Source organism: Sphingomonas sp. SORGH_AS_0879 (genome assembly GCF_030819175.1).
Lineage (GTDB): Bacteria > Pseudomonadota > Alphaproteobacteria > Sphingomonadales > Sphingomonadaceae > Sphingomonas.
On sequence record NZ_JAUTBJ010000002.1, the window covers coordinates 1,310,468 to 1,425,155 of the forward strand.

Annotated in this window: 103 protein-coding genes, 1 tRNA gene and 4 pseudogenes (2 of these 108 cut by a window edge); 81 read left to right on the plus strand and 27 right to left on the minus strand. The window is 67.0% G+C overall.

Going from position 1 to position 114,688, the window contains the following annotated elements; all coding sequences use genetic code 11:
• Together QE379_RS06990 and QE379_RS06995 are read left to right on the plus strand one after the other, a co-directional pair.
• On the plus strand, positions 1–369 hold the 3' portion of the coding sequence (locus tag QE379_RS06990; RefSeq protein WP_306999173.1) for a hypothetical protein. 330 nt of this gene lie to the left of the window's left edge; only the last 369 of its 699 coding nucleotides appear in the window; its start codon lies beyond the left edge, outside the window; its stop codon occupies positions 367–369.
• Positions 370–461: 92 nt separating this feature from the next.
• Positions 462–974, plus strand: coding sequence for a hypothetical protein (locus tag QE379_RS06995; RefSeq protein WP_306999175.1), 513 nt, complete (start codon positions 462–464; stop codon positions 972–974).
• A 369-nt stretch (positions 975–1,343) separates the two neighbouring features.
• Here QE379_RS06995 and acnA read toward each other — a convergent pair.
• Positions 1,344–4,032: pseudogene (acnA, locus tag QE379_RS07000) on the minus strand (aconitate hydratase AcnA).
• Between the two features lie 373 nt (positions 4,033–4,405).
• On the opposite strand from acnA, the gene QE379_RS07005 reads away from it, so the two are divergent.
• From QE379_RS07005 to phaP, 6 genes are all read left to right on the plus strand, one after another.
• Positions 4,406–4,606 (plus strand): hypothetical protein, encoded by a 201-nt coding sequence (locus tag QE379_RS07005; RefSeq protein WP_306999177.1) that lies wholly within the window; start codon positions 4,406–4,408, stop codon positions 4,604–4,606.
• Positions 4,607–4,757: 151 nt separating this feature from the next.
• Positions 4,758–5,306, plus strand: a complete 549-nt coding sequence (locus tag QE379_RS07010) for a helix-turn-helix transcriptional regulator (RefSeq protein ID WP_306999179.1) — start codon at positions 4,758–4,760, stop codon at positions 5,304–5,306.
• Between the two features lie 91 nt (positions 5,307–5,397).
• Positions 5,398–5,703, plus strand: a complete 306-nt coding sequence (locus tag QE379_RS07015; RefSeq protein ID WP_306999181.1) for a hypothetical protein — start codon at positions 5,398–5,400, stop codon at positions 5,701–5,703.
• Between the two features lie 51 nt (positions 5,704–5,754).
• Complete coding sequence (locus tag QE379_RS07020; RefSeq protein WP_306999183.1) at positions 5,755–6,222, plus strand: hypothetical protein; 468 nt, start codon at positions 5,755–5,757, stop codon at positions 6,220–6,222.
• Positions 6,212–6,670 carry a hypothetical protein gene (locus QE379_RS07025; protein WP_306999185.1) on the plus strand — a complete coding sequence of 153 codons (459 nt, stop codon included), beginning with the start codon at positions 6,212–6,214 and terminating at the stop codon, positions 6,668–6,670. The genes QE379_RS07020 and QE379_RS07025 overlap by 11 nt, the downstream gene beginning before the upstream one ends.
• 86 nt (positions 6,671–6,756) lie before the next feature.
• Positions 6,757–7,128: a phasin family protein gene (gene phaP / locus QE379_RS07030; protein WP_306999187.1), complete on the plus strand. Its 372-nt coding sequence runs from the start codon at positions 6,757–6,759 to the stop codon at positions 7,126–7,128.
• A 61-nt stretch (positions 7,129–7,189) separates the two neighbouring features.
• Here phaP and QE379_RS07035 read toward each other — a convergent pair whose 3' ends face one another.
• The 3 genes from QE379_RS07035 to QE379_RS07045 are packed head-to-tail and all read right to left on the minus strand — an operon-like array spanning position 7,190 to position 13,174.
• Entirely contained in the window at positions 7,190–8,752 is a 1,563-nt protein-coding gene (locus QE379_RS07035; RefSeq protein WP_306999188.1) for an efflux transporter outer membrane subunit, read from the minus strand.
• Positions 8,752–11,982 carry an efflux RND transporter permease subunit gene (locus tag QE379_RS07040; protein ID WP_306999190.1) on the minus strand — a complete coding sequence of 1,077 codons (3,231 nt, stop codon included), beginning with the start codon at positions 11,980–11,982 and terminating at the stop codon, positions 8,752–8,754. The genes QE379_RS07035 and QE379_RS07040 overlap by 1 nt, the downstream gene beginning before the upstream one ends.
• A gap of 7 nt (positions 11,983–11,989) precedes the next feature.
• Positions 11,990–13,174, minus strand: a complete 1,185-nt coding sequence (locus QE379_RS07045) for an efflux RND transporter periplasmic adaptor subunit (protein ID WP_373461849.1) — start codon at positions 13,172–13,174, stop codon at positions 11,990–11,992.
• A 267-nt stretch (positions 13,175–13,441) separates the two neighbouring features.
• Here QE379_RS07045 and rpiA point away from each other — a divergent pair, with 267 nt between their 5' ends.
• The 7 genes and pseudogenes from rpiA to QE379_RS07080 all read left to right on the plus strand — a co-directional run bounded on the left by rpiA (position 13,442) and on the right by QE379_RS07080 (position 20,528).
• Entirely contained in the window at positions 13,442–14,113 is a 672-nt protein-coding gene (gene rpiA / locus QE379_RS07050) for a ribose-5-phosphate isomerase RpiA (RefSeq protein WP_306999194.1), read from the plus strand.
• A 74-nt stretch (positions 14,114–14,187) separates the two neighbouring features.
• The gene (tkt, locus tag QE379_RS07055) at positions 14,188–16,275 is read left to right on the plus strand and encodes a transketolase (protein ID WP_306999196.1); all 2,088 of its coding nucleotides are present in this window, start codon (positions 14,188–14,190) and stop codon (positions 16,273–16,275) included.
• A pseudogene (tal, locus tag QE379_RS07060) lies at positions 16,275–17,400 on the plus strand (transaldolase). Before tkt ends, tal begins: the two are co-directional and overlap by 1 nt.
• Positions 17,401–17,477: 77 nt before the next feature.
• Positions 17,478–18,461, plus strand: coding sequence for a phosphogluconate dehydrogenase (NAD(+)-dependent, decarboxylating) (gnd, locus tag QE379_RS07065; protein ID WP_306999199.1), 984 nt, complete (start codon positions 17,478–17,480; stop codon positions 18,459–18,461).
• Positions 18,458–19,279 (plus strand): Cof-type HAD-IIB family hydrolase, encoded by an 822-nt coding sequence (locus QE379_RS07070; protein WP_306999201.1) that lies wholly within the window; start codon positions 18,458–18,460, stop codon positions 19,277–19,279. Before gnd ends, QE379_RS07070 begins: the two co-directional genes overlap by 4 nt.
• On the plus strand, positions 19,276–20,022 hold the full coding sequence (locus QE379_RS07075; protein ID WP_306999203.1) for an HAD-IIB family hydrolase: 747 nt from the start codon (positions 19,276–19,278) through the stop codon (positions 20,020–20,022). The genes QE379_RS07070 and QE379_RS07075 overlap by 4 nt, the downstream gene beginning before the upstream one ends.
• Positions 20,023–20,159: 137 nt before the next feature.
• Positions 20,160–20,528 (plus strand): hypothetical protein, encoded by a 369-nt coding sequence (locus tag QE379_RS07080; protein ID WP_306999205.1) that lies wholly within the window; start codon positions 20,160–20,162, stop codon positions 20,526–20,528.
• A 234-nt stretch (positions 20,529–20,762) separates the two neighbouring features.
• On the opposite strand, the gene QE379_RS07085 is transcribed toward QE379_RS07080, so the two are convergent.
• Positions 20,763–22,919, minus strand: a complete 2,157-nt coding sequence (locus QE379_RS07085) for a histidine kinase dimerization/phosphoacceptor domain -containing protein (RefSeq protein WP_306999207.1) — start codon at positions 22,917–22,919, stop codon at positions 20,763–20,765.
• A 186-nt stretch (positions 22,920–23,105) separates the two neighbouring features.
• On the opposite strand from QE379_RS07085, the gene QE379_RS07090 reads away from it, so the two are divergent.
• Positions 23,106–24,272, plus strand: coding sequence for an acyl-CoA dehydrogenase family protein (locus QE379_RS07090; RefSeq protein ID WP_306999209.1), 1,167 nt, complete (start codon positions 23,106–23,108; stop codon positions 24,270–24,272).
• Positions 24,273–24,411: 139 nt separating this feature from the next.
• Positions 24,412–26,010, plus strand: coding sequence for a carboxyl transferase domain-containing protein (locus QE379_RS07095; protein ID WP_306999211.1), 1,599 nt, complete (start codon positions 24,412–24,414; stop codon positions 26,008–26,010).
• Between the two features lie 77 nt (positions 26,011–26,087).
• Here the strand turns inward: QE379_RS07095 and QE379_RS07100 are convergent, their stop codons facing one another.
• Positions 26,088–26,444: an endonuclease domain-containing protein gene (locus QE379_RS07100; protein WP_373461739.1), complete on the minus strand. Its 357-nt coding sequence runs from the start codon at positions 26,442–26,444 to the stop codon at positions 26,088–26,090.
• A 132-nt stretch (positions 26,445–26,576) separates the two neighbouring features.
• On the opposite strand from QE379_RS07100, the gene QE379_RS07105 reads away from it, so the two are divergent.
• Positions 26,577–28,430: an acetyl/propionyl/methylcrotonyl-CoA carboxylase subunit alpha gene (locus QE379_RS07105; RefSeq protein WP_306999214.1), complete on the plus strand. Its 1,854-nt coding sequence runs from the start codon at positions 26,577–26,579 to the stop codon at positions 28,428–28,430.
• Positions 28,427–28,876, plus strand: a complete 450-nt coding sequence (locus QE379_RS07110) for a MaoC family dehydratase (RefSeq protein WP_306999216.1) — start codon at positions 28,427–28,429, stop codon at positions 28,874–28,876. The genes QE379_RS07105 and QE379_RS07110 overlap by 4 nt, the downstream gene beginning before the upstream one ends.
• A gap of 92 nt (positions 28,877–28,968) precedes the next feature.
• On the opposite strand, the gene QE379_RS07115 is transcribed toward QE379_RS07110, so the two are convergent.
• Positions 28,969–31,032, minus strand: coding sequence for a TonB-dependent receptor (locus QE379_RS07115; protein ID WP_306999218.1), 2,064 nt, complete (start codon positions 31,030–31,032; stop codon positions 28,969–28,971).
• A 265-nt stretch (positions 31,033–31,297) separates the two neighbouring features.
• On the opposite strand from QE379_RS07115, the gene ccmC reads away from it, so the two are divergent.
• The 6 genes from ccmC to QE379_RS07145 all read left to right on the plus strand — a co-directional run bounded on the left by ccmC (position 31,298) and on the right by QE379_RS07145 (position 36,010).
• Positions 31,298–32,023, plus strand: a complete 726-nt coding sequence (gene ccmC, locus QE379_RS07120; RefSeq protein ID WP_306999220.1) for a heme ABC transporter permease CcmC — start codon at positions 31,298–31,300, stop codon at positions 32,021–32,023.
• 97 nt (positions 32,024–32,120) lie between these two features.
• A complete protein-coding gene (ccmE, locus tag QE379_RS07125) occupies positions 32,121–32,555 on the plus strand; it encodes a cytochrome c maturation protein CcmE (RefSeq protein WP_219020567.1) in 435 nt (144 codons plus the stop codon).
• Positions 32,552–34,486: a heme lyase CcmF/NrfE family subunit gene (locus QE379_RS07130; protein WP_306999222.1), complete on the plus strand. Its 1,935-nt coding sequence runs from the start codon at positions 32,552–32,554 to the stop codon at positions 34,484–34,486. The genes ccmE and QE379_RS07130 overlap by 4 nt, the downstream gene beginning before the upstream one ends.
• Complete coding sequence (locus tag QE379_RS07135; RefSeq protein ID WP_307003117.1) at positions 34,483–35,010, plus strand: redoxin family protein; 528 nt, start codon at positions 34,483–34,485, stop codon at positions 35,008–35,010. The genes QE379_RS07130 and QE379_RS07135 overlap by 4 nt, the downstream gene beginning before the upstream one ends.
• Positions 35,007–35,384, plus strand: a complete 378-nt coding sequence (locus tag QE379_RS07140; protein WP_306999224.1) for a cytochrome c-type biogenesis protein — start codon at positions 35,007–35,009, stop codon at positions 35,382–35,384. The genes QE379_RS07135 and QE379_RS07140 overlap by 4 nt, the downstream gene beginning before the upstream one ends.
• Positions 35,348–36,010 (plus strand): hypothetical protein, encoded by a 663-nt coding sequence (locus QE379_RS07145; RefSeq protein ID WP_306999226.1) that lies wholly within the window; start codon positions 35,348–35,350, stop codon positions 36,008–36,010. Before QE379_RS07140 ends, QE379_RS07145 begins: the two co-directional genes overlap by 37 nt.
• A gap of 4 nt (positions 36,011–36,014) precedes the next feature.
• Here the strand turns inward: QE379_RS07145 and QE379_RS07150 are convergent, their stop codons facing one another.
• Positions 36,015–36,227, minus strand: a complete 213-nt coding sequence (locus QE379_RS07150) for a DUF3072 domain-containing protein (protein WP_267434766.1) — start codon at positions 36,225–36,227, stop codon at positions 36,015–36,017.
• A gap of 404 nt (positions 36,228–36,631) precedes the next feature.
• Entirely contained in the window at positions 36,632–37,738 is a 1,107-nt protein-coding gene (gene ald, locus QE379_RS07155; RefSeq protein WP_307003119.1) for an alanine dehydrogenase, read from the minus strand.
• Positions 37,739–37,865: 127 nt separating this feature from the next.
• Here ald and QE379_RS07160 point away from each other — a divergent pair, with 127 nt between their 5' ends.
• From QE379_RS07160 to QE379_RS07170, 3 genes and pseudogenes are all read left to right on the plus strand, one after another.
• Entirely contained in the window at positions 37,866–38,309 is a 444-nt protein-coding gene (locus QE379_RS07160; RefSeq protein ID WP_306999229.1) for an Lrp/AsnC family transcriptional regulator, read from the plus strand.
• Positions 38,310–38,538: 229 nt separating this feature from the next.
• Positions 38,539–40,213: pseudogene (locus QE379_RS07165) on the plus strand (amidohydrolase).
• 98 nt (positions 40,214–40,311) lie between these two features.
• The gene (locus QE379_RS07170) at positions 40,312–41,376 is read left to right on the plus strand and encodes a choice-of-anchor A family protein (RefSeq protein ID WP_306999232.1); all 1,065 of its coding nucleotides are present in this window, start codon (positions 40,312–40,314) and stop codon (positions 41,374–41,376) included.
• An 81-nt stretch (positions 41,377–41,457) separates the two neighbouring features.
• Here the strand turns inward: QE379_RS07170 and ctrA are convergent, their stop codons facing one another.
• The 3 genes from ctrA to QE379_RS07185 form a co-directional block, all read right to left on the minus strand.
• Positions 41,458–42,159 (minus strand): response regulator transcription factor CtrA, encoded by a 702-nt coding sequence (gene ctrA, locus QE379_RS07175; RefSeq protein WP_267434782.1) that lies wholly within the window; start codon positions 42,157–42,159, stop codon positions 41,458–41,460.
• Between the two features lie 102 nt (positions 42,160–42,261).
• The gene (locus tag QE379_RS07180) at positions 42,262–43,356 is read right to left on the minus strand and encodes an AI-2E family transporter (protein WP_306999234.1); all 1,095 of its coding nucleotides are present in this window, start codon (positions 43,354–43,356) and stop codon (positions 42,262–42,264) included.
• A complete protein-coding gene (locus QE379_RS07185) occupies positions 43,353–44,288 on the minus strand; it encodes a LysR family transcriptional regulator (protein WP_306999236.1) in 936 nt (311 codons plus the stop codon). The genes QE379_RS07180 and QE379_RS07185 overlap by 4 nt, the downstream gene beginning before the upstream one ends.
• A 134-nt stretch (positions 44,289–44,422) precedes the next feature.
• On the opposite strand from QE379_RS07185, the gene QE379_RS07190 reads away from it, so the two are divergent.
• A complete protein-coding gene (locus QE379_RS07190) occupies positions 44,423–45,160 on the plus strand; it encodes a pirin family protein (protein ID WP_306999238.1) in 738 nt (245 codons plus the stop codon).
• A gap of 28 nt (positions 45,161–45,188) precedes the next feature.
• Positions 45,189–45,791 (plus strand): NAD(P)H:quinone oxidoreductase, encoded by a 603-nt coding sequence (wrbA, locus tag QE379_RS07195; protein ID WP_306999239.1) that lies wholly within the window; start codon positions 45,189–45,191, stop codon positions 45,789–45,791.
• Between the two features lie 140 nt (positions 45,792–45,931).
• Here the strand turns inward: wrbA and QE379_RS07200 are convergent, their stop codons facing one another.
• Positions 45,932–46,711 carry a M15 family metallopeptidase gene (locus tag QE379_RS07200; protein ID WP_306999241.1) on the minus strand — a complete coding sequence of 260 codons (780 nt, stop codon included), beginning with the start codon at positions 46,709–46,711 and terminating at the stop codon, positions 45,932–45,934.
• A gap of 49 nt (positions 46,712–46,760) precedes the next feature.
• Here QE379_RS07200 and QE379_RS07205 point away from each other — a divergent pair, with 49 nt between their 5' ends.
• Together QE379_RS07205 and arfB are read left to right on the plus strand one after the other, a co-directional pair.
• Positions 46,761–47,405, plus strand: coding sequence for an RluA family pseudouridine synthase (locus QE379_RS07205; RefSeq protein ID WP_306999244.1), 645 nt, complete (start codon positions 46,761–46,763; stop codon positions 47,403–47,405).
• Between the two features lie 9 nt (positions 47,406–47,414).
• Positions 47,415–47,840, plus strand: coding sequence for an alternative ribosome rescue aminoacyl-tRNA hydrolase ArfB (gene arfB / locus QE379_RS07210; RefSeq protein WP_306999246.1), 426 nt, complete (start codon positions 47,415–47,417; stop codon positions 47,838–47,840).
• Positions 47,841–47,930: 90 nt separating this feature from the next.
• Here arfB and QE379_RS07215 read toward each other — a convergent pair whose 3' ends face one another.
• The gene (locus QE379_RS07215; RefSeq protein WP_306999249.1) at positions 47,931–48,308 is read right to left on the minus strand and encodes a hypothetical protein; all 378 of its coding nucleotides are present in this window, start codon (positions 48,306–48,308) and stop codon (positions 47,931–47,933) included.
• Positions 48,309–48,433: 125 nt separating this feature from the next.
• On the opposite strand from QE379_RS07215, the gene QE379_RS07220 reads away from it, so the two are divergent.
• The 4 genes from QE379_RS07220 (at position 48,434) to metH (ending at position 54,504) form a co-directional block, all read left to right on the plus strand.
• Positions 48,434–49,396, plus strand: coding sequence for a metalloregulator ArsR/SmtB family transcription factor (locus tag QE379_RS07220; protein WP_306999251.1), 963 nt, complete (start codon positions 48,434–48,436; stop codon positions 49,394–49,396).
• Complete coding sequence (gene metF / locus QE379_RS07225; protein ID WP_306999253.1) at positions 49,393–50,334, plus strand: methylenetetrahydrofolate reductase; 942 nt, start codon at positions 49,393–49,395, stop codon at positions 50,332–50,334. Before QE379_RS07220 ends, metF begins: the two co-directional genes overlap by 4 nt.
• Before the next feature lie 275 nt (positions 50,335–50,609).
• Entirely contained in the window at positions 50,610–51,656 is a 1,047-nt protein-coding gene (locus QE379_RS07230) for a homocysteine S-methyltransferase family protein (RefSeq protein WP_306999254.1), read from the plus strand.
• Positions 51,657–51,801: 145 nt separating this feature from the next.
• Positions 51,802–54,504 (plus strand): methionine synthase, encoded by a 2,703-nt coding sequence (gene metH, locus QE379_RS07235; RefSeq protein ID WP_306999256.1) that lies wholly within the window; start codon positions 51,802–51,804, stop codon positions 54,502–54,504.
• 75 nt (positions 54,505–54,579) lie between these two features.
• Here metH and QE379_RS07240 read toward each other — a convergent pair whose 3' ends face one another.
• A complete protein-coding gene (locus QE379_RS07240; RefSeq protein WP_306999258.1) occupies positions 54,580–54,885 on the minus strand; it encodes a hypothetical protein in 306 nt (101 codons plus the stop codon).
• Between the two features lie 3 nt (positions 54,886–54,888).
• Between QE379_RS07240 and QE379_RS07245 the strand changes: the two genes are divergently transcribed.
• From QE379_RS07245 to QE379_RS07255, 3 genes are all read left to right on the plus strand, one after another.
• A complete protein-coding gene (locus QE379_RS07245) occupies positions 54,889–55,845 on the plus strand; it encodes an EAL domain-containing protein (RefSeq protein WP_306999260.1) in 957 nt (318 codons plus the stop codon).
• A gap of 133 nt (positions 55,846–55,978) precedes the next feature.
• Positions 55,979–56,698 carry a guanitoxin biosynthesis heme-dependent pre-guanitoxin N-hydroxylase GntA gene (gene gntA, locus QE379_RS07250; RefSeq protein WP_306999262.1) on the plus strand — a complete coding sequence of 240 codons (720 nt, stop codon included), beginning with the start codon at positions 55,979–55,981 and terminating at the stop codon, positions 56,696–56,698.
• On the plus strand, positions 56,695–57,291 hold the full coding sequence (locus tag QE379_RS07255) for an urea carboxylase-associated family protein (protein ID WP_306999264.1): 597 nt from the start codon (positions 56,695–56,697) through the stop codon (positions 57,289–57,291). Before gntA ends, QE379_RS07255 begins: the two co-directional genes overlap by 4 nt.
• Positions 57,292–57,425: 134 nt before the next feature.
• On the opposite strand, the gene QE379_RS07260 is transcribed toward QE379_RS07255, so the two are convergent.
• A complete protein-coding gene (locus QE379_RS07260) occupies positions 57,426–59,117 on the minus strand; it encodes an alkaline phosphatase family protein (RefSeq protein ID WP_306999266.1) in 1,692 nt (563 codons plus the stop codon).
• Between the two features lie 71 nt (positions 59,118–59,188).
• Here QE379_RS07260 and QE379_RS07265 point away from each other — a divergent pair, with 71 nt between their 5' ends.
• The 4 genes from QE379_RS07265 to QE379_RS07280 all read left to right on the plus strand — a co-directional run bounded on the left by QE379_RS07265 (position 59,189) and on the right by QE379_RS07280 (position 64,647).
• Positions 59,189–61,231 carry a protein-disulfide reductase DsbD gene (locus QE379_RS07265; protein WP_306999268.1) on the plus strand — a complete coding sequence of 681 codons (2,043 nt, stop codon included), beginning with the start codon at positions 59,189–59,191 and terminating at the stop codon, positions 61,229–61,231.
• A 205-nt stretch (positions 61,232–61,436) separates the two neighbouring features.
• The gene (locus QE379_RS07270) at positions 61,437–62,930 is read left to right on the plus strand and encodes a circularly permuted type 2 ATP-grasp protein (RefSeq protein ID WP_306999270.1); all 1,494 of its coding nucleotides are present in this window, start codon (positions 61,437–61,439) and stop codon (positions 62,928–62,930) included.
• Complete coding sequence (locus QE379_RS07275) at positions 62,930–63,865, plus strand: alpha-E domain-containing protein (protein ID WP_306999271.1); 936 nt, start codon at positions 62,930–62,932, stop codon at positions 63,863–63,865. The genes QE379_RS07270 and QE379_RS07275 overlap by 1 nt, the downstream gene beginning before the upstream one ends.
• Positions 63,865–64,647: a transglutaminase family protein gene (locus QE379_RS07280; RefSeq protein ID WP_306999272.1), complete on the plus strand. Its 783-nt coding sequence runs from the start codon at positions 63,865–63,867 to the stop codon at positions 64,645–64,647. Before QE379_RS07275 ends, QE379_RS07280 begins: the two co-directional genes overlap by 1 nt.
• Positions 64,648–64,971: 324 nt before the next feature.
• On the opposite strand, the gene QE379_RS07285 is transcribed toward QE379_RS07280, so the two are convergent.
• Together QE379_RS07285 and QE379_RS07290 are read right to left on the minus strand one after the other, a co-directional pair.
• Positions 64,972–65,745: an arginyltransferase gene (locus tag QE379_RS07285; protein ID WP_306999274.1), complete on the minus strand. Its 774-nt coding sequence runs from the start codon at positions 65,743–65,745 to the stop codon at positions 64,972–64,974.
• 113 nt (positions 65,746–65,858) lie between these two features.
• Positions 65,859–67,136, minus strand: a complete 1,278-nt coding sequence (locus tag QE379_RS07290) for a threonine ammonia-lyase (protein ID WP_306999276.1) — start codon at positions 67,134–67,136, stop codon at positions 65,859–65,861.
• Between the two features lie 460 nt (positions 67,137–67,596).
• Between QE379_RS07290 and QE379_RS07295 the strand changes: the two genes are divergently transcribed.
• The 4 genes from QE379_RS07295 (at position 67,597) to QE379_RS07310 (ending at position 71,889) form a co-directional block, all read left to right on the plus strand.
• A complete protein-coding gene (locus tag QE379_RS07295; RefSeq protein WP_307003121.1) occupies positions 67,597–69,486 on the plus strand; it encodes a potassium transporter Kup in 1,890 nt (629 codons plus the stop codon).
• A gap of 3 nt (positions 69,487–69,489) precedes the next feature.
• A complete protein-coding gene (locus QE379_RS07300; protein WP_306999278.1) occupies positions 69,490–70,002 on the plus strand; it encodes a 2'-5' RNA ligase family protein in 513 nt (170 codons plus the stop codon).
• A gap of 55 nt (positions 70,003–70,057) precedes the next feature.
• Positions 70,058–70,134 (plus strand) — tRNA-Met (locus tag QE379_RS07305).
• A gap of 573 nt (positions 70,135–70,707) precedes the next feature.
• On the plus strand, positions 70,708–71,889 hold the full coding sequence (locus QE379_RS07310; RefSeq protein WP_306999280.1) for a diguanylate cyclase: 1,182 nt from the start codon (positions 70,708–70,710) through the stop codon (positions 71,887–71,889).
• A gap of 3 nt (positions 71,890–71,892) precedes the next feature.
• On the opposite strand, the gene fdhD is transcribed toward QE379_RS07310, so the two are convergent.
• From fdhD to QE379_RS07325, 3 genes are read right to left on the minus strand one after another with little or no spacing between them, the layout of a single operon-like run.
• Positions 71,893–72,699 (minus strand): formate dehydrogenase accessory sulfurtransferase FdhD, encoded by an 807-nt coding sequence (gene fdhD / locus QE379_RS07315; RefSeq protein WP_306999281.1) that lies wholly within the window; start codon positions 72,697–72,699, stop codon positions 71,893–71,895.
• Positions 72,700–72,707: 8 nt separating this feature from the next.
• Entirely contained in the window at positions 72,708–73,214 is a 507-nt protein-coding gene (locus tag QE379_RS07320) for a molybdenum cofactor guanylyltransferase (protein ID WP_306999284.1), read from the minus strand.
• Positions 73,211–75,499: an FdhF/YdeP family oxidoreductase gene (locus QE379_RS07325; RefSeq protein ID WP_306999287.1), complete on the minus strand. Its 2,289-nt coding sequence runs from the start codon at positions 75,497–75,499 to the stop codon at positions 73,211–73,213. The genes QE379_RS07320 and QE379_RS07325 overlap by 4 nt, the downstream gene beginning before the upstream one ends.
• 119 nt (positions 75,500–75,618) lie before the next feature.
• Here QE379_RS07325 and trxB point away from each other — a divergent pair, with 119 nt between their 5' ends.
• Positions 75,619–76,587, plus strand: a complete 969-nt coding sequence (gene trxB / locus QE379_RS07330; RefSeq protein ID WP_306999288.1) for a thioredoxin-disulfide reductase — start codon at positions 75,619–75,621, stop codon at positions 76,585–76,587.
• A gap of 130 nt (positions 76,588–76,717) precedes the next feature.
• Here trxB and QE379_RS07335 read toward each other — a convergent pair whose 3' ends face one another.
• On the minus strand, positions 76,718–77,173 hold the full coding sequence (locus QE379_RS07335; RefSeq protein WP_306999290.1) for a universal stress protein: 456 nt from the start codon (positions 77,171–77,173) through the stop codon (positions 76,718–76,720).
• A 129-nt stretch (positions 77,174–77,302) separates the two neighbouring features.
• Here QE379_RS07335 and QE379_RS07340 point away from each other — a divergent pair, with 129 nt between their 5' ends.
• The 4 genes from QE379_RS07340 (at position 77,303) to lpdA (ending at position 80,733) form a co-directional block, all read left to right on the plus strand.
• Positions 77,303–78,631, plus strand: coding sequence for a pyruvate dehydrogenase complex dihydrolipoamide acetyltransferase (locus QE379_RS07340; protein ID WP_306999292.1), 1,329 nt, complete (start codon positions 77,303–77,305; stop codon positions 78,629–78,631).
• 20 nt (positions 78,632–78,651) lie between these two features.
• Positions 78,652–78,864 carry a hypothetical protein gene (locus QE379_RS07345; RefSeq protein ID WP_306999294.1) on the plus strand — a complete coding sequence of 71 codons (213 nt, stop codon included), beginning with the start codon at positions 78,652–78,654 and terminating at the stop codon, positions 78,862–78,864.
• The gene (locus QE379_RS07350; protein WP_306999296.1) at positions 78,861–79,259 is read left to right on the plus strand and encodes an acyl-CoA thioesterase; all 399 of its coding nucleotides are present in this window, start codon (positions 78,861–78,863) and stop codon (positions 79,257–79,259) included. The genes QE379_RS07345 and QE379_RS07350 overlap by 4 nt, the downstream gene beginning before the upstream one ends.
• A gap of 61 nt (positions 79,260–79,320) precedes the next feature.
• A complete protein-coding gene (lpdA, locus tag QE379_RS07355; RefSeq protein ID WP_306999298.1) occupies positions 79,321–80,733 on the plus strand; it encodes a dihydrolipoyl dehydrogenase in 1,413 nt (470 codons plus the stop codon).
• Positions 80,734–80,823: 90 nt separating this feature from the next.
• Here lpdA and QE379_RS07360 read toward each other — a convergent pair whose 3' ends face one another.
• Positions 80,824–81,372 (minus strand): isochorismatase family protein, encoded by a 549-nt coding sequence (locus QE379_RS07360; RefSeq protein ID WP_306999300.1) that lies wholly within the window; start codon positions 81,370–81,372, stop codon positions 80,824–80,826.
• Positions 81,373–81,531: 159 nt separating this feature from the next.
• Between QE379_RS07360 and QE379_RS07365 the strand changes: the two genes are divergently transcribed.
• From QE379_RS07365 to QE379_RS07375, 3 genes are read left to right on the plus strand one after another with little or no spacing between them, the layout of a single operon-like run.
• On the plus strand, positions 81,532–82,914 hold the full coding sequence (locus QE379_RS07365; RefSeq protein WP_306999302.1) for a hypothetical protein: 1,383 nt from the start codon (positions 81,532–81,534) through the stop codon (positions 82,912–82,914).
• Between the two features lie 47 nt (positions 82,915–82,961).
• Positions 82,962–83,108, plus strand: a complete 147-nt coding sequence (locus QE379_RS07370) for a DUF3140 domain-containing protein (RefSeq protein ID WP_306999304.1) — start codon at positions 82,962–82,964, stop codon at positions 83,106–83,108.
• A complete protein-coding gene (locus tag QE379_RS07375) occupies positions 83,044–83,301 on the plus strand; it encodes a DUF3140 domain-containing protein (RefSeq protein ID WP_307003123.1) in 258 nt (85 codons plus the stop codon). Before QE379_RS07370 ends, QE379_RS07375 begins: the two co-directional genes overlap by 65 nt.
• A gap of 305 nt (positions 83,302–83,606) precedes the next feature.
• Here QE379_RS07375 and QE379_RS07380 read toward each other — a convergent pair whose 3' ends face one another.
• Positions 83,607–85,361 (minus strand): fatty acyl-AMP ligase, encoded by a 1,755-nt coding sequence (locus QE379_RS07380; RefSeq protein WP_306999305.1) that lies wholly within the window; start codon positions 85,359–85,361, stop codon positions 83,607–83,609.
• Between the two features lie 128 nt (positions 85,362–85,489).
• Between QE379_RS07380 and QE379_RS07385 the strand changes: the two genes are divergently transcribed.
• From QE379_RS07385 to QE379_RS07405, 5 genes and pseudogenes are all read left to right on the plus strand, one after another.
• A complete protein-coding gene (locus QE379_RS07385; RefSeq protein WP_306999306.1) occupies positions 85,490–86,020 on the plus strand; it encodes a regulatory protein RecX in 531 nt (176 codons plus the stop codon).
• Positions 86,021–86,149: 129 nt separating this feature from the next.
• Entirely contained in the window at positions 86,150–86,719 is a 570-nt protein-coding gene (locus tag QE379_RS07390) for a cold-shock protein (RefSeq protein ID WP_307003125.1), read from the plus strand.
• A 5-nt stretch (positions 86,720–86,724) separates the two neighbouring features.
• Positions 86,725–87,219: a DUF192 domain-containing protein gene (locus tag QE379_RS07395; RefSeq protein ID WP_307003126.1), complete on the plus strand. Its 495-nt coding sequence runs from the start codon at positions 86,725–86,727 to the stop codon at positions 87,217–87,219.
• Between the two features lie 231 nt (positions 87,220–87,450).
• The gene (locus tag QE379_RS07400) at positions 87,451–87,843 is read left to right on the plus strand and encodes an NADH:ubiquinone oxidoreductase subunit NDUFA12 (protein ID WP_267434845.1); all 393 of its coding nucleotides are present in this window, start codon (positions 87,451–87,453) and stop codon (positions 87,841–87,843) included.
• 206 nt (positions 87,844–88,049) lie between these two features.
• Positions 88,050–88,283 (plus strand): annotated as a pseudogene (locus QE379_RS07405) (DUF2155 domain-containing protein); the annotation flags it as partial.
• 35 nt (positions 88,284–88,318) lie between these two features.
• On the opposite strand, the gene aat reads toward QE379_RS07405, so the two are convergent.
• From aat to QE379_RS07420, 3 genes are all read right to left on the minus strand, one after another.
• Complete coding sequence (gene aat, locus QE379_RS07410; RefSeq protein WP_306999309.1) at positions 88,319–89,077, minus strand: leucyl/phenylalanyl-tRNA--protein transferase; 759 nt, start codon at positions 89,075–89,077, stop codon at positions 88,319–88,321.
• A complete protein-coding gene (locus QE379_RS07415) occupies positions 89,074–89,787 on the minus strand; it encodes a ParA family protein (RefSeq protein ID WP_306999311.1) in 714 nt (237 codons plus the stop codon). Before QE379_RS07415 ends, aat begins: the two co-directional genes overlap by 4 nt.
• A gap of 107 nt (positions 89,788–89,894) precedes the next feature.
• Positions 89,895–90,281, minus strand: a complete 387-nt coding sequence (locus tag QE379_RS07420) for a hypothetical protein (RefSeq protein ID WP_306999313.1) — start codon at positions 90,279–90,281, stop codon at positions 89,895–89,897.
• A gap of 159 nt (positions 90,282–90,440) precedes the next feature.
• Between QE379_RS07420 and QE379_RS07425 the strand changes: the two genes are divergently transcribed.
• From QE379_RS07425 to QE379_RS07525, 21 genes are all read left to right on the plus strand, one after another.
• Positions 90,441–91,406 carry a cysteine synthase A gene (locus tag QE379_RS07425; RefSeq protein ID WP_306999316.1) on the plus strand — a complete coding sequence of 322 codons (966 nt, stop codon included), beginning with the start codon at positions 90,441–90,443 and terminating at the stop codon, positions 91,404–91,406.
• A 62-nt stretch (positions 91,407–91,468) separates the two neighbouring features.
• A complete protein-coding gene (locus QE379_RS07430; RefSeq protein WP_306999318.1) occupies positions 91,469–91,747 on the plus strand; it encodes a hypothetical protein in 279 nt (92 codons plus the stop codon).
• Between the two features lie 533 nt (positions 91,748–92,280).
• Positions 92,281–92,781: a division/cell wall cluster transcriptional repressor MraZ gene (locus QE379_RS07435; protein WP_306999321.1), complete on the plus strand. Its 501-nt coding sequence runs from the start codon at positions 92,281–92,283 to the stop codon at positions 92,779–92,781.
• Positions 92,782–92,786: 5 nt separating this feature from the next.
• Positions 92,787–93,767 (plus strand): 16S rRNA (cytosine(1402)-N(4))-methyltransferase RsmH, encoded by a 981-nt coding sequence (rsmH, locus tag QE379_RS07440; RefSeq protein ID WP_306999323.1) that lies wholly within the window; start codon positions 92,787–92,789, stop codon positions 93,765–93,767.
• A complete protein-coding gene (locus QE379_RS07445) occupies positions 93,764–94,444 on the plus strand; it encodes a hypothetical protein (RefSeq protein WP_306999325.1) in 681 nt (226 codons plus the stop codon). Before rsmH ends, QE379_RS07445 begins: the two co-directional genes overlap by 4 nt.
• Positions 94,441–96,159, plus strand: a complete 1,719-nt coding sequence (locus QE379_RS07450) for a penicillin-binding protein 2 (protein ID WP_306999327.1) — start codon at positions 94,441–94,443, stop codon at positions 96,157–96,159. Before QE379_RS07445 ends, QE379_RS07450 begins: the two co-directional genes overlap by 4 nt.
• A 10-nt stretch (positions 96,160–96,169) precedes the next feature.
• Positions 96,170–97,600, plus strand: a complete 1,431-nt coding sequence (locus QE379_RS07455; RefSeq protein WP_307003128.1) for a UDP-N-acetylmuramoyl-L-alanyl-D-glutamate--2,6-diaminopimelate ligase — start codon at positions 96,170–96,172, stop codon at positions 97,598–97,600.
• Positions 97,597–97,728 (plus strand): hypothetical protein, encoded by a 132-nt coding sequence (locus QE379_RS07460; RefSeq protein ID WP_306999329.1) that lies wholly within the window; start codon positions 97,597–97,599, stop codon positions 97,726–97,728. Before QE379_RS07455 ends, QE379_RS07460 begins: the two co-directional genes overlap by 4 nt.
• Complete coding sequence (gene murF, locus QE379_RS07465) at positions 97,725–99,104, plus strand: UDP-N-acetylmuramoyl-tripeptide--D-alanyl-D-alanine ligase (protein WP_306999331.1); 1,380 nt, start codon at positions 97,725–97,727, stop codon at positions 99,102–99,104. Before QE379_RS07460 ends, murF begins: the two co-directional genes overlap by 4 nt.
• Positions 99,104–100,174: a phospho-N-acetylmuramoyl-pentapeptide-transferase gene (mraY, locus tag QE379_RS07470; RefSeq protein WP_306999333.1), complete on the plus strand. Its 1,071-nt coding sequence runs from the start codon at positions 99,104–99,106 to the stop codon at positions 100,172–100,174. The genes murF and mraY overlap by 1 nt, the downstream gene beginning before the upstream one ends.
• A complete protein-coding gene (gene murD / locus QE379_RS07475) occupies positions 100,171–101,460 on the plus strand; it encodes a UDP-N-acetylmuramoyl-L-alanine--D-glutamate ligase (protein ID WP_306999335.1) in 1,290 nt (429 codons plus the stop codon). Before mraY ends, murD begins: the two co-directional genes overlap by 4 nt.
• Positions 101,457–102,689, plus strand: a complete 1,233-nt coding sequence (locus tag QE379_RS07480; RefSeq protein ID WP_373461741.1) for an FtsW/RodA/SpoVE family cell cycle protein — start codon at positions 101,457–101,459, stop codon at positions 102,687–102,689. The genes murD and QE379_RS07480 overlap by 4 nt, the downstream gene beginning before the upstream one ends.
• Entirely contained in the window at positions 102,686–103,837 is a 1,152-nt protein-coding gene (gene murG / locus QE379_RS07485) for an undecaprenyldiphospho-muramoylpentapeptide beta-N-acetylglucosaminyltransferase (RefSeq protein ID WP_306999337.1), read from the plus strand. The genes QE379_RS07480 and murG overlap by 4 nt, the downstream gene beginning before the upstream one ends.
• On the plus strand, positions 103,834–105,249 hold the full coding sequence (gene murC, locus QE379_RS07490) for a UDP-N-acetylmuramate--L-alanine ligase (protein WP_306999339.1): 1,416 nt from the start codon (positions 103,834–103,836) through the stop codon (positions 105,247–105,249). The genes murG and murC overlap by 4 nt, the downstream gene beginning before the upstream one ends.
• Complete coding sequence (murB, locus tag QE379_RS07495) at positions 105,246–106,133, plus strand: UDP-N-acetylmuramate dehydrogenase (RefSeq protein ID WP_306999341.1); 888 nt, start codon at positions 105,246–105,248, stop codon at positions 106,131–106,133. The genes murC and murB overlap by 4 nt, the downstream gene beginning before the upstream one ends.
• 169 nt (positions 106,134–106,302) lie before the next feature.
• Positions 106,303–107,253, plus strand: coding sequence for a D-alanine--D-alanine ligase (locus QE379_RS07500; RefSeq protein WP_306999343.1), 951 nt, complete (start codon positions 106,303–106,305; stop codon positions 107,251–107,253).
• Positions 107,250–108,242 (plus strand): cell division protein FtsQ/DivIB, encoded by a 993-nt coding sequence (locus QE379_RS07505; RefSeq protein WP_306999345.1) that lies wholly within the window; start codon positions 107,250–107,252, stop codon positions 108,240–108,242. The genes QE379_RS07500 and QE379_RS07505 overlap by 4 nt, the downstream gene beginning before the upstream one ends.
• A complete protein-coding gene (ftsA, locus tag QE379_RS07510; RefSeq protein WP_306999347.1) occupies positions 108,215–109,474 on the plus strand; it encodes a cell division protein FtsA in 1,260 nt (419 codons plus the stop codon). The genes QE379_RS07505 and ftsA overlap by 28 nt, the downstream gene beginning before the upstream one ends.
• A gap of 119 nt (positions 109,475–109,593) precedes the next feature.
• On the plus strand, positions 109,594–111,123 hold the full coding sequence (ftsZ, locus tag QE379_RS07515) for a cell division protein FtsZ (RefSeq protein ID WP_306999349.1): 1,530 nt from the start codon (positions 109,594–109,596) through the stop codon (positions 111,121–111,123).
• A 730-nt stretch (positions 111,124–111,853) separates the two neighbouring features.
• Complete coding sequence (locus QE379_RS07520) at positions 111,854–113,974, plus strand: SPOR domain-containing protein (RefSeq protein ID WP_306999351.1); 2,121 nt, start codon at positions 111,854–111,856, stop codon at positions 113,972–113,974.
• An 8-nt stretch (positions 113,975–113,982) separates the two neighbouring features.
• Positions 113,983–114,688: the 5' portion of a deoxyguanosinetriphosphate triphosphohydrolase gene (locus QE379_RS07525; protein WP_306999353.1), read on the plus strand. 461 nt of this gene lie beyond the right edge of the window; 706 of the gene's 1,167 nt are visible here — the first part of the coding sequence; it begins with the start codon at positions 113,983–113,985; its stop codon lies off the right edge, out of view.

The following is a 114,688-nucleotide window of genomic DNA, read 5'->3' on the forward strand; positions in this document are numbered from 1 at the left end:
CGTTCCGACCGGCATCCCGACGCGCCGCCGCGCCGCCCGCTCCATGCCGCCGAACTGGGCGCACCGCCGCCCCCGGCCGACGACGAGGTGATCGAGCGGACGCTGCCCGCCGATCTCGACCAGCCGCTGGCCGCCTATGACCCCGATGCCATCCTGACGACGCCGCGCGAACCGGTCCGCCCCTTCGCGCCGTTGGACGCGGAGCCGTCCGCGCCGGAACCCATGCCGATCCCGCCGATGCGCGAGCCCGAGGCCGTCGACCAGGGGGCGGCGCTGCCGCGTCCCGACCGGGCGGAGGAATCGATCGAGGCGATGCTCGAACGGCTGGAGCGCGAAACCGCTTTGCGAAAGTCGCAACGCCCGCATTGAGCCGGGGCGTTCCGCCAGGTTATGATCCCCACGCCCGTCGAAATGACGGGCCGACCCGGCGGACATCGCCGTGGCAAGCCGTGGGAGAGATCATGTTGCGAGCCATCATTCCGCTGGGCGTGGGCATCGCGCTGTTGTCCGGTTCCGTCGCGACGGCCAAATCGACCCAAAGCTATAGCTGGGGCAAACCCGGATCGTCGCGCGAACTGTTCGACAGCGGCAGCCGCGACTGCATGCTGAAAGCGGCGCGGCGGGATGTGGCCGGGGACGATGAGGCCAAAAAATATGTTCGTGGCTTCGAGGTGCTCGAACGCGAGAACAACATGCCGGCGGTGGGAAACGACTCCGTGTTCGACAAGAGCGAGCGGCAGGTCATGCTGCGGCGCATGTACCGCCCCGACCAGCATGTCGATGCTTTGCAGGCCCAGCTTCAGGATGAGGTGAATGGCTGTCTCGTCCGGTCGGGCTATACCCGCTTCGCGCTGACCAGGGATCAGGAACGCATTCTCAAGCGGCTCCGTCCGGGATCGGAGGAGCGAAAGACCTATCTCTATACCCTGGGGAGCGACGCCCGGATCGTCGAGGCGCAGAAGGTCGCCGACTGACCCAATCCTCCCTGCGCGACAGCGCGGGGAGGGGGACCGCCGCGAAGCGGTGGTGGAGGGGTGAGGCGGCCTGCCCCACCACCACGCCCTGACGGGCGCGGTCCCCCTCCCCAAGCATGGCTTGGGGAGGATTGAGGGCATCACGGATCCGAAGCCGCCCCTCCCCTTCAGGAGAGGGGTCGGGGTGGGGCCTTTCAAAGAGCCGTGCGCTGGCGGATGCGCCCCACCCCCCGGCCCCTCCCCTGAAGGAGAGGGGGATCAAGTGCATGTCTCCTGCTGCAACGTATGAAAAAGCCCGCCCGGATCGCTCCGGACGGGCCTTTTCCTACTCCAAAGGGCGAGCATCGGGCCCGCCCTCGGGAAAGCCGCTTACGCCGCGAGGTTACGCAGCACATATTGCAGGATGCCGCCGTTCAGGAAATATTCCAGCTCGTTGACGGTATCGATGCGGCACTTGGTCAGGAAGGTCTCGGTCGAGCCGTCCTTGCGGGCCAGGATCACCTCGACATCCTGACGCGGACGGAGACCCGCCACGCCCTGGATGGTGAAGGTCTCGCTGCCGTCCAGGTTCAGCGTCTCGCGGGTCACGCCCTCGGCGAACTGAAGCGGCAGGACGCCCATGCCGACCAGGTTCGAGCGGTGGATACGCTCGAAGCTCTCGGTGATGACCGCGCGCACGCCGAGCAGGTTGGTGCCCTTCGCCGCCCAGTCGCGCGACGATCCGGTGCCATATTCCTTGCCCGCGACGATGACGAGCGGCGTGCCGTCGGCCTTGTGACGCATCGCGGCGTCATAGATCGGCATCACTTCGCCTTCATACCGGGTCATGCCGCCTTCGACACCCGGCACCATCTCGTTCTTGATGCGGATATTGGCGAAGGTGCCGCGCATCATCACGTCATGGTTGCCGCGACGCGCGCCATAGGAGTTGAAGTCCTTCTTGGCGACCTGATGCTCTTGCAGGAAGATGCCTGCCGGGCTGTCGGCCTTGATCGAACCGGCCGGGCTGATGTGGTCGGTGGTGATCGAGTCGCCCAGGATGGCGAGCGGCTTGGCCTCGATGATGTCGGTGACGGGCTTCGGTGTCATCTCCATGCCCTCGAAATAGGGGCGGGTTGGCGACATAGGTCGAAGCGGCGGGCCAGGCATAGGTGTCCGATCCGGTCACCTCGATCGCCGACCACTTGGCGTCGCCCGCATAGACATTGCCGTAGCGCGAACGGAACATCTCGTCGTCGATGTTCGCATCCATCAGCGAACGGACTTCCTCGTTCGAGGGCCAGATGTCCTTGAGGTACACGTCCTGGCCGTCCTTGCCCTGGCCGATCGGCGTCTCGCGCATGTCCTGCGTGACGGTGCCCTTCAGCGCATAGGCCACCACCAGCGGCGGGCTGGCCAGGAAGTTGGCACGCACGTCGGGCGACACGCGGCCCTCGAAGTTGCGGTTGCCCGACAACACGCTCGCGGCGACGATGTCGTTGCCGTTGATCGCCTTCGAGATCGGCTCGGCGAGCGGACCCGAATTGCCGATGCAGGTGGTGCAGCCATAGCCGACCAGGTTGAAGCCGATCGCGTCGAGATCGGCGGTCAGGCCCGCCTTGTCGAGATAATCGGTGACGACCTGGCTGCCGGGAGCGAGCGAGGTCTTGACCCAGGGCTTGGGCTTCAGGCCCAGCGCGTTCGCCTTGCGGGCGACCAGACCGGCGGCGACCAGCACCGACGGGTTCGAGGTGTTGGTGCAGCTGGTGATCGCGGCGATCACGACGTCGCCGTCGCCGATGTCATGGCCACGGTCATCGACGGAAACGCGCGCGGGGGCGTCCTTCTTGTACACCTTGGCGAGGTCGGCGTTGAACACGTCGTCGACTTCGGTGAGGACGACCTTGTCCTGCGGACGCTTCGGACCCGCCAGCGACGGCACGACCGTCGACATGTCGAGTTCCAGCGTGTCGGTGAAGACGGGGTCGGCGGCATCGTCATGACGCCAGAAGCCATTGGCCTTGGCATAGGCCTCGACCAGTGCGACATTTTCGTCCGAACGCGCGGTCAGGCGCATATAGTCGAGCGTCTTGTCGTCCACGGGGAAGAAGCCGCAGGTCGCGCCATATTCGGGCGCCATGTTGGCGATCGTCGCGCGGTCGGCGAGCGTCATCGACGACAGGCCGGGGCCATAGAATTCGACGAAGCGGCCGACCACGCCCTTGGCGCGCAGCATCTGGGTGATGGTCAGCACCAGGTCGGTGGCGGTGATGCCTTCCTGAAGCTTGCCGGTCAGCTTGAAGCCGACGACTTCGGGGATCAGCATCGACACGGGCTGGCCGAGCATCGCGGCTTCCGCCTCGATCCCGCCGACGCCCCAGCCGAGCACGCCCAGGCCGTTGATCATCGTGGTGTGGCTGTCGGTGCCGACCAGCGTGTCCGGATAGGCGATGGTCGCACTGCCCTTGGCATGGTCGCCCGTCTCGGTCGAAGCCCAGATGGCCTGGCCGATATATTCCAGATTCACCTGGTGGCAGATGCCGGTGCCCGGCGGAACCACCGAGAAATTGTCGAGCGCCTTCGATCCCCACTTCAGGAATTCATAGCGTTCCATGTTGCGCTGATATTCGAGGTCGACGTTATCCTCGAAGGCCTGCGGCGTGCCGAACTCGTCGACCATGACCGAGTGGTCGATGACGAGGTGGACGGGAACCTGCGGATTGATCTTGGCCGCATCGCCGCCCAGCTTGGTGATCGCGTCGCGCATCGCGGCGAGGTCGACCACGCACGGCACGCCGGTGAAGTCCTGCATCAGCACGCGGGCCGGGCGATACTGGATCTCGCGGTCCGAACGCTGGGTCTTCTGCCAGTCGACGATCGCCTGGATATCCTCGCGCGTGACGGTCTTGCCGTCCTCGAAGCGCAGCAGATTCTCCAGCAGCACCTTCATCGAGAAGGGCAGGCGGCTGATGTCGCCGAGCTGCTCGGAAGCCTTGGCGAGGCTGTAATAATCATAGCTCTTGCCGTCGACGGTCAGCGTCGAGCGGGTGTTCAGGCTGTCCTGGCCTATCGCAGTCATGGGCGTCCCTTCTTGGTCGAGCCGGGCACGCCCAGTGGGACACGGCAGCTTCAGCCGCGAGCAGGCGCGCCGGGGATAGATCCGGTTGACACGCGCGGCCTTAGCAATGGGTTGCCTCAGAGGGAAGGGTGTGCGCGTGCGAAAGCCCGACGAAACGGAGGCAAGGCGGATCGACTGTCCCGGTGCCCGGTCGCAAGTGCCGAAAATGCGTGGAACAGGCACGCCGAATGACGGGTTCAGCCATCATGAATGGAGTTCGGACGATGCGCGGCCTGAAAGTGACACGATTTCCTATGCCTGCGCCGTGTCAAAATGCCGCGTGCCGCGAAAGCACGCTCGGGCGGAACGGCCAGGCCCCGATAGGACGATGCCAATGACGCGCGATCGGCCGCCGGCGCCGCGCCGCCCCGATCCGATCGTCGCGGTCGGCCTGCTGACCCAGCGCGACCTCGACGTGCTGGGCTCCGGCTTCCGCCGGTCCTTTCCGGTGGAGGAGGACGCCGCCTTCGACGATCTGCTCCGCGCGCTCGATTCGATCGAGGCCATCAAGATGCCGGGCAAGTCCGGCTCATAAGTTTTCGACAGAATCGTTAAATCGATTAACCTTGTTTCTCAGTAGTTCGAACGCGCCCGGAACGGACGCGGAAGCGCTTGGCGACGACCCTTAGTCGCGGCTAGGGCGTCGTCATGCCTGGACGGATCCTCCGGCGTGGCCGGAAAACGAGATGACCCCCGAACGTTTCGCCCTTCTTACCCGTCGCCACCGCCAATGCCTGCGTGGCGTGAAAGCACTCATGGGGTCCAAGGAAATCGCCGCCGAACTGGGCTTGGGCAAATCCACGGTCGACAGCTATCTGGCGGAGGCGGTGCGCCTTCTGGGCGCGCGCAACCGGCGTGAGGCGGCGTTGGCGCTGGCCGAGTTCGAGGCCCAGGATTCCGACCAAGATACGGAAAAGCCTTCGGAAACCGACCCCAGTAAAATCATACCCGATTCTATGGGGCTGTCGTCCGAACCGAACCCCGTGCCAAGGCCGACCGCACCGGATGGGAGTACGGTCGGTGGGGCGGTGCAGGACGGCCATGTCCACGCATCGCCCCGCTTGCCCCTTCCTTTCCGGCGGCGAGGCCAGCTTCGCAACGACATGACGGTGGCCGAAAGGCTGTTATGGGTTTCCGTGATCGCCATCGCGCTCGCCGTCGGATTCGGCATGCTGGCGACGGGGCTGGACGTGATGGCCCGCGTCATCGGTCGGATGTCGCACCTTGCCGGTTGAACATGATTCGCCGCGCCTCCCTATCCGGGGTGCGGGATTCGGGAACGGGTTGAGGCGCGCGATGACGGCAGGGCATGACGCGGGGGGCCAGGTGGCTCGCCTGTTGGGGCAGCTGGAAAATGATCTGGACGCCGCCTTCGCGACGGCCGGCGCGCTGGCGGCGGCGTTGCCCCAGGGGCGGGCGGAGGCCCGGCTGTCGGCGGTCGTCGGGCAACATGCGCTCGAATTGCTGAACCGGGCGGCGCAGACGATCGGTCAGGGCGGCGATCATAGCGTGCAGAGCCCCCGCACTGGGGAAAAGCCGAGCTTCGATGCGGACGATCATGGCGACGACCGCGCCAAGCGACGCGAAGCGACGGGCCTTGATGTCCGGACGCCCCCGCGCGTCGCGGCCTGAGGATCACAGCGGCGAAATGCCCGATTCCGCCTCATCCCTGCGGCGCATGCCGTGATTCACGTCTATATCTTCAACACTCTACAGGCCGTGGTATGCCTCTACGCGTTGCTGCGCGGCGGGCGGCCCGAACGATGGACCGCGATCATGTTGTTCGTCGCCTCGGTGGCGACCTACCTCGTCCCTTTCGACCCGGCGACCAGCTTTCGTTCGGTCGATATGGCGGGGCTGGTCATCGACCTGGCGCTGATGGCCGGATTGGTGGTCGTGGCGGCTGTGGCCAATCGGTTCTGGCCTTTATGGCTGGCGGCGCTGCATCTGCTGGCCATCGGCGTCCATGGGGTGCGCGGCCTCGATCCGGGGCTGATGCCGTGGATGTATGCGGTGGCGGCGGGCAAGCTGGCATATCCGATGATCCTGGTGTTGGCACTGGGCGTGATGCGGCACCAGCGGCGACTGGCGCTGTACGGGCACGACCCGGACTGGAGCCTGTCGTGGCGGGAGCCGCGCGATGACGTCTGACCTGCGCCTGCTCCACTGGCCGGAGGAGGATCGCGCCAGCTTTACCCAGTTCACCGCCGTCATGACCGACGTTCAGGCGCGGATCCAGGCGATTTCGGGCGAGGCGAGCGGCGTGCCCGTGCCGCGCCCGCCCCGTGTGCCGACTCCGCGCGAATGCGCCGCGATGATCCTGCGCCATCGTCGGCACGTCCGGGCTATGGCGGGCCCCGATGGCGACCTGTTCGGCGATCCCGCCTGGGAGATCGTGCTGGCCGTGTATGTCGCGCAACACCTGCAAGAGGATGCAGCCATATTGGACGCGGCGGGCTTGCCGGGCGACGGCGTGGCGGGCACGCGGTGGATCGACCTGCTGATCGCGCGCGACTGGATCGAGCGGTACGAAGACGGTCGCCTCAGCGCCACGGCCAAGTGCCGGGCGATCCTGGAAGCTTATTTCCAGCGGCTGTGATCGAAAGGCGGCCCGGCCGGAAGCCGTGCAACTCTCGGGGGCCCCAAGGGTTCAATTCGAACGGTAACGGGCAAGGAGATCATGACATGGCCGACGAATTCGGAAATGGCGGCGGTGCGGGTGCCATCGGCGGCGATATGGGCGCTGGTGCCTTTACCGACCGGATGAAGGGCGCGGGCGAAGCGATGCAAGCTTCGGGGCAGAAGATCGCGGAAGGCGGATCGGCCGTGACGCTCAAGATGCTGGATCAGGCGGAAACCAATGCACGCGAAGCCTTTTCGGCGATGCGCGCGGCGGCCTCCGCCAAGGACCTGTCCGATGTGATGCGCATCCAGACCGATTTCCTGCGGGAACAGGGCACCCGCTCCATGTCGCAGGCGCGCGAGATCGGCGAGATGATCGTCCAGTTCGGGCGTGACGCGGTCGGAGCGGTTCGGTCCAGGCAGGACCAGGGGTAAGGCATTCTGACTTCCACCCCTCCCTCTCTCGTAAGGAGAGGGAGGGGGTGATGGTGGTGGATTACCGCCCCGCGCCGAGCGCCACCGGGCCGTTCGGCGTGGCTTCCAGCAATGAGTCGCCGCCGAGTACGCGGTAGAGCGACACCCGGTTGCTCGCCTCGACCAGCTGAGTCGCGATCACGGTCCGCTGCGCCGAATAGAGCGAGCGCTGGGCATCCAACGTGTTGAGGAACGGCGTCACCCCGCCGCGATAGCTCGCCTCGGTCAGGCGATAAGTGTCGGTCGCGGCGGACAGGAAGCGCCGATTGGCGCCCAGCTGGTCGGCGATCGTCCCCTGCCGCGCCAAGGCGTCGGCGGTCTCCTGAAAGGCGGTCTGGATCGCCTTTTCATAGGTTGCCAGCGCGGCGTCGCGCTGGGCCTGCGAATATTGGACGTTCGCCACGCCCGCCCCCGCCTGGAAGATCGGATAGCTGACGGCGGGTGCGACCGAATAGTTGAAGCTGCCCCCTGAAAAGAGCGAGGACAGCGCAGTGCTGGCGAAGCCGACCAGCCCGGTCAGCGAGATACGCGGGAACAACGCCGCCCGCGCCGCCCCGATCTGGCCATTGGCGGCGCGCAGCAGATATTCGGCCTGCACCACATCCGGGCGGCGCAGGAGGATCCCCGAATCGAGCCCGGCGGGCAGGGTCGCGACGGTGGGGGCCGCCTCCTCGATCGAGCGGGGGAGAAGCGCCGTATCGATCGGCGCGCCGACCAGCAGTTGCAGCGCGTTGATGTCCTGCGCGACGGCGGTCTTCTGTTGCGCCAGATCGGCCTGGGCGGTCGCCAGCACCTGCTCGGCCTGACGCAGGTCGGTACGCGGAGCGATCCCACCGGTCAGCCGCGCGCGGGTCAGCGTGACGCTGCGCTCGGCATTGGCGGCGGTCTGCTGTGCGATGGCGAGCAGGCTCTGGTCCGCGCCATAGGTCAGCCAGGCGTCGGCGATGTCGCCCACCAGCGTCAGTCGGGTCGCGCGGGCGGCGGCCTCGGTCGCGAAATAGCGATCGAGCGCCGCGCCGGTCAGCGAACGGATACGCCCGAACAGGTCCAGCTCGAACGCGGTCGTGCCCAGATTGACCGACCAGGCGCTGCCCGAACCGTTCGCGCCGGTGACGATCGTACCGCCGGTCCCCCCGGTGCCGGTGCCGCCGGTCCCAGTGCCTGTGCCGGTCCCGGTCCCACCGGTGCCGGTTCCCGTGCCGCCATTGCCGATCGCCTGGCTGCCCGCACCGCCCGAGCCGCGATCGGTATAGCTATAGCGGCCGGTGGCATCGACCTGCGGGAACAGGCTGCCGCGCTGGATGCGATATTGCGCGCGGGTGGACGCGATATTGGCGGCGGCGACGCGCAGGTCGCGATTGTTGGCCAGCGCCTGCACGATCAATTGCTGCAACCGGGCGTCGCGGAACACGTCGCTATAGCGCACCGTCGGCAGCGCCGCCTCCGACTGACGGAGATAGGCGTCGCCGACCGGCCAGGATGGCGGCACCGGCGTGGCGGGGCGCTCGTACTTCGGGGCCATCGAGCAGGCCGACAGCGCGGTCGCGGCCAGCAGCATGGCGGGGAAGGGGGACAGGATACGCATCAGGCCTTTTCCGCCTCGGGAGTTTCGGGGGCCGGGCGATGCCCCGCGCCATGCTCGCTCATCGGCTTGCCCCGCAGCCGGGCCAGGCCGTTGCGGACCGACCGGCGGACCAGCACGAAGAACAGCGGGATGTAGAAGATCGCCAGCACCGTCGCGGTCAGCATGCCCCCAATCACGGCGGTGCCGATCGCGATACGGCTGTTCGCCCCCGCGCCGGTCGAGATCGCCAGCGGCAGCACGCCGAAGATGAAGGCGAAGCTGGTCATCAGGATCGGTCGCAGACGAATCTTGGCGGCCTCCAGCGCGGCGTCGATCACGCGTTTGCCCTGTTTTTCCGCCTGTTCGGCGAACTCGATCATCAGGATGGCGTTCTTCGCCGCCAGCCCCATCGTCGTAAGCAACCCGATCTGGAGATAGACGTCGTTGGTCAGCCCGCGCAAAGTGACGAACGCCACCGCCCCGATCAACCCCAGCGGAATGACCAGCAGCACCGCGAACGGGATCGACCAGCTTTCATAGAGCGCGGCCAGGCACAGGAACACGACCAGGATCGACAGGCCGTAGAGGATCGGGGCCTGTCCGCCAGACAACCGCTCCTGATAGGAAAGCCCCGCCCAGGCGATGGAGGTGCCGGGAATTTCCGCCGCCAACTCGGTCATCCGCTGCATCGCGTCGCCCGAGCTATAGCCCGGCGCGGCCGACCCCTGGAATTCATAGGACGGGATGCCGTTGAAGCGCGACAGCGTGGTCGGGGCCACGCCCCAGTTGATCGTCGAGAAGGAGGAGAAGGGGGCCATCTGGCCGCTCGATCCGCGCACGAACCATTGCTTCAGGTCTTCGGGCTCGCTCCGATAGGGCGCGTCGCCCTGGACGAAGACACGCTTGACGCGGCCACGGTCGATGAAGTCGTTGACATATTGCCCGCCCCAGGCGGTCGACAGGGTCGAGTTCACCTGTTGCTGGGTCAGGCCCAAGGCCGACAGCTTCTGCTGGTCGAGGTCGACGCGCAGGGTCGCGATATCGGGCAGTTCGGTCAGGCGGACCGAGGCGAGCATCGGGTCGGCATTGGCCTTGGCGAGCAATTCGTCACGGATCGCCTCGAACTTGTCCAGCGGCATGCCGGAGATGTTCTGCAACTCCATGGTGAAGCCGTCCGACTGGCCGAGACCCCGGATGGCGGGCGGCACCAGCGCGAAGACCTGCGCGTCGCGCAAGCCCCGGAACGCGGCGGAGGCGCGACCGGTAATCGCGTCGGCGCTGTTTTCGTTGCCCTTGCGGTCGGCCCAGTCGACGAAGTTGATGAAGCCCTGGCCGGTATTCTGGCCGCTGGTGCCACCCCCGCCGCCGCCCGCGACCGAGAAGAGCACCTGGACGTTCTTGCCCTCGTTCTGGGCGAAATATTGCTCGACGCGTCGCTGGATCTCCATCGTCCGCCCCTGTGTCGCGCCGGCTGGCAGGCGGAACTGGATGATCGCCGAACCCTGATCCTCGGTCGGCAGGAAGCCGGTGGGGAGGCGCAGGAACAGGATCGCCAGCAGCGCGACGACGCCCACATAGATCAGCAGGAACAGCCATTTGCGGTCGACCACGGTGCGCACGGCGGAGGTGTATTTCTCCACCGTCCAGTCGAAACGCGAATTGAACCCGTCCTTGGCGCGTTGCAGCCCATGCGCCACGCGCGGGAATTTGCGGTCGAGCCACTGGGCCTGCTCGCCTTGCCTGGCCTTCTGCTTGAGCAGGCTGGCGGTGAGGGCGGGGGACAGGATGATCGCGACCGCGACCGACAGGATCATCGCCGAGACGATCGTGATCGAGAACTGGCGATAGATGACGCCGGTCGAGCCGCCGAAGAACGCCATCGGCAGGAACACCGCCGACAGGACCAGCGCGATCGCGATCAGCGCGACGGTGATCTCGTTCATCGACTCGATCGTCGCCTCGCGCGGGGTCATGTCGGGATTTTCGTCGAGCAGGCGCTCGACATTCTCCACGACCACGATCGCATCGTCGACCAGCAGGCCGATGGCGAGCACCAGCCCGAACAAGGTCAAGGTGTTGATCGAGAATCCCGCCAGATAGAAAATCGCGAAGGTGCCCAGCAACACCACCGGCACCGCGATCGTCGGGATCAGCGTCGCGCGCCAGCTTTGCAGGAAGACGAACATGACGATGACGACGAGGATGATCGCCTCGATCAGCGTCTTGACCACCTCGTCGATCGACAGCTTGATGAAGGCGGTGGTGTCATTGGCATAGGCGATCTTCAGGCCGGGCGGGAAGGTCTTGGCGACGCGGGTGATCTCCGCCTTGACCAGTTCGGCGGTCTTCAGCGCGTCGGCACCGGGGGCCATCAGCACCGCGATACCCGCGCCGGGATGCTGGTTGATCCGGCTGACGGCGGCATAGCTTTCCGCGCCCAGCTCGATCCGCGCCACGTCGGACAGCTTGACGGTCGCGCCGTTGTTCAGCGTCTTGACGATGATCTCGCGGAACTGTTCGGGCGTCTGGAGCCGCGACTGCGAGGTGACGGTGGCGTTCAGCATCTGCGTGCTGGCCGACGGCGTGCCGCCGACTTCGCCGGCCGCGACTTCGGTATTCTGGTTCTGGATCGCGGTGACCACGTCCGAGGGCATCAACTGATAGGAGGCCAGCCGCTCGGGGTTCAGCCAGATGCGCATCGCATATTGCGAGCCGAAGACGTTGGTGTCGCCCACGCCCTGGATACGGCCCAGCGGGTCTTGCAGGTTGGAGACGAGATAGTCGGAGACGTCCTGGTTCGTCATCCGGTTCGTCTCGTCATAGACGCCCGCGATCAGCAGGAAGTCGGGGTTCGACTTGCGGACGACCAGACCCTGCTGCTGCACCTGTTGCGGCAGGCGTGCGACCGATTGCTGGACCTGGTTCTGGACCTGCACCTGCGCGATATCGGGGTCGGTGCCCTTTGCGAAGGTCGCGGTGATCGTCACCGAGCCACGGCTGGACGAGGAGGACTGGAAATAGAGCAGCCCGTCGATGCCGGTCAGTTGCTGCTCGATGACCTGGGTGACCGAGTTCTGCAACGTCTGGGCGGACGCGCCGGGGAAGGTGGCGCGGATCGACACCTGGGGCGGCGCGACGTCGGGATATTGCGCGATGGGCAGGCCCATGATCGCGCCGACGCCCGCCAGCATGACGATGATGGCGAGGACCCAGGCGAAGATGGGACGATCGATGAAGACGCGGCTGAGCATGGTCCGGTCAGCCCGCCTTGCCCTTGGCGGCCTGCATCTTCTTCAACTGCTCGGGCGAGGGGGGCTGGACCTTTTGCGGACTGTCGGCGGGGACCGCCTTCACGCTCTGGCCCGCGCGCAGATTGGCGAGGCCCTGGGTCACGATCCGGTCGCCGGGTTTCAGGCCATCGGTGACGACCCAGTTGGTCCCTTGCGTCCGCTCGGCCTTGACCGTCCGCTGCTGGACCTTGCTGTCCTGGCCGACGACGAACAACGTCGCATTGCCCTTGGGGTCGCGGGCGATCGCCTGCTGCGGGACCAGATAGGCACCCGTGTCGATCGCCTGGGCGAAGCGCGCGCGCACGAACATGCCGGGCAGCAACAGTCCTTGCGGATTGGGGAAGCGCGCGCGCAGCGTGACGGTGCCGGTCTGCGGATCGACCACGGCTTCGGCGAACTCGACGGTGCCGGTTTGCCCGTAATCGGTCCCGTCCTCCAGCCGCAGCGTCACGCGCGCGCTGGCGGGGATCAGGCCGTCGCGCGCCGACAGGCTGCGGCGGAGCGAGAGCAGGTCGGCGGCGGATTGCTGGATATCGACGAAGATCGGGTCCAGCCGCTGGATCTGCGCCAGCGGATCGGTCTGGCTGGCACTGACCAGCGCGCCCACGGTGAACAGCGAGCGGCCGATCCGCCCGGTGATGGGGGCGGGGACGGTGGTGAATTGCAGGTTGACCCGTGCGGTTTCCAGCGCGGCGCGGGTCTGCGCCACCTGGGCGGCGGCTTGGCGAGCGCTGGCCTGGGCGTTGGTATAGTCCTGCTTCGAGATGGCCTCGATCTGCGCCAGCGGGCGATAGCGTTCCGCGAGGGTTCGCGTCGCCTCCGCATTGGCCTGCGCGCTTTGCAGATTGGCGGCGGCCTGGTTCACCGAGGCGCGGTAGAGCCGCGGGTCGATCTCGTAGAGCGGCTGGCCGCGCTTCACCAGCGATCCTTCGGTGAAGAAGCGGCGGCGGATGACGCCGGTCACCTGCGGGCGCACGTCGGAGCTTTCGAAGGCGGTGGTTCGCGCGGCCAGTTCGGTGATGATCGGCGCGTTGGTCGGCTGGACGGTGACGAAGCCGACGGTCGGCGTCTGCTGCTGTCCGCCCGCGCGCGCCTTGGCCGTGCCGCCTTTTTCGCCGCCACATGCCGACAAGGTCGCCAGCGCCAGGACCATGGCCGTACCGGCAAGCGCCCGGCGCCCGCGAAAGCCTGGAAAGTTCAAATCGTCCACCTGCCTGAAATGCCGAGCGGGAGCCCGGCTCGCGCCTCAATGCGTGATCCGGGCAAACGTTGCTGTCTTATGTCAAATTGCACGAGGCGGAGCCGAAAAGGCAAGCGATGATGGCCTAAATCGCCATGCCTTAATTGTCGCAATTTGTCGCGTTGCGGCGAATCCCGTCATGTGGGAGCCTTTGGGGTTCTGGAGCATTTTTGTAAGGAAATGAAGGATCGGGACGCCGATAAGCACCTCGCCGCCGCTGCCGCGGTGCGGGAGGTATGCGACGATATGCTGGTGGGCCTGGGGACGGGCTCGACCGCCGCGCACGCCATTGCGGCGCTGGCCGAACGGAATCTGCGGATCGAGACGGTCGCTACCTCCCTCGCGAGCGCCAGGCTGGCCGAGTCGCTGGGTCTGCGAGTGCGCGACTTCGCCGAGGTGTCGCGGGTCGATCTGGCGATCGACGGCGCGGATGCGATCGACGCGCGGCTGTATGCGGTAAAGGGGGCGGGCGGGGCGATGCTGCGTGAGAAGGTCGTCGCCGACGCCGCCGACCGGATGATCGTGATCGCCGATGGCTCGAAGCGGGTGGCGCGGCTGGGCGGAACGCCGCTTCCCGTCGAGATACTGCCCTTCGCCAAAAGCTATGTCACCGCGCGACTGAAGGATTTTTTCGTCCATATGGTCGAGCGCCCCGACTATCGGACCGACAATGGCAATATCGTCATCGACGGCCATGGCTGGGACGATTCCTCGCTCCCGACCCTCGCCGATTCTCTGGTAGCGATACCAGGAATTGTCGGGCATGGTCTGTTCCTGCGCGAAATCGATGCCGCCTATATTGCGGATAACGGGATCGTTACCCGGCTGGAACGGGGGGCGAACCCGCGCTAAGGCCGCTCACGCATGGCAACCAGAGCGAGCGCGGACGCGTTCGATCGCATAAGACAAGGATGAGGCCAGACCCCATGACCGATGCCACCACCCACGCCGTGGCCGATACCCATCTGCACGAAGACGGGTCGATCGAGCGACTGACCATCGACACCATCCGCACCCTGTCGATGGACGCGGTGCAGCAGGCCAATTCGGGCCATCCCGGCACGCCGATGGCGCTGGCTCCGGTCGGTCACACCGTCTGGTCGAAATTCCTGCGCTACGACCCCGCCCATGCCGACTGGCCCAATCGCGACCGCTTCGTGCTGTCGGTCGGCCATGCCTCGATGCTGCTCTACTCGCTGATCCATCTGGCGGGGATCGAGGAGATCGATGCGAACGGCAACAAGTCCGGCAAGCCCGCGCTCAGCCTGGAAGACCTGAAGGGCTTCCGTCAGCTCAACTCCAAGACACCGGGCCACCCCGAATATCGTCACACCACCGGCGTCGAGACGACGACCGGCCCGCTGGGCGCGGGTTGCGGCAATTCGGTCGGCATGGCGATCGCCGAGCGCTGGCTGGCGGCGCATTTCAACCGCGAGGGTTTCCCGGTCTTCGACCATGACGTCTATGTCGTGTGCGGCGACGGCGACATGATGGAGGGCGTCGCGTCGGAAGCCGCCTCGACCGCCGGGCACCTCAAGCTGTCCAACCTGTGCTGGATCTACGACTCGAACCAGATTTCGATCGAGGGTGGCACGGACATCGCGTTCGACGAGGATGTGGGCAAGCGTTTCGAGGCCTATGGCTGGAACGTCCTGCATGTCGACGACGCCAACGACGTCGCCGCGCTGACCGCCGCGCTCGACACCTTCAAGGCGACCACGGACAAGCCGACCTTCATCGTCGTCAAGTCGGTCATCGGCTATGGCAGCCCCAAGGCGGGCAGCGAAAAGGCGCATGGCGAGCCGCTGGGCGAGGACGCGATCCGCGCCACCAAGAAGGCCTATGGCTGGCCCGAGGATGCCAAGTTCCTGGTCCCCGACGGCGTGCGCGAAGCGTTCCAGGGCGCGATCGAGGCACGCGGCAAGCCGCTGCGCGACGAATGGGTCGCGATGGTCGAGCGTTACCGCGCCGCATATCCCGACCTCGCCGCCGAACTCGACGCGATGCTGTCCGACACACTGCCCGAGGGCTGGGACAGCGAGATTCCGGTGTTCGAGGCGGATGCCAAGGGCATCGCCAGCCGCGACTCGGGTGGCAAGGTGCAGAACGCCATCGCCGCCAAGGTGCCGTGGCTGATCGGCGGTTCGGCCGACCTCGCGCCCTCGACCAAGACGCTGATCAAGGATGGCGGTTCGTTCCAGCCGGGCAGCTATGAGGGGCGCAACTTCCACTTCGGCGTGCGCGAGCATTCGATGGGGGCGATCGTCGACGGCATGGCGCTGTCGCATCTGCGTTCCTACGGCGCGACCTTCCTGGTCTTCTCCGACTATATGCGCGCGCCGATCCGCCTTGCCGCGATCATGGAGATCGGTGCGATCTTCGTCTTCACGCACGACTCGATCGGCGTGGGCGAGGACGGTCCGACCCACCAGCCGATCGAGCATCTGGCGACGCTGCGCGCGATCCCCGGCCTCGACACGATCCGCCCCGGCGACGCGAATGAGGTCGCCGAGGCGTGGCGCTGCGCCGCCGAATCGGCCAGCCACCCGACCGCGCTGATCTTCTCGCGTCAGGCGCTCCCGACGCTGGATCGCGGCAAATATGCGCCTGCTTCGGGCGTGAGGAAGGGCGGTTACGTCCTTGCGGATTGCGACGGCACACCCGACATCATCCTGATCGCAACGGGGTCGGAACTGTCGCTGGTGACGGACGCCTATGAGACGTTGAAGGCCGATGGCATCAAGGCGCGCGTCGTCTCGCTGCCGAGTTGGTATCGGTTCGAGTTGCAGGATGCGGCCTATAAGGAAAGCGTCCTGCCGCGCGCCGTCACCAGGCGTCTGGCGGTCGAGCAGGCCGGGTCGGTCGGCTGGGACCGCTATGTCGGGTTCGACGGTCGGACGATCACCATGTCGACCTTCGGCGCCTCGGCCCCGCTCGCCAAGTTGCAGGACAAGTACGGCTTCACCCATGACAATGTCGTGAAGGTGGCCCGCGAAATGCTGGAGACCAAGTGATGAGCAAGTTGCAGGAACTGGGCGCCAAGGGTTGCGCCCCCTGGCTCGATTTCGTCGATCGCAAGTTCCTCGAGGCGAAGGGGCTGGAAAAGCTGGTCGCCGAGGACGGGCTGACCGGCGTCACCTCCAACCCGTCGATCTTCGAAAAGGCGATGGGGCATGGCGACGCCTATGACGGTACGCTGGCCGCGTTCGACAAGGAGAACCCCGGCGCGGCGACCATCGACCGTTACGAGCATCTGGCGATCCAGGACATCAAGGCGGCGGCGGAAACACTCAAGCCCGTCTATGACCGCCTCGACGCCAAGGGACGGCTATGTCAGCCTGGAAGTGTCGCCTTATATCGCCGACGACACCGACGCGACCATCGCCGAGGCCGAAAAGCTGTGGCACGCGGTCGATCGCCCCAATCTGATGATCAAGATTCCCGGCACCGATGCGGGTGCTCCGGCGATTTCGGCGACCATCGCAAAGGGGATCAACGTCAACGTCACGCTGCTCTTCTCGCAAGCCGCCTATATCAAGGTGGCCGAGGCCTATGCGGCCGGGCTGGAAGAGCGGGTCAAGGCCGGGCAGCCGATCGACCGGATCGCCAGCGTCGCCAGCTTCTTCATCAGCCGCATCGACTCGGCGATCGACAAGAAGATCGACGAGCGGATCGCCGCCGGCGATGCCGAGGCGGATGCGCTGAAGGCGGTGCGCGGCAAGGTCGCCATCGCCAACGCCAAGCTGGCCTATCAATGGTATCTGGACTTCCTGAAGTCCGACCGCTGGCAGGCGCTGGCCGCCAAGGGTGCGCAGCCGCAGCGTCTGCTCTGGGCGTCGACGGGGACCAAGGATCCGTCCTTCCCCGACACGCTCTATATCGACACACTGATCGGGCCGGACACGGTCAACACCATGCCGCCCAAGACGATGGACGCCTTCCGCGACCATGGCACGGTGGCCGAGACGCTGACCGCCGATATCGACGAGGCCAAGCATGTGCTGGCCGAGGCCGAGCGGCTGGGCCTCGACCTGAACGGTGTGACCGACACGCTGGTGGCGGAGGGGGTCGCCTCCTTCGTCAAGGCGTTCGACGATCTGCTCGGCGCGATCGGGCAGAAGCAGCCCGCCACGGCCTGATCCGACAGGCCCCCTCCCCAGGCCGGGGAGGGGGCCTTTCCCTTTTTTACGACACCAAGAACATAATGGAGTTCCGCATGAAGATCGGTCTGGTCGGCCTTGGCCGCATGGGTGGCAACATCGCGCGCCGCCTGATGCTGGCTGGGCATCAGGTGGTGGCCTGGGATCGCAGCGACGAGGCGGTGCAGGCGCTCGCCAAGGACGGCGCGGAAGCGGCCACCGGCTTGGAGGACATGGCGGCCAAGCTGGCCGAGAAGGCGATCTGGTGGGTGATGCTGCCTGCCGGTGGCCCGACCGAGGACACGATCGCGGAAATCGCCAAGCTGGCCAAGGACGGTGACGTGGTCATCGACGGCGGCAACAGCTTCTACAAGGACGATATCCGCCGCGCCAAGACGCTGGCCGAGCAGGGCATCCATTATGTCGATGTCGGCACCTCGGGCGGCGTCTGGGGCCTGGAGCGCGGCTATTGCATGATGATCGGCGGCGACAAGGAAACGGTCGATCATCTCGATCCGATCTTCGAGGCACTCGCCCCCGGCACGGGCGATATCGTCCGCACGCCGGGCCGCATCGCCGACAAGGTCGACCCGCGCGCCGAAAAGGGCTATATCCATGCCGGTCCCGCCGGTGCCGGTCATTTCGTCAAGATGATCCACAACGGCATCGAGTACGGCCTGATGCAGGCCTATGCCGAGGGCTTCGACATCCTGAAGTCGAAGAACAGCGACAAGCTGCCCGAGGACGAACGCTTCGACCTGAACCTGACCGACATTGCCGAGGTCTGGCGGCGCGGCAGCGTGATCTCGTCATGGCTGCTCGACCTGACCGCGATCGCGCTGGCCAAGGACGAGATGCTGGAGCAGTTCTCGGGCCATGTCGCGGACTCGGGCGAGGGCCAGTGGACGATCGACGCGGCGATGGAGGAGAAGGTTCCGGCCAATGTCCTGACCGCCTCGCTGTTCGCGCGCTATCGAAGCCGGGTCGAGCATACATACGGCGACAAGGTGCTGTCGGCGATGCGCTTCGGCTTTGGCGGCCACACCGAAATCCCGCAATGAGCCCGCCCATTCGGCTGGTCGTGTCGGATGTCGACGGCACGCTGGTCGATCCGGACAAGAAACTGCGCGCCGCCACCATCGCCGCCGTCAAGCGGCTGGCGGCGGCGGGTGTGGGCTTCACGATCATCAGCGCCCGGCCGCGATCGGGGCTGGGCTGGCTGGCCGAGGAACTGGCGATCGACGCGCCGATCGGGGCGTTCAACGGGGGCACCGTCTTCCGTCGTGACGGTTCGATCGACGTGCAATTCCGGGTGCCGGCCGAGGTCGTGAAGGACGTGCTGGCGATGGCGGCCGAGAACCCGGTCGCCATCTGGGTCTTCGCCGACGATCGCTGGTACGCCAGCAGCGCCGAGGGCACCCATGTCGAGCATGAGCGCAAGGCGTCGTCGCAGGAACCGGTCGTGACGCAGGATTTTGCCGCGTTGATCGACAAGGTCGACAAGATCACGCTGGTCAGCGACGACGCCGAATTGCTGCGTGGCCTGCATGACAAGGCGAATGAAGCGCATGGCAGGGCGGCGACCATAGCCCAGTCGCAGACCTATTATCTTGACGTGACCGCGCTGCAAGCGAACAAGGGCGATGGCGTGGCTATGCTGGCCAAGGCGTTCGGCGTGCCGCTGGAACAGGTCGCGGTGCTGGGCGACCAGGCCAACGATCTTCCCATGTTGGTACGCGCGGGCCTGCCGATCGTGATGGCGAATGCGCCGGACGCTGTTAGGGAACGGATATCGGTACACACCCGTTCCAACGCGGACGATGGCGTGGCCTATGCCATCGATACTATCATCATGCCCAGAATTGGAGTGCCTTCATGAAGCAACTGGTTGCGTTCGACCTCGACGGTACGCTGGCCGAAAGCAAACAGCCTCTGGGCGAACCGATGGGGGAGGCGCTGGCCGATCTGCTCGACGTCGCGCATGTTGCGGTGATCTCGGGCGGCGATTGGCCGCAGTTCGACAAGCAGGTGGCGAGCCGCCTGCCCGAACGCGCCGACCGCAGCAAGCTGTGGTTGATGCCGACCACCGGCACCAAGCTCTACACCTATCAGGACGGCGAATGGACCCCGGTCTATGCCGAGCTGTTCGACGATGCGACCAAGGTCAAGATCCTGGAGGCGTTCGACGCCGCGCTGGAGGCGACCGGCTTCGTGCCGGAGCAGACCTGGGGCGAGCGGATCGAGGATCGCGGCAGCCAGATCACCTTCTCCGCGCTGGGCCAGCAGGCGCCGATCGACGCCAAGGAACATTGGGACCCCAAGTTCGAGAAGCGCAAGATCATACAGGCCGATCTCAAGCAGCGCCTGCCGGGCCTGTCGATCAACATGGGCGGCGCGACCTCGATCGACATTACGCGTGAAGGCGTCGACAAGGCGTACGGGCTCAAGAAGCTGCGCGACGCCAGCGGCATTCCCCTTGAGGCGATGATGTTCATCGGCGACGCGATCTTCCCCGGCGGCAACGACTATCCCGCCAAGGAACTGGGCCTCGACACGGTCCGCGTGCTCGATCCGGAAGAGACGCTGGCGGTGATCGCGGCGATCGTCGCCTGCCTGAAATAAGCGACAGCGCATCGGCCATCCTGCGCGCGCGCACCGGTCCCGCGCATGAGGCGGTCGATGCCGCTTATGGCGCCTATCGGCTGGACGATTGGGAAAGCTACACGGCGTTCCTGATCGCCCATGCGCGGGCACTGCCCGTGGTCGAGGACTGGTTGTCGGGGCGGCGGATCGGCTTCCCCTGGCGGTCGCGGCGTGCGGCGCTGGCGGCGGACCTGATCGCGCTGGGGCGGGATATGCCCGAACCCCTGACGCTCGACCTGTCGGATGACGATGCGGCGCGCTGGGGCGCGCTGTATGTGACGGAAGGATCGCGGCTGGGCGGCGTGATGCTCGCCCGGCAGGTGGGAGAGGGGCTGCCCAAGGCCTATCTCCAATCCGGCTTCGGGCCGGGGGAATGGCGCGACTTCCGCCATGCGCTGGACGCGGCGGCGGGGGATGAGGCGTGGATCGACCGGGCCGTAAAGGCCGCAGAGGTTGTGTTCGCCCTTTACGGCAAAGCGGCGTAACCCCCACCCTCCGTTCGGCCTGAGCGAAGTCGAAGGCTACGGGATTCGCCTCACTTTTATTCCCCTCCACCCCGGCGAAGGCCGAGGTCCGGATGCGAGGCATTTTGACGCTCCGAAAGGATGCCAAAAACTGGACCCCGGCCTTCGCCGGGGTGGTACCTTTGGGGTAATTATGCCCTTGGCCTTCGACTTCGCTCAGGCTGAACGGAGGTTAGAGCCCCGAAGGCTTCCCCCTCAATCCGCGATCGGGGCGATCACGATGGCGCGGAGGCCCGGCTGGTTGTCGTCATATTCGATCGAACCCGACAGGCGCTGCATCATCGCGGCCATCATCCGGCTGCCGAAGCCGCGCCCGTCGTCGACCTCATCGTCGCCCTTGCCACGCCCCTCGTCCGCGACGATCAGGCGCAGGCGATTGCCATATTGCTCCAGCGTGATCGTTACCGGCCCCGCGGCGCCGTCATAGGCATATTTGGTGGCGTTGATGATCAACTCGGTCGTGACCAGCCCGAGGTTGATCGCCCGATCGGTCGGCATCAGGATCGGCGTCAGGTCCATGCGCATCATCGCCGACCAGTCGCGACCCATTGACTGGCGCATGTCGCCGACCAGATCCTCCAGATAACGGGCGAGATCGACCGTCTGGATCTGGTCGTCGCGGTAGAGGCGCCGATGGACCAGGGCGACGGCGGACAGCCGTGCCTGCGCCTCGTTCAACTGCTCGCGCACATGGGGATCGCCCGCCGCCTTGGCCTGGAGCGACAGGAAGGACGAGACGAGCTGGAGGCTGTTCTGGACCCGGTGGTCCACCTCCTTCATCAGCACGTCCTTCTGCTGGAGTAGCGCTTCCTTGTCGTCCAGCGTCCGCTGCAACGCGCTGTTCAACCCGCGCAAGCGGTGGTTCTGCGACGCTTCGTGCAGGGCGCGGCGGAGGCGATGGGCGGACTCCACCTCTTCCATCGTCCAGCGACGCGAACGCCCGCGTACCGTCTCGCGCCAGCTGTCGAACGAGGCGCGCGGGGTCAGGGTGGCGTCGGGGGTCGCGGCGACCGACTTGTGCGGATTGCCCGCCCATTCGACCTCCTCCACCTGCTCGGCGCGGAACCATAGCAACGTGATCCCGCCATCGACCAGCGGCAGGGCCAGCAGGCCGCTGGCGGCGGCGGCCAACGGCGCGGTCTCGGGCATTGCGTCGGCCAGTTGATGGGTGACGAACAACTCGCCGCCGGTACGCGCGGTCACCGTCTGCGCGATGTCGAGCGAGGCGAGGGCGGGCGGGCAGATTCCATGGTCATGCACCTTGCCCCCATGGACGATGGCGAAGCCGGTCCCGCCCAGCATGGTCATCAGATCGGGCATCAGGCGGCGAATGACGGGGACGATATCGCCCGGCCCGACGACGCGCGGCAATATGCCGTCCTCCGCCGCGCGCAGGCGGAGCCGCTCGCGATAGAGTTCGGCCTCCTCGCGCGCCCGGATCTGACGCGCCAGGCCGCTGGCGAGCGCGGCGGCGGCGGCGCGCAGTTCGGCGGACAGGTGGCGCGGGCTGTGATGGTGGCAGGCGACCATGCCCCACAACACGCCGTCCTTGACGATCGAGATCGACGCGGAGGCGACCACGCCCATATTCGCCAGATAGCGCAAGTGGATAGGCGACACGCTGCGCAATGCGACGTCGCTGAGGTCCAGCGTCTCGAACCCGGCGGGGCGGAGCGGCGCGGGGACATAGCCGATATCGGGGATGCAGCGCGTCCGGTTGCGAACGTACAGCGCGCGGGCCTGCTTCGGAATGTCCGATGCGGGGAAGTGATGGTGGAGGAAGGATTGCAATTCCGGCGCGCGCGCCTCGGCCACGACGCGGCCCGCATCCTCGTCTAGAAAGCGATAGACCATCACCCGGTCGAAGCCGGTCAGCAGGCGAAAGGTGGTCGCCGCCCGGTCGAACAGCATCGCCAGGTCGCCGGTCCGCTCGAAGCTCGTCGCCGCCGCGTCCAGCCAGGCGAGCGGGCTGCCCCGGCCCCAGGGAGCATCGGCGATGCTGGGTTCCAGCTCGATCAGCACCCGTTCGCCCGCGACGCGGTGCGCGGTGACCGAAAAGGCTTCGTTCGACCCGTCGACGGGGACGGCGGCGACCGCCGAGCCCGGCCCGATCGGCATGACGGCGACCATCTTCGCTACCTCCTGTCCGAGCAGTTCGGACAAGGGGCGATCCAGCCATTCGGAGGCCAGCCGGTCTTCGATATTCCCTGCGCCCGCGACGATCCGCTGCGTCGCGGCATCGGCGACCAGTAGCAGGCCATGTGGCTGTATCGCCCCGGGAATATGGATGGGTTCCCGGTCGCAGGCGGTAATATCTTGCCCTGGATCGGTGGCGACGGGACGGGTGGCCATCAGGTGATCAAATCCTCTCGTTCCTGCCACATGAAGAGTTTCGCGACCAGTTGCAAATGTTTGGATCGGTTATTCGATCCACCTTGGCATCAGGCGAGATGACCGAGGCTGGAACGAAGATTGCGCGTTTGGGTAATATCCGTTTAAAGCGGGGCAACGGACTCAAAAGAGCCGCTTGGAGAGGACATGATCGAGGATTTCGACTTCGCGCTGGGCGAAAGCGCGGACATCATCCGTGAGGCGACGCGCCGTTTCGCGACCGATCGGATCGCACCGCTCGCCGCGCGGATGGACGCGGAGGACTGGTTTCCCCGCGACATCTGGCCCGAAATGGGCGCGCTAGGCCTGCACGGCATCACGGTGGACGAAGCGGATGGCGGGCTGGGTCTCGGCTATCTGGAGCATGTCGTCGCGATCGAGGAGGTATCGTGCGCCTCCGCCTCGCTGGGTCTGTCCTATGGCGCGCACTCCAATTTGTGCATCAACCAGATCAGCCGCTGGGCCAATGCGGAGCAGAAGGCGAAATATCTCCCCGGCCTGATCTCGGGCGAACATGTCGGCAGCCTCGCCATGTCGGAGGTGTCGGCGGGGTCCGACGTCGTGTCGATGAAGCTGCGCGCGGTGAAGGCCGAGGGCGGCTGGGTGCTGAACGGCACGAAGTTCTGGATCACCAATGCGCCCTATGCCGACACGCTGGTCGTCTATGCCAAGACGGGCGAGGGGAGCCGGGGGATCACCGCCTTCCTGATCGAGAAGGACATGGCCGGTTTTGCGATCGGCCAAAAGATCGACAAGATGGGGATGCGCGGCAGCCCGACCGCCGAGCTGGTCTTCAACGACTGTTTCGTCTCGGACGCGCAGGTGATGGGGCCGGTGAACGGCGGCGTCGGCGTGCTGATGAGCGGGCTGGATTATGAGCGCGCGGTGCTGGCGGGAATTCAACTCGGCATCATGCAGGCGTGCCTCGACGTGGTCGTGCCTTACGTCCGCGAGCGGCGGCAGTTCGGCCGGGCGATCGGCGAGTTCCAGCTAATCCAGGCCAAGATCGCCGACATGTATGTCGCGCTCAATTCGGCGCGGGCCTATGTCTATGCGGTGGCGCGCAGTTGCGATGCGGGGCGGACCACCCGGTTCGACGCGGCGGGCGCGATCCTGCTCGCCAGCGAGAATGCGGTGAAGGTGGCGATGGAGGCGATCCAGGCGCTGGGCGGGGCGGGCTATACCAAGGACTGGCCGGTCGAACGCTTCGCGCGCGATGCCAAGCTGCTCGACATCGGCGCGGGGACGAACGAGATCCGCCGGATGCTGATCGGGCGCGAGTTGATCGGCAAGTTCGAAAAGGTGGCGCAATGAACTCGACCCAAATCCTCCCCATCTCTGATGGGGAGGGGGACCGCCGCGAAGCGGTGGTGGAGGGGCATACGCCCCTCGCCCCTCCACCACTCGCTACGCGAGCGGTCCCCCTCCCCAAGCTTAGCTTGGGGAGGAGTTGATGGGGGCGGCGATTTCCAGCCGGGTGTCGCGCGACGATCCGGGCTTTCGCGCCAATGCCGAGCACAACCGCGCGCTCGCCGAGCGCCTGCGTGCCGACGTGGCGAGAGCGGGTCTTGGCGGCAGCGAATCCTCCCGCGAACGTCACGTCGCACGCGGAAAACTCCTCCCCCGCGACCGGGTGGAGCAGTTGCTCGACGCCGGTTCCCCCTTCCTCGAAATCGGCCAGCTTGCCGCCAACGGCCTGTATGACGATGCCGTCCCCGGTGCGGGGATGATCGCGGGTATCGGTCGCGTCCATGGACGCCAGGTGATGATCGTCGCCAACGACGCGACGGTGAAGGGCGGCACTTACTACCCGCTGACCGTCAAGAAGCATCTCCGGGCGCAGGAGATCGCCCTCGAGAACCGGCTGCCCTGCATCTATCTGGTCGATAGCGGCGGCGCGAACCTGCCACACCAGGCGGAGGTCTTTCCCGACCGCGATCATTTCGGCCGCATCTTCTTCAATCAGGCGCAGATGTCGGCGGCGGGCATTCCGCAGATCGCCTGCGTCATGGGAAGCTGCACGGCGGGCGGCGCTTATGTCCCGGCCATGTCGGACGAGACGGTGATCGTGCGCGGGCAGGGGACGATCTTCCTCGCCGGCCCGCCGTTGGTGAAGGCCGCGACGGGCGAGGTTATCTCCGCCGAGGAACTGGGCGGTGCGGACACCCATGGCCGCAAGTCGGGCGTGGTGGATCATGTCGCGCAAGATGACGACCATGCGCTGTCAATCGTCCGAGACATCGTCGAGACGCTGCCGCCTCAGGCGATGGCCGACGTCAACCTCGCGGAGCCGGACGAACCGCTCTATTCGGCGGAGGAACTATACGGCCTGATCCCGCAGGATGTCCGCGCGCCCTATGACGTGCATGAGGTGATCGCGCGGCTGGTCGACGGATCGCGCTTCCACGAATTCAAGGCGTTGTACGGTGCGTCGCTGGTCTGCGGCTTCGCGCATATCCATGGCAAGCCCGTCGCGATCCTCGCCAATAACGGTGTGCTGTTCTCGGAGAGCGCGCAGAAGGGCGCGCACTTCATCGAACTGGCGTGCCAGCGGCGTATCCCCCTACTGTTCCTCCAGAACATCTCCGGCTTCATGGTCGGCGGGCGGTACGAGGCGGAGGGGATCGCCAAGCATGGCGCCAAGCTGGTGACGGCGGTGGCGACGGCGCAGGTGCCCAAGATCACGGTGCTGATCGGCGGCAGCTTCGGTGCGGGCAATTACGGCATGTGCGGGCGCGCCTATTCCCCGCGCTTCCTGTTCACCTGGCCCAATTCGCGGATCAGCGTGATGGGCGGCGAGCAGGCCGCGAGCGTGCTCGCGACCGTCCACCGCGATGCGGAGAACTGGACGCCGGAGGAGGCGGAGGCGTTCAAGGCCCCGATCCGCCAGCGTTACGAGGACGAGGGCAATCCCTGGTACGCCACCGCGCGACTGTGGGACGATGGCATCGTCGATCCGGCGCAGACGCGGGATGTCCTCGGGCTGGCGCTGGATGCGTGTTTGAATGCTCCGATCGCGGAGGCGCCCCGGTTCGGGGTGTTCCGGATGTGATCGGGGAATGCCCCTCCACCACCGCTTCGCGGCGGTCCCCCTCCCCATCGAAGATGGGGAGGAATGAAGAAGGCCGCTTATTCCTCCCCAAGCTGTGCTTGGGGAGGGGGACCGTCCGCAGGACGGTGGAGGGGCAAGCGGTCGCGAGCCTGCGCGACGATGTAACGCACGACGCTATCCAGATCGCGAAGCACATCCCGAGCGGGTATGTGCAAAACCGCCACTCCATGCTCGCCCAAAAATGCGTCGCGCCGAGTATCCCGCTCCGGCCGATTACCACGCCCGTGGACCTCGCCATCCACTTCGACCGCCAGCCTCGCCGCCGGGCAGTAGAAGTCCAGCACATAGGCCCACGCCGGATGCTGTCGACGAAACCGCAAGCCGTCGGGACGCTCGCGAAGGACGCGCCACAGAACCACCTCGGGCAGCGTCAATTCGCGTCGCAATCCTCGCGCTTTCCGAACCGTCCGGCCCGGCTTTGTCGGTATTCCCATCGCCCCTCCACCATGGCTATCGCCATGGTCCCCCTCCCCAAGCATAGCTTGGGGAGGAATGAGGATTAAGCCATGTTTGATTCGCTCCTCATCGCCAATCGTGGCGAGATCGCCTGCCGCATCATCCGCACCGCGCGGGAGATGGGGTTGCGCACCGTCGCGGTCTATTCGGAAGCCGATGCGGACGCCCTGCACGTCCGCTTGGCCGATGAAGCCATCCTGATCGGCCCGGCCCCGGCGCGGGAAAGCTATCTCGTGGCCGATCGCATCCTCGCCGCCGCGAAGGACAGCGGGGCGGAGGCGATCCATCCCGGCTATGGCTTCCTCTCTGAAAATGCCGGGTTCGCCGAGGCGGTGATCGCCGCCGGGCTGGTCTGGGTCGGGCCGAACCCCGACAGCATCCGCGCCATGGGCCTTAAGGACGCCGCCAAGGCGCGGATGATCGCCGCCGGAGTCCCGGTCACCCCCGGCTATCTGGGCGAGGACCAGTCCCCCGACCGCCTCGCCGCCGAGGCGGATGCGGTCGGCTATCCCGTCCTCATCAAGGCGGTCGCCGGGGGCGGGGGCAAGGGGATGCGCCGCGTCGACGACCGCGCCGCTTTCGCCGAGGCGCTGGCCTCCTGCCGTCGCGAGGCGGCGGCTTCGTTCGGCGACGACCGGGTGCTGATCGAGAAATACATCCTCTCGCCCCGCCATATCGAGGTGCAGGTGTTCGGCGACCGCCATGGCCGGGTCGTCCACCTGTTCGAGCGCGACTGCTCGCTGCAACGCCGCCACCAGAAGGTGATCGAGGAAGCCCCCGCGCCCGGTATGGACGAGGCGACCCGCGAGACGGTGTGCGCTGCGGCCGTCCGCGCCGCGCAGGCCGTGGACTATGTCGGCGCAGGGACCATCGAGTTCATCGCCGACGCCTCCGAGGGGCTTCGCGCCGACCGGGTGTGGTTCATGGAGATGAACACGCGGCTCCAGGTCGAGCATCCCGTCACGGAGGCGATCACCGGTGTCGATCTGGTCGAGTGGCAACTCCGCGTCGCGGCGGGCGAGCCCTTGCCGATGGCGCAGGGAGACCTCTCCATCCACGGCCACGCCATCGAGGCGCGGCTTTATGCCGAAGACCCGGCCAGGGGCTTCCTTCCCGCGATCGGCACGCTGGAGGTGTTCGACTTAGGGAACGACCCCGCGATCCGTATCGACACGGGAGTCGAGGAAGGCGCGGAGATCACCCCCTGGTACGACCCGATGATCGCCAAGGTCATCGCGCACGGGCAAAGCCGGGACGACGCCCGCGAAATGCTGGCCGATGCGCTGGACGAGGCGGTGATCTGGCCGGTCCGCACCAATGCCGGGTTCCTCGTGCAGGCGCTCGACCATCCCGACTTCGCCAGCGGCCGCGTCGATACCGGCCTGATCGCGCGCGAGGGCGAGGCGCTGATGCCACCGACCGAGCCCTCCGAAGAGGCGCTGGCCGAGGCGGCGGCGGCGCTGATCGGGGCGGACGATCTCACCGGTTTCCGCCTCAACGCCGCGCCCCGGCGGACCGCGCGCTTTCTGCTCGACGGCCAGCCGATCACGGTCGATTATAGCGAGGCGGGAGAGGTGCCCCCTTCGCCTTCCGAACAACTGCTGATCTCCGAGGGCGGGCAAAGCTGGTCCTTCACCCGCTGGCGCGCGGATGGCCTTGCGGCGGGCGGGGCGGGGGACGGCGCGATCCTGTCGCCCATGCCCGGCCGCATCATCGCGGTGGCGGTCAGCGAGGGACAGACGGTCAGCGCGGGCCAGCCGCTCGTCACGCTGGAGGCGATGAAGATGGAGCATGTCCTGACCGCGCCGTTCGACGGCACCGTCACCGACCTGACGGCAGAAGCCGGCGGACAGGTGGCGGAGGGTATTGCGCTGGTCCGCATCGTCGCGGAGGATGCGGCATGAGCGGGCGCGTCTTCGAGGACTGGACGATCGGCGACCGGATCGACCATCCGATCCGTCGCACCGTGACCGAGACGGACAATCTGCTCTTCTCGACCATGACCCATAATCCGCAACCGCTGCACATCGATGCCGAGGCGGCGAAGGCCAGCGAGTTCGGACGGATCCTCGTCAACGGCACCTTCACCTTCTCGTTGATGGTCGGGCTGTCGGTGGGGGAGACGACGCTGGGGACGCTGGTCGCGAATCTGGGCTATGACGAACTGGTCATGCCCGCGCCGGTGTTCCTGGGCGACACGCTGCGCGCGACGAGCGAGGTGACGGCTTTGCGCGAGAGCCAGTCGCGGCCGGGGGCGGGGCTGGTGACGTTCCGGCATGAGGCGCTGAACCAGCGCGACGAGGTGGTGTGCCGATGTCTGCGAACGGCGTTGGTGAAGCGGCGGGCCTGACGGGGCGTGGCCTTCGACTTCGCTCGGGCTGAACGGAGCGGGGTACTGAACCCCGTTCGCACTGAGCGAAGTCGAAGTGCACGCCCCTTTGCTCACAACCGCGTCCGCACCCCGATCCACAACGTCCGGGGCGTCGCCCGCTCGATCAGCCCCGCGCCGCTATAGGTCGCCTCGACCCGCGCATCGGCCAGGTTCTCCGCCCGCGCCTCGATCAGCCAGCCGCGAACGACCGGCACCGCCGCATAGGCGTCCAGCGTCGTCGCGGGGGCGAGGGTACGGCTATTCTGGTCATCCTCGAACTGGCGACCGATATGCCGCATGGTCCCGCTCAGCGCCGCTCCGCGATGCTCGACCGCCAGCGTCGCCGATAGCTGGTCGCGCGGTGTCTGCGCGGGTCTCAGGCCATCGAGCGGTGCGGCAATGCCGGACGCCTCGACCCGCGCGCTGACATGCGACCAGGAGGCGCGCGCGCTGACCGGTCCGCTGCTGGCAATCGCCTCCAGCTCGAACCCCTGCGAGCGGATCGCGTCGAGATTCTGCCGCATCCGATATACGCCGTTCGCCGCGACGAAGCCGACGCCGGGAAATGTTCCCGGTCCGCGCCCCATCGTCACATTGGCGATCGCATCGGTCAGCCGGTTGAGGAAATACGTCCCCGACAGGCGCAAGCCCCTTGCCGGGGTCAGGTCGAAGCCGCCTTCCACCCCCTCGACATGTTCGGGGTTCAGCGCGGCATTGGCGGCGGTCGCATCGGCTCCCGCGCGGAACGGCCGGTACAGTTCGTTGAGCGTCGGCAGCCGCCACCCACGATAGGCGGCGGTGCGCAGGGTCAATGGCTCGACAGGTCGCACCGCGACGCCGAGCCGCCCGGTGAACTCCTGTCCCGAGCGATCCGCAAAATCGGTGTCGGTCAGCACCGCCCCGGTCGCCAGTATATTTTCGTCCAGCTTTCCGCCCCGAATGCGCCAGTCGTCCACCCGCGCGGCGGCGGTGACGGTCAGGACACCTGCCTCGACGCTGCCATCGGCGAACAGCCCCATGGTCCGCGTCGCGCCGCCCGCCTCGCGCCGCCTCGTGGGGAGCCCGGCGACATAGGTGTAGAGTTCCTGTGTCCGACCGCTGGTGTCGCGGATATCGCCACCCAGCCGCAGCGTGACGGCATCGCCCAGCGGCGGCGACACCTCCACTCGCGCGCCGAGCCCGGTCGCGGGGACATTATACTGGTCGAGCGTCAGTGTCGCCGCCGTCCGCGCGGCGTTCACGCTGGCGTAGCGTGAGGCGAATTGGCGTGTCTGGACATAGCCCAGCGCCGACCAGCCCCATGCCCCGCGCCCGACCAGCCTGATGCTGGCATCCGCGCCGTCCGAGCGATTGTCGGTGAAGTCGGTCCCCCGATCGCGCGCGTCGTGAAAGGCGGCGAGGGTCATCTGCAACTCAGTCGAAGGCGCGATGCCGATGACGCCGCGCGCCGCGCCGGAATATTGTTCGTAAGGGGCGGGGCGGTCGGCGGGCCCGCCTTGTCCCTCGACGATGGGGGTGAAGCCGTCGCCGCGCGCATAGGCGCCAGACAGGGTCAGGAACCCGCCCTCGCGCGCCAGCGAGGCCGAACCTTGCGCATCGACCGAATCACGGCTGCCATAGGATAGCGCCACGTCGAGCGGGGAGAGCTGGTCGGGCGTCGCACTGTCCATCTCGATCGTGCCCGCCAGCGCGCCGGGGCCCCAAAAGCCCGATCCGCCGCCGCGCGTCACCCGGATGCGCCCCAGCCGCCCGGTGGCATAGGCCGGGAAGACCACCCAGCCGCCAAAGGGATCGGCCTGCGGCACGCCGTCGAGCACCAGCAGCGCCCGGCTCGACGCATTGCCGCCAAGGCCACGCAGGGTGATCCCCTGCGAGGTCGGATGCGCCGAGCGGCTGTCCGAACGGCGAAACTGCTGAAGGCCCGCGACATCGGAGAGGACGTTCTCCAGCCGCTGCGAGGCGTTCTGCGTGATCCGGTCGCGGTCGATCGTCACCACGTCCAGCGCGCGGTCGCCGGGCTGGTCCGCCAGGCCTCGGCCCGTGACGATGATGGTGGCGGATTCGGTGGTTTGGGCAGAGACGGGGGCGGGGGTCAGCATGAGGGCGAGGAAGGGCAGGCGGTGGAAGGCTGGCATGATGATGTAATGGTCCCTTTGCGCCTTGCGCCTCCTGCTAGGAGTGTCGCGAGGATAAGACGAATCAGGATGTTATCGGGTTCAACGCTTAATGAGTTTCACGCCCCTCCCGTAAACGGGAGGGGATGGGGGAGGGTAGGCCACAAGCGACGGTTTCCGTGAGACCCCATGCCCTCCCCAAACCCCTCCCGCTTGCGGGAAGGGCTTAATAAGGACGGAGAAGGCGGATGACGCGCTCGAAAAACGGCCTTACAGTCCTGTCATCGTGGCCACCCTGCACACCCTTGCGAACCCCGCGCGTTTCCTGAAGATCGCTCGTCCGTTGACCGGGATTTTCCTGGGGACGGGCGTCGTGCTGATCGCCGTCGCGGTCTGGGCGGGTCTGACGCAGACGCCCCCCGATTATCTTCAGGGGGAGACGGTACGCATTCTCTACATCCATGTCCCCGCCGCCTGGCTGGGCATGGGCGGGTGGAGCGGGATCGCCGTCGCCAGCCTGTCGCTGATCGTCTGGCGGCATCCGCTGGCGCAGGTCGCGGGCCGCGCCATCGCCTGGCCGGGGGCGGTGTTCGCCGCGCTGTGCCTCGCCACCGGGTCGATCTGGGGGAGGCCGACCTGGGGGACGTGGTGGCAATGGGACGGGCGGCTGACCTCGATGCTGCTCCTTCTGTTCGTCTATCTGGGCTATATCGCGCTCGCCCGCGCCGATGCGGATCGGGGAGGGGACGGGCGGATTCCGGCTCTGTACGGGTTGGCGGGCACCGCGTTGTTGCCGGTGATCCGTTACTCGGTCGTGTGGTGGAACACGCTGCACCAGGGCCAGTCGATCGGGCTGACCGGCTCCAGTATCGACAAGTCGCTGCTCTGGCCGCTGCCCATCGCGCTGGCCGGTTTCACCTTCCTGTTCGCCGCCATCGTGCTGATGCGGATGCGCACCCTGCTCGCCAAGGCCAAGGCCGAGGCGCGGATGCGGCGGATGGCGCGGGCATGAACCAGATGGCGTTCGTGGCGGCGGCCTATGCGGTCATGCTGGGCGGCGCAGGCGCGCTCACCCTGATCAGCTATCTGGCGATGAAGCGCGCCGAGAAATGACGCCCAAATCCCAACGTCTCACGCTGGCGCTGCTGGCGCTGGCCGCGATCGTCGCGGCGGTGCTGCTCGCCATGTCGGCGATGAAGGACCAGGCGGCGTTCTTCTACACGCCTTCGGACGCGAAGGCGCAAGGCTTGCCGCTGGGCAGGGCGGTACGGCTGGGCGGGATGGTCGAGGCGGGATCGGTCCACCGCGCGCCCGATGGCGTGACGGTCCGCTTCGTCGTGACCGATGGCAAGGCGACGACGCCCGTGACCTTCGCCGGGATCACGCCGGACCTGTTCCGCGAGAAATCGGGTGTGGTGGCCGAGGGGCAGTTCCAGCCGGATGGCCGCTTCGTCGCGACCAATCTGCTCGCCAAGCATGACGAGAAATACATGCCCCCCGAGATGGCGGGCAATATGCACGAGAGCCGGAGCCTGGAGCCATGATCGCCGAGGCGGGCCTTGCCGCGCTCTGGTTCGCCGCGATGCTGGCGGGGTTGCAACTGTTGCTGGGCGTGCTTGGCCTGCGGCGTAAGGATGTCGCCGGTGAGCAGGCGATGGCGGCGATCGGCCCGGTCGCGATCGTGCAGGGCGCGCTGGTCGCCATCGCCATGGCGGCGCTGATCGCGCTGTTCCTGAACACCGATCTGTCGGTCAGGCTGGTCGCGGAAAACAGCCATTCGGCCAAGCCCTGGATCTACAAATTCGCCGGAGCCTGGGGCAATCACGAAGGGTCGATGCTGCTCTGGGTCACGATCCTGGGGGCGGGCGGCGCGCTGGTGGCATGGAAGGAACGCGCGCTCGACCGGGCGACGCATGTAGCGACGCTGGCGGCGCAGGGCGCGATCGCGCTGGGCTTCTATGCTTTCCTGCTGTTCGCCTCCAACCCGTTCGCGCGGTTGAATCCGGCCGCCGTGGAGGGGCAGGGGCTCAATCCGCTGTTGCAGGACCCCGGTTTGGCGTTCCACCCGCCCACGCTCTATGCGGGCTATGTCGGGCTGTCGGTCGCCTTCTCCTTCGCGGTCGGCGCGCTGGTGACGGGGCAGGTCAGCCCGGCCTTTGCCCGTGCGATGCGGCCCTGGGTGCTGGGGGCCTGGGTGCTCCTGACCATCGGGATCACGGCGGGGTCCTATTGGGCCTATTATGAATTGGGCTGGGGCGGCTGGTGGTTCTGGGACCCGGTCGAGAATGCCTCGCTGATGCCGTGGCTGGCGGCGACGGCGCTGCTCCATTCGGTCAATGTGCTGGCGGCGCGCGACGGATTGCGGGCGTGGACGGTGATGTTGGCCGTCGTCGCATTCTCCATGTCGATGATCGGGACGTTCCTCGTGCGCTCGGGGATTTTGACCAGCGTCCATGCCTTCGCCGTCGATCCCCGGCGCGGGGCGTTCATCCTGGCGCTGCTGGGTCTTTATATCGGCGGCGCGCTGGCCCTGTTCGGTGCGCGGATCGGGCAGGTAAGGGCGGGGCGGAGCTTCGCCTTTGTCAGCCGCGAGGGCGGGCTGGTCGTCAACAACCTGTTGCTGTCGGTGATCCTGGGCATCGTGCTGATCGGCACGCTCTATCCGCTGGTCGCGGCGGGGTTCGGCGTGCGATTGTCGGTCGGGCCACCCTTCTTCCATGCCGCCGCGGGGCCGATCGCGCTGGCGCTGGTCGCGGTCATGGCGGTCGGGCCGATGTTGCGCTGGCGGCAGGATCAGGCGGAGGCTGTGCTGATCCGGATGCTCTGGCCGATGGTGGCGGCGGCGGGGACTTTCGCGCTGGTGCTGACCCTGACCGGGGGCGTGGGGGTGTTGCCGCTCCTGGGCCTGTCCTTCGGTGTCGGGCTGATCGTTGCCAGTATATTGCCGATCACCCGGCGCAACTGGCGGCGCACGCCCTTGCCGATCTGGGGTATGGTCGTCGCGCATGTCGGGATCGGGGTCAGCATGATCGGCATGGCCTGCGACAGCGCCTTCACCGCCGAGCGGCTGGTCGCGCTCTATCCGGGGCAAGCCACGATCGTCGGACCGTGGCGGGTGCAGTTGGACCGCATCTATCCGGCGATCGGACCGAACTGGTCGGCGCTGGAGGCGCGGCTGACCGCGACGCGCGACGGGTCGGCGGAGTCCCTGCGCCCGCAACAGCGCTTCTTCACCGATCCGCCGACCACCACCAGCGAAAGCGCCATCGCCACCCATTGGGACGGGCAACTCTATACCGTGCTGGGGCAGCAGGATGCGGCGACCGGTCGCTGGCAGTTGCGGCTGTGGTGGAAGCCGTTCGTGACGTTGATCTGGCTGGGCGGCGCGCTGGTCGCGCTGGGCGGGGCGCTGGCGCTGTTCGGGCGCTGGTTCAAGGGCTGGCAACAGCGGCGACGGGCGTTGCTATGGGACTGAGGCGGTGGCTGATCTGGGTGCCGCTGGCGGCCTTTGCCATCCTGTTCGTCGTGGTGGCGAGCGGGTTGATGCGCCCGTCCGACACCACCGTCCCTTCGACACTGGTCGACAAGCCCTTGCCCGACTTCCGGCTCGACCCGATGGTGCCGGGCAAGCCGGGGCTGGCGAGCGGCGATTTCGGCAAGGGGCGTCCGCGCCTGCTCAACGTCTTCGCGAGCTGGTGCATCCCCTGCATCGCCGAGGCGCCGCAACTCATGGCGTTGAAGGCCAGGGGGGTGGAGATCGACGCCATCGCCATCCATGACAAGGGACCCGCCATCGCCGACTTCCTGCGCCGCAACGGGGATCCCTATGCCGCGATCGGCGACGACGCGCGCAGCCGGGTGCAACTGTCGCTCGGCTCGTCGGGGGTGCCGGAGACGTTCCTGATCGACGGGCGCGGGCGGATCGTGCGGCAATATATCGGCGATATCCGCCCCGATCAGGTCGACCGGATCGTCCGCGATGTGGAGGCGGCGCGATGAGCCTGTTCCTCGCCCTGGCGCTGGCGGCGGCCACGACCGCGCCCGATTACGGCAACACCCAGCTTGCCGACCCCCGCGCCGAGGCACAGGCCCGCGCCTTGATGGGCGAATTGCGCTGCGTCGTCTGTCAGGGCCAGTCGATCGCCGACAGCGATGCCGACATGGCCGCGGATATGCGCGCACTGGTCCGCCAGCGTATCGCTAAGGGGGAAAGCCCGGAGGCGATCCGCCACTGGCTGATCGAACGGTACGGCGATTATGTCAGCTATGATCCGCCGCTGTCGGGCGCGACGGCCTTGCTATGGGCGACGCCGATCCTGTTGTTGGGCGTCGGCGCGTGGATCGCGCGCTCCAGCTTTCGGCGGGCACGCTGATGGGCTGGCTCACGCTTCTCGGCCTCGCGGCGGCGGCGATTGGGCTGGCGTTCTGGCTGCGTTTCCCCAGGCCGCTCTGGACGATGCTGGGGGCCGCGCTGGCGCTGGGCGGGGTCGGCTATGCATGGCAGGGAAGGCCGACCCTGCCCGCCGCCGCGCCCATGCCGCCGTCCGACCGGCAGTCGGACAATGAGGCGTTGATCGACCTGCGCGGGCAGTTGCTGGGGCGTTATGGCGGCGAGGCGGCGATGTTCACCGCCGCCGATGCGCTGGCGCGGTCGGGTGACAGCCGGACGGCGGTGAAGATCATGCTGGGCGCGGTCGGGGCCAATCCGCGCAGCGTTCCCTACTGGACCGAACTGGGCAATGTCCTGTTCGCACATGACCGCAATCAGATGTCGCCCGCCGCGCTATTCGCATTCCGCCGGGCACGGACGCTGGGAGCGAACGACCCGGTGCCGTTCTTCTTCGAGGGGCTGGCCTGGATGCGGGCGGGGGATTTCGCCAGGGCCCGGCTGTTGTGGCGGCGCGCCCTGCAACTGACCCCCGCCGACGCATCCTATCGCCCGGCGATCGAGCAGCGGGTGATGCTGCTCGATCAGGCGATGCGGATGATGGGGCAATAAGGGCTTACTGGCCCCGCCCGGTCTTGGCCTGAAGCGCGTCGATCCGCTTGGAGGCGTCGGCCTTGCTCAACGTTTCGTCGAAGCCTTCGCCCGCTTCCTCGGACAGCGTCTTCAGATAGCTCGCCTGCGCGCCGGTCATCGGTTCGTCGCCGGTCGTCCAGTCATCGGGGTCCTTCTCGGCATTGGAGAAGGGTTCGGTCTTGGGATTGTCGGTCATCGCGAATTCCTTTCGCGGGACCAACTCTCATGTTCTTGATTTGTTTCACTGGTTCACGCGGAGACGCGGAGACGCAGAGAGGTTTGGGATAGACGCACCCATCGGTGCCGTTCGGCCGAAGGCCATGACGCACCCTGGCGATGAGGGACTGGCCTGTCGGCCGGACGTAAACTCTCCGCGCCTCCGCGCGAACCTTATCCCACGCACCGATCAGTCAAATAAAACCGGAGGTCAGGGATTGCCCATGTGGCGGAGGTCCGGGCGTGCGCTTCGACTCTGCTCAGCGCGAACGGGGGTGGGCGATCCCAACAGCCGTCCGGCCTGAGCGAAGTCGAAGGCCACGGGGCCACCCTCGTGGCGGACACCGTGGCTTGCACTTCGACTTCGCTCAGTGCGAACGGAGTTTAGCCCGCCCAGGCCTCGAACGGCAGGTCGAGCGCTTCGGCGACCGCCGCGTGGCGGATCTTGCCGCCCGAGACGTTCAGGCCGTTCGCCAGATGCGCATCAGCCTTCATCGCGGCTTCCGCTCCCATGTTGGCCAGCTTCACCGCGAAGGGCAGGGTCGCGTTGTTCAGCGCGAAGGTCGAGGTGCGGGCGACCGCGCCAGGCATGTTGGCGACGCAGTAATGGATCACGCCATCGACCTCGAACACCGGGTCCTGATGGGTGGTGGCATGGCTGGTCTCGAAGCAGCCGCCCTGGTCGATCGCGATGTCGACCATCACCGAACCGCGCTTCATCGTCTTCAACATGTCGCGGGTGACCAGCTTCGGCGCGGCCGCACCGGGCACCAGCACCGCGCCGATGACCAGATGCGCATTCTTCACCGCCGCCGCGATCGCCGCCTTGGAGGCATAGGCGGTCTTGATCTGGCTGGAGAAGAACATGTCCAGTTCGGCCAGACGGTCGTTGTTGATGTCATAGATGGTGACATCGGCGCGCAGGCCGACCGCCATCTGTGCCGCGTTCACGCCCGAGACGCCGCCGCCCAGGATCGCGACCTTGGCAGGCGCGACGCCCGGAACGCCGCCGAGCAGGATGCCACGGCCACCCTGCTGCTTTTCCAGATAATGCGCGCCGACCTGCACCGCCATGCGGCCCGCGACTTCCGACATCGGCTTGAGCAGCGGCACGCCGCCGCGCGGGGACGTGACGGTTTCATAGGCGATGCAGGTCGCGCCCGACTTCATCAGTCCCTCGGCCTGCGGCTTGTCGGCGGCGAGGTGGAGATAGGTGAACAGCACATGGTGCGGACGCAGCATCGCGACCTCGACCGCCTGCGGCTCCTTCACCTTCACGATCATCTCGGCCTGGTCGAACACCTCGGCGGCGGTGGCGACGATGCGCGCGCCCGCGTCGATATAGTCCTGATCCTCGAAATCGATGCCGCTGCCGGCCTTGGTCTCGACGATGACCTCATGCCCGGCGGCGACCAGTTCGGCGACCGACGGCGGGGTCAGGCCGACGCGATATTCGTGGTTCTTGATTTCCTTGGGCACACCGACGCGCATGGGACTCTCCGTGAAGACGATTGCCATGACAATAGCGCCGATCGGGCGGGAGAGGTGTGCAAAGCGGTCCCGGTGAATCCTGTTTATCAGGATTTCCTTGCGTGGATGGCGGGTGTACCGGGGTGAAATGTCCGACGCCATCGACCGCCGCATCCTGGCCCAACTGGCCCGCGATTCCGACCTGACCAGCGCCGCGCTGGGGGAGAAGGTCGGCCTGTCCGCCAGCGCGGCGCATCGCCGGGTTTCCCAACTGCGCGAGGCGGGGGTCATCACCGGCTATCGCGCGATCCTGAGCCACGAGGCGCGGGGGCGACCCTCGACCGTGATGGTCAACGTCACGCTGAAGGACCAGCGGCAGGACACGATGGCGGCGTTCGAGCGCGAAATCCTGCGCTGTCCCGAGATCGTCGAATGCTTCCTGATGAGCGGCGAGGCGGATTATATGATCCAGGTCGAGGTCCGGCGCGACGACAGCTATGAGCGCATCCACCGCGAAACGCTGGCGCGTTTGCCGGGGGTGACGCGGCTGGCCTCGCATTTCGTGATCCGCGAGGTGGTGCGGCGGTCTTGAGGTCGCCCATGGTGCCCCGGCCATTCATCATCCCCATTCATCATCCGTCGCCCCAGCGCAGGCTGGGGCCTTTGTCGATCGGAGCGGTGCCCTTGCCGAAGATCCCAGCCTTCGCTGGGATGACGGAAGGGGGCTGGGATGACGTCAGGGGAGCCGGGGGGAATACCGAAAGTGATCGGCATACTCCCACGCTTCCCACCCAGCCCGTCACCCGATAGGGAATGACCCCATGGTAAAGCAGGCTTTCTCCTTCCGCGTCCTTCCCACCGTTCTCGCCGCGCTGGCGGTTGCGCTGTCTCCCGCTCCTGCCTTCGCCGATGCGCTGGTCGACAATGTCACCGGCCTGACGCTCGACAAGGATGGCAAGGTCGTGCGGTTCACCGGACTGCTGCTGACCCCGGATGGAGAGGTCGTGCGGCTGCTCTCCGCCAAGGACAAGCGCCCCGAGAAGCTGGACTGGCGCGCGGACATGAAGGGGCGGGTGATGCTGCCCGGTTTCGTCGATTCGCACGGGCATGTGATGGGGCTGGGCTTTCGCCTGATCGAACTCGACCTGTCGACCACCCGGTCGCTGGACGAAGCGCGCAGCCGGATCGCCGCCTATGTCGCGGCCAATCCGGATCGCAAGGTCATCCTGGGCGGCGGATGGAACCAGGAAAGCTGGGGCCTGGGCCGCTTTCCCACCAGCGCCGACCTGGATGCCGTCGCCGCCGACCGCCCGGTGGTGATGGAGCGCGCCGATGGCCATGCGCTGTGGGCGAACAGCGCGGCGATGAAGGCGGCGGGGATCACGGCCAAGACCGTCTCGCCCGCCGGTGGCCGGATCGAGAAGATCGGCGGCCAGCCCTCCGGCGTGTTCGTCGACGCCGCGATGAGCCTGATCCAGAAGGCGATCCCGCAACCGCTGGCCAAGGATCGCAACACCGCCTTCCTGAAGGCGCAGAACGAACTGCTCAGCCATGGCATCACCGCGACCGCCGATATGGGCACGACGCTGGACGAATGGATGACCTATCGCCGGATGGGCGATGCCGGAAATCTGCGGGTCCGCATCATGAGCTATGGCGGCGGGATCGACGATACGGTGCGGATCGGCGGCACCGGGCCGACGCCGTGGCTTTATAACAACAAGCTGCGGCTGGTCGGGGTGAAGCTGTACGGCGACGGCGCGCTGGGGTCGCGGGGGGCTTGGCTGAAGCAGCCCTATGCCGATGCGCCGGGCCAGTCGGGGCTGGGCTTCATGACCGACGACGTCATCCGCAACCTGATGAGCCGTGCGGCGATGGACAAGTACCAGGTCGCGGTCCATGCGATCGGCGACAAGGCCAATGCGCAGGTGCTCGACGCGATCGACGAACTGGCCGAAACCTATAAGGGCGACCGGCGCTGGCGGATCGAACATGCGCAGATCGTCGATCCGGTCGACCTGCCGCGCTTCGGCAAACATGGTATCGTCGCCTCGATGCAGCCGGTGCACGAGACCAGTGACCGCCAGATGGCGGAAGCGCGGCTGGGCCCGGCGCGTCTGGCGGGGGCCTATGCCTGGAACACGATGTTGAAGAACGGCGCGACGCTGACCTTCGGGTCGGACTATCCGGTCGAGAGCCCCGATCCCTTTGCGGGCTGGGCCGCGGCGATCACACGGCAAGGCCCGGACGGCCAGCCCTATGGCGGGTGGCAGCCACAGGAGATCATCGGACGCGAGTCGGCCTGGCGCGCCTTCACCATGGACGGTGCCTATGCGGCCTTTGCCGAGGACCTGTTCGGGCGACTGGGGCCAGGGCCAGCAGGCGGACTTCATCATCGTCGACCGCAACCCGCTGGACATCAACCCCAGCGAGTTGCGCGCGACGCGGGTAGAGGAAACCTGGATCGGCGGGCAGAAGGTCTGGGAGCGGAAGTGATGTTATAGGCCGCCCCATGACCATGGGCGTCGCGCTTCGGGACACCTGCTCGCCAACCGCCTGATGATTTGGCGGCAATTTTCATCTATCATCGCCCCATGAAACATCGTCTCGTTCTTGCCGGGCTGGTCGCCGTCGCCATGCCGTCGATCGCCATCGCCGACCCCCTGGTGGTCGGGATCGATGCGCTGAAGGAATGGAATCTCATCGTCCTGGGCGACCTGACCTCCAGTTCGGAGGTGGAGGGGCGAACCTTTGTCGGTGGCAATCTCAGCGGCAATTCGTCCAACTACCAGATTCGCACCGTCCCCGCCTCGACCTATGCGCTGCCCGGCCTGACGGTGGTCGGTGACGTTCTGGGCGGCACCAAGAACCTGAACAACGGCTCGGGTGCGCTGGTCGGCGGCAATGTGCAGAGCGGTTTCAACCTGAACGGCGGCATTCAGACGGTGAAGGTCGGGGGCAGCCTGTCCAACACCAATATCAACCAGAATGTCGTCCAGTCGGGCCTGGGGAACAGCGATCCCGGCTTCGTCGCGGGGTTGACGCAGCAGAAGACGGTGCTGGCGAGCAGCATGACGGACCTGTCGAACGGCTATGCCGCACTCAGCCCGACGGCGCAGGTTTCGATCGCGGGCAATCGCGCGACGTTCAACGCGGTGGCCAATGCCGATGGCGTCGGCGTGTTCAACCTGACCGCCGCCGACCTGACGCGCTTCGGCGAGATCGCGTTCAACACCAATGGCGCCGACACCGTCATCGTGAATGTCAGCGGCAGTGCGATCCAGTTGAACGACAATTTCCTGGGCAATGCCACGGGGCTGGGCGAGCATGTCATCTGGAACTTCCCCGATGCGACCAGCCTGACCCTGTCGACCGCATGGAAGGGGTCGGTGCTGGCCCCCAAGGCCGCGGCGGTGACTGGCAACTATATCGAAGGATCGGCGGTGTTCGGCAGCCTGATCCAGAATGGCGAGTTCCACCTGGGGACCTATATCGGCACCTATACCCCGACCGCGCCCAATCCGCCGAGCAGTTCGGGCGGGAGCAGCGGCGGCGGGTCGCCGACCCCGGTGCCCGAGCCGGGCAGCCTGTTGATGATGGCCGTCGGACTCGGATTGATGGCGATGGTGGCGTGGCGTCGACGGTCGGTGTCGGCCTGACGGGGAAGGCCACGCGATCACGCCAATGAAAAAGGCCGGTCCGCTCTTTGCGAACCGGCCTTTTTCGTAACGGCCAAAGGATCAGGCGACGGCGGCCTGTTCCCCCTCGTCCAGTTCGCGCAGCACATAGCCGCGACCCCAGACGGTCTCGATATAATTCTCGCCATCGCAGGCCAGGCTCAGCTTCTTGCGCAGCTTGCAGATGAAGACGTCGATGATCTTCAACTCGGGCTCGTCCATCCCGCCATAGAGATGGTTGAGGAACATCTCCTTGGTCAGCGTCGTGCCCTTGCGGAGCGACAACAGCTCCAGCATCGCATATTCCTTGCCGGTCAGGTGGACGCGGGCATTGTCGACCTCGACCGTCTTGGCGTCGAGATTGACCGCCAGCTTGCCGGTGCGGATGATCGACTGCGAATGGCCCTTGGAGCGACGGACCACGGCGTGGATGCGCGCGATCAGCTCCTCGCGGTGGAAGGGCTTGGTGACATAGTCGTCGGCGCCGAAGCCGAAGCTGCGCACCTTCGAATCCATTTCGTTGATCCCCGACAAGATCAGCACCGGGGTCGAGACGCGCGCGACACGCAGGCGCTTCAGCACGTCATAGCCATGCATGTCCGGCAGGTTCAGGTCGAGCAGGATGATGTCGTAGTCGTACAGCTTGCCCAGATCGAGGCCTTCTTCACCCAGATCCGTGGTATAGACGTTGAAGCCTTCGCTGCCGAGCATCAGCTCGATCGCCTTGGCGGTGGTCGGTTCGTCCTCGATCAGCAGCACGCGCATCGACAATCCCCATTCGCGAATGATCGCCACCAAGGTCCCCGGGCGACCGGATGTGTTAATCATTAGCCAACGCTTGCGTGAACGTAAAAGGTTAATTCGCTCCTAACCCGGATTATTATTGTCTTGTTTCACTCTGGCCCGGGGGTCGAGCAAGGTCTGATGTTCCACCGGCGGAATGTCTTCGCCCAGAACTTCCCGCAAATACAGGCTTCTGATCAAGGTAAACACGACGATCAACAGTGCCGCGGAAAAGAAAAGTCCGAAAAGGCCGAATATGGTGCCGATCCCGATGATCGCGAAAAGGGTTACGGCCGGAGGGATCGCCACGACGCGACTGGTGACGAAGGGGGTGATGGCGTTGGTCTGGACCAGGCGGACCAGGGCGAAGGTGATGAGCGTGCCGATGATCGCATGGTTGCCGCCCTGCGCCGCCAGCCCCAGCGCGGGCAGCATCGCGGCGATCGGCCCGACATAGGGGACGAATTCGCTGAGGCCCGTCAGCAGCCCCAGCGCGGCGGCGGACGGCACCCCCGCGATCGCCAATCCTACGCCGACCAGCACGCCCATCGTCGTCATCTGGATCAATTGCGCGCGGAGCCACAGGCGAAGGGTCGATCCGGTATCGAACAGCGCATCCTCCATCGCCGGGCGCATCGATCGAGGGATCAGCAGCAGGAAGCCGCGCTCATAGACTTTGGGATCGGCGGCGAAGAACAGCGCCCCGACCAGCAGCAACAGGCAGTTGAGCACGAACTCGCCCGCGCCCGACACGATGCCGCCGATATCCTGCGCCACCCGGCTGCCCGCATAGGCGGCGCGGACCGCGTCCACCACCTTGGCTCCGACCGGCGATTGCGCGGCCCAGGCGGCTAACTGGTCGATCAGGTTCGGCAATTGCGTGACCAGCGTGTTCAACTGCTGGCGAAAGGCGACGCCGAACAGCCAGGCCAGGAAGCCCAGCACCGCCAGCACCGTCGCGACCGACAGGGTCAGCGAGCGTTTGGGGCCGATCGGCAGACGGTCGGCATAGAGATCGGCGATGGCATGGATGACGATCGCCCCCAGGATCGACCCGAAGGCGAGGATCAGCAGGTCGCCCGCCCGGAACAGTGCGGCGCCGACGCCCAGGATCACCAAGGTCAGGACGATGCGGCGGATGAAGCGCGCATCGGCCTCGTCGGGGCGAAGCCGGTTCATCGCACGTCCCCCATCGCCTTCTCCGTCGCCTTGGCGATCATGCAGGGGTCGCGGACCCGGTCGGCCAGCCAGGCGATCAGCGCCTCGACCCGCGCCGGGCGCAAGGGGCTGGGCGGCGTCAGCAGATGAAGCCCGATCGGCGGCGGCGTCCAGTCCTCCAGGATCGCCACCGCGCGGCCCGATGCCAGATGCGGCCCGATGATGAACCCCGGCAGCCGCGCGATGCCCAGTCCGGCCAGCACGGCGGGGACCAGTGCATCGCCACTATTGGCGGTCAGCGGACCTTGCGGACGGACCGACACTTCCGCCCCGTCGGAGCGGCGAAAGCGCCAGGGGCCGGTGATGTTGGAATAGCTGAGCAGCCGATGCTCGCCCAGTTCATTGGGGTGGGTCGGCGTGCCATGCTCCGCCAGATAGCCGGGCGAAGCGACGACATGCGTAGAAATCCCGCACAGCCGCCGCGCGCGCAGCGAGCTGTCGGGCAGATCGGCGATGCGCAGTGCGATGTCATAGCCTTCCGCGACGATATCAACCCGCGCGTCGGACAGGCTGAGTTCGATCTCGATCCCCGGATGCGCGGCCAGGAACTCGGCGATGACCGGTGCGATGTTGGTCACCCCGAACGACATGGGCGCGGCCAGGCGGATGCGACCGGCGGGTGCGCTGGCGGCGTCGCGCGCGGCTTCCTCGGCGGCGCGGGCCTCGGCCAGGATGCGCGCGGCATGCTCGGCCAGCGGCTTGCCCGCCTCGGTCAGCGCGAGGCGGCGCGAGGTGCGGTGGAACAGCGACTGGTTGAGTTGCGCCTCCAGCCGGGTGATCGCTTTCGACACGGTCGCCTTGGACAGGCCGATCGCGTCGGCGGCGCCGCTGAAGGACCGGTGCTCGACCACGGCGGCGAAGATGGCCCAGGCTTCCAGATCCGGCAGACGCATCCATATCCCCTTCGCGCCGATTCCGTGGCTGTCGGCTCCGCGCTACAATGCACTTGGAAACGATCGGTTTCCAGCGTTTCCGTTTACGCGACGATTATGCACCCTATCTTGGGCTCAACCAAGGGAGATACCCTATGAGCACCCAAGTCATCGACACCCCTGTTCAGGATCGGGGAATCGACCGCCGCAGCTTCGAAAGCCTGGGCCATGCCAACCATGGCTGGCTGGACGCGCGGCACCATTTCTCGTTCGCCAATTATTATGATCCCGCCCGCATGGGCTGGGGCGCGATCCGGGTGTGGAACGATGATGTCATCGCTCCCAACGCCGGTTTCCCGCCGCATCCCCATGCCGATATGGAGATCATCACCTATGTCCGCACCGGTGCGATCACGCACCAGGATTCGATGGGCAATGTCGGCCGCACCGCGGCGGGCGATGTTCAGGTGATGAGCGCCGGATCGGGCGTGCGCCATGCCGAATATAATCTGGAGGCCGAGCCGACCACGCTCTTCCAGATATGGATCGAGCCGCGCAGCCGGGGCGGCCAGCCGAGTTGGGGCGCCAAGCCGTTCCCCAGGGGCGAGCGGTCGGGCCGGTTCGTGACGCTTGCCAGCGGGTTCGAGGAGGATGGCGATGCGCTACGCATCCGCGCCGATGCCCGCGTCCTGGGTGCGACCCTGCACGCCGGGGAAAGCGTCGAGCATGTCGTGGGGGAGGGGCGTCACGCCTATCTCGTCCCCGCCACCGGACGGATCGAAATCGACGGTGTGCCGTTCGCGGCTCGCGACGGTGCGGCACTGTCAGGTGGTCGGACGGTGACGATCACCGCCATCGAGGATGCCGAGATCGTTCTGGTCGATTCCGAATAAACGCTAATATTGGAAGGGAGTATATCACATGGCTAAGGTTCTGGTCCTTTACTATTCGTCCTATGGTCACATCGAGAAGATGGCCGACGCCATCGCCGAGGGCGCGCGCGCCGGGGGTGCCGAGGTGGATATCCGCCGCGTCGCCGAAACCGCTCCGCCCGAGGTGGTCGCCGCCGCGCACTTCAAGACCGACACCGCGCACCCCGAGATCGAGGGCCCCGACGCGCTGACCAACTATGACGCGATCATCGTCGGCACGCCGACCCGCTATGGCCGGATGGCGAGCCAGATGGCGGCCTTCTGGGACACGACCGGCGGCGTGTGGATGCGCGGCGGTCTGGTCGGCAAGGTCGGCGGCGCCTTCACCTCGACCGCCAGCCAGCATGGCGGGCAGGAGACGACCCTGTTCTCGGTGCTGACCAACCTGATCCACCACGGCATGACCATCGTCGGTCTCGACTATGGTTTCCAGGGCCAGATGGGTGTCAAGGAAGTCCATGGCGGCACGCCCTATGGCGCGTCCACCCTGGCCGATGGCGACGGTAGCCGCCAGCCGAGCCAGGTCGACCTGGACGGCGCCCGCTACCAGGGCAAGCGCATCGCCGAGACGGCCGCCAAGCTGTTCGGGTGATTTCAAGGGGCGGGGGTGCCGGAAGGTGTCCCCGCCTTTTTCCTACCCTCCGTTCAGTGCGAACGGAGGGTGGTAGTTGGAACGGGGCTATATCCCCGGATCCCGTTCAGCCTGAACGAAGTCGAAGGCCACGCCCAACCCTATCGCCGCTTCTGCTTCTTCTTGAGCGGAGCGGACAAGGGCGCGGGCGCAACGGGAACCGGCGGCGGGCTCGCCACCACCACCTTCAACGGATCGCGCACCCCCGGCTTGGCGGGGAACTGCGCGCGCGCCTTGGCGAAGATGAAGCGTGCCTGCGCCGCACCCGGCGCGGTCGGGCTGGTGCCGACCCAGCGCCAGTGCCATGGCTCCCACTTCACCCGCTGCGTGTTGCCTGCGGGGAAGCTCATCTCGAAGCCGAAGCGCGGGCCGTTGGCGAACAGCCAGCGCGCCGCCGGGGTCGCGGCCATGCAGGCCTCGGCATCCGGGCAATTGGGCGAGGGCCGCACCGCGAAGTCGATCGCATAGCCGGTCGCATGCTCGCTATGCCCCGCCGGGGCGACCGAAATGGCGCGCTCGGCGGCGGTGCTGTCCCGGTCGCGGCAAAAGACATGACCCTGGCGCAGGATGGCGCGGTGGCAGGACAGCCCGCGCAACTGCCCCATCACCGCCGGATCGCCCTTCGCGGCGGCCAGCAACCGCTCCAGGTCGGGCAGCATGTCGCGGCGGACATAGCAGGGCTGGCCCAGCGCGAAGCCCGGCGGGGCCGGGACCAGTTCGGCGGGCGGGGCGTCGCCATAGAAGAAATGCCCGGCGACCCGGCCATCGGGGCCCGGCGGCGGCAGCGCGCCGTCGCACGACTGGGCCTGCGCCAGAACGGGCAGCAGCGGGAGCGTGACGGCGAAGGTCGCGGGCAGGAAAACGGTACGAAGGGACGGCATGACGCGCGCGGCTCTGGCATGTCGGCGCTGGCGGTGGCAAGGGAGCGCGATGCACGGAGATCGCGTTCTATTCATCGACGGCGAAGCGCTGGTGATCGACAAACCGGCGGGCCTGCCCGTCGATCGGCCCCGCAACGGGTCGATCAGCCTCGAAAACCATCTGGAATCGCTCAAATTCGGGTTCAAGCGCTGGCCGACCGCTGTCCACCGGCTGGACCGCGACACCAGCGGTTGCCTGCTGCTGTCTCGCAACCCCAAGGCGCATGCCCGTTTCCAGCAGGCGTTCGAGGCCGGATTGGTCGAGAAGCGCTATCTGGCGGTGCTGAACGGCCTGGTCGAGGGCGAGGGGATGATCGACCTTCCGCTCGCCAAGGTTTCGACTCGCGAGGAAGGCTGGCGGATCGTCGCCGATCCGGCGGGCAAGGCGGCGCGGACTGGCTGGCGCGCGCTGCGGCATGAGGGCGGGCGGACGCTGGTCGAGTTCCGCCCCGAAACGGGCCGCACGCACCAAATTCGCGTTCATGCGGCGACCGGGCTGGGCGCGGCCGTGGTCGGCGATCCCGTTTACGGTGCGGGCGAGGCCGGGGGCATGCTGCTCCACGCCGCCAGCCTGACCGTGCCGCGCGGCGATACCAAGGACCCGATCACCGCGGAGGCCCCGCTTCCCGAACGCTTCGGCGCGTTCACCGAATAAGCCGGTTCGATGGCGCTGATCCCCGTCACCCGCGCCATCGCGATCGACGAGCGCGAGATCGGCGAGAGCTTCACCCGCGCCTCCGGGCCGGGTGGGCAGCATGTCAACACGACCGACAGCGCGGTGCTGCTGCGCTTCGACGTGGGCGGCTCGCCGAGTTTGCCGGAGGCGGTGAAGATGCGCCTCGCGGTGCTGGCGGGGCAAAGGCTGAGCAAGGACGGCGTGCTGACCCTGCGCGCCGATGCCAGCCGGTCGCAGGAGATGAACCGGCGCGAGGTGCGCGAGCGGCTGATCGACCTGATCCGCGAAGCGACCATCGTGCCCAAGAAGCGCCGGCCGACCAAGCCGACACGGGCCTCGCAGACGCGGCGGGTGGACGCCAAGAAGGGGCGCGCCCAGGTGAAGGCGGGGCGGGGGAAGGTGCGATTCGACTGAGTTTGGGGCAAGGAACAGCCTCTCACCAAACGAAAACGGGCCGACGAGAATCTCGCCGACCCGTTCCCTTCATCCCGAAGGATGCGCCGTTTATCGGCGAACGTCCTCGCCCGCACGGACCAGCGCGTTGCCGGTCGCCTGGCGGGCGTCGTTGGTGCCCTTTTCGATCTTGTCGCCCGCCCGGTCGAGGCCGCGATCGATATTGTCGCCCGCGCGGTCGGCATGGGCCGCCGCACGGTCACCGGCGCGGTCGAGCTTGTCGCCCGCCTTGTCCATCGCATTCTCCGCCGAATTCAGCGCGCGCGCCGTCGCCGCCTCGACATCGTCCGAGGCGTTCTGCGTCGTCGCCTTCACGTCCGAGCCGATCGCATCGGCGGCCTGTTCGGTCTGGGTGCGGCTGTTCTCGCTGCACGCGGAAAGCGAGATGGCGGCGGCGCCGGTCAGGGCGAGGATCAGGGCCTTCTTCATGGCAAACACTCCCGTTTCAAACATATGATCGGCGTGCCAACGCAGATTATCCGTTTCGGGTCCGTGTCGGCCTAAATGAGTTGCCTCCGTTGACCGCATATAAAGATATCTTTATATCGTAATCCATGGCCAATGCGCTGGAAATCTTTCGCGCCCTCAGCGATCCGACTCGGCTGCGCATATTGGCGCTGCTCCGCTCGATGGAACTGTCGGTGGGCGAACTGGCGCAGGTGCTGGGCCAGAGCCAGCCGCGCGTCAGCCGCCATGTGAAGATCCTGGTCGATGCCGAACTGGCCGAGCGGCGCAAGGAAGGCAGTTGGGTGTTCGTCGCACTCGGCGATCGTGAGGCGGTGGAGCCGATGACGGCGGCGCTGGACCGCTGGACGGCGGACAAGCCCGACCCCTGGGTGGTGGCGGATGTCGCGCGGCTGGCTGCGGTGCGCGCGGACCGGGCGGCGAGTGCTGCGGCCTGGTTCGAGGATCATGCGGGCGAGTGGGACGCGATCCGCTCGCTCCATGTCGCGGACAGCGAGATCGAGGAGGCGATGGCGGGCCTGATCGGCGAAGGCGATCTGGGCACGCTGATCGACATCGGCACCGGCACCGGGCGGATGCTGGAGTTGTTCGGCGACCGCGCCGATGCGGCGCTGGGCATCGATCGATCGTCGGAGATGCTGCGGCTGGCCCGCGCGAAACTGCACGGGCGCGCCAATACCGAGTTGCGGCAGGCGGACCTCTATGCGCTGCCCATGGGCGATGGCGCGGCGGATATCGCGATCCTGCACCATGTCCTCCACTTCGCGCAGCAGCCGGGGGCGGCGATCGTCGAGGCGGCGCGGGTGCTGGGGCCGGGCGGGCGGTTGCTGATCGCCGATTTCGCGCCGCATGATCGCGAGGAACTGCGGCAAAAGGCGGCGCATAGCCGTCTGGGCTTTGGCGACGAACAGATCGTCGGCTGGTTCGGTGCCGCCGGATTGACGCTGGCGCGGACCGAGACGCTGGAGGGCGGCGAACTGACCGTCAAGCTCTGGCTGGGTGTGAAAAAGGGGCTTCGGCCCGTCGAGACGAATAGGGTGAAGGCGGCATGACGAACACGATCCTGACCCAGGCCGAAGCGGCGCTGGCGCATGACGAACCGCTGTTCGCCGATGTCGGCGGCGATATCGCGGTCAGTTTCGAATTCTTCCCGCCCAAGACGGAGAAGATGGACGCGCAGCTCTGGGATGCGATCCGCACGCTGGAGCCGCTCGACCCGCGTTTCGTGTCGGTGACGTACGGCGCGGGTGGCTCGACCCGCGAGCGGACCCATGCGACCGTGGCGCGGATCCAGCGCGAGACGACGCTGGCGGCGGCGGCGCATCTGACCTGTGTCGAGGCGACGCGCGAGGAAATCGATCAGGTCGCGCACGAATATTGGGCGGCGGGCGTGCGGCATATCGTGGCGCTGCGTGGCGATCCGCCTGCGGAGGGCGCGCGCTTCGTGAGCCATCCGGGCGGCTATGAGAATGCCGCCGATCTGGTGGCGGGCCTCAAGAAGCTGCATCCGTTCGAGATTTCGGTCGCGGCCTATCCCGAATGCCACCCGGACTCGGTGGATCAGGCGTCGGATATCGACAACCTGAAGCGCAAGATCGACGCCGGGGCCAACCGCGCGATCACGCAGTTCTTCTTCTCGCCCGAAGCCTATTTCCGCTTCCGCGACGCGGCGGCGGCGGCGGGGATCACGGCGGAGATCGTGCCGGGCATCCTGCCGGTGTCGAACGTCGCCCAGACCCGCAAGTTCGCCGCCATGTGCGGCGCGTGCATCCCCGACTGGATGGACCGTCTGTTCGAGGGGCTGGACGACCATCCCGGCGCGCGCCAACTCGTCGCCGCGACGATCGCCGCGGAGATGTGCCGCCGTCTGTATGCGGGCGGGGTGAAGGGCTTCCACTTCTACACGCTCAACCGCGCCGAACTGGCCTATGCGATCAGCCATCTGCTGGGTGTGCGCGGCAAGAAGGTCGAGGCGATCGCGGCGGCGTAAGGACTTGGCCCCCTCCCGCAGGCGGGAGGGGGGTGGGGGAGGGCCCCGCCACAGGCGATATGGCGTGTGGCTTTCCCTCCCCCGGCCCCTCCCGCCTGCGGGAGGGGAGTGATGAATTAGAGGGTCGGCGGTTGGCGATAGCGTCCGACCGACGACCCAGGCACACCCCTCCCGCAGGCGGGAGGGGATGGGGGAGGGCAGGGCCACAGGCGATGACGCCAGAGGCTCCCCACCCCTGGAAAAGAACAACCGCTCGCCAGAGCAGGAGCAAGACGATGACGACCCGCGACACCTTCCTGGCCGAAGCGGCCAAGCGTATCCTGATCACCGATGGCGCGTTCGGCACGGAGATCCAGAACTGGAAGCTGGACGAGGCGGCCTATGCGGGAACGCTGGGCCTGTCGCACGACCAGAAGGGCAACAACGACATCCTGGCGCTCACCAAGCCGGAGGTGCCCGAATCCATCCACCGCGCCTATTTCGAGGCGGGGGCGGATATCGCCGAGACCAACACCTTCTCGGCGAACCGGATCAGCCAGGCCGATTATGGTGCCGAACATCTGGTCCGCGAGATCAATGTCGAGAGCGCCAGGCTCGCCCGGCGTCTGGCGGACGAATATCAGGCGAAGGACGGCCGCCCGCGTTTCGTCGCGGGCGCGATCGGGCCGACCAACAAGACGCTGTCGCTGTCGCCGGACGTCAACGATCCGGGCTATCGCGAGATCGACTTCGATTACCTCAAGGACGTCTACCGCGAACAGATCGACGCGCTGGTCGAGGGTGGGGCGGACTTCATCCTGATCGAGACGGTGTTCGACACGCTCAACGCCAAGGCCGGGATCATGGCGGTGATCGAGGCGGGCGAGGCGCGGGGCCGTGAAATCCCGATCATGCTGTCGATGACGCTGACCGACCTGTCGGGCCGCAACCTGTCGGGCCACACGGTCGAGGCCTTCTGGCACGCGGTGCGCCACGCCCGGCCGCTGACCATCGGGCTGAACTGCTCGTTCGGCGCGGAACAGCTTCGCCCGCATGTGAAGACGCTGAGCGAAATCTGCGACACGCTCATCATGATCTATCCCAATGCCGGGCTGCCCAACGAACTGGGTGCCTATGACGAAGCGCCCGTCACCACCGCCGGTCTGGTCGGCGAATGGGCGGTCGAGGGGCAGGTCAATGTGCTCGGCGGCTGCTGCGGCTCGACGCCCGCGCATATCAAGGCGATCGCCGACAAGGTGAAGGGCATGAAGCCCCGCGCCGTCCCGACCCCGCCGGTCGTCACCCGCCTCGCTGGCCTCGAGCCGTTCACGATGGCGGCGTGACCTGAATAGCCCTCTCCCCTCCGGGGAGAGGGTTGGGTGAGGGGAAGGTGTCTCGCAGAGACCCGCCTCTCGACAGCGTGACACCCCTCCGTCAGGGCTGCGCCCTGCCACCTCCCCCAAGCAGGGGAGGAATAGAGATCGAGATATGACCCAGACCGCATCCTCCACCAATTTCGTCAATGTCGGCGAGCGGACCAACGTCACCGGCTCGGCGGCGTTCAAGAAGATGATCCTGGCGGGCGACTATACCCGCGCGGTGGAGGTGGCGCGCAGCCAGGTCGAGAATGGCGCGCAGGTGGTCGACGTCAACATGGACGAAGGGCTGCTCGACGCCGAATTCGCCATGACCACCTTCCTCAAGCTGATCGCCGCCGAGCCGGATATCGCGCGCGTGCCGATCATGATCGACAGTTCCAAATGGAGCGTGATCGAGGCGGGGCTGAAATGCGTGTCGGGCAAGCCGATCGTCAATTCGATCAGCATGAAGGAAGGCGAGGAGGCGTTCCTCCATTATGCCCGTCGCTGCATGGCGTATGGCGCGGCGGTGGTCGTCATGGCGTTCGACGAGGTCGGCCAGGCCGACACCAAGGCGCGCAAGGTCGAGATTTGCGCCCGCGCTTATGACCTGCTGATGGGCATCGGCTTTCCGCCGGAGGACATCATCTTCGATCCCAATGTCTTCGCGGTGGCGACGGGCATCGAAGAGCATAACAATTACGGCGTCGACTTCATCGAGGCGTGCCGCGAGATCAAGGCGCGCTGCCCGCACGTCCATATCTCGGGCGGCCTGTCGAACCTGTCGTTCAGCTTCCGCGGCAACGAGCCGGTGCGCCGGGCGATGCACTCGGTGTTCCTCTACCACGCCATCCCGGCGGGCATGGACATGGCGATCGTCAATGCGGGCCAGCTCGACGTGTACGACACGATCGATCCCGAGTTGCGGACGGCGTGCGAGGATGTGGTCCTCAACCGCGATCCCGAAGCGGGCGAGCGGCTGGTCGCGCTGGCCGAGCGCTATCGCGGCACCGATGCGGTCGCGGAAAAGCAGGCGGCGGAGTGGCGCAGCCTGCCGGTCACCAAGCGGCTGGAGTACGCGCTGGTCAAGGGCATCGACGCGCATGTCGTCGACGATACCGAGGAATGTCGCCAGCAATTCGCCCGGCCGATCGAGGTCATCGAAGGCCCGCTGATGGACGGGATGAACGTCGTCGGCGACCTGTTCGGATCGGGCAAGATGTTCCTGCCCCAAGTGGTCAAGTCCGCCCGCGTCATGAAGAAGGCGGTCGCGCACCTCCTCCCCTTCATCGAGGCGGCGAAGGAGCCGGGCGCCAAGGGCAAGGGCAAGATCGTGCTCGCGACCGTGAAGGGTGACGTGCACGATATCGGCAAGAACATCGTCGGCGTCGTGCTCCAGTGCAACGGCTTCGACGTGGTCGACCTGGGCGTCATGGTCCCCTGGTCGAAGATCATCGCGGCGGCGAACGAGAATGACGCCGACATGATCGGCCTGTCGGGCCTCATCACCCCCTCGCTCGATGAGATGGTGACGGTGGGCGAGGAGATGCAGCGCGCGGGCATGACCATGCCGCTGCTGATCGGCGGCGCGACGACCTCCAAGGTCCACACCGCGCTGCGCATCGCGCCCGCTTATTCGGGGCCGGTGGTGCATGTCCTCGACGCCTCGCGCGCGGTCGGCGTGGCGACGACGCTCGTGTCGGACACTCAGCGCGATCCCTATGTGGCGCAGGTGGCCGCCGATTACGAAGCGGTTCGCAAGGCTCGCGAGGGGAAGGGGGCGAACGCGCTCCTGCCGCTGGAGGAAGCGCGGGCGCGCGGTTTCGTCGCGGACATGGCGTTGAAGGCGGGCGATCCGAAGCAGCCGGGCGTCCATGTCTATCAGGACTGGGACCTGTCCGACCTGCGCGATTATATCGACTGGACGCCCTTCTTCCGCGCCTGGGAACTGGCGGGCAATTTCCCCGCCATCCTGACCGACGAAGTCGTCGGCGAGAGCGCGAGCGGGTTGTACGCGGACGCGCAGGCGATACTCGACACGATCATCGCCGAGAAGTGGCTGACCGCGCGGGGCGTCGCCGCGCTCTGGCCCTGCCGCCGCGATGGCGACGACGTGATCCTCACGCCCTCTCCCCTGCGGGGAGATGGCCGGGGTGAGGGGCCGGGGCCGGGGCTGGGCGGCGAAGCTTCCGCAACCGCCCCTCACCCAACCCTCTCCCCGGCGGGGAGAGGGCCTGAAGAAGTCCGCATCCCCTTCCTGCGCCAGCAGATCGCCAAGCGGGAGGGCCGCGCGAACATGTGCCTGGCCGACTTCATCGATCCCGCAGGCGACTGGATCGGCGGCTTCGCGGTCGGCATCCACGGCATCGACGCGCATATCGAACGGTTCCGCAGCCAGCATGACGATTATAACGACATCCTGCTGAAAGCCTTGGCCGATCGCCTGGCCGAGGCCTTTGCCGAGCGGCTCCACGCGCATGTCCGCACCGACCTCTGGGGCTATGCGGCGGGCGAGCAACTGACCAACGAGGCGCTGATCCGCGAACAATATCGCGGCATCCGCCCCGCGCCGGGCTATCCCGCCTGCCCGGAACACAGCATCAAGCGGACGCTGTTCGACCTGTTGGGCGCCGAACAGGCGGTCGGGCTGGAACTGACCGACAGCTTCGCAATGCTTCCCACGGCGGCAGTCAGCGGGTTTTACTTCGGCCATGCACAGGCCGAATATTTCGGCGTGGCGCGTATAGGCGAGGACCAAGTGGCAGATTATGCCGCCCGTCGTGGTGTAGACATGATGCAGGCGACGCGCTGGCTGCGGCCGAATATTGATTGAGTGAGAATGAGTTAAGTCGGTAAGTTGAGGTTACGTAATGTAAACAAAGTGCTCGATTGACCTGAAAAAGTTTTTTTATCTTTGCAACTCCTTCGATTGCCGATAAATATCGGTGGGGAGGTTGGTTAAGCCACGATGAAAATGGCTGATGGCCTGCCGACAGCTAGGGGTGTAGCTAAGGTGCCAAGCAGCCATTTCGAAATGGAGATCAGCAATCTCGATTTGATCGAGGCTTGTTGGGGCGTCGCCGTTGCCGATCAAGTGGTTAGCCACATTCAAATGCGCTTGTGTCATTTGGGCCTGGGGTTCGAGCAGAACGAAACTCGACAGCGATTTCGGATCGTCAGCGATGTTCGAGCGGGTAATGCGGTGGAGTTGCATCGCGTGGCCGAGCTTTCCTATCGCCTGACCGCCGAACCCATTTCGATCGCGCTGACGACTGGACAGCCGGGGGCGGCGCTCCATGCCGTGATGACCTGGGATAGCGACGAACCGCCCCGCTATCGTGGCCCTCGCGACATCCAGCGCGATCATGGGGATCGGTGGTTCGCCATCTATAAGAGCGACATGCAGATCGCGGCCCATGCCTTTTGCTGTGCCGCCGACGGGCGCATGATTCCCTATTGGCAGCCCGTCTGTGATTATCGCGACTCTTCCCGTGTCCTGTATCATGAGGGGCTGGTTCGTTTCGGTAACCAAAATGCCGGACTGTCGCCCGCCGTCGTGTTTCCGGCGTTGGAGCGGACCGGGATGGCCACGACCTTCGACTGGGTTATGGTGCGTCATGTGCTGGACGAATTGCGCGCGGACCCGTCGGCGACCCTGGGGGTCAATATCTCGGCCAGTTCGGCGCATCTGAAGGGATGGTGGCGGGGCATATTGGCGGAACTCGCCACGCGCCCGGATATCGCCAAGCGGCTGGTGGTCGAGATCACCGAAACCGATCCGATCGTCCATATCCGCGAAACGATCGCCTTCGCGCGGGAGGTGCGCGCGGTCGGGGCGACCTTGGCGTTGGACGATTTCGGTGCCGGCTACACCTCGATCCGGCAGTTGATGGATCTGGTGCCTGCGCTGGTGAAGATCGACGGCCTGTTCCTTCAACGCGCCATCAGCAATGTTCAGCCCTGCCACAGTTTGCCGCATCTGATCGGATTGATCCGCGAATTGGGTGGTACTGTCATCATCGAAGGCGTGGAAACGCCGGAGATGGCCGATATCGCCTATGTCAGCGGCGCGACATGGCAACAGGGTTATTATTACGGTCACCCCGCACCGGTACGAAGCGAGCACAGGGCGATGTTGCGGCTGGTGGATGTCGCGGGGGAAGCAAATATCTGATTGCGTCTCCGCGGCAGTCACCGAGTCGTGATCTTGATACTTATCAATTCCGCCGAGAGTGGGTCCTAATTCATCGGAATAACGGACTCTTTTTCTCGGAACGTCCTCCATCGGCGCGACGTTGGGGCATCCCATGTCAAAAACCGAAAGCAGTCTTTTTCCCGCCAGCGACCCTAGCGAGCCGGAGTCGGCGGCGCTGTTACGCGCCCATGTCGCGGCGGCGGATTTTCCCTGTGTCGGCGCGAAGGCGGCGATGGCGCGCGGAACGCTGGAAATCCTGGGCGCGCGCGATATCGCCAGCGCCTGGGACGACCTGCGCATCCATGACAGCCTGCGCCGTTTCGCCGAGCGTTACCGTGCCGAACCGCAACTCTTCCGCAGCCTGGCGGTGGTGTTCGCGGGGCCGGAGCGACTGGACGAGGCCGCATTCGAGCGGTCGGTCTGGGCGCGTATCCAGTCCCTGTCGGACAAGGATGTCTGGCTGGGACAGGATTGGGACAAGCGCGTCAGTTCCAACCCCGACGATCCGCATTTCTCGCTGTCCTTCGGCGGCGAAGCCTTTTTCGTCGTGGGTCTGCATCCGAATGCCAGCCGACCGGCGCGCCGTTTCCCGCGCCCGGCGATGATCTTCAATCTGCACGACCAGTTCGAGACGCTGCGCGCGCAGGGCAAATATGAAACGATGCGCGAGAAGATCATGATGCGAGACGAGGCTTTGGCAGGGTCGCGCAACCCGATGCTCGCACGGCATGGCGAGTTGAGCGAAGCGCGGCAATATAGTGGTCGCGTGGTCGAGGAGGGGTGGCGCTGTCCCTTCCATTATGCGGGCTCGGCGGCCGGGGCCGATCGGTGAGCGCCGATACGGTCGAAATCCCGCCGCGCAGCGGTGACGCCTTTCGCATGGCCAAGGGCGACAGCCTGACCGTGATCGACCCACGCGGGCGACAGGTCGCGGACCTGCTGGCGTTCAACGCGGACGATCTGGACGAGGTGATCTCCTCAGGGCGGACGCTCGACTATGCCGAGACGATCCGGCTGACGATGGGGCATAAGCTCTATTCCAACCGGTCGCGGGTGATGTTGGAGATCGTCGCCGATACGGTCGGGATGCATGATTTCCTGCTGACGCCATGCTCGGTCGACACGTTCGACCATTTCTATCCCGACCTGCCGCGCCATCGCGGCTGCTTCGGCAATCTGGCGGCGGCGCTGGAACCCTATGGCGTCGTGCCGGACCGGATACCGGTGGCGTTCAACTGTTTCATGAACGTGCCGGTCGACGGGACCACGGGCAAGCTGGAGGTGCTGCCGCCGCTCAGCGGGCCAGGGGACCATATCCGGTTCGTGGCGCATATGGATCTGGTGATCGGGTTGACGGCATGTTCGGCACCCGCTTCCAATGGCGGGTCGTTCAAGCCGATCCGGTATAGGGTGGAGCGCCCCTAAATCCTCCCCGGCGCGGGGAGGGGGACCGCCGCGAAGCGGTGGTGGAGGGGGATCGCCACAAGGGACTCCTTGCGAGGAAGCCCCCCCTCCGTAAGCGCTACGCGCTGCCACCTCCCCGTGCCGGGGAGGAATTCTTACCGCTTGCACGTATCCGCTGCACCCGGATCGAGGTCCAGGCAGCGCCCGTCCACACCCGGCATCGGCAGGCCGATCGTCGCGGCCAGCGTGGGGGCGATATCGACCGTCTCGACCGATAGCGGCTGCTCGAACCCGCTCATCCCCTTGCGCCAGAACAGGATCGGCACGCGCCGGTCATAGTCCCAGGGCGAGCCATGCGTCTCGACATAGCCCGGCGCGGGTTCCTCGATCGTCGTCACGCGCGGCTTGAGCAGGATCAGCAGGTCGCCCGAACGGGTCGGGTCATAGGAAGACCGCGCCTTTTCCTTCAGCGTCCAGGTTTCCGGCGGCGTCGTCGGCCAGGGCGTCGCGGCGATCTCGTCACGGGTCAGCGCGGCGGCGACCTGCGGCAGCGCCTCGTAGCGGCGCTTGGCCTCGGCGAGCACCTTGGCGCGGGTCGCGGGCGGCAGGTCGCGGTTGATATAGATGTCGCCCTCGGCGCTCATCATGATGGGCGGGGTGTTGGACAGGCCAAGGGTCTGTGCGACGATGGCAGCCATCGCCTTGGTCTTGGCCTCGGGCGCGACATGGCTTTCCATCGGCATGGCGCGGATCTGCTGCCGCTCGGTCATGTCGTGCGCGCCGTGGTCGGCGGTCAGCATCACCTCATAATCGACGCCCGTGGCGTCCAGCACCTCGAAGAAGCCCGCCAGCGAGCGGTCCAGTTCGGCCATCTGGATGCACATTTCCGACCCCTGCGTGCCCAGCGCATGGCCGATATAATCGGTCGCGGACAGGCCAACGGACAGGATGTCGGTCTGCGGCCCCTGGCCCAGCTTCATGTCCTGCACGAAGCCCGCCGCCATGGCGAGTACGGCGGCATCGGCGGCGGGGGAGATGCGGAACGCCTTCAGGTCGCCCGCCGCGCGCTGGAACCGGCCGGTGCCCAGAGTCTGGCTCCCCACCGTGATCGCCCGGTCGAGCGGCTTGCAGAAACCGGGCAGCGGCAATGCTTCCTGCGGGCGGGCGATCAGGTCGGCCACCGCCTTGCGCGTGCGCTCCACCACTGGCGGCACGGCGCGTCCGGCATAGGAGACATAGGTCTTGCCGTCCCACCACCAGATCTCATCCATCTTGTGCCCGCCCATCATCACGGCGGCGCGGTCCTTCCCCGCGACGGAGACGGTACGCACGCGGGGATCGGCGGTCTTCATCCGCTCGCCCAGCGTAGGCACCTTCAGATGCTTGTCGGAGACGATGTAATTATTATGGTCCTGACCCGGAACGCTCTCATCCTCCGAGCAATAGACGATCTTGTCCGTGCGTCCGACCGTCTGGTCGATCCAGTTGTTGGCGATGATCCCGGTATGGGCGGGGCGATAGCCGGTCAGGATGGTCGAGTGGCCGGGGCAGGTCTCCGTCGCGGCATGGCTCTGATAGCCCGAGGGGAAGACCGCGCCAGTCAGGAGCCGCGCCATGCCGCCGGTGAAATGGTTGCGATATTGCTGGAACAGGTCCGCCGAGAACTGGTCGACCGAGATCGCCACGATCAGCTTGGGCGGAGTCGTGGGGAAGGGGGCCTGTGGCGTCGCGGGGGACGTGGCGACGGACGCGGGCGCGCTGCCGGGTTCCGGGCTGGCCGTCTGCGCGAAGGCGGGGGCGGCGATCAGGGCGGCGGAGGCGAAAAGCGCGGCAGTCAGGGACTTCATGGGCAACCTTGATGCAATGCGGGAACAGGCCCGCTATGGAACCCCAAATGGGGTTAGGGCAAGGTCGGTCGATGCGCGGTTGGTTTTACATCCTGATGACGGCCCTGTTCATGGTCCTGGGTTTCGCCCTGGCCCCTGAACCGGCCATGGCGGAGAGCGGCCCCCCGGCGGCCCCCGGTGCGATCCATCTGCCGATGCGCCTGGTCGCCGAGAGCGCCATACCGGCGGCAGGTGGGCCGGTGACGCTGGCCATCGTGGCGACTCCGGACAAGGGCTGGCACGGCTATTGGAAGAATGGCGGCGATGCGGGCCTGCCGACCGAGGCGCACTGGAGCCTGCCCAAGGGCGTGACGGCCAGCGAACTGCGCTATCCGGTGCCGGGGCGGCTGAAGATCGCGGGGCTGATGAATTATGTCTATGAGCGGCCCTTCGCGCTGCTCGTCGATCTGAAGCTGCCTGGCGGGCTGGCCAAAGGCACCGCCCTGCCGGTGATGGTAAAGCTCGACTATCTGGTCTGCACCGACACGATTTGCGTTCCCGAAAGCCAGACGCTGTCGACCCGGCTGACCGTGGGCGACGGCGCGGTCGATCCCGCCACCCGTGCCGAGTTCGACCGCTGGCGCGCCGCGCTGCCCCGGCCGCTGGGCGGGGAGGGCGTGATCGAGACCAAGGGCAAGGCGGTGCGGATCGCGGTGCCGCTCCCCGCCTCGGTCGCGGTGAAGGACGCCTATTTCTTCCCCGACCGCAGCGGGGTGATCGACCATGCCGCCGATCAGATGATGAGCCGTCAGGGCGACCGGTTGCTTCTCACCATCCCCGCCGCCGCCGTCTCCACGGCCGGGCCCGTGTCGGGTGTGCTGTCGATCGGGGAGGGCAAGGGCCTGTCCTTCGCCGCCAGGCCGGGCGCGATCGCGCAGGCGGGGGCTGGGGCGGACACCGGCTTCGGCGCGGTGGCGCTGGCCTTTCTGGGCGCGGTGCTGGGCGGGCTGCTGCTCAACATCATGCCCTGCGTCTTCCCGATCCTGAGCCTCAAGGCACTGAGCCTGGCCAAGGGTGGCGGTGGCGATGAGCGCCATGCGCGGGCGGAGGCGTTGGCCTATACGGCGGGGGTGGTGCTGGTCTGTGTCGGGCTGGGCGTCGTGCTGCTGGCGTTGCGCGCGGGCGGGCAGAGCGCGGGCTGGGCGTTCCAGTTGCAGGACCCGCGCGTGATCGGCGTGCTGCTGTTGCTGGTCGCCGCCATCGCCTTCAACCTGGCGGGGCTGTTCGAGCTGCCGACCCCCGCCTTTGCAGGCCGTTCGGGCGCGATGGGGTCGTTCGCGACCGGGGCGCTGGCGGCGTTCGTCGCGACACCCTGTTCGGGGCCGTTCATGGCCGGGGCGCTGGGCGCGGCGCTGGTCCTGCCCGCCGCCGCCGCGCTGGCGGTGTTCGCGGGGCTGGGGATCGGCATCGCGCTGCCCTTCATCGCGATCGGCTTCATCCCCGCGCTGCGGCGGCGGCTGCCCAGGCCGGGCATGTGGATGGTCCGGCTGCGCCATATCCTGTCGGTGCCGATGTTCCTGACCGCGCTCGCGCTCGCCTGGATATTGGGACAGGAGGCGGGGGTGACCGGCATGACGCTGGGCCTCGCCGCCGCGCTCATCGCCTCGCTGGGCTTCTGGTGGACGGGGCTCCGCCAGCATGGCGGCAAGGGGCGCGCGGGCTGGCCCGCCATCGCCGCCCTGGTGTTGGCGGTCGCGATCGTCGTGACCGTCAAACCCGCCGCCGCCGTGGCGAAGGCGAGCGCCGATACCGCCTTCACCGAGGCCCGATTGGAGGATTTGCGCAAGCAGAACCGCCCGGTCTTTGCTTATTTCACCGCCGACTGGTGCTTGAGCTGCAAGGTCAACGAAGCCGCCGCGATCGAGCGCGCCTCGGTGCGGGAGGCGTTCGATCGGAACAAGGTGGCGGTGCTGGTCGGAGACTGGACCGATGGCGATCCTGTTTTGGGACGGTTTATCGAGCGGCATAACCGGGCCGGGGTGCCGCTCTACCTCTATTACGCGCCCGGTGCGAAGGAACCGCAGGTGCTGCCCCAGGTGCTGACCCCGTCGATGCTGGAGAGGCTGGGCGCCTGATCCTCCCCGTGCCGGGGAGGGGGACCAGCGAAGCTGGTGGAGGGGGGCTTCCACGCAGCGAGTCATTCGGGGCACGCCCCCTCCACCCCCGCTTCGCGGCGGTCCCCCTCCCCGGCACGGGGAGGAATTGTTTTTGCCCCCCTTGCACACCCCCATCATGCGGTGCAGCATGGAACCAGGCCATTAGGGGGAGCGTAACGACCGGATGGGGACAATCGCCGCGTTCGACGAAATCATGGGGGCTTCCGGCGCTGCGGCACCGCGGCCCGAACTCTCTGCGCTGCAACGCTGGCTCGATCATACCCCCGATGGCGAACTGCGCCGCCGTCAGCAGGCGGCCGAGGCGACCTTCCGCCAACTGGGCATCACCTTCGCGGTTTATGGCGAAAGCGATGCGGCGGAGCGGATCATTCCGTTCGACATCGTACCGCGCGTCTTCCTGCCCGCGGAATGGGCGCGCCTGTCCGAAGGGCTGATCCAGCGGGTGGAGGCGATCAACGCCTTTCTCGACGACATTTATGGCGAGCGGAAGATCCTGCGCGACGGCGTGCTGCCGCCCGACCTGATCTTCGGTAATCCGCAATTCCGCCCCGAAATCGCCGGGATACGCCCGCCGCACGGGGTCTGGGCGCATATCTGCGGCATCGACCTAGTCCGCACCGGCCCGGACGATTTCTTCGTGCTGGAGGACAATGCCCGCACGCCCTCGGGCGTCAGCTATATGCTGGAGAATCGCGAGGCGATGTTGCGCCTCTGCCCCGAGTTGTTCCGCCAGTTCCGGGTGGCGGCGGTGGACAGCTATCCCGACCGTCTCCTCGCCACGATGAAGTCGGTCGCGCCGCACGGCGTCGCCGAGCCGACCTGTGTCGTCCTGACGCCGGGTCATTACAACTCCGCCTATTACGAACACAGTTTCCTGGCCGATTCGATGGGCGTCGAACTGGTCGAGGCCGCCGATCTGGTCGTGGACGACGACATCGTATGGATGCGCACCATTGCGGGGCGTGTGAAGGTCGACGTCATCTATCGCCGGGTGGACGATGATTTCCTCGATCCGCTCGTCTTCCGTCCCGATTCGATGCTGGGCGTGCCGGGGCTGATCGCGGCCTATGCGGCGGGCAATGTCGCCATCCTCAACGCGCCGGGCAACGGCATCGCCGACGACAAGGCGATCTACAGCTATATGCCCGATATCGTCCGCTATTATTCGGGCGCCGAGCCCAAGCTGAAGAATGTCGATACCTGGCGTTGCCGCGAGCCGGAGGCGCTGGCCTATGTCCTCGACCATCTGGACGAACTGGTCGTCAAGCTGGTCGACGGATCGGGCGGTTACGGGATGCTGGTCGGGCCGACCGCGACCAAGGTGCAGATCGAGCATTTCCGCGCCGCCCTGATCGCCGAGCCGCATCGCTATATCGCGCAACCGACGCTGGCGCTGTCGACCGTGCCGACGCTGGTGGAAAGCGGCGTCGCGCCGCGCCATGTCGATTTCCGCCCCTTCGTCCTGACCGGACGCAACGGCGTGGAGGTGACGCCCGGCGGCCTGACCCGCGTCGCGCTTCGCGAAGGCTCGCTGGTCGTCAATTCCAGCCAGGGCGGCGGGACCAAGGACAGCTTCGTCCTGCTCGCCCCCGAACCGGATAGCTGGGTGCATGTGCAGAGCCAGGAATCGCAGATCCAGACGCAGGGGGTGCGCTGATGCTTTCGCGTACCGCATCCTCGCTCTACTGGCTGGGGCGTTATTTCGAGCGGGCGGATTTCATCGCCCGGCTGGTCGAGGCGACCGTCCGGCTCGACGTGCTGTCGCCGCGCTCCGCGGGGCTGGCGGCCTGGGGGTCGGCACTGGCCGTCACCGATACCGCCAGCGCGTTCGCCGAGGGCGGGCGCGAGTTGCGGCGGCGGGAGGTCGCCCGCTTCCTGACGGTGGAAAGCTGCCACCCCGGTTCGATCGTCCGCTGCGTCGACATGGCGCGGACCAATGCGCGCGCCGTGCGCACCGCGCTGACCCGTGAAGCCTGGAGCGCGATCAACCGCGCCTGGCTGCATTTCGAGGCGCGACCGGCGGCGGAGGACCCGACGGCGGTGCTCAGCCTGGTCGAGGCGGTGAAGAACGAGACGCGCGGTTTCGAGGGCGCGGTGCACCGGATGCTGCGCAACCAGACGACATGGTTTATCCGGCTGGGCCAGGCGGTCGAGCGCGCGGACAACACCGCGCGCTTGCTCGACGTGAAGTATCACATCCTCCTGCCGGCGGGCGAGCGGATCGGCGGGGTGGTCGATCGCGACCAGTGGACGACGATCCTTCAGACCGTGTCCGCCGTCACTGCCTATCGCTGGCTATATTCCGACGGGCTGAAGCCCGCGAACGTCATCGACCTGTTGATCGCGCGCGCCGAATTGCCGCGCAGCCTGGCGGCGTCGGTCGAGGAAACGGTGGATGTGCTGGGGCAACTCGCCCGGCGAACGGGGCAGCATGGGGAAGCGGATCGTATGGCGAGGGTGCGCGCAAACCGGATGACTAAGACGCGGTCGGGCGATGTGATCGCGGGCGGGCTTCATCAGTTTCTCGAAGCCTTTATTCAGGAGAATGCCCAACTGCACGGCGCCATCGGCCGTCAGTTCAAGTTCGCCTGATGCGGATCGCGATCGAGCATCACCTCGCCTGCCGCCCCCGAGTGGCGGGCGGCCCCATGGTGCAGATGCTGCGCCTGACGCCCGAAAATCATGACGACCAGACGGTCGCGCATTGGCGGATCGACGTGGATTGCGACGCGCGATTGCGGGGAAGCCATGACGGCTTCGGCAACGCCGTGACCATGCTCTATGTCGAGGATGCGCCGGAGGTCGTGACGATCACCGCCACTGGGGAGGTGCTGACCAGCGATGCGCACGGCCTGATCCACGGCGCGACCGAGACGCTGCCGCCGCCGCTCTTCCTGCGCATGACGGACGCGACTCCGGCCGATCCCGTGATCGTGGGATTTGCGGCGGAGGCGACGCAAGGGGCAGAGGGTCCGCTCGCGGCGCTCCACGCCCTGAATGCCGCGATCCAGGCGCGTTTCGATGTCGATTTCGAGGCGCGGGTTGTTCGCCTGGATGTCACGCGCATCTTCGCCGAGAATCGTGCGACGCCGTGCGATCTGGCGCATATCTTCTGCGTGGCGGCACGGTCGCTGGGTATCCCGGCGCGCTATGTCTCGGGCTATGCGGCGCTTGGAAGTGCGGAACATGGCAGCCCGCATTGCTGGGCGGAGGCCCATGTCGAGGGACCCGGCTGGATCGGCTTCGATCCCTGTACCGGGCTCAGCCCGCAGGACCGCCATGTCCGCGTCGCGGTGGCGCTCGACGCGACCGGCGCGGCGGCGGTCGCGGGGGAGCCCTGGGGCGGCCTGGCGGTGGCGAACGCAGCGCAGTAACCGCGCCGCCAGAATGCGGTCCACGCGAACGGAACGTACCGTCATCCCGGCATGGGTGGGGATGGCGGGCGATCATCCTTGTTCAGGGTATCAAGGGTTCAACCCATTATTGGGCGATGGTCAGCATAGTTTGCCCAATCGACATTCATCATATTGTGAGAAGCGATTGGTTCGCGCGAAGCCGCGATGGCGCGAAGATGTTGTTTCGCTTTGCCACCCGCACGCTCAATCGTTGGGCAGGCACGGCCAATGAGTGTCGGCGCGTATAACCTCTTCGCGTCATCGCGGCTTCGCGCGAAATTCGAAAAAACGAATGGATTGGCCTTAGCCCAACGCTCCAACCGGCGGCGGTGCGGATGGCTCGCCGGTGAAGGTCGCCCAGCCGCGCGGGCCCAGTGCCTCCAGCGGTTGATAGCGGGTCTTGTACGCCATGCGCGGCGACCCCTTCACCCAATAGCCGAGATAGACATAGGGCAGACTGGCGGCGCGGGCGCGCAGGATGTGGTCCATGATGATGAAATTGCCCAGTCCCGGGCGGCTGTCATCCTGCGTCTCGAAAAAGCTGTAGATCATCGACAGGCCGTCACCCTGCCGATCGGTCAGGCACGCGCCGACCAGCCGACCACGCTGCCCCTCGGGGCCGGAGGGTTCGCGATATTCGACCAGCACCGACTGGACCGGCGACAGTTCGACCATGTCGGCATAGTCGCTTTCGTCCATCGCGGACATGCCGCCGCCCGGGTGCCGCTCGCCCAGATAGCGGCGGAGCAGCTGGAACTGCTCGGCGGTCGCCCAGGGCTGGCAGGCGGTGACCTCCAGATCGGCATGGCGGCGCAGCAGCTTGCGCTGGGTGGCGTTGGGGCGGAATTCCCCCGCCACGACGCGCACCGAGATACAGGCGGTGCAGCCCGCGCAGGACGGGCGATAGGCGACCCCCTGGCTCCGGCGGAAACCGATCCGGCTCAGCGCCTCGTTCAACTCGCCCGCATGTTCGCCGTTCAGTTCGGTGAACACCTTCCGCTCGTCACGCCCCGGCAGATAGGGGCAGGGGGACGGGCTGGTGACGAAGAAGCGCGGGAAACGAAAAGGCGCGGTCACCGCCGGGCAGTTCCTTCAAGGGGGGATGATTGTCCCTTATTAACGATCCTCCCGCCCGAAGCGATGGCCAGCATCGTTCGGAAACGGGACGATTCCATAAAAAACTAAGCTGTTCAGGCCAGTTCGACCTGAGTCGTTTCATATCCGCTGGCGCGCAACGCCTCGATCAGCCGGTGCAGGTGCAGCGCGTCGCGCGTCTCGCACTCGATATCGGTGATCAGCCCCTTGGCGGGCAGGGTGGTGAAGACGCGCTGGTGATAGACCTCGATGATGTTCACCCGCTCGCGGTCGAAGATGCGCGCGACGTTGAACAACGCGCCCGGCTGGTCCTGCAACCGGATGCGCAGGCGGGCGAGCCGCCCCGACCGCGCCAGGTCGCGCAGCAGGACGTTGGCGAGCAGCCGCGTGTCGATATTGCCGCCGCACAGCACGATGCCCACCGTCTTGCCCCGGAACCGCTCGGGATGGGACATGATCGCGGCCAACCCTGCCGCGCCCGCGCCCTCGACCACCGTCTTTTCGATCTGGAGCAGTGCGCTGACCGCTTCCTCCAGATGGCGTTCGTCGACCAGCACGATCTCGCGGACCAGTTGCGCGACCAGTTGCGAGGTGAGGCCGCCCGGCACCTTGACCGCGATCCCCTCGGCCAGCGTATCGCCGGCGCAGGGCAGGTCGGTGCCGTTCAGCTTGTTGTACATCGACGGGAAGAGTTCGGCCTGCACCCCGACAACCTCGACCGGGCGGGGCATGGCGGCGGCGACCGTCGCGATGCCGGAGATCAGCCCGCCGCCGCCGATCGGCACGATCAGCGTGTCGATGTCGGGCGCGTCCTCCAGCATTTCCAGCGCGACCGTTCCCTGGCCCGCGATCACCCGCGCATCGTCGAACGGGTGGATGAAGGTGAAGCCGCGTTCCGCCTCCAGCACGCGGGCATGGGCATAGGCGGCGTCGAACGTGTCGCCCTCCAGCACCACGGTCGCGCCATGGCCCTCGGTCTGGACGACCTTCACGATGGGTGTGGTCCGCGGCATGACGATGGTCGCGGGGATGCCCAGCCGGTTGGCGTGATAGGCGAGCCCCTGCGCATGATTGCCCGCCGAGGCCGCGATCACGCCCTTGGCCCGCGCTTCGTCGGAGAGTTGCAGCAGCGTGTTGAGCGCGCCGCGTTCCTTGTAGGCGGCGGTGAACTGGAGGTTCTCGAACTTGAGATAGACGGTCGCGCCGGTCAGTTGCGACAGGGTCCGGCTGATCAGGGTCGGCGTGCGGATGATATGATCCGAAATCCGCGCATGGGCGGCGCGGACATCGTCGATGGTGACGATGGGCGCCGATGGCGCGAGTACGGAGGACGGGAATTCCGAAGCGGCCTCTGGGGCGGGACGACTAACCATGGGGATGCCCTAGCCGATCATGGGCGGGAGGTGAACCGTTTCGGAGGGGGAATATCGGGGCAGCGGCGAGTGGGGCCCTTCGCCGCTTTCCCTCCCCCATCCCCTCCCGCTTGCGGGAGGGGCGTGCTCTTGGCGAGCGGTGTACGCTGCGGCCAAGTCGCAACGCGTGGCTCGGCGGGCCCTTCGTCGCCCAGCACCTTTCCCCTCCCGCAGGCGGGAGGGGGCGGGGGAGGGCAACGGAGCCTCGCAGAGCCCCACACCACTGTTGCACCGCCGCATCGCCCGCGCCGCCAAATCGTGCCGGAACGCAACAAGCGCGATGCGTCCGCGTTGCTGGCCTTTTGGGGCCATGCTAGGGCGTCGCGATGATCACAGGGTTGCCACTCATGTCGCCGATGATCCTTCCCATCACCGGCACGATCGCCCGGTCATGAGCATCGCACCGACCGGAAACGCGATCATGGCGAGCGACGATGCGCAGCCGCATCATCCGCAGGGCATGGCGCGGCTGGCGCTGGGGGCGATCGGCGTCGTGTTCGGCGATATCGGCACCAGCCCGCTCTATGCGTTCCGCGAGACCTTCGCGAACCCGCACCATCCGCTGCCGCTCGACACCGCGCATATCCTGGGCGTCATCAGCCTGATCTTCTGGTCGATGATGGTCGTCGTGTCGGTCAAATATGTCGCGATCATCATGCGCGCCGACAACAAGGGCGAGGGGGGCAGCCTGGCGCTGCTCGCGCTCGTGTCGGGGCAGACCAAGACACGGCGCTGGTCGCGCGGCATCGTGCTGCTGGGCGTGTTCGCCACCGCGCTCTTCTATGGCGACAGCATGATTACGCCCGCCGTCACCGTGCTGAGCGCGGTCGAGGGCCTGGCGGTCGCCGCGCCCGCGTTCGGCGGCTTCGTCCTGCCCATCGCGATCACCATCCTGATCGTGCTGTTCAAGATCCAGCGGTCGGGGACCGAGCGGGTGGGCCTGTTCTTCGGCCCCGTCATGCTCGTCTATTTCGCGTCGATCGCGGTGCTGGGGGTGTTGAGTTTCATCCAGACGCCGGGCGTGCTGTGGGCGCTGTCGCCGCATTATGCGATCCAGTTCTTCTTCATCGACCCGTTGCGCGGTTTCCTGGCGCTGGGCTCGGTGGTGCTGGCGGTGACGGGCGCCGAGGCGCTCTATGCCGATATGGGCCATTTCGGGCGGCGGCCGATCGGCCTGTCGTGGCTGGTCTTCGTGCTCCCTGCGCTGATGCTCAACTATATGGGGCAGGGGGCGTTGCTGTTCCGCGAGGGTGCGGCGGCGTTGGAGAGCCCCTTCTACATGCTGGCGCCCGAAGGGTTGCAACTGCCGCTCGTCATCCTGGCCACCGCCGCCGCCGTCATCGCCAGCCAGGCGGTGATCACCGGAGCTTTCTCGGTCACGCAGCAGGCGATCCAATTGGGCTTCATGCCGCGCCTTCGGATCGAGCATACCTCTGCGGCGACCGCGGGGCAGATTTACATTCCGCTCATCAACTGGATGCTGATGGTGATGGTGATCCTGCTGGTGCTGTTCTTCCGGTCTTCGTCCAACCTGACCTCGGCCTACGGCATCGCGGTGACGGGGGCGATGCTGATCGACACCTGCCTGCTGGGCGTCGCGCTGACCCGGTTGTGGAAATGGCCGCTCTATGCCGCCGTGCCCTTGCTGGCGCTGTTCTTCCTGGTCGACGGGGCCTATTTCCTCGCCAATCTGACCAAGGTTCCCGCCGGGGGCTGGTTCCCGCTGCTCGTCGGTTTCATCATCTTCACCTTTCTCACCACCTGGTCGACGGGCCGCAAGCTGATGATCCAGCGGTTGCGCGAAGGGACGATGCCGATCCACATCTTCATCGACTCGGCGGCAGGCGCGGCGAGCCGGGTGCCGGGCACCGCGATCTTCATGACCTCCTCGCCCGAGGGGGTGCCGCACGCGCTGCTCCACAACCTCAAGCATAACAAGGTGCTGCACCAGCGGATCATCCTGCTCACCGTAAAGATCATGAGCCAGCCCTATTGGCCGGAGGACGACCGGGCCAAGCTGGACGATCTGGGGCATGGCTTCCACCGATTGGTCCTGCGCTTCGGCTTCATGGAGGAGGCGGATGTCCCGTCCGCGCTGAAGCGCGTCGTGATGGCGGGCGGCGCGTTCAAGATGATGGACACCAGCTTCTTCCTGTCGCGCCAGACGCTGCTGGCGGCGGAGCGGCCCGGCATGTCGGTGTGGCGCGAAAAGCTGTTCTCCTGGATGCTGCGCAACGCCGAGAGCGCGATGGAGTTCTTCCGCCTGCCGACCAACCGCGTCGTCGAACTGGGCAGCCAGGTGGAAATCTAGCGCGTGTCGTCCACTCCCGCGCCGATCATCGTCTCCGCCCTGTTCGGGCGGGCGGACCAAAGCTGGTTCGACGGGCTGCGGCGCGAGCATTTCCCGCCCGAGCGCAATGTCCTCGACGCGCATTGCACGCTGTTCCACCATCTGCCCCCCTCGGTGGAAGCGGAATTGAAGCATCGGCTGAACGGCCTGACGCGCGGGCTCCGCGCGCCGGAGGTCCGGGCGGGCGGGGTGATGTCGCTGGGCCGGGGTGTCGCGATCCGGATCGAGTCGCCGGGACTGGTCGCCATCCGTCGCGAACTGGTCGAGGCCTTTGCCGGTCTGCTGACCCCGCAGGATGCGGGCGGATGGCGGCCGCATGTCACAGTCCAGAACAAGGTGACGCCGACCACCGCCAAGCTGCTGCTGCAACAGATGGAGCGCGATTTCCGCCCCCGCGCGGTCGAGCTGATCGGGCTGGGCGCATGGTGGTATCGGGGCGGTCCGTGGGAAATGATCTCGCGTCATTTGTTCGCTTGACGCCCTGAAAACCCCTGTCTATAGGCGCGCCTCCACCGGGTGGAACGCCTGGCATGGCGAAGTAGCTCAGCTGGTTAGAGCAGCGGAATCATAATCCGCGTGTCGGGGGTTCAAGTCCCTCCTTCGCTACCACCCGGTGTATTTTCCCAACATTTTGAAGCATGTTACGCTCTCCGTGCGTGTCGTGGCCTTCTGTCCGGGAATGGGCTCACTCATAATCTGGCGCGTGGGATCACCGATGGGGATGCCCTGGCGACTCCCGTCCTGTCATGGTGCGCCGGTCGTTCCCGAGATCGTCCTTGTCGCTCCGAAGACTTGACCCGAAGCGGATCAAGTTTCCGCGATATGTCGCCCACTTTAGCATGTTCCGTCGGCATGTGGCTTGCACGTCCGCGCCCTTCGCATGGTCGGCAAATCGGATGATTTGGCCGACCAAATCGGTTCGGAAACCAACCTGCCGCAATGAGCCTTAAGATAAATGTGCTATTCCGATATTTTACGGTCGTGCCGTTGAGTGCGGCGTGGAATCTTGATCCAGATTGGTATATCGCGCCGACCTAGACGGATGGCATGTAAGGTTACGAATCGACATGCATTTTAACCGCTCCTTCGCATCTGAAGGATAGGAAATCCCAAAGATTTCAGGGGGGCTTTGGTTCTTACGCCGTGAACGCTGCAGTCTACGCCCTGATAGCCAATAGCTGCATGGCAGCGCTCTTCGTCATGACCTATGGCGTGGTGGCGGTGTCCTATCCGCGCCAGCGGGCGGCGGCGTGGTTCATGGGCAGCTACTTCCTGGGGTTCCTGACCCCGGTGTGCGAGTTGATGATCCGCTTCACCGATCATGTCCCGATCTTTTCGCTGCTCGGCTATGCCGTGTTCCTGGGCGGCATCCTGATGATGTCGGTGGGGGTGCAGGCTTTTGCCGGACGACGCCCGGCATGGCGATTCGCGCTGCTGGTCTGGATCGCCGGGATCGCGCTGCGGCTGGCGATCTGGGGCGGCGCACGGGGCTCCATGCCCTATGAGATGCTGTTCCAGCTGCCCTTCGCCATCGCGTCGTTCCTGGTGCTGCTGGCGGTGCGACGGATCGGGCAGAAGGGGCTGATCCGTGGTCTGCTGATGGGCATTTTCAGCATCATCTGCGGCCATTTCCTGGCAAAGCCGTTCCTCGCCATATCGCTGGGCTCGGGCGCTTCGGCCAAGGTCTATGCCAACAGTGTCTACGCCGTGGCGTCGCAGGTTTCGACCGGCGTGCTGCTGGTCGCGGCGGGGCTGTGCCTGATGCTGCTGGTCATCCAAAAGGCCCTGGAGGAGAGCATCCTCGATGCCGAGACCGATCCGCTGACCAAATTGACCAACCGGCGTGGATTGAACCGGATCGCGCCCCGCCTGATGGCTGAGGCGGAGCGGGACGGGCGGGGCCTGTATGTCCTGGTGCTCGACCTCGATCACTTCAAGCGGATCAACGACGACTATGGCCATGCGACCGGCGACGCGGTGCTGGTCGCCTTTGCCCGCCTGCTGGAGACGCTGGCAACGCGCGATGTCCTGACCGTGCGCATGGGGGGCGAGGAGTTCGCGCTGCTGGTTCCCGATGGGGAAAGCGCGCCGGACGCGATCGACAACCGCGCGACCCGATTGGGGCGCTCGATCCGCGTCGCGCTGGAGTCGTTCATGGACCCGGGCATGCCGCGCCTGACGGTCAGCGGCGGGGTCGTCCGCTATATCAAGGGGGAGGCGCTGGACGGGCTGGTCGCGCGCGCCGATCAACTGGCCTATCGCGCCAAGCGGGCCGGGCGCGACCGTATCCTGCACGACCGCAGCGATGTCGTGCCCGAGCGCAACATCGTCTGGCCCGAAACCGCGCGCCTCGTCGCGGGATAGATATCAGTCGAACACTCGATGGGGATCGTGCGCGACCAGCATCGCGTCGGCGCGGGCCAAGGCGATCAGGGTCAGTCCGTGCGCGCGGGCATGGTCGATCGCCAGGCTGGTCGGGGCGGAAATGCCGATCAGCAGTCCGACCCCCGCCACCAGCGCCTTGTCCACCATCTCATAGCTGATGCGCGATGTGACCAGGATGAAGTCGGCCTGGCGATCCGGCTCGACGGCCAGCCGTCCCACCAGCTTGTCGAGGGCATTGTGCCGCCCGACATCCTCCGCCGCCGCCAGCACCTGGCCGGTCGCGTCGCAAGCGACGGCGGCATGGATCGCGCCGGTCCGGGCGTTGAGCGGCTGATGCGCGCGGATATCGTCCAGCGCGGCGAACAGGGTCGCGGGGGGGACCCGTGGGGCAGGGGGGCGCTTCGTCACCGGACGGGCGATCTGCTCCAGTCCCGACAGGCCGCATAGGCCGCAACTCGTGTCGCTGGTCCGGTGGCGCACCCGATCCCGCATCCGACCGCGCAGATGCTCGGCAAGGGTGACGCGGACGATCCACCCCGCCTCCGCCGCAAAGGGCTCGATGGCAAGAATGTCGCGGGGTGCATCGATCAGCCGCTCGGTCAGGAGGAAGCCGGTGGCGAAATCCTCCAGCCGCTCCGGCGTCATCATCATCACCGCATAGCCGAAGCCGTCCACCTCGATCGCGACGGGGCACTCGACCGCCACGTCACGCTCGATCGATGTCGCCTGCCCGTTCGGGGTCAGGCGCAGCAATGTCAGCGGGCGGCTCGGCTCGGCATCGACGCTCACAGGGACGCTCATAGGGCGGCGAGATCGGCGGGGGTGTTCACATTGGCGATCGGCTCGGGCGAGGCGACCGGAATCGCCCCGATCGCGCGGGTCCAGCCGCGCACCGACCGATCCTGCCCCAGCGACAGATGCGCCATCAGATGCGCGCCCAGCGCGGCGGGCCACAGCCCCAGTACCGGCGCATCCCGGCAATAGCTGGGCTCGCGCCGCAATATCGCGTCGATCAACCCGTCCGGCAGGCGCGGCATGTCGCACCCGATGGTCAGCACGCAGCGAAAGCCATTGGCGGCGGCATAATCCAGCGCTCCGGCGATGCCGCCCAAGGGGCCCAGCCCCGGCTCCGGCATGTCCGGTACGCCATCATCCCCGCCCACCTGCACGACCCGCGCGCAATACGGCGCGATGGTGGCGCGGGCATGCGCCACCAATGTCCGGTCGCCGAACATCGCGACCGCCTTGTTCGAACCGAAGCGCGACGATCGCCCTCCGGCCAGTATGGCCCCCAATATGCTCATGCGGGGACGCGCACCTTCACCGGCACCGACTTGCCTGCGGGGACATGGCTGTCCAGCGCATGATGTTCCAGCGGGATCAGATAGTTGAGCTCGGGGTAATAGCCGCCGATGCAGCCTTCGGGGATGTTGTACTCGACCACCCGCAGCCCCTCGACCACGCGGTGCTCGCCGTCATCCGCGTCCCCCTCCAGCGCGATGGTCTGGCCGTCGGTCAGGCCCAGCCGCGCGATATCGGCCTTGTTCATCATCGCGACCATCCGGGTGCCGCTGATCCCGCGGAAGCGATCGTCATAGCCGTAGATGGTCGTGTTGAACTGATCGTTGGAGCGCAAGGTGATGAGGCGCATCCGGCCCTCGGCGGGCTCGATCCCGGAGGCGTCCATCGCGCGCGGCACGTTGAACTCGGCCTTGCCGCTCTCCGTCTCCCATTTGCGGTGCGAGGCGGGATTGCCCTTCCAGAAGCCGCCGGGTTCGAACAGGCGTTCGTTGAAATTGGCGAACTTGTCCGGATAGACATTCTCGATCGCGCTACGGACCAGTCCGTAATCGCCGACCCATTCGTCCCAGGGCACATTGGGGTTGGGCTCCAGTACCGCCTTGGCGATGCCCGCGACGATGGCGGGTTCGGACAGAAGCGTGTCGGCGGCGGGCGTCGCCTTGCCGACAGAGCCATAGATATGGCTGAACGAGTCCTCCATCGACACCGCCTGGCGACCGCCTTTCTGCATGTCGGTTTCCAACCGGCCGAGGCAGGGGAGGATGTAGCTTTCCTCGCCGGGGACCAGATGGCTCTTGTTGAGCTTGGTCGCGATATGGACGGTGATGGGTAGCTTGCCCCAGGCTGCCTTCATCTTGGCATGTTCCGGCGTTGCACGCAGGAAGTTGCCGCCAAGCTGGACGAAGCCCTGCGCCGTTCCCGCGATGATCTGGCGGCACGCCTCCACCGTGTCCCAGCCCTTTTCGGTCGGCGGCTCGAACTCGAACAATTCCTTCAGTCGCTCGACAGGGGCGAGTTCGGTCTTTTCGGTGATGCCGACGGTGCGCTGGCCCTGCACGTTGCTGTGCCCGCGCACCGGACCCGGCCCGGCCCCCTCGCGCCCGATATTGCCGCGCAGCAACAGCAGGTTGACGATCATGTGCAGCGCGTCGATGCCATAGCGATGCTGGGTGATGCCCATGCCATAGACCGCGATCACGCGTTCGGACTTCATATAGACGCGCGCGGCCTGCTCGATGGCGTCGCGGGTCAGGCCGCTATCGCGGATGATCTCGCTCCACGCGGCATTGCGACAGTAATGGGCGAAGTCCTCGAACCGCGTCGTGTGCTGTTCGATGAAGTGATGGTCGAGGATGCGTTTCGTGCCCTTGGCCACGGCGCGGTCATCCTCCTCGATCACCAGCTTGCAGATGCCGGTCAGCGCGGCGATGTCGCCGCCTGCCTTCACCTGATGATATTGGCTGGAAATCTCCGTCGAATTGCCGGTCAGCATCTGCACCGGGTTCTGCGGCGAGGCGAAACGCTCCCAGCCGCGCTCGCGAAGCGGGTTGAAGGTCACGATCTCCACGCCCCGCTTGGCGCAGGCTTGCAGATTGTGGAGCATGCGCGGCGAGTTGGTCGCGACATTCTGGCCAAAGGCGAAGATCGCGTCGCACTTGTCGTAATCCTCCATCTGGATCGTCGCGACGGGCGAGCCGATGGCGGATTTGAGGCCGACCGAGGTCGTCTCATGGCACATGTTCGAACTGTCGGGCAGGTTCTGCTGCCCCCACATCCGCGCGAACAGCGAATACATGAACGAGGTTTCGAGGCTGGCGCGGCCCGAGGCGTAGAGCACGACCTTGGTCGGATCGCACGCCTTCAGCTTCCGCCCGATCGCGGCGAAGGCGTCCTCCCAACTGATCGCGACATATTTGTCGGTCGCCCGGTCATAGCGCATCGGATGGGTGAGGCGGCCCGCCTGCTCCAGATCATGGTCGGGCCATGCCTCCAATTCGGTCACACTATGCCTGGCGAAGAAGTCCGGCGTGACGCGCAGGCTGCTGAGTTCCCAGGCCGTCGCCTTCGCGCCGTTCTCGCAGAACTCGGCGATATGCGGCTTGGCCGGTTTGCCCCAGGCGCAGCTGACGCACATCACCCCGCCGGGCTTGTTCTGGCGGCGCAGCGTGTCCAGCGTGTCGGGGCCAAGCCCTTCCTTGGGCAGGATCTTCGCCATGCCCTTCATCGAACCCCAGCCGCCGGCGGGGGCGGTATATTCGGTGATCTTCACATCGTCGTCGTCGCGCATCGGACAAATCTCCACTCGCAAGGCCAACGAAGCAAGCGCGGATTGGCCGCATGAGAAGCGGTTCATTTTTCGACGCGCAGCGCTTATCTGGAGACAAATCGTTTCACAGGAAGCCGGACATGACCACCCACGCCACCCGCATGCTCATCCTCGGTTCGGGGCCCGCCGGGCTCTCCGCCGCCATTTACGGCGCGCGGGCGGGGATGCGGCCTATCGTGGTGCAGGGCATCCAGCCGGGCGGGCAACTCACCACCACGACGGACGTGGAGAATTATCCCGGTTTCGCCGACGTCATCCAGGGGCCCTGGCTGATGGAGCAGATGCAGAAACAGGCCGAGCATGTCGGCGCGCGGATGATGTGGGACACCATCACCCAGGTCGATCTGACCAGCCGTCCGTTTCGCCTGATCGGTGATGGCGGCGACGTGTACGAGGGCGAGGTACTCGTCATCGCGACGGGCGCGCAGGCCAAGTGGCTGGGCCTCGACAGCGAGGACGCGATGAAGGGCAAGGGTGTCTCGGCCTGCGCCACCTGTGACGGCTTCTTCTATCGCGGCAAGAAGGTGGCGGTGATCGGCGGCGGCAACACCGCGGTCGAGGAGGCGCTGTACCTCACCAACCATTCGGACGACGTGACGCTGATCCACCGTCGCGACTCCTTGCGCGCCGAACGGATTCTTCAGGAGCGGCTCTTCGCGCATCCCAACGTCAAGGTCTTGTGGAACAAGGAAGTCCGCGAGTTCGTCGATGGCGGCGGCAATGCGGGTCTGGTCGCGCTCGACCTGCTCGACACCGTGACCGGAGAGCATAGCCGCCTGGACGTCGAGGGCGGCTTCGTCGCGATCGGCCACCACCCGGCGACCGAGCTGTTCCGGGGGCATCTCGAACTCGATTCGGATGGCTATATCGCGGTCGAGACGGGTTCGACCCGGACCAGCGTGCCGGGCGTGTTCGCTTGCGGCGACGTGGCGGACAAGGTCTATCGCCAGGCGGTGACGGCGGCGGGCACGGGCTGCATGGCGGCGCTGGACGCCGAACGCTTCCTCGCGGCGGCGGAGTTCGAGGACATGGCCAAGGCGGCTGAGTAAATCCTCCCCGGAACGGGGAGGGGGACCATGCGGAGCATGGTGGAGGGGGGCTTCGACAAAGGAAATCCCTCGCGGAGATCCCCCTCCACCACCGCTTCGCGGCGGTCCCCCTCCCCTTGCAGGGGAGGATTTAGCTGAGTCTGTCGATCGCCCCGGGCGTCAGCGATCCCGGAATGATCATCACCGGCACCGGCAGCGCGCCCGCGTCGGTGCCCGAGAAGTGGCTGACCAGCTTGCCCGGCGCGCCGCTCGCGGCGGCACCCAGCACCAGCGCGGCGATGTCGGGATTGGCCGCGATCATCTCGCGGATCACCTTGGGGCCATCGCCGTCGCGCACCGTGATCGACGGGCGCAGTCCCGATTCGTCCACGATCGTTCCCGCCGCACTGGCGAGCAGCGCTTCGGCCTGCTGGCGCGCCTCGTCCTCGATCGTCGCCTGCACCCCGCCGAACGCGATGAACTCCTGTGGCGGCAGCATCGTCAGGATTTCCACCCCGCCGCCGGTCTTCACCGCGCGCCGTGCCGCGAAGCGCAGGGCGATTTTCGACTCCGGGCTATCGTCGATCACGACCAGATAGATACGCATGGCGACCCCCTTTTTGTCTCGGACCGATGCCGTGACATAGTATTTCGTGCAAGGCCATGACTTGACCAAGCGCCATTCGGGCGCAAGAGACGGGCCGCTACGGAATTGGTTTGCCCCGAGAGGACCTCCATGTCGATCGAGATCAAGATGCCCGCGCTGTCGCCGACCATGGAGGAAGGCACGCTGGCCAAATGGCTGGTGAAGGAAGGGGACACGGTGAAATCCGGCGATATCATGGCCGAGATCGAAACCGACAAGGCGACGATGGAATTCGAAGCCGTCGACGAGGGCGTGATCGCCAGGATTCTCGTGTCCGAAGGTTCGGACAATGTGAAGGTCGGCACCGTCATCGCGATCCTGGCCGAAGAGGGCGAGGATGCTTCGTCGGTCCAGGCCCCGACCAAGTCGGAAACCCCGGCTCCGGCCAAGCCGATGCCGACCGACCCGACCGATCCCAACAAGACCGGCAGCGAGGCCAAGCCCGCCGAGCGCACCATCGAGCAGGCCGAGGATCACGGCAAGCCCGCCGATTCGGGCAGCAAGGCTGGCAACGGCCGCTCGATCGCCAGCCCGCTCGCGCGCCGCATCGCCTCGCAAAAGGGCCTCGACCTGTCCGCGCTGACGGGCTCGGGCCCCAATGGCCGCATCGTCAAGGCGGACGTCGAGAATGCGCAGCCGGGTCAGGCCAAGTCGGCCCCGGCGGCTTCGGCTCCCGCGGAAACCGCCTCGGCGCCCGCCGCCGCGCCCAAGCCCGCGCAGGTGCCGGACATCCCGCACGAGGCGTCGAAGCTGTCCAACATGCGCAAGACCATCGCGCGTCGCCTGACCGAATCGAAGCAGCAGGTGCCGCATATCTACCTGACGGTGGACGTGCGCCTCGACGCGCTGCTCAAGCTGCGTGGCGAGTTGAACGCCGGGCTCGAATCGCGTGGGGTGAAGCTGTCGGTCAACGACATGCTGATCAAGGCGCTGGGCGTCGCGCTGATGGCGGTGCCGAAGTGCAACGTCATGTTCACGCCCGATCAGTTGATCAGCTTCAAGCGCGCCGACATCTCGGTCGCGGTATCGACGCCTGCTGGCCTGATCACCCCGATCGTGTCGGAAGCCGATACCCGTTCGCTGTCGTCCATCTCGACCACGATGAAGGACCTCGCCACCCGCGCGCGCGACAACAAGTTGCAACCGCATGAATTCCAGGGCGGTACGGCCTCGATCTCGAACATGGGCATGTTCGGCATCAAGCAGTTCGAGGCGGTCATCAATCCGCCGCAGGGCATGATCCTGGCCATCGGCGCGGGCGAGAAGCGCCCCTATATCGTCGACGACCAGCTTGGCGTGGCGACCGTCATGTCGGCGACCGGCAGCTTCGACCACCGCGCCATCGACGGGGCCGATGGCGCCGAGTTGATGAAGGTGTTCAAGGAACTGGTCGAGCGTCCGCTGGCGATGCTGGCCTGATCGATACGAGGGCGGGGGCCGTGCGGGTTCTGATCGAACTATTCTATATCGGCCTGGGGCTGGTGGCGGCGCTCGTCATGACCTGGGCCGCCGCATGGGCCTATCCGCTGGCGCGTACCGAGATCTGGTGGTGCGGCATCGGCGCGATGGTGGCGACGGTGGTGATGGGCATCGGCCCGCTCCACCGTGCCCGCGTTGCCGACCGCATGGCCCGGAGGCACGCCGAGCAATGAGCATGCTGCCCGATCTGAACCCGACCATCCGCGTCACCGCCATGCCATCGGACGCCAATCCGTACGGTGATATCTTCGGCGGCTGGCTGATGGGCCAGATGGATTTGGCGGCGGGTTCGGTGGCGTGGCGCCATTCGGGCGGCCGCGCGGTGACAATCGCGGCGGAGGGGATGAAGTTCCACGCCCCCGTGCTCGTCGGCGACGAAGTGTCGGTCTATGCCACGCTGGTCCGGGTCGGCAATACGTCGATGACCATCGAGGTCGAGGCCTGGCGCCGCGCACGCCATATGGAAGAGGCGACCAAGGTGACGCAGGCGCGCTTCGTCTTCGTCGCGACCGACAAGGACCGCAAGCCGCGCACCGTTCCGCCGATGGCCCCGGTCGAAGACAACTGAAAACTATCTCGGGGTTGCACCCCACGCACCGCCAAGGCGCGCGTTCAGAAGGAAGAGCAAAGTGGCTGACACTTACGACCTTATCGTCCTCGGCTCCGGCCCCGGCGGCTATGTCGCGGCGATCCGCGCGAGCCAGCTTGGCCTGAAGGTCGCCATCGTCGAGCGCGAGCGGCTGGGCGGCATCTGCCTCAACTGGGGCTGTATCCCGACCAAGGCGCTGCTGCGTTCGGCCGAGGTCTATCATTACATGACCCATGCCGCGCAATATGGCCTGTCGGTCGAAAAGCCCTCGTTCAGCCTGGAGAAGGTGGTCGATCGCAGCCGCAAGGTCGCGGGCCAGCTCAATGCGGGCGTCAAGGGCCTGATGAAGAAGAACAAGGTCGCCGTCCATGAGGGCGTCGGCACGATCACCGGAAAGGGCAAGCTGACGGTCGTCCAGGGCGACAAGACCACCGAGCTGACCGCCAGGCACATCATCGTCGCCACCGGCGCGCGCGCGCGCGACCTGCCCTTCGCCAAGGCGGACGGCGAGCGCATCTGGACCTATCGCCATGCGATGGTGCCGCCCGCCATGCCGACCAAGCTGCTGGTCATCGGCTCGGGCGCGATCGGGGTGGAGTTCGCCAGCTTCTACAACGACATGGGTGCGGAAGTGACGATCGTCGAGATGCTCGACCGGATCATGCCCGTCGAGGACGCCGAAGTCAGCGATTTCATGACCAAGCAACTGACCAAGTTCGGCATGACCATCAAGACCAAGACGGGCCTCGAGAAGCTGGAAGCGACCGCGTCGGGCGTGAAGGCCCAGATCAAGGGCCCCGACGGCAAGGTCGAGACCGCCGAGTTCAGCCACGCGATCGTCGCCATCGGCATCGTCCCCAACACCGAGAATATCGGCCTTGAGAAGCTGGGCATCGAGACGGATCGCGGTCACATCAAGACCGACGGCTATGGCCGCACCAATGTCGAGGGGGTGTGGGCGATCGGCGACGTGACGGGCGCCCCGTGGCTGGCGCACAAGGCGAGCCATGAGGGCGTAATCGCCGCCGAGGCCATTGCGCAGGCGCTGGGCAACAAGGATGTCCACCCGCACGCGATGGACAAGGGCAACATCCCCGGCTGCACCTATTCGCGTCCGCAGGTCGCGTCGGTCGGTCTGACCGAGGCCAAGGCCAAGGAAGCCGGTTACAGCGTGAAGGTCGGCAAGTTCCCCTTCATCGGCAACGGCAAGGCCATCGCGCTGGGCGAGGCCGAAGGTTTCGTGAAGACCGTGTTCGACGCCAAGACCGGCGAACTGCTGGGCGCGCACATGGTCGGCGCGGAAGTGACCGAGATGATCCAGGGCTATGTCGTCGCCCGTCAGTTGGAGACGACCGAGGCCGAACTGATGGAGACGGTGTTCGCGCACCCGACCATTTCGGAATCGATGCACGAATCGGTGCTGGCCGCTTATGGGCGCGCGCTGCATATCTGATTTTGTGCCTGTCGGATTTGGGAAAGGGGCTCGCGGTGGCGGGCCCCTTTTCGTTTGGGGGATTCCCGTCGCCCTGCCAAGAGCAAGCCGTCAAAGCCCCGCGATTACTGCAACACTCTCCCGCAATGTCGCGAAATCCGCCGCCAGCAACCCCATCGTCACATCGAAGATGGTCCGCGCATCCAATCCCGCCGAGGGAAGGTCGAAGCCGATCACCGCATCGGTCACGACCGTCACCGCAAAGCCCAGATCGCTCGCCGAGCGCACGGTCGAGTTTACGCAGAACCCCGCCACGGCACCGACGACGAACAGGCGCGCGATGCCCCGCTGGCGCAAATGGGTTTCCAGTGACGTGCTGGGGAAGGCGGAGGAGGTGGTCTTCACCAGCACCGTCTCGCCCGGCCTTTCCCGCGCACAGGCCATCGGCGGATATCCCGGCGCATCGGGGTGCAGGGGCGAAGCAGGATCGGCCTCGGCATGGCGGATATGGATCACCGGGCGTCCCGCGTCGCGAAAAGCGGCGGCCAGCGCTTCGATGGCGGCGGGCGCGCGCCCATTGACGTGCGGTCGCCCATCCTCGATCCGCTGTTGCATCACCATTTGCATGTCGATGATCAGAAGCGCGGTGTCGTTGTCCAAGGCCTGTTCCCCCATTGGCCGAGCGATGCTAGGCGGAGCGGGGCGTCCGGACCAGCCCATGATGCAAGGCCCATGCCCGCCGATTGGCATCGCCATGCCGCAATGCACCGCATTCCGCTTGCGAAACATCCGCTTTTGCCCGCATCGGTCGCGTCCGTCATGACCCGAGCCTTTAGCCACCGCCTGCGCATTGTCATCGCCACGCTGGTCCTGTTCGCGCTCAGCATGCTGATCTTCGCGCCTGGCTATGTCGAATATGACAGCGTCGGCCAATATGGTCAGGCGCTGAGCGGTCGATATGACGACTGGCATCCGCCGGTCATGGCACGGCTCTGGTCGCTGTTCGTCGGCCATGGTGCCGGACCGATGCTGGCGCTGCAACTGGCGGGCTGGTGGCTGGGGCTGGGCGGCGTGGCGGCGGCGATCGTCGACCGGCGGCCGCGCGCCGCGCTGATGGTGCTGGCGATCGGGCTGGTGCCGCCCTGGCTGGGCTGGCAGGTCACCGTCCTGAAGGACGCGCAGATGACCGGCGCGGCACTCGCCGCCGTCGGAATCATCGGCTGGTGGCGATTGCGCGAGCGAAGCGTCCCGCCCGCGGCCTGGGTGGCGGCGGGGCTGCTGCTGACCTATGCCGCGCTGGTCCGGGCCAATGCGATCTTCGCCATCGCGCCGCTGGTCGCGCTTCTCATGCCTGCGCGCTGGCGGAGCCGGATCGCGATCGTCATCGGGCTGACTCTGGCGACGCTCATTCTGTCGCCGGTCGTGAACCATCGCCTGCTGGGGGCGAAGGACAGCGGCGTCGCGCGGACCCAGGCGCTCTACGACCTGGCGGGGATCGCGGTTCGGGTGGGGGACGATCCGAGACTGGGCCTCAGCGCCGCGGAGATCGCGGAGATCGCCGCGAAGCGATGCGTGAAGCCGTTCTTCTGGGACCCGTTGGGCGAGCGGACCCGGTGCGGCACCTTGCTCCAGCGGTTCGAGATCATGTCGCCGGTCAGCATCTATGCCCGGCTAGCCCCCGCCATCATGCATCATCCGGTCGCCTATGCCGAACAAAGGCTGGCGCATGGAAATTCGACATGGCGCCTCTGGGTTCCCGCGCGCTGGCCCAGTGCCAGTCCGCCCGAGGCGAGCGAACCCAATGATCTCGGCCTGACGCAGCCGGGGCGTGTCGCCCTGACGTGGCAGCGCATGGCGGGGCAGTGGGTGGACGTGCCCGTCATGTGGCCGATCGTCTGGGTGACCCTGTCCATCGGCGGGCTGGCAGTGACACGGGGGCGGGGGCTGGCGGGGGCGCTGTTCGGCTCGGCGCTGGGGCTGGAGGCGAGTTTTCTGGTGATCAGCGTCGCTTCCGACTTCCGCTATCATCTGTGGCCGGTCGTCGCCTGTGCGCTGGGCATGGTGCTGGCCAAGCCGTGGCGGGGCGACCGGCGGATCGTCGGTGCGACGCTCGGTGCGCTGGGGCTCGTCCTGCTGATCGGCGGGATCGCGCGGGCGACGCTGCCCGTACCGCCGCAAAGCTATGAGGGGATGCTCGGCTGAACCCGAAAGCACGAGCGCGGCGTTGACCCGCCCGAAAGGAGCCGCGCATGGCCGAGGATCACGAGCAGGTATACGCCGATTTCAAGGAGGCCGTGAACATGGCCCCCGCCGAGCTGGAGAAATTCCTGGATACCGACGAATCCCGGCAGGTCGGCCAGAAGAAGGGGCGGATCGGACGAAAGCGTCGGGCATGAATCCGGCGGCAAGATCATCGCGATCAAGCGCAAGAAGAAGGCCGATCTGACCGACGACGATTATGCGCATATGAAGAAGGTCGTCGGCTATGTGCACCGGCATTTGAAGCAGGGCGGGCCCGGCAAGGATGTCGAGCATTCGCCGTGGCGGTACTCGCTGATGAACTGGGGGCATGATCCGTTGAAGGATTGAGATGCCCAGAACGCCGTTCAGCCTGAGCGAAGTCGAAGGCCAAGGGAATCCTGTCGCCGCAACTCCAACCACCACCCCGGCGAAGGCCGGGGTCCAGTGGCCACCAAGTCCGTGGCGCGCTCGATAGCGCACCCCAACGGGACCCCGGCCTTCGCCGGGGTGGCAGCGGCGTGGGGTGAGGACGGGGCGTGGCCTTGGACTTCGCTCAGGCTGAACGGGGGATGGGGATGCTGGCTCCGAGGTGATGGGCATAGAAAAAGGGCCCGGTCTTTCGACCGAGCCCCTCTCAAATCCCGATGGGAAAATCACGCCGCGACGTCGTACGGCTTGATCTCCCCCGCCAGATAGAGGTTGCGGGCCTTGGCGCGGCTCAGCTTGCCCGAGCTGGTGCGGGGCAGGGTACGCGGCGGGATCAGTTCGATCACGCAGTTCATCCCCGTCACCGCACGCACCCGCTCGCGGATTTCGTCGCGCAGGCGCAGCCGCTCCTCATCGTCCGAGCTGCGGCACTGGACCAGCACGGCGGGGGTTTCCTCGCCGCCCGGCGTGGTGATGGCGAAGGCGGCGATGTCGCCCGCCTTGAAGCCCGGAAGCTGCTCGACCGCCCATTCGATGTCCTGCGGCCAGTGGTTGCGGCCGTTGACGATGATCATGTCCTTGGCGCGGCCGACGATGTAGATATAGCCCTTGGACATATAACCCATGTCGCCGGTGTCGAGCCAGCCATCGACCAGGCAGGCGTCGGTCGCGGCCTGATCGCGGAAATAGCCGACCATCACCGACGGGCCCTTGCACCACACCTTGCCGATGGCGCCATCGGGCAGGGGGGTGCCGTCCTCCTCGCGGATTTCGATGGTCATGTCGCGCGCGGGCTTGCCGCAATTGACGATGGCGCGGAAACGCTGGGGCCGGTCGGCGCCGCGTGCGCCGCCCGACAACTGCGTTTCCTCGACCAGTTCGACGCGAATGCCCTCGCCCGGCGGCATGATCGACACGGCCAGCGTCGCCTCGGCCAAGCCATAAGACGGCAGGAAGGCCGTCGCCTGGAAACCCGCATCGGCAAAGGCGTCGACGAAGGACTGCATCACGTCGGGACGGATCATGTCCGCGCCATTGCCCGCCAGCCGCCAGCGCGACAGGTCGAAGCGATCCGACGCCTTGGTCTGCGATGAGATGCGGCGCGCGCAGATGTCATAGCCGAAGGTCGGCGAATAGCTGACCGAAGTGCCCGGATTGCGGCTGATCATGTCGAGCCAGGCGAGCGGGCGGCGCGCGAAATCCTCGGTCTTCAGGTAATCGGTCGAGACCTGGTTGGCGATCGGCGACAGGAAGCAGCCGACCAGACCCATGTCGTGATACCAGGGCAGCCAGGAGATGCAGCGGTCGCTCTCCTGGATCTTCATGCCATGGCTGTGCGCGGCCAGATTGTTGAGCAGCGCATGGTGGGTGATCGCCACGCCATGGGGAAAGCGGGTCGAGCCGCTGGAATATTGCAGATAGGCGATCGCCTGCGGATCGGCCTTGGGCAGATCCGTCTCGGGTGCGGCGCGGGTGGCGAAGCTGTCCCAGTCGACACCCTCGCAGCCCGCCGCGTCCGCAGCCGCGCCTGCCATCTGGGCGAGTTCGGGCGGATAGATCAGCATCTTGGGGTCGCAGCTGGCGAGCTGGACGCGAAGCTGTTCGATATAGCTGTCGCGCCCGCCGAACGAGGTCGGCAGCGGCAGCGGCACCGGCCACGCGCCCGCATAGATGACGCCGAAGAACAGCGCGGCGAATTCCGGCCCCGTCTCGGCGACCAACGCGATCCGGTCCTCGGGCGCGATGCCGCTGGCGATCAGGCGGCGGGCACAGGCCAGCGCGTCCTCGCGCAGTTCGGCGAACGGATAGGCGCGGGCCAACACCCCACGCGCGTCGTGGAAATTCAGGCCACGCGCGCCCGAAGCGGCATAGTCCAGCGCCTCGCCCAGCGTGTCGAAGTCGGCGAAGCGGCGGGGGCGCGCATCCTCGGTCGGCGTCGCGATGATGGCGCGCGCGTCGTCCTGATGGTGCTCGATCGTCATGGCCTTGCCTTCGTTCCTTATGCTTTTGCATCCCCGCATCGCACATGGCGAGGACGAATGAATCTTTTCCGCCGCGGATAGCGGCTTCCCGCGTTCTAAATCCGGTGTCACTGTGGCACAAACAAGGCGTGTCCGCCGATCGTCGCCCGCCAAAGCCCCTTGATCCCAAATCCCTGGAGCACCTCGCGCTGCGCTATGTCGAGCGATTTGCGACGACCGAGGGCAAGCTGGTCGATTATCTGGTGCGAAAGCTGCGCGAACGGGGCTGGGCGGGGGCGGATTCGCCCGCCCCGGGCGAGTTGGCGGCGCGGATGGTGTCGCTCGGCTATATCGACGATCGCGCCTATGCCGAGGCGAAGGCGGCGTCGCTGGCGCGGCGCGGGTTGGGCGCGCGGCGGGTGCGACAGGCGTTGCAGGCGGCGCGCGTGGGGGCGGAGGATCACGAAGCGATCGCCCCGCAACTGGCCGAGGCCGCGCGCGACGCGGCACTCGCCTTTGCCCGACGCAAGCGAATCGGCCCCTTCGGCCAGGGCGAGGCGGATCGGGCGACGCGGGAGAAGCAGTTCGCCGCGATGATGCGGGCTGGCCATGGCAGTGCGCTGTCCCGCCGGATCGTCGCGGCGGCCCCCGGCGAGGTTATCGACGACGATTGTTATTGATCCACAACAAGATGGCATCTTTCCGAGGTCCGAAAGACGCAGTTCGTCCCAGTCCGGACCAGCATAAAGTGACGGCATCGCATTGCAGGCGCGAACAATGGTGCTAGCAATAGCATCAAGGGTGCGATGATGCTGGATGAAACGCCAATCAACGGGGGCGGCATCGACGGCGAGACGGCAGATACGGCCGTAGGGCTGGCGGGAGTCGTCAAATGGTTCGACGTGACGCGGGGCTTCGGCTTCGTCGTGGCGGACGATCCGCTGTACGGGGACGTGCTGGTCCATTTTTCCGTGTTGCAGCCGCATGGTCGCCGCAGCCTGCCCGAAGGGGCGCGGGTGGAGGCGCTGGCAGTGCGCGGTGGGCGAGGCTATCAGGCGCGCCAGGTGCTCTCGATCGACCTGACCCATGCCGTGCCCGAGCCGGCGAAGCGCCCGCGCGCGACCGACCGGGTCGACCCCGTCGCGCTGGTGACGGAGGCGGGGGAGCCCGAACCGGTCGCGGTCAAATGGTTCAACCGGCTGAAGGGCTATGGCTTTCTGCTGCGCGACCGTGACGGGGCGGATATCTTCGTGCATATGGAAACGCTGCGGCGCGGCGGCATCGTCGATGTCGAGCCGGGCCAGTCGCTGGCCGCGCGCATCGTCGAGGGGCCCAAGGGGCCGCTGGCGGTCGTCGTGACGGAAAGACATCGGGAATGACACGGATGAAGCGGGCTGGCGGTGCGGCGGCGCTGGCGCTGATGCTGGCGGGCGCGGGGTTGAGCGGCTGTTCCAAGGACGCCTCATCCTCCTCGACTGCGGAGACGCAGAAGGCCTCGACGGTGCCGGTCACTGTGACCACCGCGCAGGGCAAGCATGTCTTTCAGGTCGAAGCGGCCCGCACCACCGCCGAACAGGCGCAGGGTTTGATGTACCGCACCGACCTGAAGCCCGATGGCGGCATGTTATTCGCACCCTATCCGCCGGAGGGCGGGGGGCCGCGCGTGGCGGAATTCTGGATGAAGAACACGCCGACCTCGCTCGACATCCTGTTCATCCGCGCGGACGGCACCATCGCGCGCATCGCCGAGAATACGCCTCCGTTCAGCGAGGGCAAGATCCCCTCGGGCGAGCCGGTGGCGGCGGTCCTGGAACTGGTCGGCGGTCGCGCGGCGGAACTGGGCATTTCGGAGGGCGATTCGGTCTCCTGGCCGCGCTGACGCGAGCGGCGGACGCTCTGTGGATAAGACGACACCGTCGCCCCAAACCGCTCCCCTCCCGCAGGCGGGAGGGGATGGGGGAGGGCCCGGCCCCAGGCGATCCTGCCTGTGGCATCGCCCTGCGACCTCCCCTTGCAGGCGACGAACAGAAGTTGCTCTCACCCCCCACGTCCCGCCCACCACACACGAACGCGGTTGAAGGGCGGCGACAGGCGGGCTACACGGCGCGTCATGGGCATCAACCTCAATCCCTTCACCTGGTGGAACGGCGCCACCATCGGCACCTGGTTCGGTCTGCGCGGCAAGGCGCAGGTGGGCGAGGATGCGCACGGCAACGTCTATTATGAGGGCGGTCGCGATACCGCCGGTCGACCGCGCCGCTGGGTGATCTATAACGGCCCGAACGATGCCAGCCGGGTTCCGGCCGAATGGTTCAGCTGGCTGCATCATCAGGTCGAGGACGTGCCCGATCGCTCGCTGCCGCCGCGTCGCGCGTGGCAGAAGCCCGCCTTGCCGAACATGACCGGCACCGCTCTGGCCTATCGCCCGTCGGGTGCGCTGGAAAAGGGTGGCCAGCGTCAGGCCGCGACCGGCGACTATGAAGCCTGGACGCCCGAGGGGTGAAGACGGCTCGCTGGCTGGCCGGTGCTGTGCTGGCCGCCGCACTGGGTGTCGGAGGCTGGTTCGGATACCAGTCGCTGCCCCATAAGGACACGACCGCCGGAGACGATTCGGCGGTCAGCCAGATCCTGCCCGATCGCCCCGGCGGCGGTTCGGGAATCGAATCGGTCGATGCCGGACAGGCGACCCTCCCCACCGGCGGCACGCCGATGGCGCAGCGGGTCGCGGTGATCGGCCTGCTCAACAAGCGTAACGGCGTGTCCCGCGACCTGACGTTGAAGCCCGGCCAGGCGATCCGGGTCGGCGATGTCGTCGTCCGCCTGCGCGCCTGCGAAAAGACCGCCTCCTGGGAGCCCGAGCAACTGACCGGCGCCTTCGTCCAGCTCGACGTGCGCGGGGCGGATCAGCGGTGGCAGCGTGTCTTCTCTGGCTGGCTGTATAAGGAACGCCCCGCGCTCAACGTCGTGCAGCACCCGGTCTATGATGTCTGGGCCAAGAGCTGCACGATGTCCTGGCCCGAAACCGGCCCCGATACGGTCCCGGCGGCGACGCCCGGCGCGGCCCCCAAGCGGTCGAGCGCGGCGAAGTCGCCCGGCGCGGACACGCCGGAAGCGGATGCACCCGGCGCGACGACCCCGGCCAACGCATCGGACAATAGCGCGACATAATCGTCGCGCCCGATCTCGACCGCGCCCATGGTCGACAGATGCGGGGTCTGGAACTGGCAGTCGAGCAGGCTGTAGCCCCCGGCCCGCAGCCGCGCGATCAGCCAGACCAGCGCGACCTTCGACGCATCGGTGCGGCGGCTGACCATCGATTCGCCGAAAAAGGCGCGCCCCAGGCTGAGGCCATAGAGGCCGCCGACCAGTTCGTCGCCGTCCCAGCATTCGATCGAATGGGCGAACCCCATGTCGAACAGGTCGATGAACACCCGTTCGATGGCATAGTTGATCCAGGTCTCCGGCCGGTCGTCGACGCTTTCGGCGCAGAGCCGGATGATCGATTCGAACGCGGTGTCCGCCGTCACCCGGAAACGATCCTTCGCCACCGTCTTGCGCAGCGAGCGCGACAGGTGAAATCCGTCGAGCGGCAGGATGGCCCGCTTGCGCGGCTCGACCCAATAGACATGCTCGGTATCGCGGGTGTCGGCCATCGGGAACACCCCGACGGCATAGGCGCCCAGCACCAGATGGGGGGTCAGTCGCTCGGTGGCGCCGGATCCCGCGCGGCGGCTCATGCCCCGGCCAGTCGCCGTTCGATCGCCTGCCACAATTGGGCATAGGCCTTGGCCGCGGTGCTGCGGGGGGCGAAGCTGGCGACGGGGGCGCGGTGCTGCCCCATCGCCTCGACCAGGCTGGCCATCGGGATGACCGGCCAGTCGGGGTGGGCGGCCAGCGCATCGGCATGGAGCCTGCGGCGGCGGTCGGCCATGACATGCACCGGCATCAACGGCACCCGCCCCCGGACATGCCCGTCCACCACCTCCAGAGCGCGAGTGGCGAGAGCCGAGGGGACGACCGGCACGACGATCAGGTCGACCGCGCGTAACACCTGCTCGGTGGTCTCGGTCAGCCCCGGCGGACAGTCGAGAATGACCCGGTCATATCCGTCGAGCCGCTCGATCAGCTTGCCCAGCCGCTTCTTCTTGTCGATCTGGTGGAACAACAGGTCGAGGCCGCGCAGCGACTCGTCCGCACCGATCAGCGAGAGGCGGGGAATGGCGGTCGGGCGGATCAGCCGGTCGACCGCGACGTCGCGGGAAAAAATCGCCTGCGCCCGATCGCCCGGCGCGGCCCCGCCCAGCAGCCAGGTCGAGGCGGCTTGCGGGTCGAGATCCCATAACAGCGTCCGGCGCGCCGCCAGCATCGCCGCGCACCAGCCCAGATTGACGGCCATACTGGTCTTACCCACGCCGCCCTTCAGGCTGTAGATCGCGATCGCGGCCACGGTTCGTCCCGACCTCCCTGATGACAGGCCATGAAAAAGGCCGACGGAGATATCCCCGCCGGCCGGCTTTCGATCAAGACCCTATCGTCGGTTAACCGACGATGGGATCAGATATGGCAGATCTGCGCCGCCTTCTTGGGCGTCGTCAGGGTGATGGCCTTTTCGTCACCCGTCATCTTCCAGCCGCCTTCGGCGGTCAGCGGCTCACCGGCGGCAGGCGCCTTCAGCACCACCGGCGTCTCGCCTTCCTTCAGGCGGACATTGGCCTGCTTGTCGCCTTGGAAGAAGGTGACGAAGACCAGGCTGTTGTCCTTGCAGCGAAAGCTCTTGTCCGCCTTGATCGCGGGCGGCAGTTCGACCGGCGCGCGGTTGGCGAGGATGTTGGCCATGGGGTCGGGATTGGTATCGACGACCTCGGGCTGGCTGGGCTTGGAATTGCACGCTGCGAGTGCGAGCAGCGGTGCGGCGACGAAAACGGGGAGGAGGCTTTTCATAGCGGGGCATTGCTTCGCAAATGCAGCAACCCGGCGTCAAGCGTCACATGCGCTTCTGCCACCGAATGTCCAACATTTCGCATGGCTATGGCTCGCGCTTGCCCGTGCCCAAGCAAGGCTTTGCTTGCCGTGTCGCGGGGCAGGGGCCATCTAGCGGCTATGGACGTGACCCCCGACACCCTGGCCCTGATCGGCAACACCCCGCTCGTTCGCCTGAAGGGCCCCAGCGAAGCCACCGGCTGCGACATTTACGGCAAGTGCGAATTCGCCAATCCGGGCGCCAGCGTGAAGGACCGCGCGGCGCTGTTCATCGTCGAGGATGCCGAGGCGCGCGGGCTGCTGCGTCCCGGCGGCACCATCGTCGAGGGGACGGCGGGCAATACCGGGATCGGTCTGGCGCTGGTCGCCAATGCCAAGGGCTATCGCACGATCATCGTGATGCCCGAGACGCAGAGCCGCGAGAAGATGGACACGCTGCGCGCGCTGGGAGCGGAACTGGTGCTGGTGCCCGCCGCGCCCTATTCCAGCCCCTGTCACTTCGTCCACACCTCGCGCCGGATCGCCGAGGAGACGGACAATGCGATCTGGGCCAACCAGTTCGACAATATCGCCAACCGTCGCGCGCATATCGTGGGTACCGCCGAGGAAATCTGGAACCAGATGGGCGGGAGGGTCGACGGCTTCACCTGTGCGGCGGGCACGGGCGGCACGCTGGCGGGCGTCGGCCTGGGGCTGAAGGCGCATGACGAATCGATCACCATCGCGCTCAGCGACCCGCATGGCGCGGCGCTGTACGACTATTACGCGCATGGCGAGCTGAAGTCGGAAGGGTCATCGGTCGCCGAGGGGATCGGGCAGGGGCGGATCACCGCCAATCTGGAAGGCGCGCCGGTTGATACCCAGTTCCGCATCTCGGATGCCGAGGGCTGGTATTGGGTGCACCGCCTGCTGACCGAGGAGGGGCTGTGTCTGGGCCTGTCATCGGGGATCAACGTGGCGGGAGCGGTCGCCTTGGCGCGCGCGCTGGGGCCCGATAAGCGTATTGCAACCATTTTGTGCGATACGGGGTTTCGCTACCTCTCCACGCTTCATAATCCGGCGTGGCGGGCCGAAAAGGGTCTGTAGGCGATGGTCGCCTCGGCCCAAAGGTCGACAGAAGGCCCGACGCGGGTTACAATATCGCATTCATGAAATCACCCGACCATCATCATATCATGCAGCGCGTGAAAGTCGGTATGATCGGCCTGGCTTCGGTTATCCTGCTGATCGCGATTGCCAGCACGATTCTCGGCTCGCTCAATCGTGACGAGCCGCCGGTCGCCGCCGCCGGCGCAGCCCAATCCAACATGGTCGTTGACATGGCCATGACCAACAGCACCGCTACGCCCACCAACGAGCCGCTCGCCGAACTGGGCATCGCCCCCGCGCCGGTCAACGCCCAGGCCCCCGCCGATTCCGCTCGCTGACGCGGGACGATTTTTTCGAGACCTGTCTACGACCGGCCCCCGCCGGGGTCATGGGTGATCCAAAATGTGAGGGCCGTCCGAAGCGCGACAGGGCCAGCGGGAATCACTGAGGTTCGGTGAAGTCGATGATGCGCGGCGGCGCTTTCGACCGCATGACGGGCTCGATTCCTGACCGAACGCCACCCCTCCGTGCTCCATTCATGGTTAATGCACATCAGGATGCATATTTTCTTCTCAGCTCCGAAAAAGCCGGGAAAACCGGGGAAAGCCTGCCTCCAAGGCGTAATTCCGTCACTCTGCCGATACTTCGCCGATGGTGTGATCCCGCCCGTCGCCCAGCCGTTCGTCGCATATTCCATGTTTCAGGAGCGCTTTCCCCGGTTATCCCCAAAAATCCCGTTGCCTCCCGCCTATGCTATAGGTAAACCTGTTTCCAACAGAGGGGCAGGCTCACTGTTATCCAGAAATGGTCGGGATGCGGCGCGGGTCGGGTTCCGAAACGGTGGGGCATGCGCGCCATGGGCGAGGTTGGCGTGTCCGAAAGGGGTTTGTATCAGGGAAGTGGCATCGGCCTTGTCGACGACAAGGGCCGCGTCGCCATCCCCAATGCACTCCGCTCCACGCTGGCTCAGAATGCGCCGCGCCCCGACGGAAAGGATGGCGGGACCATCATCATCGCGGTCCACGAAACCGAGCGTTGTCTGATCGCTTATGATCCGGGTTATGTCGCCGTGCTGAAGAAGGAACTCGACGCGCGGACCGAAATGTCGCGCGGGCCCGATGGCCGGATCGATTACAATATCAAGCGCGACCTCGCCAATGGCGAGGCGGTGCCGTTCGACGGGTCGGGCCGGTTCATCATGCCGGGCTTTCCCCGCTTCCATGCCGGGATTGCGGGTCATGCCTTTTTCTGGGGCACGTTCGACTATATCGAAATCTGGGACCCCAAGACGCTGGTCGAGACGCCGGGCCTGCCCCCGAAGATGATCTCGGCCGCGCGTTTCCATTGCCAGGAAAAGGGGATCGCGCTGTGAGCGTGATGCCCGACGCGCCCCATATCCCGGTCCTGCTCGACGAAGTGCTCGACGCGCTCGCCATCGCCCCCGGCGAGACGCATGTCGACGGCACGTTCGGCGCGGGCGGCTATACCCGTGCGATGCTGGGGCAGGGAGCGAAGGTCATCGCCTTCGACCGCGATCCCGACGCCATCGCCAATGGCCAGGCGCTGGTCGCCGCACAGCCGGGGCTGACCCTGGTCCACCGCGAATTTTCGGGTCTGGACCAGGAACTGGCCGCGCCGGTCGACGGCGTCGTGCTCGACATCGGCGTATCCTCGATGCAGCTCGACCAGGCGGAGCGCGGCTTTTCGTTCCAGGGCGACGGCCCGCTCGACATGCGCATGGCGCAGGCCGGCGAATCGGCGGCGGACTTCCTCAACACCGCCGACGAGGCCGCGATCGCCGACGTCCTCTATCATTATGGCGAGGAGCCGCGCTCGCGTCGGGTGGCGCAGGCGATCGTCGCGGCGCGTCCGCTGACCCGCACCGGCGAACTGGCCGCCGTGGTCCGCCGCGCGCTCGGCTATCGCCCGCATGACAAGAAGGACCCGGCGACGCGGACCTTCCAGGCGATCCGCATCCATGTGAATCGGGAGCTGGACGAACTGGCGGACGGTCTGGCGGCGGCGGAGCGGGCGTTGAAGCCCGGTGGGCGGCTGGCGGTGGTGACCTTTCACAGCCTGGAAGATCGCATGGTCAAGCGCTTCTTCCGCGAACGCGCCGGGCAGATGCCGGGCGGCTCTCGCCACCTGCCCGAACAGGCGGCGGCGCGCGCGCCCAGCTTTACCAATGTCGGCAAGGCGATCCGCGCGGGCGAGGTCGAGCTGGCCCGCAATCCGCGCGCGCGATCGGCGACGTTGCGGTTTGCGACACGAACGGAATCGCCCGCCTGGTCGGCGGGACATGGAACGGGTGTGGGACGGGCGCCGGGGGGCGAGTTGGGTCAGGAGTTGGGCGTATGACGGCGGCGTATCGGTTGAAGGGGATCGGTTGGTTCGGGAGCTGCGTCGCGGTCGTCCTGGGCTTTTACCTGGTGTCCTTGCAGGTGGCGGCCGAGCGCAAGAAGCTCGACGACGTCAATGCGCGCATCCGCACCGCCGAGCGCGACATCCGCGCGCTGGAGACCGAGTTCGACACTCGCGCCAATCTGGTCCAGCTGGAAAAGTGGAACGGCGACACGCTGGCGCTGACCGCGCCGGTTGCGGGGCAGTTCGTCGGTGACGAGGCCCAGCTCGCCTCGCTGGACGTGACGCGCGGGCCCGCCGCCGGTGCCGTCCAGACCGCCGCGCTGCTCGTTCCCGCCCAGTCGGTTCCGGTCACCCAGCCGGTCGTGACCACGGCCGCTCCCGCCCAGCTTGCCCCCGCCCAGCTTGCCCCCGCCAAGCCCGTCGCGCCCGCCTCCGTCGTGCGTCTGGCCAAGGTCGAACTGCCCCAGCCGCAGGTGGTGAAGGCCGTAGCCGAGCGGATCGTCGCGCCCAAGGCCGCCAAGACCGCCCCGATTGCCACCGTCCGCACCGCCGCCGCCGTCGCCAAGGTGCGTCCGCAGGCCGTGGCGATGCTCGACCGCCAGCTTCTGTCCGACACGACGCTGGGCGACATCCTGAAGGGGGCCAAGACCGAATCGCGGCGGCGGCATTGAGCGTACTCGTCGCCCGTCCCGCCGGAACCCAACGTACCGCCGGCCAGCGCCACGCGCTGGTCGCGACGACGCATATGCGGCTGATGATGCTGATGATGCTGTTCGGCGCGGCGGTGTTCGTCGTGATCGGGCGTCTGGTGATGCTGGCGATCTTCGCCGGACCCGCCGATGCGGCGGCGCGCACCGCGACGCTGGCCGCGCGGGGCGATATCGTCGACCGCAATGGTGCGCCGCTGGCCCGCACGATCGACAGTTGGACCATCGCGGTCCATCCGAAGAAGCTGATCGGCGATCCGATGGAGATCGCCGCGCGGCTGGCCGCGCTGATGCCCGATCGCGGGGATCAGGCTTGGTTCTACAACCAACTGACCCGCAAGGCGAATTTCGTCTATCTGCAACGCCGCGCCAGCCCCGCGCTGGTCGAGCAGGTCAACGCCATCGGTGAGCCCGGCCTGGTCTTCGATCGCGAGACGCAGCGCCTCTATCCGCAATCCAACCTGGCCGCGCATGCGCTGGGGTTCCTGTCCACCGACGGCCACGGGATGAGCGGGATGGAGCGGGTGCTCGACGAGCGGCTGCTGAACCCCGCCGAGACAGGCAAGCCGGTCGCGCTGTCGCTCGACACGCGGGTGCAGGCGGCGCTGGAGAGCGAACTAGGCCGTGCGATGAACACCTTCTCGGCGCGCGGCGGCGGCGGCATCGTGCTGGACGTGAACACCGGTGAGGTGATCGCGATGGTCTCGCTCCCCACCTTCAACCCCAATCGCGTGGGCATGGCGGGCACCGAGGAACTGCGCAACATCACGACGCAGAGCGTGTTCGAACTGGGTTCGACCTTCAAGCCGATCACCATGGCGACCGCGATGGAGAATGGCGTCGTCACCTCGATGCAGCGGCGCTTCGACGCGACCCATCCGCTCAAGGTCGGCGGCTATACGATCCATGACGAACAAGGCGATCCGAAGCGCTGGCTGAACATGGCCGAGACGCTGATCTACTCCTCCAACATCGCCACCGCGCGTGTCGCCGACGAGATCGGGCCGCAGCGTATGCAGGCGATGTTCAAGAAGCTGGGCTTCGACACCAAGCCCGATATCGAATTGCGCGAAAAGGGCCGTCCGCTGCTGCCCACCTATTGGGCGCGGACCACGACGATGACGACCGCTTATGGGCATGGCATCGCGGTGACGCCGCTGCACCTCGCATCGGCCTATGCCGCGCTGGTCAATGGCGGCATCTGGCGGCCCGCGACCCTGTTGAAGGTCGCGCCCGGTCATGCGCCGGAGGGGCGGCGCGTGCTGAGCGAGGCGACGAGTGCACGGATGCGCCAGATGCTGCGTCTGGTCGTGATGCGCGGTACGGGCCGCAAGGGCGATGCACCGGGCTATCGCGTCGGCGGCAAGACTGGTACGGCCGAAGCGGCAGTGGCGGGGGGCTATGATCGCTCGCGCAACGTGGCGACCTTCGCGGCGGCCTTTCCGATGGATGCGCCGCGCTATGTCGTGCTGGCGATGCTCGACTCGCCGAAGGGGACGAAGGAGACGTTCGGGTGGAAGACCGCAGCCTGGAACGCCGCCCCCGTGGTCGGGCGAACGATCACGCGGGTGGGCGCGATGCTGGGCGTCGTGCCGGATGCGAACAAGGACGTCGACGTGTCCGACATCCTGCCGACCTTGTGGCAGGATCCCAAGGCGCCGCCGGTGGATGGACGATGAGGGGGGCGGCATGAAGCTGAACCAGTTGACCGGGCAAGATATGGGCGAGGGCGGTGACGCCCTCGTTTCCGGTTTCGCGATTGACCACCGCAAGGTCGCACCGGGCACCGTCTTCGGCGCCTTCCAGGGCGCGCGGGTGAATGGCGAGGACTTCATCGCGGATGCGGTGCGCAGCGGCGCGGTCGCGGTCGTCGCGCGGCCCGGCGTGACGGTGGAGGGGGCGGTCTACATCGCCTCGGACGAGCCGCGCGCGGCCTTCGCCCGGCTGGCGGCGGCCTTTTTTGCGCCCTTCCCGGCGACGGCGGTGGCGGTGACGGGGACCAACGGCAAGACCTCGACCGTGGAGATGACGCGCCAGCTCTGGCGGATGGCGGGGCATCACGCCGCCTCGATCGGGACGCTGGGCGTGACCACCGCCGACGAGCGCACCTATACCGGGCTGACCACACCCGATGTCGTGACCTTCCTGTCCAACGTCGCAGGGCTGGCGCGCGAGGGCGTGACCCATCTGGCGTTCGAGGCGTCGAGCCACGGCCTGACCCAGTATCGCACCGAGGGGCTGGAGGTGTCGGCTGCGGCCTTTACTAATTTGTCGCGCGATCATCTGGACTATCACGGTGACATGGGCGCCTATCTGGCGGCCAAGATGCGGCTTTTCTCCGAGGTGTTGTCGCCCACCGGCACGGCGGTCGTCTGGGCCGACGATGTCGAGAGCGGGCGCGTCATCGATCTGGCGCGGGCGCGTGGCAACAGGCTGGTGACGGTCGGCGAGCGGGGATCGACGCTGAAGCTGGTCGAGCGGCATCCGACGCTGCTGGGGCAGGGGCTGGCGATCGAGGACGAGCATGGCGTCACCCACAAGGTGCAGTTGCCGCTGATCGGTGCCTATCAGGCCGCCAATGCGCTGGTTTCGGCGGGGCTGGTGATCGCCACCGGCGGCGATGTCGCGAGGACCATCGCCGACCTCGCCCGGTTGCAGCCGGTGCGCGGGCGGCTGGAGCGCGCCGCCGTCGCGCGCGGCGGCGCGCCCATCTATGTCGATTATGCCCATACCCCTGACGCGCTGGAAGCCGCGATCGCGGCGCTCAAGCCCCATGCGGGCGGACGGCTGATCGTGGTGTTCGGCGCAGGGGGCGACCGCGATGCGGGCAAGCGCGAGGTCATGGGCCAGGTGGCCTCGATGCATGCCGATCGGGTGATCGTGACCGACGACAATCCCCGTACCGAAGACCCCGCCGCGATTCGCGCGCAGGTGATGCGCGGGGCGACCGGCGCAATCGAGATCGGCGACCGCCGCCAGGCCATTGCCGCCGCCATCGCCGAGGCGGGCGAGCAGGATATCGTTCTGATCGCGGGCAAGGGGCATGAGCAGGGCCAGATCGTCGGCGACCTCGTCCTGCCCTTCGATGATGTGACCGTCGCGCGGGAGTGCGCGGCATGACGGCCAAGCCCACGACGAAGACGCCCCCGGTGCAGAAGGCCGAAGCCGAACAGCCGGAAACGCCCGTCCGGGTGCGTCCCAAGCTGTCGCTGCATTATGGCGCCAGGACGACCGAGGAGCGCAAATGACCCTGTGGACCGCGCAGGAGATCGCCGAGGCGACCGGCGGGACCGCGTCCGCCGACTTCGCCGTGTCGGGCGTCGCCTTCGATAGCCGCGAGGTCGGCTCCGGTGATCTGTTCGTCGCGATGCGGGGCGATGCGACCGACGGGCACCGCTTCCTGGACCAGGCCTTTGCGCAAGGGGCGGCGGGCGCTCTGGTCAGTGCCGATACCGACCATCCCCATGTCCGCGTCGCCGACAGTTTCCGCGCGCTGGAGGATCTGGGTTGCGCGAGCCGTGCCCGGACCGATGCGACGATCATCGGCGTCACCGGATCGGTCGGCAAGACCAGCGCCAAGGAAGCACTTTACGCCGCGCTGGATCGCGGCTGGCGGGGCGCTGTGCATCGCTCGGTCAAGAGCTACAACAACCATACCGGCGTGCCCTTGAGCCTGGCGCGGATGCCTCGTGACGTGCGGGCGGGCGTGTTCGAGATGGGGATGAACCATGCGGGCGAACTGTCCGCGCTGACCGCGATGGTGCGCCCGCATATCGCCATCGTCACCGCGATCGCGCCCGCGCATACGGAATTCTTCCCCGACGAATCCGCCATCGCCGATGCCAAGGGCGAGATATTCCAGGGGCTTCAGCCCGGCGGCACCGCCATCGTCCCCTATGACAGCCCGCATCGCGACCGCCTGATCGCGGCGGCGCGGCCCCATGCGGACCGCATCGTCACCTTCGGCTTCGATCCCGCCGCCGATGTCCGCGCGGTCGAGGCGATGCGCGGACCGACCGGGGGCAGCTTCGTGACCGCGCGGCTGGGCGACCGTGATCTGAACTTCACCCTGTCACAGGCGGGGCAGCATTGGGTTTCCAACGCGCTCGCCGTGCTGGCGGCGGTCGATGCGGCGGGCGGCGATCTGGGCCTCGCGGGGCTGGCGCTGGCCGAACTGGGTGGACTGGCGGGGCGTGGCGCGCGATTCCGGGCCGGCAACGGCGCGCTCGTCATCGACGAAAGCTACAACGCCAACCCCGCCTCGATGCGCGCCACGCTGGCGGTGCTGGCCGAGGAGCCGGGGCGGCATGTCGCGGTGCTGGGCGAGATGCGCGAACTGGGCGAGGACTCCGCCGATTATCATGCGGGGCTGGCCGAACCGATCCTGGCCGCGCGCGTCGAACGGGCGCTGTTGGTCGGCGAGTCGATGGCCCCGCTCGCGGCCGCGCTTGAGGGGCGGGTGGATTTCGTCCATGTGACCGATGCTAAGGCCGCGCGCGAGGCGCTGGCTTCGATCATGACGCCCGACGATGTGGTGCTGATCAAGGGATCGAACGGAGTGGGGCTGTCGCGCGTGGTGGCGGCTCTTCGTGACGAAACGCGAACGGGCGGGGCGCAAGACTAATGCTGTACTGGATCGCGGAGCATCTGGGCTTTCCGGGGCTTTCCAACCTCATCCGCTATCAGTCGTTCCGCACCGGCGCGACGGTGGCGACCGCGCTTCTGATCGGCCTGATCATCGGCCCGCGCTTCATCGGCTGGCTGCGTGTCCGCCAGGGCAAGGGGCAGCCGATCCGCGCCGACGGGCCGCAGACGCATCTCGCCAAGCGCGGCACGCCGACCATGGGCGGGCTGATGATCCTGACCAGCATGACGCTGTCCATCCTGATCTGGATGAACGTGTTCAACCCGTTCGTCTGGGCGTGTCTGTTCGTGACGCTGGGGTTCGGCGCGATCGGGTTCCTCGACGATTATGACAAGGTTCGGAAGGCCTCCACGGCGGGCGTGTCGGGCAAGACCCGGCTGCTGCTGGAGTTCGCCATTGCGGGTGTCGCGGCGTGGATCATCATGGGGCAGAACGGGCCGCATCTCTACCTGCCCTTCACCTCGCGCATGTATATCGACCTGGGCTATTTCTACCCGCTGTTCGCCGCCTTCACGATCGTGGCGTTCGGCAATGCGGTGAACCTGACCGATGGCCTGGACGGGCTGGCGACCATGCCGGTGATCATCGCCAGCGTGGCGTTCATGGTCATCGTCTATCTGGCGGGCAATGTGAAGTTCGCCGATTATCTCGGCATCCCGCATGTGCCGGGGGCGGGGGAACTCGCCATCTTCTGCGGCGCGGTGGTCGGTGCGGGCCTCGCCTTCCTGTGGTTCAACGCGCCCCCGGCGGCCGTGTTCATGGGGGATACGGGCAGCCTGGCGCTGGGCGGCGCGCTGGGCACCATTGCGGTCGTCGCGCATCATGAGATCGTGCTGGGCATCATCGGCGGCCTGTTCGTGGTCGAGGCGATGTCGGTCATCATCCAGGTCTTCTTCTACAAGCGGACCGGCAGGCGCGTGTTCCGCATGGCGCCGATCCACCATCATTTCGAACAGCTCGGCTGGTCGGAGCCGACGGTCGTGATCCGTTTCTGGATCATCGCCTTCGTGCTGGCGCTGGCGGGCCTGTCGACGTTGAAGCTGCGATGATCGTTTCGCGCGACTGGGCGGGGAAACGTTACGCGGTGCTGGGGCTCGCACGCTCCGGCGCCGCGAGCGTTTCGGCGCTGCTGGCGGGCGGGGCGAGCGTGGTGGCGTGGGACAGCGATCCCGCCAAGCGCGAGGCCTTTGCCGCGCACGACCGGCTGGGCGTGGCGCCGCTGGAAAATCTGTCGGGCGTCGACGCGCTGGTGGTGTCGCCGGGCGTTCCCCTCAATACCCACCCTCTCGCCGCGAAGGCGCGGGCGGCGGGGGTGCCGGTGATCGGCGACATCGAACTCTTCGCCCAGGCGCGCAAAGACCTGCCCTCGCACAAGGTCGTCGGCATCACCGGCACCAATGGCAAGTCGACCACGACCGCGCTGGTCCACCATATCCTGAAGACGGCGGGTGTGCCGAGCCTGATGGGCGGCAATATCGGCCTGCCGATCCTGGGGCAGGAGCCTCTGCCCGAGGGTGGGGTCTATGTGCTGGAACTGTCCAGCTATCAGATCGACCTGACGCGAGCGCTGGATTGCGACGTGGCGGTGCTGCTCAACATCACGCCCGATCATCTCGATCGCTATGACGGCTTTGCGGGCTATGCCGCGTCCAAGGCGCGGCTGTTCGCGATGCAGTCGGCGGGGCATGTCGCGGTCGTCGGCACGGGCGACGAAGCCTCCGCCAATATCGCGCAAGGTCTGGCCGGACGCACCGACGATCTGGTGACGATCACGCCCGACACCGTGATCGACCAGAGCCGCTGGCCCGCGCTGCAAGGCCCGCACAACGCCCAGAATGCGCTGGCGGCGATCGCCGTGACCCGCGCGCTGGGCCTCAGCGAAGCCGCGATCGAGGCGGGCCTTGCCAGCTACGCCAGCTTGCCGCACCGGATGCAGCATGTCGCGACCCGGAACGGCGTGGCCTTCGTCAACGATTCCAAGGCGACCAACCCCGAGTCCACCGCGCCCGCGCTCGCCGCCTTCCCGCGCGTTCACTGGATCGTCGGCGGCAAGCGCAAGGGCGACGACCTAGACGCCTGCGCCGCGCATCTGGATCATGTCGTCGCGGCCTATACCATCGGTGAGGCGGCACCGCTGTTCTTCGACCTGTTGAAGGACAAGGTGCCCGTGGTCGAGCAATCCGGCACGCTGGAGGCGGCGGTCGCCCACGCGGCGGCGGCGGCGCTGCCCGGCGAGACGGTGCTGCTGTCGCCGGCCTGTGCCAGCTTCGACCAGTTTCGCGATTATGAAGCGCGGGGCGATGCCTTTCGCGCGGCGGTGGAGGCTCTGGCGTGAACGATCGCACTGCAAAGCCCGGCCCGCGTCCCGGCCTGATCGGATCGATCAAGGGACGTGGCGGGCGTGGCGACCGCTCGCCGCTGGGCACCTGGTTCTGGGATATCGACCGGGTGCTGCTGTTGCTCACCCTGTTCCTGATCGCGATCGGCCTGATCGCGGTCGCCGCCGCCAGCCCGGCCACCGCCATGCGCTATTCCGGCGAGCATCGGAAGTTCGCGCCGCTCTATTATTTCTGGCGACAGGTGATGTGGGTGGGTGTGTCGCTGCCCGTGTTGTTCGTCGTCTCGATGCTGCCGGTCGTCACCGCGCGGCGGATGGCGGTGCTGGGCACGGGGATCCTGATCGCGATCCTGGCGGTCACGCCCTTTGTCGGGGTGGAGATCAACGGCGCGCGGCGCTGGATCGGCTTCGGCATCGCGCAGTTCCAGCCGTCCGAATTCTTGAAGCCGATGTTCATCGTCACCACCGCATGGATATTGTCGCTCAAGGCCAAGGAGCGCGATCTGCCCGCGACGCTCATCACCATGGGGATGACCGGGTTGGTGGCCGGTCTGCTGATGCTGCAACCCGATTTCGGGCAGACCATCGTCTTCTGTATGGTGTGGGCGGCGCTGCTGATGATTTCGGGGACGCCGATGCGCGTTCTGCTGGGGCTGGCGGCGATGGTGCCGGTGGGGCTGACCGCCGCCTATATGTTCTATGGCGTGGCGCGGAGCCGCATCAACGCCTTCCTGTTTCCCGATGTCGATGGCGAGGGCGCAGCCGACCATTTCCAGGTCAATGCCGCGCACAACACGCTGACGGCGGGTGGATGGACCGGCACCGGGCCGGGCGGGGGATCGGCCAAGTTCGGACTGCCCGAGGCGCATACCGACTATATCTTCTCGGTGATCGGCGAAGAGTTCGGGCTGATCGCCTGTTCGATCATCGCGCTGGTTTTCCTGGCGATCGTGGTGCGGGTGTTCGTGAAGCTGCTTGACGAACAGGACGAGTTCAAGCTCTACGCCGCCTCGGGGCTGGCCGTGCAGTTCGGCGCGCAGGCGCTGATCTCGATGGCGGTGAACACGGGTTTGGCCCCTTCCAAGGGGATGACCCTGCCGTTCATCAGCTATGGCGGCTCGTCGATGATCGCGCTGTCGATCGGGATGGGGTTGTTGCTGGCGTTCACCCGGCGCAATCCGTTCCTGACGCGCAGCCCCTATATAGTCAGGTGGAGCGGGCAATGAGCCGTCACTTCGTCCTCGCCGCCGGAGGAACCGGCGGCCATATGGTCCCCGCCGCCGCGCTGGCGGCCGAGCTGACCCGGCGCGGCCACCGGGTCGCGCTGGTATCGGATGCGCGCGGCGTGCGCTTTCCGGGGCTGTTCGAGGATATCCAGACCCATGTCCTGCCCGCCGGGCGTTTTGCGGGCGGGCCGATGGGCTGGGCCAAGGCGTTGCGTGAGATGTGGCGCGGCCGGGCGATGGCGCGCGAACTCTACAAGACCTTCCGCCCCGCTGCCGTCATCGGTTTCGGTGGCTATCCCGCCATGCCCGCGCTGCTGGCGGCGTTCGCGGAAGGCATCCCGACCGCGATCCACGAACAGAATGCCGTGCTGGGCCGGGTGAACCGGCTGGTCGCGGGCAAGGTCGATGCGATCGCGCTATCCTATGAGGATACCCAGCGGCTGAGCGCCAAACATGCCGACAAGACGCGGCTGATCGGCAATCCGGTGCGCGACCAGGTGCGGGCGCTGCGGGCGCGGCCCTATCCGCTGCTGGAGGAGGACGGCATCTTCCGCGTCCTCGTGACCGGCGGCAGCCAGGGGGCGAGCATCTTGTCCAAGGTGGTGCCCGACGGCCTCGCCATGTTGCCCGTCACCTTCCGGCGGCGGTTGCAGGTGACGCATCAGGCGCGGATCGAGGATATCGACGAAGTCCGCGCCAAATATGCCGAGCATGAGATTCCGGCCGAACTCGCCACCTATCTCCCCGATCTGCCCGAGCAACTGGCCTGGGCGCATCTCGTGATCGCGCGGGCGGGGGCTTCGACGTTGGCCGAACTGACGGTGGCGGGACGGCCCGCGATCCTCGTGCCGCTGCCCTCCGCGACCGATGATCACCAGACGGTGAACGCGTGCGAGATGACCCGGGCGGGCGGCGCGCGGACGATCGCGCAGAAGGATTTCACGCCCGTCGAACTCGCCAAGCAGATGCAGAAGCTGGGCCTCGACCCGGCGGCGCTGGAGAACGCGGCGGGACGCGCGCGCGGCTGCGGACGGCCCGAGGCGGCGAGCGACCTCGCCGATCTGGTCGAGAGGCTGGATGCGCCGCGCATGGTCTTGCCGGTCGGGGCGGCACGAGAGGGACAGAATTTGGCGGGAGCAGGCGCATGAAGGGCGTCGCCACGGATATCGGCACGATCCACTTCGTCGGCATCGGCGGCATCGGCATGTCGGGCATTGCCGAGGTAATGAAGAATCTCGGCTACCGCGTCCAAGGCTCCGACGTGGCCGAGGGCTATGTCGTGCAGGGCCTGCGCGACAAGGGCATTCCGGTCGCGATCGGCCATGCCGCCGACAATCTGGGCGATGCGGCGGTGGTCGTCACCTCGACCGCGATCACCCGGTCCAACCCCGAAGTCGAAGCCGCGCTGGAACGCCGCATCCCCGTGGTGCGCCGCGCCGAGATGCTGGCCGAGCTGATGCGGCTCAAGTCCACCGTCGCGGTGGCGGGCACGCATGGCAAGACCACGACCACCTCGATGGTCGCGGCGCTGCTGGATGCGGGCGGGGTGGACCCGACCGTCATCAATGGGGGCATCATCAACAGCTATGGCTCCAACGCCCGTCTGGGTGCGAGCGACTGGATGGTGGTCGAGGCGGACGAAAGCGACGGCAGCTTCCTGCGGCTGGACGGCACGATCGCGGTCGTCACCAATATCGACCCTGAGCATCTGGACCATTACGGCTCGTTCGACCGGGTGAAGGACGCCTTTGTCGAGTTCGTCGAGAATGTGCCCTTCTACGGCGCGGCTTTGCTCTGCCTCGACCATCCCGAGGTTCAGAATATCCTGCCGCGCGTTCGCGACCGGCGCGTGGTGACCTATGGCTTTTCCGCGCAGGCGGACGTGCGCGGCGTCAACGTCACGCCCATCCCCGGCGGCAATCGGTTCGAGGCGATCATCCGCAACCGCGACGGGACGGTTCGCTCGATCGAAGGGATCGAGTTGCCGATGCCGGGCCGCCATAACGTCCAGAACGCGCTGGCCGCGATCGGCGTGGCGCTGGAACTGGGCATCGACGATGCGACCATCCAGCAGGGCTTCGGCCAGTTCGGCGGGGTCAAGCGCCGCTTCACCAAGGTCGGCGAAATCGCGGTGGACGGCGGCACGGCGACCGTGATCGACGATTACGGCCACCACCCGGTCGAAATCCGCGCGGTGCTGGCCGCCGCCCGCGAAGGCGCGCGCGGTCGCGTGATCGCGGTGGTGCAGCCGCATCGCTACACCCGGCTCGGCAATTTGATGGAGGAGTTCCAGACCGCCTTCAACGACGCCGACCGCGTGCTGGTGACGCCGGTCTATGCGGCGGGCGAACAGCCGATCGAGGGTGTCGACGCCGAGGCGCTGGTCGAGGGGTTGAAGCGGCGCGGGCATCGCTCGACCGCAACGGTCGCCGACGCCGATGCGCTGGCCGAGGAACTGGCGGGGTCGATCCGCGCGGACGACATGGTCGTGTGCCTAGGCGCGGGCGACATCACCAAATGGGCGGCGGGCCTGGCAAGCGCCATCGAGGCGCGCCGATGACCTTGCCCGACACCGCCGGCCGACTGACTCCGGGCGCGCCGCTGGCGCCGCTCGTGTGGTTCAAGGCGGGCGGACCGGCCGAATATCTGCTCGAGCCCAGGGACGTGGAGGACCTGTCGGCGTTCCTGAAGAGGCTGGGAGCCGACGTGCCCGTCATGGCGCTAGGCCTGGGTTCCAACCTGATCGTGCGGGACGGCGGCGTGCCGGGTGTCGTCGTGCGGCTGGGCAAGCCCTTTTCCTATGCGCGGGCGGGGGAAGGGCACCTCGTCACCTGCGGCGGCGGGACTTCGGGCATTCTGGCGTCATCCAATGCGCGCGATGCGGGGATCGGTGGGCTGGAGTTTCTGCGTTCGATCCCCGGTACGGTCGGCGGGTTCGTGCGGATGAATGGCGGGGCCTATGGGCGTGAGGTGGCCGATGTGCTGGTGTCCGCCACCGTCGTCCGCCGCGACGGCACGGTCGAGACGCTGGGCGTCGCCGACCTCGAATACACCTACCGCCACTCCAACCTGACCGACGGGACGGTGGTGGTCGAGGCGGTCTTCCGGGGCCATGCCGCCGAACCGCAAGTGATTCAGGCCGAGATGGATCGCATCGCCGCCGCGCGCGAGGCGTCGCAGCCGTTGCGATCGAAGACCGGCGGTTCGACCTTCAAGAACCCGCAGGGCCACAAGGCCTGGGCCTTGGTCGATGCGGCGGGCTGTCGCGGGCTGACGCTGGGCGATGCGCAGGTGTCGGAGAAACATTGTAATTTCCTTCTAAACCTGGGCAACGCCACGGCGGCGGAGATCGAGGCGTTGGGCGAGGAAGTGCGGGACAAGGTGAAGGCCCAGTCGGGCGTGACGCTCGAATGGGAAATCCAGCGCGTCGGAGTGGCGAAGTGAGCGCCGCTTCTCCATTCCTCCCCATCTTCGATGGGGAGGGGGACCGCCGCGAAGCGGTGGTGGAGGGGCGAGGGGCTTGCCCCTCCACCAGCCTGCGGCTGGTCCCCCTCCCCAAGCAGAGCTTGGGGAGGATTGAGAAGGTCCCCACGCAAACAACAAGGATCGGGTGATGCATATCGCGGTACTGATGGGCGGCTGGTCGGCGGAGCGGCCGGTGTCGCTGATGTCGGGCGCGGGCGTCGCCGATGCGCTGGAACGGAACGGCCACCGCGTCACCCGGATCGACATGGACCGCGACGTCGCGGCCAAGCTGGTCGCGGCCAAGCCCGATATCGTCTTCAACGCGCTGCACGGCTCCCCCGGAGAGGACGGCACCGTGCAGGGGATGCTCGACCTGATGGGGATTGCGTACACCCATTCGGGGCTCGCCACCTCGGTCATCGCGATCGACAAGGTGCTGACCAAGCAGGCTTTGGTCCCGCACGGCATCCCCATGCCCGGCGGTCGCATCGTGAAGTCGGAGGATTTGTTCGCCGCCGACCCCTTGCCGCGCCCCTATGTGCTCAAGCCCGTCAACGAGGGCTCTTCGGTCGGCGTGGCCATCGTCACCGACACGAGCAACCACGGCAACCCGATCGCCCGCGATGCGGCGGGCCCCTGGGGGGAGTTCGAGGAACTGCTGGCAGAGCCCTATATCCGGGGCCGTGAACTGACGACCGCCGTGCTTGGAAACCGTGCGCTGGGCGTGACCGAGTTGAAGCCCAAGAATGGCTGGTATGATTTCGACGCGAAGTACACGGATGGCCTGACTGAGCATGTCTGTCCCGCGCAGATCCCCGACGACATCGCCGAGGCGTGCAAGTCGCTGGCGCTGGAGGCGCACCGTATTCTCGGTTGCCGTGGCGCGTCGCGCTCCGACTTTCGCTGGGACGACGAGCGCGGCGTGGACGGGCTGTTCCTGTTGGAGGTCAACACCCAGCCGGGCATGACCCCGCTCAGCCTGGTGCCCGAACAGGGGCGTCATGTCGGCATGGATTACGACAGGTTGGTCCAGGCCATCGTCGATGAGGCGGTCGAATGGTATAAGGCCAACCCGATCGAACGGGAACGCGCCGGATGAGCCGCACGATCAAGCGCGGGCCGTCCCCCCGCCGCCCGGTGCCGCGCCGCCGCCAGCCGGTGAAGCGCGCGACGCTGTCCGAACGGGTGCTGGCCAAGCTGCCGGTCAGCGAGGAGGCGGTCAAGAAGGCGGTCACCTGGGCGATATTGGGCGGCGCGGGCGCGGCGGTGCTGGCGGTCGCGACCTATGTCGGCGTGCCCGGCATGATCGGCACGGCGATCGCCGAGCAGGCGGGCCATGCCGGTTTTCGCGTCCAGCAGATCGAGGTGACCGGCCTGAAGCGCATGGACCGGATGACCGTCTATGCCGTCGCGCTCGACCAGCAGAGCCGGGCGATGCCGCTGGTCAATCTGGAGGATGTCCGCGCCAAGCTGCTGCGGTACGGCTGGATCAAGGACGCGCATGTCTCGCGTCGCCTGCCCGACACGCTGTTGGTCGATATCGAGGAGCGGACCCCGGCGGCGGTGTGGCAGGATAATGGCCACCTCACCCTGATCGACGCGGGCGGCGTGTTGCTGGAGCCGGTGCAGCCCGAGGCGATGCCCGACCTGCCGCTGATCATCGGGCCGGGCGCGAATTTGCAGGAGCCCGCCTATCAGGCGTTGTTGTCCGCCGCGCCCGCGTTGAAACCGCGCGTGAAGGCGGCGACCTGGATCGGCAATCGCCGCTGGGACCTGACCTTCGACAGCGGCGAGACGCTGGCCTTGCCGGAGGATGGGGCAGGGGCGGCGTTGATGAAGTTCGCGGCGATGGACGGATCACGGCCGTTGCTGGGGCGCGGCTGGCTCCGCTTCGACATGCGCGATCCCGCGAAGCTGGTTGCGGCGCAAGCCCGGATTGAATCAGAATCACGCTCTGGCCGAACCGGCACAGGCGGGCGCAGCCGCGACGGGCGAGCCTGTCACGGACGGTGGCGCGGAGGGGCCGCGCAACGACGGGGAATCACAGGGGTAGCAAGAGCATGGCAAAGATTGCACCCGAAGGGCTGATCACCGCCCTGGACATCGGATCGTCCAAGGTGTCCGCCCTGATCGCGCGCAAGGGCGATGGCGGCGAACTGATCGTGCTGGGCACGGGCCAGCGCGAGAGCCGGGGCGTCAAGCGCGGCTATATCGCCGACATGGGCGCGACGGAGGCGGCGGTGCGCGAGGCGGTCGAACAGGCCGAGCGGATTGCGGGCCTGAACATCGAGAATGTCTGGGTCGGCTTTTCCGCCGGTGGCCTGGTGTCCGACGTGGCCGAGGTCGAGTTCGAGCTGGGCGGCCATCAGGTCGAGCAGGGCGATATCGACGCGCTGCTGGCGGCGGGGCGCAACTCGATCGATCCGCAGGGGCGGATGGTGCTGCACGCGCAGCCTGCGCTCTACACGCTCGACGGGCTGACAGGGGTCAAGAAGCCGCTGGGCCTCCATGCCGATCGGCTGGGCGTCCATATCCATGTCGTCGCCGCCGACGGATCGCCGGTCCGCAACCTCGATCTGTGCGTCCGCTCGGCGCATCTGGAGGTGAAGTCGATCATCGCGGCACCCGTCGCCACGGGCCTGGCCTGCCTGTCCGACGAAGAGCGCGAACTGGGCGTCGCGCTGGTCGAGATGGGGGCGGGGATCACCAATGTCTCGTTGTTCGCGGGCGGGATGCTGGTCGGGCTCTGCTCACTGCCGATGGGCGCGGCGGACATCACCGACGACGTGGCGTCGGCTTTCGGCACGCGGCGACAGATGGCCGAACGGATGAAGTGCTTCCACGGCTCGGCCAACGCCTCCCCGCGCGACAATCACGACATGCTACAGGTTACGCCGATCTCCGCGGAAGATGGCGGCGACACGATGCAGATCACCAAGGCGCAACTGATCGGCGTGATCCGCCAGCGGCTGGAGCATCAGATGGGTGAGATCCGCAAGGCGCTCCAGCATCTGAAGTTCGAGGGGCCGGTGGGGCGCCAGGTGGTGCTGACCGGCGGCGGCGCGGAGTTGAAGGGGATCGCCGACTATGCACAGCAGGCGCTGGGCCGCTCGGTTCGGATCGGGCGACCGCGCGGGCTGTCCGGCCTGCCCGATGCGCATGGCGGCCCGGCTTTCGCGACGCTGGCGGGGCTGGCATTCTATGCCGCGACCGATCCGATCGACCTGCGCAGCATCGCGCCGACCAACCAGACGGTCCACCGGCCCAGCGGCATGGGGCTGTTTCGGCGGCTGATTCAGGCGGCGAAGGCGAATTATTAAGCGAAAGCGTCGTATGTTCGACGGTTTTGGGTTGGCACCAGGGCTTTGACTGGTGCACTAACAGTCATTCAGGGGCCCGGTCTTAGCGTATCGACCGGGAACGGCGGAGTAGAATTGGGATGAGCATCGAATTCATCGCACCCGAGGTCGACGAACTGACGCCGCGTATCGCGGTGATCGGCGTCGGCGGTGCCGGCGGCAACGCGATCGCGAACATGATGCGCGCCGAGGTGCAGGGCGTGGATTTCCTCGTCGCCAATACCGACGCGCAGGCGCTGAAACAGTCGATCGCGCCGCAGCGTATCCAGTTGGGTGCCAAGATCACGCAAGGGCTGGGCGCGGGTAGCCGTCCGGAAATCGGGCGCGCGGCAGCCGAGGAGACGATCGAGGATCTGTCGCGCCTGCTCGAGGGCAGCCATATGTGCTTCATCGCGGCGGGCATGGGCGGCGGCACCGGCACCGGTGCGGCCCCGGTCATCGCCAAGGCGGCGCGCGACATGGGCATCCTGACCGTCGGCGTGGTGACCAAGCCCTTCGCCTTCGAGGGCAATCGTCGCGCCAAGTCGGCGGACGGCGGCATCGAGGAGTTGCAGAAGTACGTCGATACCCTCATCGTCATCCCCAACCAGAATCTGTTCCTGATCGCCAACGCCAACACCACTTTCAAGGAAGCGTTCGCGATGGCGGACGAGGTGTTGCAGCAGGGCGTGCGCGGTATCACCGACCTGATGGTCATGCCGGGCCTGATCAACCTCGACTTCGCCGACGTCCGCTCGGTGATGCAGGAGATGGGCAAGGCGATGATGGGCACCGGTGAGGCCACCGGCGACAATCGCGCGATCGAGGCGGCGCAGAAGGCGATCGCCAACCCGCTGCTCGACGGCGTGTCGATGCAGGGGGCAAAGGGCGTCATCATCTCGATCACCGGCGGCGACGACATGCGCCTGCTGGAGGTCGACGAGGCGGCGAATCACATTCGCGAACTGGTCGATCCCGACGCCAACATCATCTGGGGTTCGGCGTTCAATCCCGAGCTGGAAGGCCGCATCCGCGTGTCGGTGGTCGCCACCGGCATCGACGCCGATGTGAAGCCCGGCGCCGCTGCCCCGACCGAGACGCAGCGCAGCAGCTTCAGCATGGGCGGCATGGCGCGCAAGGCGGACGAGACGCCCAGCTATCGTCCCAGCGAACCGGCGGCGGTGACGCCCCCGGCTCCGACGCCCGCCGCGCCGGTTGAGCAGGGTGCCGCTCCGGCGCCGTCCGCACCGCTGGTCGCGCCCATCGCTTCGTCGCTGGCCGCCGCCGCGCCCAAGCCCGCGCCCGCTCCGGCCCCGAGCGAGGATGACGAACTGGTGCTGGGCGCCGACACGATCGTTCCCGCCGCCCCGGCACAGGCGCCTGCGGCCCCGGTCCAGGCTCCGGCCGAACCCGCGCCGGGCAGCGAAGAGGCTCGCCGTCGCTGGCTGGCTCCGGGCAGCGAAGCGGGCGAGGCTCCGGCGCAGCCCGCCCCGCGCGTGAAACTGGGCGGCACGCTGTTCGAGCGTATGTCGAACGCCGCACGCGGCGCGCAGCGGGATGACAATGCCCAGGGCGGCTCGGACTCGTCGCTCGACATTCCGCGCTTTCTGCATCGGCAGAACAACCAGTAAGATCTTGCCCGGCACCCGCGAGGGGGCAGGGACGACGGACAGGGGCCCGCGCGACCAGATCGCGCGGGCCCTTCGTTTGTCTTGGGACGGACGCGGTCCAATAAGCTGTCGTCGCAAATGTCGTGATCCGTCGCGCACGACACCATCCCATTGCTCCCCTGGAAGGGGAGGTGGCAGGCCGAAGGCCTGACGGAGGGGTGTCCCGGTCGTTGGAACAGGCATTCCTAAGATTGGGGGTTCTTCGCAGAATCCCGAAGCAGATCGACATTCATTCTCACGCGAAGACGCGAAGAATATGTTCGCGCGGAGGCGCGGAGGACGCAGAGATGTCGTGCTCGCGGTTACGTCGGTCCATTCTTACCGCCTTAGTATTGACGAGGCGCGCTGCCGCGCGAGCATGATTTCTCCGCGTCCTCCGCGCCTCTGCGCGCAAAAAAAGGGCTTGGCGTCTTCGCTTGGGTTTCCAGAGCGATGAATGTCGATTCAACCTGACCCGGTCGCGGCAGTTTTGCGCGGGAAGGGCACGAACGTCGATCGACCAACGACCAAGGGGCGCTCGGCACCGCAGCCTACTCGAAACGGACCATGATCCCGACGATCGCCAGTCCGTGCCCCAAACCGTCTGCCACCCGATCGGCCTGTTGGTCGACTGCCCGGAGCGCTCGGGCGCGCGGGGTATGCGATGGGCATTGCCGCGCGCGGGAAAACGCGCTTTATGGGTGATGGTCCCATGACGTTCGCAATCTTTCCCCGCGCCTCGCTCGCGCTCGCGCTGGCCATTGCCGCCGCGCCCGCGCCCCTCCTCGCGCAGGAGGTGGTTCAGCCACTCCCCGGCACCACCGATGCCGACAAGCTGGGGGACGTGATGCGCCGTGTCGCGCAGAACCCCCGCAATGTCGATGCGCTGGTCGAGGCCGCCGAGCTGTCTATCCATCTCGACGACCTGTCCGGCGCGGCGTCCCTGCTGGCGCGCGCCGAGAAGGTCGATGCCCGCGATCCGCGCGTGAAGGCGGGCATGGCCTCGATCCTGGTGCGGTCGGAACGGCCGGGCGAGGCGCTGCGCTATTTCGCCCAGGCGGAGGCGGCGGGGCTTGCGCCAGCGAAGTTCGCCGCCGACCGCGGCCTTGCCTATGACCTGATCGGCGATCAGGGGCGGGCGCAGCGCGATTATCGGCTGGCGCTGGCCAATGGCGCGAATGACGAGGTCATTCGTCGCTACGCCCTGTCGCTGGGTATTTCGGGGCAGCGCGAACAGGCGTTGGAACAGCTCGATCCGCTGCTGCGCAAGACCGACCGCGCGGCATGGCGGGCACGTGCCTTCATCCTGGCGATGGGCGGCGACCTGCCCGAAGCGACGCGGATCGCCAGCACCATGATGCCCCCGCAACTCGCGCAGGGGCTGCAACCCTTTTTCCAGCGCCTGCCGAGCCTGCCCGCCGTCGATCGCGCCTTCGCCGTGCATTTCGGGGAGACCCGCGCCACGCCGGAGCGGCTGGCGGATGCGAAGCTGGCCCCCAATCTGCCCGCGCTGACCCCCGAACCCGTCGCGCTGGCATCGGCCCGGGCGGCGGCGCCGGTTACGGTCGCCGCGCCGGTGACGACGCGCGAAGAGCGGCGGCGGGGCGGGCGATCGTCGCGCGGCAATCGTGGCGTCGCGATGGCGGCGGCAACCCCGCAGCCCACGACCCCCGTCACGGCCAGTCAGACGCCGACTCCGCCCGTGACGGCGACCCCGACGCAGGTGGCGGCGCTGCCGGCTCCGGCGGCGGCCAATCCCACTCCCGTGCCGACTTCGGAACCCCGCATGGTCGCGGCGACGCCGCCGAGGCAAATGGTCCAGCCCTTGCCCGGCTTCGTCAGCACCTTGCCGACCGCGCCATCGCCCAGCGGGATCGCAGGAAATCGCCCGCCCGTCACCGTGGCGTCGAATACGCCGCCGCGTGGCGTGATCCAGCCGCTGCCCGCTGCGCAGCCGATCGTGGCGCCCTCGACCAGCGGCTCGACTGCTATGGTCCAGCCCTTGCCCGCGACGGTCGAAACCCCCGCCCCCGTGCGCATGGCGGAAGCCGCGTCGCCCGCGCCCGAGCCCGCGCCCGTCCGCGAGCCGACCCCGGCGCCGGTGGCCGTCGCGGCGGCGGAACCGGAAAAGACCGTCACGCCCGCCCCGCGTCCGACGCGCGCCACGACCCGCCGCCCGTCTCTCGCCGCGGCGCATGCGGTGCGCGAGGATTCGGTCCTGGCGCGGATCGTCGCCAATCTGTCCATCCCGGCGTCCGAACTCGGTGTGGAGGGGCCCGAGCGTCCCGCCGCCGTCGCCGCCAACGCGCCGCTGAACAGCGGCTCGCAGCGCGTTCTGGCGGAGGCGCGGGCCAAGGCCGAACGGGACGAGGCGGCGCGCGAAAAGGCCGCCGAAACCATCGATCCGGCCCCCCGCACGCCCACCGCCGCCGAGCGCAAGGCCGCCGCCGCCAAGGCCGCGGCCGATAAAAAGGCGCTGGCCGCCAAAAAGGCCGAAGCCGCCAAGAAGGCGCTCGCCGACAAGGCCGAGGCGGAGGAGAAGAAGCGCGCGCGTGCCAATCCCGAGCGGATCTGGGTGCAGGTCGCGGGCGGCGCGAACGAGGATGACCTGGCCAAGGCCTGGGCCGCGACCAAGGCCAAGGCGCCGACTGTCTTTGCCGGGCGTCAGGGGTACAAGACCCCGCTTCGCGCCACCCACCGCGTGCTGACGGGACCGTTCAAGACGGATGAGGAAGCCCGCGCCTTCGTCAACCAACTGGCGAAAAAGGGTGTGTCGGCCTTCCCGGTGACCAGCGAGGCGGGGCAGGCGGTCACTCGGCTCGACGCGAAATAAGCATCGTCATGACCCGCTTCGCCCCCTGGGCCTCCTATCCCGACCAGAGCCGGGGGCGTCGCCATGGCGAGGCCCAGGGGCTGGAACGCGGGCCGCGCGATGCCTTTCAGCGCGACCGTGACCGGATCATCCATTCGATCAGCTTTCGACGCCTGCGCCACAAGACGCAGGTGTTCATGGCCCCCGATGGCGATCATTTCCGCGTCCGCTTGACCCACAGCCTGGAGGTGGCGCAGATCGGTCGGACCATCGCCCGCACCCTGGGGCTGAACGAGGATCTGACCGAGGCGCTATGCCTGGCGCATGATATCGGCCATCCGCCCTTCGGCCATGCGGGTGAGGATGCGCTGAAGGCCGCTTTGGCCGATCATGGCGGCTTCGACCATAACGGCCATACGCTGCGCACCCTGACCGAGATCGAGCGGCCCTATCCGCGCTGGGATGGACTGAACCTCAGTTGGGAGACGCTGGAGGGGTTGGCCAAGCATAACGGCCCGGTGCGCCATCCCGGCTGGGCACTCCGTGAGGCGGATGCGGGCTTTCCGCTCGATCTGGAAAGCCATGCCTCGCTGGAGGCGCAGGTCGCGGCGCTGGCCGACGACATTGCCTATGACAATCACGATATCGATGACGGCTTGCGCGCGGGGCTGTTGACGCTCGACCAGTTGCTGGCGGTGCCCCTGGTCGCGCGCGGCTGGGATACGGCGCGGGCGC

Coding starts and splice junctions, on each gene's coding strand:
- QE379_RS07240 (WP_306999258.1), bottom strand. CDS start 54,885: ATGCAACTCCACCGCATTACCCGCTCGAACATCGCTGACGATCCGAAA.
- QE379_RS07180 (WP_306999234.1), bottom strand. CDS start 43,356: ATGAACCGGCTTCGCCCCGACGAGGCCGATGCGCGCTTCATCCGCCGC.
- QE379_RS07310 (WP_306999280.1), top strand. CDS start 70,708: ATGGCAGCGCTCTTCGTCATGACCTATGGCGTGGTGGCGGTGTCCTAT.
- QE379_RS07280 (WP_306999272.1), top strand. CDS start 63,865: ATGCGGATCGCGATCGAGCATCACCTCGCCTGCCGCCCCCGAGTGGCG.
- QE379_RS07230 (WP_306999254.1), top strand. CDS start 50,610: ATGACGACCCGCGACACCTTCCTGGCCGAAGCGGCCAAGCGTATCCTG.
- ctrA (WP_267434782.1), bottom strand. CDS start 42,159: ATGCGCGTGCTGCTGATCGAGGACGAACCGACCACCGCCAAGGCGATC.
- QE379_RS07115 (WP_306999218.1), bottom strand. CDS start 31,032: ATGCCAGCCTTCCACCGCCTGCCCTTCCTCGCCCTCATGCTGACCCCC.
- murG (WP_306999337.1), top strand. CDS start 102,686: ATGAGCCGTCACTTCGTCCTCGCCGCCGGAGGAACCGGCGGCCATATG.
- QE379_RS07045 (WP_373461849.1), bottom strand. CDS start 13,174: ATGGTCCTGGCGCTGGCGACCTTGTCGGCATGTGGCGGCGAAAAAGGC.
- murF (WP_306999331.1), top strand. CDS start 97,725: ATGACCCTGTGGACCGCGCAGGAGATCGCCGAGGCGACCGGCGGGACC.
- metH (WP_306999256.1), top strand. CDS start 51,802: ATGACCCAGACCGCATCCTCCACCAATTTCGTCAATGTCGGCGAGCGG.
- QE379_RS07270 (WP_306999270.1), top strand. CDS start 61,437: ATGGGGACAATCGCCGCGTTCGACGAAATCATGGGGGCTTCCGGCGCT.
- QE379_RS07340 (WP_306999292.1), top strand. CDS start 77,303: ATGTCGATCGAGATCAAGATGCCCGCGCTGTCGCCGACCATGGAGGAA.
- QE379_RS07265 (WP_306999268.1), top strand. CDS start 59,189: ATGCGCGGTTGGTTTTACATCCTGATGACGGCCCTGTTCATGGTCCTG.
- tkt (WP_306999196.1), top strand. CDS start 14,188: ATGACCGATGCCACCACCCACGCCGTGGCCGATACCCATCTGCACGAA.
- QE379_RS07040 (WP_306999190.1), bottom strand. CDS start 11,982: ATGCTCAGCCGCGTCTTCATCGATCGTCCCATCTTCGCCTGGGTCCTC.
- ccmE (WP_219020567.1), top strand. CDS start 32,121: ATGACGCCCAAATCCCAACGTCTCACGCTGGCGCTGCTGGCGCTGGCC.
- QE379_RS07105 (WP_306999214.1), top strand. CDS start 26,577: ATGTTTGATTCGCTCCTCATCGCCAATCGTGGCGAGATCGCCTGCCGC.
- QE379_RS07025 (WP_306999185.1), top strand. CDS start 6,212: ATGACGTCTGACCTGCGCCTGCTCCACTGGCCGGAGGAGGATCGCGCC.
- gnd (WP_306999199.1), top strand. CDS start 17,478: ATGAAGATCGGTCTGGTCGGCCTTGGCCGCATGGGTGGCAACATCGCG.
- QE379_RS06995 (WP_306999175.1), top strand. CDS start 462: ATGTTGCGAGCCATCATTCCGCTGGGCGTGGGCATCGCGCTGTTGTCC.
- ftsA (WP_306999347.1), top strand. CDS start 108,215: ATGGCAAAGATTGCACCCGAAGGGCTGATCACCGCCCTGGACATCGGA.
- mraY (WP_306999333.1), top strand. CDS start 99,104: ATGCTGTACTGGATCGCGGAGCATCTGGGCTTTCCGGGGCTTTCCAAC.
- trxB (WP_306999288.1), top strand. CDS start 75,619: ATGACCACCCACGCCACCCGCATGCTCATCCTCGGTTCGGGGCCCGCC.
- metF (WP_306999253.1), top strand. CDS start 49,393: ATGACGAACACGATCCTGACCCAGGCCGAAGCGGCGCTGGCGCATGAC.
- QE379_RS07005 (WP_306999177.1), top strand. CDS start 4,406: ATGACGCGCGATCGGCCGCCGGCGCCGCGCCGCCCCGATCCGATCGTC.
- QE379_RS07085 (WP_306999207.1), bottom strand. CDS start 22,919: ATGGCCACCCGTCCCGTCGCCACCGATCCAGGGCAAGATATTACCGCC.
- QE379_RS07445 (WP_306999325.1), top strand. CDS start 93,764: ATGACGGCGGCGTATCGGTTGAAGGGGATCGGTTGGTTCGGGAGCTGC.
- QE379_RS07365 (WP_306999302.1), top strand. CDS start 81,532: ATGACCCGAGCCTTTAGCCACCGCCTGCGCATTGTCATCGCCACGCTG.
- aat (WP_306999309.1), bottom strand. CDS start 89,077: ATGAGCCGCCGCGCGGGATCCGGCGCCACCGAGCGACTGACCCCCCAT.
- wrbA (WP_306999239.1), top strand. CDS start 45,189: ATGGCTAAGGTTCTGGTCCTTTACTATTCGTCCTATGGTCACATCGAG.
- QE379_RS07140 (WP_306999224.1), top strand. CDS start 35,007: ATGAGCCTGTTCCTCGCCCTGGCGCTGGCGGCGGCCACGACCGCGCCC.
- QE379_RS07150 (WP_267434766.1), bottom strand. CDS start 36,227: ATGACCGACAATCCCAAGACCGAACCCTTCTCCAATGCCGAGAAGGAC.
- QE379_RS07220 (WP_306999251.1), top strand. CDS start 48,434: ATGGCCAATGCGCTGGAAATCTTTCGCGCCCTCAGCGATCCGACTCGG.
- QE379_RS07295 (WP_307003121.1), top strand. CDS start 67,597: ATGGCGAGCGACGATGCGCAGCCGCATCATCCGCAGGGCATGGCGCGG.
- QE379_RS07420 (WP_306999313.1), bottom strand. CDS start 90,281: ATGAAAAGCCTCCTCCCCGTTTTCGTCGCCGCACCGCTGCTCGCACTC.
- rsmH (WP_306999323.1), top strand. CDS start 92,787: ATGCCCGACGCGCCCCATATCCCGGTCCTGCTCGACGAAGTGCTCGAC.
- QE379_RS07260 (WP_306999266.1), bottom strand. CDS start 59,117: ATGAAGTCCCTGACTGCCGCGCTTTTCGCCTCCGCCGCCCTGATCGCC.
- QE379_RS07035 (WP_306999188.1), bottom strand. CDS start 8,752: ATGCGTATCCTGTCCCCCTTCCCCGCCATGCTGCTGGCCGCGACCGCG.
- QE379_RS07370 (WP_306999304.1), top strand. CDS start 82,962: ATGGCCGAGGATCACGAGCAGGTATACGCCGATTTCAAGGAGGCCGTG.
- phaP (WP_306999187.1), top strand. CDS start 6,757: ATGGCCGACGAATTCGGAAATGGCGGCGGTGCGGGTGCCATCGGCGGC.
- ftsZ (WP_306999349.1), top strand. CDS start 109,594: ATGAGCATCGAATTCATCGCACCCGAGGTCGACGAACTGACGCCGCGT.
- QE379_RS07320 (WP_306999284.1), bottom strand. CDS start 73,214: ATGAGCATATTGGGGGCCATACTGGCCGGAGGGCGATCGTCGCGCTTC.
- QE379_RS07185 (WP_306999236.1), bottom strand. CDS start 44,288: ATGCGTCTGCCGGATCTGGAAGCCTGGGCCATCTTCGCCGCCGTGGTC.
- QE379_RS07400 (WP_267434845.1), top strand. CDS start 87,451: ATGGGCATCAACCTCAATCCCTTCACCTGGTGGAACGGCGCCACCATC.
- QE379_RS07425 (WP_306999316.1), top strand. CDS start 90,441: ATGGACGTGACCCCCGACACCCTGGCCCTGATCGGCAACACCCCGCTC.
- murD (WP_306999335.1), top strand. CDS start 100,171: ATGATCGTTTCGCGCGACTGGGCGGGGAAACGTTACGCGGTGCTGGGG.
- QE379_RS07290 (WP_306999276.1), bottom strand. CDS start 67,136: ATGGTTAGTCGTCCCGCCCCAGAGGCCGCTTCGGAATTCCCGTCCTCC.
- ald (WP_307003119.1), bottom strand. CDS start 37,738: ATGCGCGTCGGTGTGCCCAAGGAAATCAAGAACCACGAATATCGCGTC.
- QE379_RS07430 (WP_306999318.1), top strand. CDS start 91,469: ATGAAATCACCCGACCATCATCATATCATGCAGCGCGTGAAAGTCGGT.
- QE379_RS07205 (WP_306999244.1), top strand. CDS start 46,761: ATGCACGGAGATCGCGTTCTATTCATCGACGGCGAAGCGCTGGTGATC.
- QE379_RS07395 (WP_307003126.1), top strand. CDS start 86,725: ATGAAGCGGGCTGGCGGTGCGGCGGCGCTGGCGCTGATGCTGGCGGGC.
- QE379_RS07275 (WP_306999271.1), top strand. CDS start 62,930: ATGCTTTCGCGTACCGCATCCTCGCTCTACTGGCTGGGGCGTTATTTC.
- murC (WP_306999339.1), top strand. CDS start 103,834: ATGAAGGGCGTCGCCACGGATATCGGCACGATCCACTTCGTCGGCATC.
- QE379_RS07090 (WP_306999209.1), top strand. CDS start 23,106: ATGATCGAGGATTTCGACTTCGCGCTGGGCGAAAGCGCGGACATCATC.
- murB (WP_306999341.1), top strand. CDS start 105,246: ATGACCTTGCCCGACACCGCCGGCCGACTGACTCCGGGCGCGCCGCTG.
- QE379_RS07130 (WP_306999222.1), top strand. CDS start 32,552: ATGATCGCCGAGGCGGGCCTTGCCGCGCTCTGGTTCGCCGCGATGCTG.
- QE379_RS07170 (WP_306999232.1), top strand. CDS start 40,312: ATGAAACATCGTCTCGTTCTTGCCGGGCTGGTCGCCGTCGCCATGCCG.
- QE379_RS07010 (WP_306999179.1), top strand. CDS start 4,758: ATGACCCCCGAACGTTTCGCCCTTCTTACCCGTCGCCACCGCCAATGC.
- QE379_RS07325 (WP_306999287.1), bottom strand. CDS start 75,499: ATGCGCGACGACGACGATGTGAAGATCACCGAATATACCGCCCCCGCC.
- gntA (WP_306999262.1), top strand. CDS start 55,979: ATGTCAAAAACCGAAAGCAGTCTTTTTCCCGCCAGCGACCCTAGCGAG.
- QE379_RS07200 (WP_306999241.1), bottom strand. CDS start 46,711: ATGCCGTCCCTTCGTACCGTTTTCCTGCCCGCGACCTTCGCCGTCACG.
- rpiA (WP_306999194.1), top strand. CDS start 13,442: ATGAAGGATCGGGACGCCGATAAGCACCTCGCCGCCGCTGCCGCGGTG.
- QE379_RS07215 (WP_306999249.1), bottom strand. CDS start 48,308: ATGAAGAAGGCCCTGATCCTCGCCCTGACCGGCGCCGCCGCCATCTCG.
- QE379_RS07380 (WP_306999305.1), bottom strand. CDS start 85,361: ATGACGATCGAGCACCATCAGGACGACGCGCGCGCCATCATCGCGACG.
- QE379_RS07520 (WP_306999351.1), top strand. CDS start 111,854: ATGACGTTCGCAATCTTTCCCCGCGCCTCGCTCGCGCTCGCGCTGGCC.
- QE379_RS07160 (WP_306999229.1), top strand. CDS start 37,866: ATGTCCGACGCCATCGACCGCCGCATCCTGGCCCAACTGGCCCGCGAT.
- QE379_RS07095 (WP_306999211.1), top strand. CDS start 24,412: ATGGGGGCGGCGATTTCCAGCCGGGTGTCGCGCGACGATCCGGGCTTT.
- QE379_RS07350 (WP_306999296.1), top strand. CDS start 78,861: ATGAGCATGCTGCCCGATCTGAACCCGACCATCCGCGTCACCGCCATG.
- QE379_RS07070 (WP_306999201.1), top strand. CDS start 18,458: ATGAGCCCGCCCATTCGGCTGGTCGTGTCGGATGTCGACGGCACGCTG.
- QE379_RS07110 (WP_306999216.1), top strand. CDS start 28,427: ATGAGCGGGCGCGTCTTCGAGGACTGGACGATCGGCGACCGGATCGAC.
- QE379_RS07505 (WP_306999345.1), top strand. CDS start 107,250: ATGAGCCGCACGATCAAGCGCGGGCCGTCCCCCCGCCGCCCGGTGCCG.
- QE379_RS07335 (WP_306999290.1), bottom strand. CDS start 77,173: ATGCGTATCTATCTGGTCGTGATCGACGATAGCCCGGAGTCGAAAATC.
- arfB (WP_306999246.1), top strand. CDS start 47,415: ATGGCGCTGATCCCCGTCACCCGCGCCATCGCGATCGACGAGCGCGAG.
- QE379_RS07190 (WP_306999238.1), top strand. CDS start 44,423: ATGAGCACCCAAGTCATCGACACCCCTGTTCAGGATCGGGGAATCGAC.
- QE379_RS07390 (WP_307003125.1), top strand. CDS start 86,150: ATGCTGGATGAAACGCCAATCAACGGGGGCGGCATCGACGGCGAGACG.
- QE379_RS07075 (WP_306999203.1), top strand. CDS start 19,276: ATGAAGCAACTGGTTGCGTTCGACCTCGACGGTACGCTGGCCGAAAGC.
- QE379_RS07460 (WP_306999329.1), top strand. CDS start 97,597: ATGACGGCCAAGCCCACGACGAAGACGCCCCCGGTGCAGAAGGCCGAA.
- QE379_RS07455 (WP_307003128.1), top strand. CDS start 96,170: ATGAAGCTGAACCAGTTGACCGGGCAAGATATGGGCGAGGGCGGTGAC.
- QE379_RS07500 (WP_306999343.1), top strand. CDS start 106,303: ATGCATATCGCGGTACTGATGGGCGGCTGGTCGGCGGAGCGGCCGGTG.